114 protein-coding genes, 2 tRNA genes and 2 pseudogenes are annotated in these 115,343 nt (G+C 44.1%); 49 read left to right on the forward strand and 69 right to left on the reverse strand.

Going from position 1 to position 115,343, the window contains the following annotated elements:
• The 7 genes from UQ64_RS00540 to UQ64_RS00570 form a co-directional block, all read right to left on the reverse strand.
• The coding region (locus UQ64_RS00540; RefSeq protein WP_156417409.1) for a helix-turn-helix domain-containing protein at positions 1–205 on the reverse strand (205 nt) is incomplete at its 3' end.
• Between the two features lie 71 nt (positions 206–276).
• Positions 277–606: a class I SAM-dependent methyltransferase gene (locus tag UQ64_RS00545; RefSeq protein WP_082650925.1), complete on the reverse strand. Its 330-nt coding sequence runs from the start codon at positions 604–606 to the stop codon at positions 277–279.
• Between the two features lie 89 nt (positions 607–695).
• Positions 696–1,169, reverse strand: a complete 474-nt coding sequence (locus UQ64_RS00550; RefSeq protein ID WP_060621536.1) for a GNAT family N-acetyltransferase — start codon at positions 1,167–1,169, stop codon at positions 696–698.
• 569 nt (positions 1,170–1,738) lie between these two features.
• Positions 1,739–1,827, reverse strand: a tRNA-Ser gene (locus tag UQ64_RS00555).
• A 7-nt stretch (positions 1,828–1,834) separates the two neighbouring features.
• Positions 1,835–1,910: transfer RNA gene (locus UQ64_RS00560), tRNA-Asn, on the reverse strand.
• Between the two features lie 152 nt (positions 1,911–2,062).
• Positions 2,063–2,815: an MBL fold metallo-hydrolase gene (locus UQ64_RS00565; protein ID WP_060621538.1), complete on the reverse strand. Its 753-nt coding sequence runs from the start codon at positions 2,813–2,815 to the stop codon at positions 2,063–2,065.
• A gap of 119 nt (positions 2,816–2,934) precedes the next feature.
• Positions 2,935–3,183, reverse strand: a complete 249-nt coding sequence (locus tag UQ64_RS00570; RefSeq protein ID WP_209445672.1) for an Lrp/AsnC family transcriptional regulator — start codon at positions 3,181–3,183, stop codon at positions 2,935–2,937.
• 23 nt (positions 3,184–3,206) lie between these two features.
• Here UQ64_RS00570 and UQ64_RS00575 point away from each other — a divergent pair, with 23 nt between their 5' ends.
• Positions 3,207–3,845, forward strand: a complete 639-nt coding sequence (locus UQ64_RS00575) for a pentapeptide repeat-containing protein (RefSeq protein ID WP_060621542.1) — start codon at positions 3,207–3,209, stop codon at positions 3,843–3,845.
• A gap of 13 nt (positions 3,846–3,858) precedes the next feature.
• Here UQ64_RS00575 and UQ64_RS00580 read toward each other — a convergent pair whose 3' ends face one another.
• Complete coding sequence (locus tag UQ64_RS00580; RefSeq protein WP_082650940.1) at positions 3,859–4,329, reverse strand: SprT family protein; 471 nt, start codon at positions 4,327–4,329, stop codon at positions 3,859–3,861.
• A 120-nt stretch (positions 4,330–4,449) separates the two neighbouring features.
• Here UQ64_RS00580 and UQ64_RS00585 point away from each other — a divergent pair, with 120 nt between their 5' ends.
• A complete protein-coding gene (locus tag UQ64_RS00585; protein WP_042124766.1) occupies positions 4,450–4,812 on the forward strand; it encodes a hypothetical protein in 363 nt (120 codons plus the stop codon).
• Positions 4,813–4,877: 65 nt separating this feature from the next.
• A complete protein-coding gene (gene cmpA / locus UQ64_RS30575; protein ID WP_094874036.1) occupies positions 4,878–5,015 on the forward strand; it encodes a cortex morphogenetic protein CmpA in 138 nt (45 codons plus the stop codon).
• A gap of 75 nt (positions 5,016–5,090) precedes the next feature.
• Here cmpA and UQ64_RS30580 read toward each other — a convergent pair whose 3' ends face one another.
• Complete coding sequence (locus UQ64_RS30580; protein WP_156113060.1) at positions 5,091–5,261, reverse strand: hypothetical protein; 171 nt, start codon at positions 5,259–5,261, stop codon at positions 5,091–5,093.
• Positions 5,262–5,383: 122 nt separating this feature from the next.
• On the reverse strand, positions 5,384–8,746 hold the full coding sequence (locus UQ64_RS00590; RefSeq protein WP_060621546.1) for a tetratricopeptide repeat protein: 3,363 nt from the start codon (positions 8,744–8,746) through the stop codon (positions 5,384–5,386).
• Between the two features lie 174 nt (positions 8,747–8,920).
• Here UQ64_RS00590 and UQ64_RS00595 point away from each other — a divergent pair, with 174 nt between their 5' ends.
• The gene (locus UQ64_RS00595; protein WP_060621549.1) at positions 8,921–9,814 is read left to right on the forward strand and encodes an AraC family transcriptional regulator; all 894 of its coding nucleotides are present in this window, start codon (positions 8,921–8,923) and stop codon (positions 9,812–9,814) included.
• Positions 9,815–9,879: 65 nt separating this feature from the next.
• On the opposite strand, the gene UQ64_RS00600 is transcribed toward UQ64_RS00595, so the two are convergent.
• Positions 9,880–10,374, reverse strand: coding sequence for a DinB family protein (locus UQ64_RS00600; RefSeq protein ID WP_060621550.1), 495 nt, complete (start codon positions 10,372–10,374; stop codon positions 9,880–9,882).
• Between the two features lie 167 nt (positions 10,375–10,541).
• Here UQ64_RS00600 and UQ64_RS00605 point away from each other — a divergent pair, with 167 nt between their 5' ends.
• Positions 10,542–11,105, forward strand: coding sequence for a CGNR zinc finger domain-containing protein (locus UQ64_RS00605; protein ID WP_060621552.1), 564 nt, complete (start codon positions 10,542–10,544; stop codon positions 11,103–11,105).
• Positions 11,106–11,484: 379 nt separating this feature from the next.
• Here the strand turns inward: UQ64_RS00605 and UQ64_RS00610 are convergent, their stop codons facing one another.
• The 3 genes from UQ64_RS00610 to UQ64_RS00620 form a co-directional block, all read right to left on the reverse strand.
• Complete coding sequence (locus UQ64_RS00610) at positions 11,485–12,003, reverse strand: GNAT family N-acetyltransferase (protein WP_060621554.1); 519 nt, start codon at positions 12,001–12,003, stop codon at positions 11,485–11,487.
• Positions 12,004–12,066: 63 nt separating this feature from the next.
• Entirely contained in the window at positions 12,067–12,555 is a 489-nt protein-coding gene (locus UQ64_RS00615; protein WP_060621556.1) for a DUF6933 domain-containing protein, read from the reverse strand.
• Positions 12,556–12,673: 118 nt separating this feature from the next.
• Positions 12,674–12,892, reverse strand: a complete 219-nt coding sequence (locus tag UQ64_RS00620; protein ID WP_060621558.1) for a hypothetical protein — start codon at positions 12,890–12,892, stop codon at positions 12,674–12,676.
• Positions 12,893–13,140: 248 nt separating this feature from the next.
• Here UQ64_RS00620 and UQ64_RS00625 point away from each other — a divergent pair.
• Positions 13,141–13,822 (forward strand): annotated as a pseudogene (locus UQ64_RS00625) (SDR family oxidoreductase).
• Between the two features lie 85 nt (positions 13,823–13,907).
• A complete protein-coding gene (locus UQ64_RS00630) occupies positions 13,908–14,870 on the forward strand; it encodes an S-layer homology domain-containing protein (RefSeq protein WP_060621560.1) in 963 nt (320 codons plus the stop codon).
• Between the two features lie 140 nt (positions 14,871–15,010).
• Here the strand turns inward: UQ64_RS00630 and UQ64_RS00635 are convergent, their stop codons facing one another.
• Positions 15,011–15,733 (reverse strand): hypothetical protein, encoded by a 723-nt coding sequence (locus UQ64_RS00635; RefSeq protein ID WP_060621562.1) that lies wholly within the window; start codon positions 15,731–15,733, stop codon positions 15,011–15,013.
• Positions 15,734–15,902: 169 nt separating this feature from the next.
• Between UQ64_RS00635 and UQ64_RS00640 the strand changes: the two genes are divergently transcribed.
• On the forward strand, positions 15,903–16,958 hold the full coding sequence (locus tag UQ64_RS00640) for a UvrB/UvrC motif-containing protein (protein ID WP_082650927.1): 1,056 nt from the start codon (positions 15,903–15,905) through the stop codon (positions 16,956–16,958).
• Positions 16,959–17,187: 229 nt separating this feature from the next.
• Here UQ64_RS00640 and pbfA read toward each other — a convergent pair whose 3' ends face one another.
• Genes pbfA through UQ64_RS00670 form a run of 6 tightly spaced genes read right to left on the reverse strand, consistent with a single transcriptional unit; the run spans position 17,188 to position 23,886 of the window.
• Positions 17,188–18,543 (reverse strand): (R)-1-hydroxy-2-aminoethylphosphonate ammonia-lyase, encoded by a 1,356-nt coding sequence (gene pbfA, locus UQ64_RS00645; protein WP_060621566.1) that lies wholly within the window; start codon positions 18,541–18,543, stop codon positions 17,188–17,190.
• The gene (gene phnX / locus UQ64_RS00650; protein WP_060621568.1) at positions 18,533–19,348 is read right to left on the reverse strand and encodes a phosphonoacetaldehyde hydrolase; all 816 of its coding nucleotides are present in this window, start codon (positions 19,346–19,348) and stop codon (positions 18,533–18,535) included. The genes pbfA and phnX overlap by 11 nt, the downstream gene beginning before the upstream one ends.
• Complete coding sequence (gene phnW, locus UQ64_RS00655) at positions 19,345–20,439, reverse strand: 2-aminoethylphosphonate--pyruvate transaminase (RefSeq protein ID WP_060621570.1); 1,095 nt, start codon at positions 20,437–20,439, stop codon at positions 19,345–19,347. Before phnW ends, phnX begins: the two co-directional genes overlap by 4 nt.
• A gap of 25 nt (positions 20,440–20,464) precedes the next feature.
• Positions 20,465–21,475, reverse strand: coding sequence for an extracellular solute-binding protein (locus UQ64_RS00660; protein ID WP_060621572.1), 1,011 nt, complete (start codon positions 21,473–21,475; stop codon positions 20,465–20,467).
• Between the two features lie 46 nt (positions 21,476–21,521).
• Positions 21,522–23,141: an ABC transporter permease subunit gene (locus UQ64_RS00665; protein ID WP_060621574.1), complete on the reverse strand. Its 1,620-nt coding sequence runs from the start codon at positions 23,139–23,141 to the stop codon at positions 21,522–21,524.
• Positions 23,134–23,886 carry an ABC transporter ATP-binding protein gene (locus UQ64_RS00670; RefSeq protein ID WP_060621576.1) on the reverse strand — a complete coding sequence of 251 codons (753 nt, stop codon included), beginning with the start codon at positions 23,884–23,886 and terminating at the stop codon, positions 23,134–23,136. The genes UQ64_RS00665 and UQ64_RS00670 overlap by 8 nt, the downstream gene beginning before the upstream one ends.
• A gap of 209 nt (positions 23,887–24,095) precedes the next feature.
• Here UQ64_RS00670 and UQ64_RS00675 point away from each other — a divergent pair, with 209 nt between their 5' ends.
• Together UQ64_RS00675 and UQ64_RS00680 are read left to right on the forward strand one after the other, a co-directional pair.
• Entirely contained in the window at positions 24,096–24,857 is a 762-nt protein-coding gene (locus tag UQ64_RS00675; RefSeq protein WP_060621577.1) for a DeoR/GlpR family DNA-binding transcription regulator, read from the forward strand.
• Between the two features lie 350 nt (positions 24,858–25,207).
• Positions 25,208–26,665, forward strand: coding sequence for a methyl-accepting chemotaxis protein (locus tag UQ64_RS00680; protein WP_060621579.1), 1,458 nt, complete (start codon positions 25,208–25,210; stop codon positions 26,663–26,665).
• A gap of 89 nt (positions 26,666–26,754) precedes the next feature.
• On the opposite strand, the gene UQ64_RS00685 is transcribed toward UQ64_RS00680, so the two are convergent.
• The 13 genes and pseudogenes from UQ64_RS00685 to UQ64_RS00735 all read right to left on the reverse strand — a co-directional run bounded on the left by UQ64_RS00685 (position 26,755) and on the right by UQ64_RS00735 (position 39,477).
• Entirely contained in the window at positions 26,755–28,983 is a 2,229-nt protein-coding gene (locus UQ64_RS00685) for a Tex family protein (RefSeq protein ID WP_060621581.1), read from the reverse strand.
• Between the two features lie 119 nt (positions 28,984–29,102).
• A complete protein-coding gene (locus UQ64_RS00690) occupies positions 29,103–30,302 on the reverse strand; it encodes an MFS transporter (RefSeq protein WP_060621584.1) in 1,200 nt (399 codons plus the stop codon).
• 171 nt (positions 30,303–30,473) lie between these two features.
• Positions 30,474–31,082 carry a TetR/AcrR family transcriptional regulator gene (locus UQ64_RS00695; RefSeq protein WP_060621586.1) on the reverse strand — a complete coding sequence of 203 codons (609 nt, stop codon included), beginning with the start codon at positions 31,080–31,082 and terminating at the stop codon, positions 30,474–30,476.
• A gap of 156 nt (positions 31,083–31,238) precedes the next feature.
• Complete coding sequence (locus tag UQ64_RS00700) at positions 31,239–31,589, reverse strand: type II toxin-antitoxin system PemK/MazF family toxin (protein WP_042124727.1); 351 nt, start codon at positions 31,587–31,589, stop codon at positions 31,239–31,241.
• Positions 31,590–31,592: 3 nt separating this feature from the next.
• Complete coding sequence (locus UQ64_RS00705; RefSeq protein WP_025698676.1) at positions 31,593–31,874, reverse strand: CopG family ribbon-helix-helix protein; 282 nt, start codon at positions 31,872–31,874, stop codon at positions 31,593–31,595.
• Between the two features lie 214 nt (positions 31,875–32,088).
• A complete protein-coding gene (gene alr, locus UQ64_RS00710; RefSeq protein ID WP_060621588.1) occupies positions 32,089–33,270 on the reverse strand; it encodes an alanine racemase in 1,182 nt (393 codons plus the stop codon).
• A 216-nt stretch (positions 33,271–33,486) separates the two neighbouring features.
• Positions 33,487–34,572, reverse strand: coding sequence for a LolA family protein (locus UQ64_RS00715; RefSeq protein ID WP_060621590.1), 1,086 nt, complete (start codon positions 34,570–34,572; stop codon positions 33,487–33,489).
• Positions 34,573–34,814: 242 nt separating this feature from the next.
• Positions 34,815–34,988, reverse strand: coding sequence for an aspartyl-phosphate phosphatase Spo0E family protein (locus tag UQ64_RS29780; protein ID WP_082650928.1), 174 nt, complete (start codon positions 34,986–34,988; stop codon positions 34,815–34,817).
• A gap of 123 nt (positions 34,989–35,111) precedes the next feature.
• The gene (locus tag UQ64_RS00720) at positions 35,112–36,509 is read right to left on the reverse strand and encodes a helix-turn-helix domain-containing protein (RefSeq protein WP_060621592.1); all 1,398 of its coding nucleotides are present in this window, start codon (positions 36,507–36,509) and stop codon (positions 35,112–35,114) included.
• Positions 36,510–36,753: 244 nt separating this feature from the next.
• Positions 36,754–37,392, reverse strand: a complete 639-nt coding sequence (locus UQ64_RS00725; RefSeq protein ID WP_167348445.1) for a DUF3600 domain-containing protein — start codon at positions 37,390–37,392, stop codon at positions 36,754–36,756.
• Between the two features lie 106 nt (positions 37,393–37,498).
• Positions 37,499–37,708: pseudogene (locus UQ64_RS29785) on the reverse strand (sigma factor-like helix-turn-helix DNA-binding protein); the annotation flags it as partial.
• A 240-nt stretch (positions 37,709–37,948) separates the two neighbouring features.
• Positions 37,949–38,914 carry a DUF4367 domain-containing protein gene (locus UQ64_RS00730; RefSeq protein ID WP_060621596.1) on the reverse strand — a complete coding sequence of 322 codons (966 nt, stop codon included), beginning with the start codon at positions 38,912–38,914 and terminating at the stop codon, positions 37,949–37,951.
• Positions 38,911–39,477, reverse strand: a complete 567-nt coding sequence (locus tag UQ64_RS00735; protein ID WP_060621598.1) for a sigma-70 family RNA polymerase sigma factor — start codon at positions 39,475–39,477, stop codon at positions 38,911–38,913. Before UQ64_RS00735 ends, UQ64_RS00730 begins: the two co-directional genes overlap by 4 nt.
• A gap of 161 nt (positions 39,478–39,638) precedes the next feature.
• On the opposite strand from UQ64_RS00735, the gene UQ64_RS00740 reads away from it, so the two are divergent.
• From UQ64_RS00740 to UQ64_RS00755, 4 genes are all read left to right on the forward strand, one after another.
• A complete protein-coding gene (locus tag UQ64_RS00740; RefSeq protein ID WP_060621605.1) occupies positions 39,639–40,058 on the forward strand; it encodes a MarR family winged helix-turn-helix transcriptional regulator in 420 nt (139 codons plus the stop codon).
• A gap of 147 nt (positions 40,059–40,205) precedes the next feature.
• Positions 40,206–40,853, forward strand: a complete 648-nt coding sequence (locus tag UQ64_RS00745) for a hypothetical protein (RefSeq protein ID WP_060621607.1) — start codon at positions 40,206–40,208, stop codon at positions 40,851–40,853.
• Positions 40,854–40,956: 103 nt separating this feature from the next.
• A complete protein-coding gene (locus tag UQ64_RS00750; protein WP_060621609.1) occupies positions 40,957–42,090 on the forward strand; it encodes a stalk domain-containing protein in 1,134 nt (377 codons plus the stop codon).
• Positions 42,087–42,869: a TatD family hydrolase gene (locus UQ64_RS00755; protein ID WP_060621614.1), complete on the forward strand. Its 783-nt coding sequence runs from the start codon at positions 42,087–42,089 to the stop codon at positions 42,867–42,869. The genes UQ64_RS00750 and UQ64_RS00755 overlap by 4 nt, the downstream gene beginning before the upstream one ends.
• 76 nt (positions 42,870–42,945) lie before the next feature.
• Here the strand turns inward: UQ64_RS00755 and UQ64_RS00760 are convergent, their stop codons facing one another.
• From UQ64_RS00760 to UQ64_RS00775, 4 genes are all read right to left on the reverse strand, one after another.
• Complete coding sequence (locus tag UQ64_RS00760; protein ID WP_060621616.1) at positions 42,946–43,512, reverse strand: histidine phosphatase family protein; 567 nt, start codon at positions 43,510–43,512, stop codon at positions 42,946–42,948.
• A gap of 296 nt (positions 43,513–43,808) precedes the next feature.
• A complete protein-coding gene (locus UQ64_RS00765) occupies positions 43,809–45,107 on the reverse strand; it encodes an MFS transporter (RefSeq protein ID WP_060621618.1) in 1,299 nt (432 codons plus the stop codon).
• A 75-nt stretch (positions 45,108–45,182) separates the two neighbouring features.
• Complete coding sequence (locus UQ64_RS00770) at positions 45,183–46,334, reverse strand: winged helix-turn-helix domain-containing protein (RefSeq protein ID WP_060621620.1); 1,152 nt, start codon at positions 46,332–46,334, stop codon at positions 45,183–45,185.
• 143 nt (positions 46,335–46,477) lie between these two features.
• On the reverse strand, positions 46,478–47,161 hold the full coding sequence (locus UQ64_RS00775) for a YjgB family protein (RefSeq protein ID WP_425339561.1): 684 nt from the start codon (positions 47,159–47,161) through the stop codon (positions 46,478–46,480).
• 515 nt (positions 47,162–47,676) lie between these two features.
• Here UQ64_RS00775 and UQ64_RS00780 point away from each other — a divergent pair.
• Genes UQ64_RS00780 through UQ64_RS00790 form a run of 3 tightly spaced genes read left to right on the forward strand, consistent with a single transcriptional unit; the run spans position 47,677 to position 50,874 of the window.
• Entirely contained in the window at positions 47,677–48,219 is a 543-nt protein-coding gene (locus UQ64_RS00780; RefSeq protein WP_425339562.1) for an RNA polymerase sigma factor, read from the forward strand.
• Positions 48,216–48,572: a hypothetical protein gene (locus UQ64_RS00785; protein WP_060621624.1), complete on the forward strand. Its 357-nt coding sequence runs from the start codon at positions 48,216–48,218 to the stop codon at positions 48,570–48,572. Before UQ64_RS00780 ends, UQ64_RS00785 begins: the two co-directional genes overlap by 4 nt.
• Complete coding sequence (locus tag UQ64_RS00790) at positions 48,562–50,874, forward strand: carboxypeptidase-like regulatory domain-containing protein (protein ID WP_060621626.1); 2,313 nt, start codon at positions 48,562–48,564, stop codon at positions 50,872–50,874. Before UQ64_RS00785 ends, UQ64_RS00790 begins: the two co-directional genes overlap by 11 nt.
• Before the next feature lie 150 nt (positions 50,875–51,024).
• Here UQ64_RS00790 and UQ64_RS00795 read toward each other — a convergent pair whose 3' ends face one another.
• The 10 genes from UQ64_RS00795 to UQ64_RS00835 form a co-directional block, all read right to left on the reverse strand.
• Positions 51,025–51,555: an RDD family protein gene (locus UQ64_RS00795; protein ID WP_060621628.1), complete on the reverse strand. Its 531-nt coding sequence runs from the start codon at positions 51,553–51,555 to the stop codon at positions 51,025–51,027.
• A gap of 27 nt (positions 51,556–51,582) precedes the next feature.
• A complete protein-coding gene (locus tag UQ64_RS31865) occupies positions 51,583–51,900 on the reverse strand; it encodes a hypothetical protein (protein ID WP_245237813.1) in 318 nt (105 codons plus the stop codon).
• 5 nt (positions 51,901–51,905) lie between these two features.
• On the reverse strand, positions 51,906–52,100 hold the full coding sequence (locus UQ64_RS31870; protein WP_245237814.1) for a hypothetical protein: 195 nt from the start codon (positions 52,098–52,100) through the stop codon (positions 51,906–51,908).
• A 174-nt stretch (positions 52,101–52,274) separates the two neighbouring features.
• Positions 52,275–54,125, reverse strand: coding sequence for a ribosomal protection-like ABC-F family protein (abc-f, locus tag UQ64_RS00805; RefSeq protein WP_060621633.1), 1,851 nt, complete (start codon positions 54,123–54,125; stop codon positions 52,275–52,277).
• A 372-nt stretch (positions 54,126–54,497) separates the two neighbouring features.
• Complete coding sequence (locus tag UQ64_RS00810; RefSeq protein WP_082650930.1) at positions 54,498–55,421, reverse strand: L,D-transpeptidase family protein; 924 nt, start codon at positions 55,419–55,421, stop codon at positions 54,498–54,500.
• Positions 55,422–55,666: 245 nt separating this feature from the next.
• On the reverse strand, positions 55,667–56,380 hold the full coding sequence (locus tag UQ64_RS00815) for a copper homeostasis protein CutC (RefSeq protein WP_342447556.1): 714 nt from the start codon (positions 56,378–56,380) through the stop codon (positions 55,667–55,669).
• Between the two features lie 232 nt (positions 56,381–56,612).
• On the reverse strand, positions 56,613–57,581 hold the full coding sequence (locus tag UQ64_RS00820; RefSeq protein ID WP_060621636.1) for a sugar phosphate isomerase/epimerase family protein: 969 nt from the start codon (positions 57,579–57,581) through the stop codon (positions 56,613–56,615).
• Positions 57,582–58,313, reverse strand: coding sequence for a ThuA domain-containing protein (locus UQ64_RS00825; RefSeq protein ID WP_060621638.1), 732 nt, complete (start codon positions 58,311–58,313; stop codon positions 57,582–57,584).
• A 144-nt stretch (positions 58,314–58,457) separates the two neighbouring features.
• Positions 58,458–59,537: a Gfo/Idh/MocA family protein gene (locus tag UQ64_RS00830; RefSeq protein WP_060621640.1), complete on the reverse strand. Its 1,080-nt coding sequence runs from the start codon at positions 59,535–59,537 to the stop codon at positions 58,458–58,460.
• Positions 59,538–59,544: 7 nt separating this feature from the next.
• Positions 59,545–60,498 (reverse strand): AraC family transcriptional regulator, encoded by a 954-nt coding sequence (locus tag UQ64_RS00835; protein ID WP_060621641.1) that lies wholly within the window; start codon positions 60,496–60,498, stop codon positions 59,545–59,547.
• A 395-nt stretch (positions 60,499–60,893) separates the two neighbouring features.
• On the opposite strand from UQ64_RS00835, the gene UQ64_RS00840 reads away from it, so the two are divergent.
• The 5 genes from UQ64_RS00840 (at position 60,894) to UQ64_RS00860 (ending at position 66,809) form a co-directional block, all read left to right on the forward strand.
• Positions 60,894–61,898 carry a LacI family DNA-binding transcriptional regulator gene (locus tag UQ64_RS00840; RefSeq protein WP_060621642.1) on the forward strand — a complete coding sequence of 335 codons (1,005 nt, stop codon included), beginning with the start codon at positions 60,894–60,896 and terminating at the stop codon, positions 61,896–61,898.
• Between the two features lie 156 nt (positions 61,899–62,054).
• Entirely contained in the window at positions 62,055–63,314 is a 1,260-nt protein-coding gene (locus tag UQ64_RS00845; protein ID WP_060621643.1) for an ABC transporter substrate-binding protein, read from the forward strand.
• 85 nt (positions 63,315–63,399) lie between these two features.
• Entirely contained in the window at positions 63,400–64,266 is an 867-nt protein-coding gene (locus UQ64_RS00850; protein ID WP_060621644.1) for a carbohydrate ABC transporter permease, read from the forward strand.
• Complete coding sequence (locus tag UQ64_RS00855; protein WP_170880249.1) at positions 64,263–65,084, forward strand: carbohydrate ABC transporter permease; 822 nt, start codon at positions 64,263–64,265, stop codon at positions 65,082–65,084. The genes UQ64_RS00850 and UQ64_RS00855 overlap by 4 nt, the downstream gene beginning before the upstream one ends.
• 36 nt (positions 65,085–65,120) lie before the next feature.
• Entirely contained in the window at positions 65,121–66,809 is a 1,689-nt protein-coding gene (locus UQ64_RS00860) for a glycoside hydrolase family 13 protein (protein WP_060621645.1), read from the forward strand.
• A gap of 90 nt (positions 66,810–66,899) precedes the next feature.
• On the opposite strand, the gene UQ64_RS00865 is transcribed toward UQ64_RS00860, so the two are convergent.
• The 4 genes from UQ64_RS00865 to UQ64_RS00880 form a co-directional block, all read right to left on the reverse strand.
• Positions 66,900–67,445 carry a GNAT family N-acetyltransferase gene (locus UQ64_RS00865; RefSeq protein WP_060621646.1) on the reverse strand — a complete coding sequence of 182 codons (546 nt, stop codon included), beginning with the start codon at positions 67,443–67,445 and terminating at the stop codon, positions 66,900–66,902.
• Positions 67,438–67,821: a cupin domain-containing protein gene (locus tag UQ64_RS00870; RefSeq protein ID WP_060621647.1), complete on the reverse strand. Its 384-nt coding sequence runs from the start codon at positions 67,819–67,821 to the stop codon at positions 67,438–67,440. The genes UQ64_RS00865 and UQ64_RS00870 overlap by 8 nt, the downstream gene beginning before the upstream one ends.
• Position 67,822: 1 nt before the next feature.
• A complete protein-coding gene (locus UQ64_RS00875) occupies positions 67,823–68,320 on the reverse strand; it encodes an NAD(+) diphosphatase (protein WP_245237815.1) in 498 nt (165 codons plus the stop codon).
• 72 nt (positions 68,321–68,392) lie between these two features.
• A complete protein-coding gene (locus tag UQ64_RS00880; protein ID WP_060621649.1) occupies positions 68,393–69,868 on the reverse strand; it encodes an amidase family protein in 1,476 nt (491 codons plus the stop codon).
• A 269-nt stretch (positions 69,869–70,137) separates the two neighbouring features.
• Between UQ64_RS00880 and UQ64_RS00885 the strand changes: the two genes are divergently transcribed.
• From UQ64_RS00885 to UQ64_RS00915, 7 genes are all read left to right on the forward strand, one after another.
• The gene (locus UQ64_RS00885) at positions 70,138–70,983 is read left to right on the forward strand and encodes an STM4015 family protein (RefSeq protein ID WP_060621650.1); all 846 of its coding nucleotides are present in this window, start codon (positions 70,138–70,140) and stop codon (positions 70,981–70,983) included.
• Entirely contained in the window at positions 70,943–72,280 is a 1,338-nt protein-coding gene (locus UQ64_RS00890; RefSeq protein WP_245237816.1) for an STM4014 family protein, read from the forward strand. Before UQ64_RS00885 ends, UQ64_RS00890 begins: the two co-directional genes overlap by 41 nt.
• Positions 72,281–73,063, forward strand: coding sequence for an STM4013/SEN3800 family hydrolase (locus UQ64_RS00895; RefSeq protein WP_060621652.1), 783 nt, complete (start codon positions 72,281–72,283; stop codon positions 73,061–73,063).
• A gap of 22 nt (positions 73,064–73,085) precedes the next feature.
• Positions 73,086–74,435, forward strand: coding sequence for an STM4012 family radical SAM protein (locus UQ64_RS00900; protein ID WP_060621653.1), 1,350 nt, complete (start codon positions 73,086–73,088; stop codon positions 74,433–74,435).
• The gene (locus UQ64_RS00905; protein WP_060621654.1) at positions 74,432–75,298 is read left to right on the forward strand and encodes an STM4011 family radical SAM protein; all 867 of its coding nucleotides are present in this window, start codon (positions 74,432–74,434) and stop codon (positions 75,296–75,298) included. The genes UQ64_RS00900 and UQ64_RS00905 overlap by 4 nt, the downstream gene beginning before the upstream one ends.
• Positions 75,299–75,455: 157 nt before the next feature.
• Complete coding sequence (locus tag UQ64_RS00910) at positions 75,456–76,184, forward strand: glycerophosphodiester phosphodiesterase (RefSeq protein WP_060621655.1); 729 nt, start codon at positions 75,456–75,458, stop codon at positions 76,182–76,184.
• A gap of 17 nt (positions 76,185–76,201) precedes the next feature.
• Positions 76,202–77,419 carry an SLC45 family MFS transporter gene (locus tag UQ64_RS00915; protein ID WP_060621656.1) on the forward strand — a complete coding sequence of 406 codons (1,218 nt, stop codon included), beginning with the start codon at positions 76,202–76,204 and terminating at the stop codon, positions 77,417–77,419.
• A gap of 100 nt (positions 77,420–77,519) precedes the next feature.
• Here UQ64_RS00915 and UQ64_RS00920 read toward each other — a convergent pair whose 3' ends face one another.
• A complete protein-coding gene (locus tag UQ64_RS00920; RefSeq protein ID WP_082650931.1) occupies positions 77,520–78,338 on the reverse strand; it encodes a GGDEF domain-containing protein in 819 nt (272 codons plus the stop codon).
• A 76-nt stretch (positions 78,339–78,414) separates the two neighbouring features.
• Positions 78,415–78,993 (reverse strand): histidine phosphatase family protein, encoded by a 579-nt coding sequence (locus UQ64_RS00925; protein ID WP_060621658.1) that lies wholly within the window; start codon positions 78,991–78,993, stop codon positions 78,415–78,417.
• Between the two features lie 175 nt (positions 78,994–79,168).
• Here UQ64_RS00925 and UQ64_RS00930 point away from each other — a divergent pair, with 175 nt between their 5' ends.
• From UQ64_RS00930 to UQ64_RS00980, 11 genes are all read left to right on the forward strand, one after another.
• Complete coding sequence (locus tag UQ64_RS00930) at positions 79,169–80,326, forward strand: phosphodiester glycosidase family protein (RefSeq protein ID WP_060621659.1); 1,158 nt, start codon at positions 79,169–79,171, stop codon at positions 80,324–80,326.
• An 849-nt stretch (positions 80,327–81,175) separates the two neighbouring features.
• Positions 81,176–81,874 (forward strand): response regulator transcription factor, encoded by a 699-nt coding sequence (locus UQ64_RS00935; protein WP_060621660.1) that lies wholly within the window; start codon positions 81,176–81,178, stop codon positions 81,872–81,874.
• Positions 81,871–82,869, forward strand: a complete 999-nt coding sequence (locus UQ64_RS00940; RefSeq protein WP_060621661.1) for a sensor histidine kinase — start codon at positions 81,871–81,873, stop codon at positions 82,867–82,869. The genes UQ64_RS00935 and UQ64_RS00940 overlap by 4 nt, the downstream gene beginning before the upstream one ends.
• Positions 82,870–83,086: 217 nt before the next feature.
• Positions 83,087–83,857 carry an ABC transporter ATP-binding protein gene (locus tag UQ64_RS00945; protein WP_060621662.1) on the forward strand — a complete coding sequence of 257 codons (771 nt, stop codon included), beginning with the start codon at positions 83,087–83,089 and terminating at the stop codon, positions 83,855–83,857.
• Positions 83,832–85,778, forward strand: a complete 1,947-nt coding sequence (locus UQ64_RS00950) for an FtsX-like permease family protein (protein WP_060621663.1) — start codon at positions 83,832–83,834, stop codon at positions 85,776–85,778. The genes UQ64_RS00945 and UQ64_RS00950 overlap by 26 nt, the downstream gene beginning before the upstream one ends.
• Before the next feature lie 5 nt (positions 85,779–85,783).
• Positions 85,784–86,740: a DUF418 domain-containing protein gene (locus UQ64_RS00955; protein ID WP_245237817.1), complete on the forward strand. Its 957-nt coding sequence runs from the start codon at positions 85,784–85,786 to the stop codon at positions 86,738–86,740.
• A gap of 86 nt (positions 86,741–86,826) precedes the next feature.
• Positions 86,827–87,783 carry a helix-turn-helix transcriptional regulator gene (locus UQ64_RS00960; RefSeq protein WP_060621664.1) on the forward strand — a complete coding sequence of 319 codons (957 nt, stop codon included), beginning with the start codon at positions 86,827–86,829 and terminating at the stop codon, positions 87,781–87,783.
• Positions 87,784–87,886: 103 nt separating this feature from the next.
• Positions 87,887–88,345 carry an SRPBCC domain-containing protein gene (locus tag UQ64_RS00965; protein ID WP_060621665.1) on the forward strand — a complete coding sequence of 153 codons (459 nt, stop codon included), beginning with the start codon at positions 87,887–87,889 and terminating at the stop codon, positions 88,343–88,345.
• 274 nt (positions 88,346–88,619) lie between these two features.
• Complete coding sequence (locus UQ64_RS00970; protein ID WP_060621666.1) at positions 88,620–88,874, forward strand: FeoA family protein; 255 nt, start codon at positions 88,620–88,622, stop codon at positions 88,872–88,874.
• Positions 88,871–89,602, forward strand: coding sequence for a FeoB small GTPase domain-containing protein (locus UQ64_RS00975; protein ID WP_060621667.1), 732 nt, complete (start codon positions 88,871–88,873; stop codon positions 89,600–89,602). Before UQ64_RS00970 ends, UQ64_RS00975 begins: the two co-directional genes overlap by 4 nt.
• Positions 89,580–90,989, forward strand: a complete 1,410-nt coding sequence (locus UQ64_RS00980; protein WP_060621669.1) for a nucleoside recognition domain-containing protein — start codon at positions 89,580–89,582, stop codon at positions 90,987–90,989. Before UQ64_RS00975 ends, UQ64_RS00980 begins: the two co-directional genes overlap by 23 nt.
• Positions 90,990–91,422: 433 nt before the next feature.
• Here UQ64_RS00980 and UQ64_RS00985 read toward each other — a convergent pair whose 3' ends face one another.
• Positions 91,423–92,106, reverse strand: coding sequence for a hypothetical protein (locus UQ64_RS00985; protein ID WP_156417410.1), 684 nt, complete (start codon positions 92,104–92,106; stop codon positions 91,423–91,425).
• Positions 92,107–92,239: 133 nt separating this feature from the next.
• A complete protein-coding gene (locus tag UQ64_RS00990) occupies positions 92,240–93,649 on the reverse strand; it encodes an aminotransferase-like domain-containing protein (protein WP_060621673.1) in 1,410 nt (469 codons plus the stop codon).
• Positions 93,650–93,795: 146 nt separating this feature from the next.
• Here UQ64_RS00990 and UQ64_RS00995 point away from each other — a divergent pair, with 146 nt between their 5' ends.
• The 4 genes from UQ64_RS00995 (at position 93,796) to glpX (ending at position 97,385) form a co-directional block, all read left to right on the forward strand.
• Positions 93,796–94,728, forward strand: coding sequence for a DMT family transporter (locus UQ64_RS00995; RefSeq protein ID WP_060621676.1), 933 nt, complete (start codon positions 93,796–93,798; stop codon positions 94,726–94,728).
• A 141-nt stretch (positions 94,729–94,869) separates the two neighbouring features.
• Positions 94,870–95,526 (forward strand): CBS domain-containing protein, encoded by a 657-nt coding sequence (locus UQ64_RS01000; protein WP_060621677.1) that lies wholly within the window; start codon positions 94,870–94,872, stop codon positions 95,524–95,526.
• 12 nt (positions 95,527–95,538) lie between these two features.
• Positions 95,539–96,345 carry a pyruvate, water dikinase regulatory protein gene (locus UQ64_RS01005; protein ID WP_060621679.1) on the forward strand — a complete coding sequence of 269 codons (807 nt, stop codon included), beginning with the start codon at positions 95,539–95,541 and terminating at the stop codon, positions 96,343–96,345.
• Positions 96,346–96,389: 44 nt separating this feature from the next.
• Complete coding sequence (gene glpX, locus UQ64_RS01010) at positions 96,390–97,385, forward strand: class II fructose-bisphosphatase (protein ID WP_060621681.1); 996 nt, start codon at positions 96,390–96,392, stop codon at positions 97,383–97,385.
• A gap of 81 nt (positions 97,386–97,466) precedes the next feature.
• Here the strand turns inward: glpX and UQ64_RS01015 are convergent, their stop codons facing one another.
• Entirely contained in the window at positions 97,467–98,123 is a 657-nt protein-coding gene (locus UQ64_RS01015; RefSeq protein ID WP_082650932.1) for a general stress protein, read from the reverse strand.
• A gap of 202 nt (positions 98,124–98,325) precedes the next feature.
• Here UQ64_RS01015 and UQ64_RS01020 point away from each other — a divergent pair, with 202 nt between their 5' ends.
• Both UQ64_RS01020 and UQ64_RS01025 read left to right on the forward strand, forming a co-directional pair.
• Positions 98,326–99,174 carry an AraC family transcriptional regulator gene (locus UQ64_RS01020; RefSeq protein WP_060621683.1) on the forward strand — a complete coding sequence of 283 codons (849 nt, stop codon included), beginning with the start codon at positions 98,326–98,328 and terminating at the stop codon, positions 99,172–99,174.
• 95 nt (positions 99,175–99,269) lie between these two features.
• Positions 99,270–100,259: an aldo/keto reductase gene (locus UQ64_RS01025; protein ID WP_060621685.1), complete on the forward strand. Its 990-nt coding sequence runs from the start codon at positions 99,270–99,272 to the stop codon at positions 100,257–100,259.
• An 82-nt stretch (positions 100,260–100,341) separates the two neighbouring features.
• On the opposite strand, the gene UQ64_RS01030 is transcribed toward UQ64_RS01025, so the two are convergent.
• From UQ64_RS01030 to UQ64_RS01050, 5 genes are all read right to left on the reverse strand, one after another.
• Entirely contained in the window at positions 100,342–101,073 is a 732-nt protein-coding gene (locus tag UQ64_RS01030; protein WP_060621687.1) for a ZIP family metal transporter, read from the reverse strand.
• Between the two features lie 168 nt (positions 101,074–101,241).
• Positions 101,242–102,045, reverse strand: coding sequence for a phosphonate ABC transporter, permease protein PhnE (gene phnE / locus UQ64_RS01035; RefSeq protein WP_060621688.1), 804 nt, complete (start codon positions 102,043–102,045; stop codon positions 101,242–101,244).
• On the reverse strand, positions 102,042–102,833 hold the full coding sequence (phnE, locus tag UQ64_RS01040; protein ID WP_060621690.1) for a phosphonate ABC transporter, permease protein PhnE: 792 nt from the start codon (positions 102,831–102,833) through the stop codon (positions 102,042–102,044). Before phnE (UQ64_RS01040) ends, phnE (UQ64_RS01035) begins: the two co-directional genes overlap by 4 nt.
• 1 nt (position 102,834) lies before the next feature.
• Complete coding sequence (phnC, locus tag UQ64_RS01045; protein WP_060621691.1) at positions 102,835–103,617, reverse strand: phosphonate ABC transporter ATP-binding protein; 783 nt, start codon at positions 103,615–103,617, stop codon at positions 102,835–102,837.
• Between the two features lie 129 nt (positions 103,618–103,746).
• Positions 103,747–104,724, reverse strand: coding sequence for a phosphate/phosphite/phosphonate ABC transporter substrate-binding protein (locus UQ64_RS01050; RefSeq protein ID WP_060621693.1), 978 nt, complete (start codon positions 104,722–104,724; stop codon positions 103,747–103,749).
• A gap of 173 nt (positions 104,725–104,897) precedes the next feature.
• Between UQ64_RS01050 and UQ64_RS01055 the strand changes: the two genes are divergently transcribed.
• Positions 104,898–106,478: a bifunctional metallophosphatase/5'-nucleotidase gene (locus UQ64_RS01055; RefSeq protein WP_060621695.1), complete on the forward strand. Its 1,581-nt coding sequence runs from the start codon at positions 104,898–104,900 to the stop codon at positions 106,476–106,478.
• Here the strand turns inward: UQ64_RS01055 and UQ64_RS01060 are convergent.
• The 3 genes from UQ64_RS01060 to UQ64_RS01070 all read right to left on the reverse strand — a co-directional run bounded on the left by UQ64_RS01060 (position 106,475) and on the right by UQ64_RS01070 (position 110,291).
• Positions 106,475–108,244, reverse strand: coding sequence for a M3 family oligoendopeptidase (locus tag UQ64_RS01060; protein ID WP_060621697.1), 1,770 nt, complete (start codon positions 108,242–108,244; stop codon positions 106,475–106,477). The genes UQ64_RS01055 and UQ64_RS01060 overlap by 4 nt on opposite strands.
• A 371-nt stretch (positions 108,245–108,615) precedes the next feature.
• Positions 108,616–109,827, reverse strand: a complete 1,212-nt coding sequence (locus UQ64_RS01065) for an MFS transporter (RefSeq protein ID WP_060621700.1) — start codon at positions 109,825–109,827, stop codon at positions 108,616–108,618.
• Positions 109,828–109,838: 11 nt separating this feature from the next.
• Positions 109,839–110,291: a MarR family winged helix-turn-helix transcriptional regulator gene (locus UQ64_RS01070; RefSeq protein WP_060621702.1), complete on the reverse strand. Its 453-nt coding sequence runs from the start codon at positions 110,289–110,291 to the stop codon at positions 109,839–109,841.
• A gap of 280 nt (positions 110,292–110,571) precedes the next feature.
• Between UQ64_RS01070 and UQ64_RS01075 the strand changes: the two genes are divergently transcribed.
• Positions 110,572–111,111, forward strand: a complete 540-nt coding sequence (locus tag UQ64_RS01075) for an NADPH-dependent FMN reductase (RefSeq protein WP_042124617.1) — start codon at positions 110,572–110,574, stop codon at positions 111,109–111,111.
• A 270-nt stretch (positions 111,112–111,381) separates the two neighbouring features.
• On the opposite strand, the gene UQ64_RS31505 is transcribed toward UQ64_RS01075, so the two are convergent.
• Entirely contained in the window at positions 111,382–111,558 is a 177-nt protein-coding gene (locus tag UQ64_RS31505; RefSeq protein WP_209445674.1) for a hypothetical protein, read from the reverse strand.
• A gap of 167 nt (positions 111,559–111,725) precedes the next feature.
• Here UQ64_RS31505 and UQ64_RS29790 point away from each other — a divergent pair.
• Positions 111,726–113,077, forward strand: a protein-coding gene (locus UQ64_RS29790) for an IS3 family transposase (protein WP_156417411.1) whose coding sequence is annotated in 2 segments (ribosomal slippage) — positions 111,726–112,113 and positions 112,113–113,077 — 1,353 coding nt in all. Because the reading frame shifts where the segments join, the coding sequence is not laid out codon by codon here.
• Positions 113,078–113,117: 40 nt separating this feature from the next.
• Here the strand turns inward: UQ64_RS29790 and UQ64_RS01090 are convergent.
• The 3 genes from UQ64_RS01090 to UQ64_RS01100 form a co-directional block, all read right to left on the reverse strand.
• A complete protein-coding gene (locus tag UQ64_RS01090) occupies positions 113,118–113,423 on the reverse strand; it encodes a hypothetical protein (RefSeq protein ID WP_060621707.1) in 306 nt (101 codons plus the stop codon).
• Positions 113,424–113,650: 227 nt separating this feature from the next.
• Positions 113,651–114,256 carry a flavin reductase family protein gene (locus UQ64_RS01095; protein WP_060621709.1) on the reverse strand — a complete coding sequence of 202 codons (606 nt, stop codon included), beginning with the start codon at positions 114,254–114,256 and terminating at the stop codon, positions 113,651–113,653.
• Between the two features lie 17 nt (positions 114,257–114,273).
• Entirely contained in the window at positions 114,274–115,251 is a 978-nt protein-coding gene (locus UQ64_RS01100; RefSeq protein WP_060621711.1) for a ring-cleaving dioxygenase, read from the reverse strand.
• Positions 115,252–115,343: the final 92 nt, after the last annotated feature.

Here is a 115,343-nt window from a genome sequence, read left to right on the forward strand (position 1 = left end):
ACTTACTCCCTTCTCGACGTTCGCTATACGCGATCTGAGCGGTCTCAGCACGATAGGTATTTCCCTTGCTTCCTCGCTTCCGTTCTCTGGCAATGACGGAGTGATGACGCCCAAGTTCTGCCCCAATCGCTCGACTAGACCATCCCAATCCGTATAGTACTTCTAGTTTGCTTCGCTCCGTTATGCTAAGATGAGTGTAACCCATGGTGTGATTCTCCTTGTGTGAATGGTGTGTGGTAACTTCATTCTACACGAATCCCCATGGGCTTCCTCTGTTTAGCTGTCGCACTTCATATTACAATCCGTCATATGAAAAATAGAGTTATATGAATATACAAAACTCATCGACTCATCACTTATCGCCAACTGTCTCATGTCGCCTTGTTGTATGTTTAGATTCTGTCCTCTATCGGTTGCGAACTGATTAGCTCTGTTCATTTGTTCAACATTCATCTCTATTCCGTATGTAGCGTATCCATAATTCGCAAACAAACTTAGTGGAGGAGTATCCCCTCCTGCCCCACAATCTAATATGCTCTTTTCCATGCCACTTTCATTACATAATTCCAAAAATCTGTATAAGGGTATTTGTTTAAAAAGCTCCATAGTTGTCGGCTCCTTTGAATATTGCATTTTATGATTATGTGGATTTCAGGCTTAATAGGCTCTAGCTATCGCTTCATTCTAAGTTTACGCTACATCAAGGTCTTTTCATAAAAGACAATTGTCATTTTATCGTTAATATGTTTTGTCTCCCCTGTCTTTTGATATCCTAATTTTTCATAGAGGTAACAGTTTCCCTGCTCTTGTAATATTGAATCCAACTCCCAAACTCTCGCATCGTTATATTTATCTTCAATCATCGAAAATACCCTTTGAGCAATTCCTTTTCCTTGATGTTCAGGCAAAATAAATATCGGGCTCACACGATAGGCCTTATTCTCTTTCCTAACAATTCGAATGGCACCTACGTTAAGATCAGAGCTTTTAATAAGATAATATTCCGTAAATGATTGATTTAATCGATCTATTGTTCGTTCCACTGTTTCATTAGCAGGGCTAGTTTCATAATCTTGATATTTATTTAAAAAAGGCATGAAGGTTTTGATTTGCATTTCGTGAATAATCGAGGCTTCATTAAGACTTGATTTGAATAAAGTAATATCCATTTCACTACTCCTCCAACTACAAATTTATGACGTTGTATGATTTCATCGCAAGAATCTTCAAATCACCTTACTGAGGGTTAAGATCCTTCTTGTAGTAAAAGTGTTACTCCCAAGCGGAGCATCATCAATAGTCTGCTTCTTCCATTAATCTTTTCCCGTAACCTTGACTGAGAATTGAATTCAATAGTTTTTTTTCTGACGTAATCTGTTTCTTCGTTCCTCCTGATGGTTTATCTCTTTCATTGAATCCCCGCAATTCCAAAAGTCTCATTTATAACTTTCTCGTACTCATCCCATTTAAAATAATAAGGCCCAACATTGCGTTAGCTGATATAGCTGGATTCATGAAACTTAACAAGTAAACATTCGCCTTTCTCACTCTATTCACCTTCCAAAATATTGAATATAATCACTAATAATTCACTTTAAAAAAGACAAATCACTACTTAAAGTGATCTGCCCCAGGTACTTCCTCTAATCCATATATGTCGCATTTAGCCACTGCAAAATAATTTTATACAACAAAAAAAGAGCTCCCAGAAAGGAAGCTCTTCTTATGTAATTCAGAACGGAGAGAGTGGGATTCGAACCCACGCACCGCTTACGCAGTCTAACCCCTTAGCAGAGGGTCCCCTTATAGCCACTTGGGTATCTCTCCATAAAAATGGCTCCCCGAACAGGACTCGAACCTGTGACAACTCGATTAACAGTCGAGTGCTCTACCAACTGAGCTATCAGGGAACATTAGAAGTAAATTAGAAGTGAACATGAATTAATTTATCATGATTTGAAGGTCTAGTCAAGCGGGTAAAATAATTATTGTGATCGTTTTCAAATTCAAGAATTTTTTCTGCCTGTAGCTAGATTTAAAAAGGGATTACTCCCCCTATAGTTTATACGTAACACCATTCTCCATCTTCCGGAAGCAGTACTCGATCCTGTAGCTCCTCCTTCTCCAAGTGAGCTTTTAGCTTATCCCGGGTAACAAGGCAATGGTTGATGGCGTTCATGTGTACAGCGATCACCTTAGTAGAAGGAGCATATTCACATAAATCTACGACATCCTGCTCGTTCATTGTGATATGACCTCCGGTTAAAAACTGCGCTCCACCTGCATTAACGATCGTCACCTCAGGTTTAAATACTTCAAATGCCATCTTCACTTCATCACACCAAATCGTGTCCCCTGCCAAATACAAATCAGGTTCACTTTCCGCCTGAAATACAAACCCGGAAACCTTGCCCATAAGCTGACCAATCTCTCCAGTTCCATGCTGTCCACCGGTACGTGTTATAGTTATTCCTTGAAATGTTAGCTTATCGCTGATTTCTGAGACGTTCTCAAATCCCTGCTCTACTAGGGTATCCCCATCTCCTTCCTGACATAATAGCGGTAGATCATGCGGCAACAAAGAAATCGCAGCGGCATCCCAATGATCTGGATGAAGATGCGTGACCAGTATTGCATTAGGTCTCAACCATTGTTCTACTGCTCCCGGCAAAGGAACGAGCGGATTGCGGCGATCATTGTCTGTATTAAAAATAGGAGGATTAGCACCTTGCTCACTCAACATAGGATCAATTAAAAATGTACTTCCCCCATACTCCAACCATAGAGTCGCATTGCGAATATGCTGTATTTTCATCGTAAGCCCTTCTTTCTTTCAGATATCTTCTGCTACAATTAATTATAGAAGGATCTTGAATTAGAATACATTGAGATTGGAAAGAGGTTGACCTGTTCTACTTTCACGCAGAAAGGATTTTAGTTCTCTTGGTTTTCCGTACGAACACGAATCCAATAGCAACCTTCTCCGCTGACTCGATGCATTTCTTTTACACTATCATGCTGCTTAGCGAATGTCTGAAAGGCTGGATGTACCGTATTCGAACCTAGAAAAACCGTTATAAAGGCATGGATCATCTCGCCCACTTTATCTGGATTCCAGCGGACAGTGTAACCTTCAATCACTCCGGTGTCCTGCACTATGATAGTTAATTTAATTAGAAACAAGCATTCATTAAATGGAGGTACATATGAAATTCAAAATGGATTCACCAAAAATATCAGATCCAGACGCTCTACTCCCTGAGCAAATATACTCGCTGCAAACCAAAGATGAATTCAGTCGTTGCAGCATAAGCGATACAGTTATTGATAATCAAGAGGCGAATAAAGTCAGCTTTGATCAAGTGGTTTTTAAAAATGTTACGATTATCGAGTCGTCCTTAACTGGGATTGAACTGATGGATGTAATTTTTGAGCGATGTGATCTATCCAATGTGGATTTTACGAATGCAATTGTTCATCGAACCGAATTCAGGAACTGCAAGCTCATCGGTACGGACTTCACAAGAGGCAGATTCCAGAATGTTCGCGTGGTAGATTGTATCGGGGATTTCGCAACATTTCGAATGGCTAATCTGAAGCAGGTTGCTTTTGAGAATAGTTCATTGATGAGCTCTGATTACTACCAATCGAATTTCCAGAAAGTCAGCTTCAGCGAATGTAATATGGATCAAGCCACATTGTCAGGATCAAAGCTTAACGGGATCGATCTTAGTGACTGCGAGTTTAGTGGCTTGATCGTGGATATACAAGATTTGGAGGGATGTATCATTTCGCCTCAGCAAGCTGTTTCCTTTGTTGGATTGATGGGTCTGGTTATAAAATAACGTGCTGTTCTACTTACTGGACTTCCAGCGCTAGCAGCTTCAGCTTACCCGAACATTTGCCGCAGCGGTAGCGCTTTGGGTCTACTTTTCGCTTACGCGGATACTCCATAGCACATGCTGTACAGATCAGCTTGTACCGGTAAGGGAGTGACTTTCGAGCTTTCGCACCCGACAATGTCTGACAATAGCGACTCCCGCCGACTTGTGCCAGCAGTCTTTTGAAATCAGTGTCACGATGCATATACCCTCGCTTCGCCAAATGCAGATGATAATGACAGAGCTCGTGTTTTATAATCTTCTCCGTCTCTTCTCTACCGAACATAGCAAGCTGATGGGGATTAATCTCTATATTATGGCTCTTGGTAAAATATCGACCGCCTGTTGAAGATAATCGGCTGTTAAAGCTTGCCTTGTGCCTAAAGGGTACGCCAAAGCTGTCCCGTGATACCTGCTCAATCCACAGCTGCAGCTCTTCGTTGCTCATCGTTTCCATAGCGTTCTATCACAAGTCCTTTCCACGGGAATTAAGATCTCTACTTGAATTGTAACTTGTGCATAGGCTAAACTGTCAAGAAGGAAGACAAGTACGGAGGGAGAATGACCAATGCCGAAAATGCGGTATGTAATTTTGCAGCAACATCAAGAATTGCAATTCGTGGAAATGCCCGAGGAATATGCGTACCAGCTAAGTGCGCTCAATTTACGTCTAAACAAAGAAATCGACAAGCTGACAGCCGATAATGTACCGGATCTGCCCTTAGCCATTGCTGAGTGTGATTCATTGGATCTGCTACGCGAAGATTACTCCCTGGAGTCCGGTCTGGATTATATCAATAGATTGGAACAGGCCTTTGCCTCTGTTCAGGAGCAAAAGAACTATCCACTCATCTCCCTACTGACCGAGATTCGGGCGCTGCAAGCTCAATTAGAGCAGTGGTACGAAGAGGAAGCAGAAAGCATTCTGTAAATCGTCACCTTTAGGCTCATTTCTCCATATGCTAACTTACGTAAGCAGTTAGAGGAGTGATACCTTTGCCACAGTGGCTCTGCCATCAACTGATGAAAGCCTATTACAAAAAAGACCGCCGTCAGATCAAGCTGCTGAACGAGTGCTGGTTCTTTTATCGTAATTCTGCGGAATCACCGGATTCCATCCAGAGAAATTTATAGGATTCGTTAAATTCAAAAATCCATCCCGCTACTTACAGGGGATGGATTTTTGTATAGGATTCGTTGGAATCCGAATTAGAACATAGGGAATACATATCTGACCAAGAAGAAAAGTGCTCCGAAAAAAATAATAATATAAGCAGCATATTTAATAAAGGTAGATGCGACAACACTGGAATCCGATTTCCGTTGCACCTCTGTATGCTCCACTTCAACGCTTCTATCTTTATAGCCCGGTTCCATCATCAATCTCTCCTTTCGAATATAGGCTGGTAGATAGTCTCCATTAACCCGGGGCTTTCAGAGTTGAAACAAAATTCCAAATCGAACCAGTTATTTTCCGGCATCATGAAACTGCTTTATTTCTTTTATGATTCCAAGCACATCGCCTTGTGAATTCGAGCTCCCTGATGGTTAGGCTCCAAGTGCAATGCTTCTTCAAATCGTTCTTTCGCTTCTGCCATTTTCCCTAAGCCTAATAAACCTAAACCCATCATGAACAAGCAATGAATTTGATTGCGTCTATTCAGATCATCCTCAAATACGAGGAAATCAGGTAAGGATACGGCAAAATAATCAATCTTCACCTCATCAAAGAGATGTCTTTCTGCGAAATCGATCAGCTTATTAAAACGCCGGTTCGCTTCCTTCGGATGATTCAGCTGTACCCATGCTAAGCCCTGATAGAAGATCATTTCTGGCGGCTGATCGTTGTAGTACATCGCGCTGGCTGGTTCTTTCAAGCCTTGAGACGCAATCGCCCAGTGTCGTGCAGCTTCTTGCATCTTGCCTAATCCCTTATAAGCCACACCAAGCTCGTAATACACATTATTCTCTTGCGCACCATCGAGCTTACCCTCACCTAAATTCTCTGGATAATGAAGCGCACGTGTTAATAATGAGATAGCCTCTTCATATTGGCCTACCTGATTCGCCTGCTTACTCAGTTCAACAAGCGCCAAAACATATTGCCCCGTAGCTTTCCCTTCGCCACCTTCCCATGGATGGAATTGGCGACGTAATAGAACTGACAAAGCATCTTCATGCTTGCTAAGCAAATTCAGCAGGGTCACATATTCAAGGTATAGATCATCCCGCTTCTCCACCAGCTCCATATACTGGTGCAGTCTTGCCATCCGCTCCTGAGCAGAAACACCCATCTTCTTATACAATTGGTCCAACTCGTAGAATACTCTCGCATCATTCGTATTGCACTGGAAAGCATGTTCAAGTGACTGCAAGGAAGCCTCAGCATCATTACGCTTATTGTAATAAGCAAGCGCAAGGTTACGATGAACCGTCGGGAAACGATCATCAAGTGCGACGGATTGCTCCCAATGGCGAATGGCATCGTCGGTACGTTTTTTATCATAGAATAGATTTCCTAGATAATAATGAGCCTTACTATCTAGCGGATTGCAGGCAATCGCGCTTTCTAATACCTGCAGCTCAAACAAGCTGTTCGGGAAGCAATAATCAGAAGATGCTGCTTGAGCAAGCTGAAGCTGCGCTGTCGCATCTTCCTCACGGCCCATTTTCTCGTGTACATAAGCCAATGTGTAATGCACCATCGGATAATTGGGTTCATTCGATGTCCTACGAATTTGCTCTAACACCTGTGCAGCTTCCGCGAACAACCCACTACCTGCATAATCGGAAGCTAGATTTAAATAGTTATGCACATCGTTTCGCATGAATCGTGCAAGCTTCATCTGAGCCTCAGCTGCTTCCTCTTGTCGCCCGAGCAATGTAAGCGTAAGCACTCTCTCATACGCTGCCCCGAAGTCCGCGATATCTAGTTTCAATGTCTCCTCTGCGAATGTAATCGCCTCAGAGTAACGTCCAAGCTTGCGTAAAAGTGCTGTTTTTACATGTCTTGATTTATAGTTTCTTGTGTTACGTGCCAAAGCTCTAGTTGCAAGTTCCAACGCTTCTTCATACGCCCCACGTTCACAAGCAATTTGACTCAATGCATAGTATCCACTGTCTTGAAATGCTGCAGACCATACCGCCTTGTAGAAGGCAGCAAATGCTTCTTCCTTGCGATCCTGCAGTCTGAGAACTACACCAAGCTGATAGTATGCTTCACTATCATATGGATTCGGATTGCGCCAAGTCAGCGATCGTATAGCCGTACGGAAATGATTTTCCGCTTGCTTGAACAATCCTCGACGAAGCAGCAGCGTCCCATAAGCCACATTAAGCCGAATATCGGATGCATCTCTTCTTAAGCCTTCTTCATAATAATGCTCTGGCTCGAACGTGGCATGACGGTATTGCTCCAGGTGAACTCCAGCCAAATACAACTGCTCTGTGCTTTTTAATTCTTCCGGTAGTGGAAGTGGCTTAGCTGCATCTGGAACCTGTTCAATGCTAGGCTTCGCTGGACGATAAGATATGAGGCTGTTTCCGTTCACATCAAACACCGTTAGGATTAAGTGATGCGGCTGATCCACTTTATCTAACGTAATGACAGATTTATAGGTTAATTCTGGAGAGAGCGTAACGGTATCCTTCACGTACGTTCTATGCTGACCTCTAAGTTCAATAACCGCTCCCTCGAATACCGAAGTTCCATAGGCCATCACAGTGGCAGTCTGTAAAGTCTCATCCACCTCAAGATTAACGGCGGCATTAATAGAAGCATTTTTCACAACACCGATGTTCTTATATGGCATGAAATATTGTGTAAATGACTTCTCTTCATACGGCTGGAGCCAAGTGAAATCGGGTTGATTATCCGTAAATACCCCAGTCATTAATTCAATATAGGGTCCGTCCTCATCGGTTAAATTACGGTCCCACGCTTGACCAAATTCACCGTTCCCCCAAGTCCACTGTTTTTTACCCGGAGATACATGGTGATTCGCTACGTGAAGCAGACCCGCTTCAACCCCATGATCATAACCGCCCACGAAATTATATTCGGATTTGTACGCCATGTATGAGGTAGGAACAGGAATATTTTTATAGCGCGAAATATCTACACCTTCGGAATAGTCCATCTTGTAATACGTTCCTGTTGCAATAGGGAATCTGGACACATCACGCTTACCATGGTCGAATACGGCTGTGACATCCGGTGGAAACACCGATTGCGTATGGTCATTGACTGCAACCGCAGGGTTTGCCCACCATAAGAAGGTTTGTGGCTCCGAAGTTCGGTTATATAGCTGTGCTGTAACTTCGAGATAGGCTTTTCCAGGATGCAGCGTGAAGCCCGTTGTGACCTTCGTTCCATACATCCGGTCAATTTCACTCACCCATACGGTTGCACTGCCATCTTCATTCTCCGTAATTACATGCTCCACAGGGCCAAACGTGTTCGGACGATGATGCTGCGGCCAGTTAAATTCAATTCCACCTGAAATCCATGGTCCTGTCAGACCAACAAGCGCAGGTTTAATCACGCGATTATAATAAACAAAATCATAATTGTTCGTTTTATCCAGAGCACGATAGATACGGCCGCCAATTTCAGGCATGATCTCGATGCGTACATATTCATTTTCGAGCATTACCATCTGATACGATTTCATTTCTTTCTCATCCATAATTTTATCAACCACAGGATGTGGATATACTCGCCCCGAGCTGCCTTGATAGACTCGCTTCTCGAGGAACATTGGATTTTTATCGGGTTCACCTGTTTCATAGGTAGGAATTTCAACCATTTCCTCCCATATGCGGACGCTGTTCGTTAAGATTGTAGAAGGCTCTTTCATACTCATTTCGTTCTCTCCTCCTTCGTGATATAGCTCTAATTTATCGTTGCAAGCGCTTTTAAACAATTGACGATAATCTGTAACTGATGGACAATATTCTTATCCTAAAAATAATATTTTCCTTATGAATAGGTTGTTATTTCAAATAAATAAATTATGTTCTTAAAAAGGAGGGTTATCATGACAGATATCTCACTAAAGCCGGATGGCTTCGATGAGCAGAAGCTTTTTGTGCTGCCCGATTTCATGATGAATGAATTACAGGAGAATCCGTTGACGAATTCCTTCTATGTGAGTGACATTGGCTGCTTCCCAAGCGCGAAGTTTCATTATCGAGAACGTCCACAAGGATGTGACTCGCATATTCTTATGTATTGCGTACAGGGTGAAGGGTGGATGGAGCGTCATCACAATAAGCTGATCCAAATAAAATCAAGACAATTAGCTGTCATTCCTGCCGGAACTCCCCATCGATATGGTGCTTTGGATGAGGATCCCTGGACGATCTACTGGATGCATCTAAAAGGAACACATGCTGCTGCGTTAATTCAAACTTATGCCATGGATGTAGAGCCACTAACCTTTACACTGAACCTTCATACCCAATGGATCGAGGATTTCGAGCAATGTTATGCCCTGTTATCGGATAAGCCTTATGCCATGAGTAATCATATCTATGTGTCTCAGTGTATTCGTCATCTGATCAGCCATGTGGGATTGAGCAACATGAACGCTGAGCAAGATAAAAAGAACGAACGTTATCTTGAGCAAGCCATTCGTTACATGACGGATCGAATCAACAGCTCCATTTCACTCCCGGATTTAGCGAAGCATATGGGGTTATCGAAGCAGCATCTAATTTATCTATTTAATCAAGAAACCGGGGTTCCCCCGATTGAATTCTATCTGCGCCTCAAAATGCAGCGTGCCAGTCAACTGCTAGCATTAACCGATCTACATATTAAAGAAATCGCTAGTGCTATCGGGATGCAGGACCCCTACTACTTTTCTAGATTGTTCAAAAAAATAATGGGATGCTCGCCGACTCAATATCGAAGCACCCCAAAAGGTTAAAATAAAGAAAAACCACACGACCGCTGCACCAGGTAAACCAGTATAGAGGAGTGTGGCTTATATTTTTAATTAAAACTACGGTTGGAAACCCAGGAACCTTGCAGTTTACGAAGCATAATAATTTGTCCGGTGTGGTATGAATCATGCAGGATAAGACTCATTACCTCTTCCCCTGGGGCGTGACCCGAACCACCCCAATCATATGCGCCTTCTTCCAACGCCTCAATAATTTCTCTAAGAGCAGCATGCACGTCCTTCAGATCTGCAACAGCCTTCGCCCATGCTTCTTCCCCTTCCGTTGTTACAGTGAAGGTATCATCGTTGCTTTCAGCATCAGGTTGTTTGGGCAACCCTTTTAACTTTCGCAGCAAACGCACCTTATAATATGTTAGATGGTTAACCGTTTCCCAGATGGAATTGGCCGCACCACCTTCTGGTTTCCAAAGAGCCTGTTTACTGTCCACACCTTCCAGTGCATCACTTAACGGCGGGGCCCAATCCTCGATATCCATGCAATAATCCCAATTTTGCAGCAGAACCTCACTGATTTTATTTTGCATGTTAACCTCCTAATACTAACCGAATTATGTAACTACTCAAACCATATTATAGTGGTTACAAAAGAAATGTATCATAATTCCAGCGTTCATTCAAGTAACTAGCTAATCTTATTTTTAACTGTTACAATTGTTGTAATCGAGAGTTGTGCGGAAAGGAGGAACAGACCGTGTTGTGGGAGGATTTCATCAACAGTTACTGGCGGGATTGGCGAAAAGGGGATAAGAATAAGGATCGGGACAGGCTCGATGAAGAGAAGTGGGTTTCTAAATGGCTGAGGGAGTATGCTCTATTTGAAACACAGATGCCGAATGCGATAGAACTGGAACAGCTAAAAAAGCTTCGCTCCCTACTGTGGGGCTGGGTACAGGCCATTGTACAAGGAAAGTCGATGGATGAAGATATGCTGAAGCAACTCAATCTCTATATGGACAAGGGTCCTGTTACGCGGCGAATGGTATGGAAAAGCGACGAGCAAGCGGAGATTTCATTATTGCCACTACATAGCGGTTGGGAGCAGGTGATGGCGGAGATAGCGGCATCTTTTGCGGAGGCATTGCTTGAAAAAGAGCCTTCTCGATTCCGCATCTGCGATAATCCTGATTGTCTCTGGGTGTATTACGATGATACACGCAATCGTTCTAAGCGGTACTGCGATGATAAGGCATGTGGCAACCTCATGAAGGTGAGACGGTTCCGGGCTCGAAAGAAGGCTGAGTCTGAGGGGGAATGAAGTCAGTAAGCTAACGTGCTTGTTTATCGTTCACGCTCTCCCAACCTTTAAACCACCTTATTTTTTAGCAAAAAAATATTTATAAATAATTTCCCTCCTTCTCTGTGTAGCTTTTGCGCGGACTAAATTGAATCATGGGATCATCATGACTTTAATTGTATTCTATACACTTAAAAACTAATAAATTCAGATCCATAGAGTCATAAATCACGAAAATAGGTGCACGAAATACAGTTATATCCTTTGAAAAGTCATTCTTGGGATTTTAGTTGTACAAAATACAGTTAAAAGCTTCTACACATCGCTTCCGTTGGCGCTCAACTGAAATTTTAGAGGGAGGATGATCATACGACCTAAAAACCCCTTATATTTTGCTGGCTTAACCCCCAACAATCCTAATCTCCCTCCACCCGATCATAATCTCTTCAACGATCTCATTTCCAATCTTGACCTCTTTCATCGAAACAGATTGACCCCCCACTTTATGGTAGAAATGAATCGCTGGATTGCCCACCAGCACCCAGGTCATGAACGAGCTATAATTTTTCTCCAATAAATTCTGCGCCACACTTCTTATCAGTTGTTTCCCTATACCTTTTCCTTGGTGCTCCTTAAGCAAATATAGTGCGTAAAGCTCCGCATCGAAGAGATCTGGCTCTCTTCGCGCCCCTCCATTTGCAAAGCCAATGATCATCCCAGCCTCATCTTCAGCAACATACATCACCTCGTCTTTATTGGGATTTTCAAAATTCTGAATCCAGCGCTTCCTTCTAGCTTCTACTGTGAAATTATCAAGAAACTCGTCTGATATTAACCCTTTATACGTGGTTTTCCAACTCGAAGCGTGGACGAAAGCGATCCCGTCTATATCACTAGCTGTTGCTTCTCTGATCTTCAATTTATTTTCCCCCTTTAGATTTCTGATAAGAGCTTCAGCTAGTCCAACATTGACATTACTTACTTATGAATAATAACCTCTTAAGGATTCTCTAAAGACATTAATGGGCTCTTTATAATCAATGGGTTTATATATAATAGTGTTCAACCACTTATTCCTCTCAAACAAACTGTTGAAATCACTTTGAGCTACCGAATTGTATAGTGTTATTTCATTCATTGTTCCAAGTACACTTTTATTATTTGTACGGGATATAGCTATTTCTCCGGCCTCTAATAAATACTGATTTATGAGCTGCTTCTTAAAACCCTCCTGCAATAAATACTCTTTAAGTTCTATTCTGAACTTTTCAACCAATTTATCAGCTTGGCCACTTCTTATTCCATCCAATACTATACATAACCGGCTTTCATCATGAACAAATAAAATATGTTTTTTTCTGAGCTGCATAATATTCACATGCCAACTGAAAAATGAGGAGATCTCTTCCACTTCTACTGGAGCTACTTTCATATCTTTTAATAATTTCTGAGTATATCTAAGTACTAACATCGCTGTCACTCTCCTTAGTTTTTTCGTACTACCTGTATGGTCACAAGTCCCTTCTATCTCACTTATCCCTGCAACGCCTTCCGCACACTTAATATATATTTCGCTTGATCCAGCGGGTTCACCCCCCCCGGCGGGTGCGCTCTGCGGATACGTCTGGAGGACATTCTTCATAGCCGGCAAAAAAAGAAGTAAACGTGCTGCGCCCCTTCGTATAGGAGCTTAAAGTAACGGGATAATCAAGCGACGTTGCCAGCGGCAAACGCCCTTCGATGATCATCCGCTCGCCTTGCAGCACAGGCGGCTCGAACGTGCCGCGCATCTGAACGAGGTCGTTCATCACGCGACCGCCATTTTCCTCAGGGACCACGATGCGAACCTGTAATCCGTTCTGCTCCCTGCTGCTGAATCATCTATAGTTCCCCTATCATGAGCTAGATTGATCTAAATTTATATCGTACACATCCTTATGTCTCATAGTAATACATCCCTCCTTGTTGTTCCACCCTCCTGCTAAATTGGTTAAATTCAGCTATGCCGGGTATGTAATTACTAATAAGAAATCTAACGCCAAGGAGGAAATTCATCATGACAGATAAACGTTTGCAGGATAAAGTTGCAGTAGTCACAGGCGCAGGCTCCGGTATTGGAAAAGCTACAGCCATACGGTTTGCCCAGCACGGAGCTAAGGTATATATGCTTGACCGCACACCTGAGGAATCCTATGAAACTAAACGTGAAATTGAATCCATTGCAGGAACAGCTACAGTTATCGAATGCGATGTTTCCAATCCAGGTCTTGTCGAAGAAAGTATTCGTAAGGTTGCGGATGATGCTCGGAAGATTGATATTATTTTTGCTAATGCCGGCATTAATGATACATGGGCTCCAATCGAAACACTAGAAATCGAAGATTGGGACCAGACGCTGGATACCAACCTACGCAGTACCTTTGCTACAGTAAAATATGCCATCCCCCATATGAAAGAAAATGGCTGCGCTAGAGCTAGCGCAATATGGTATCCGCGTAAATGCGGTCTGTCCTGGATCGATCGACACTCAAATTGGGGATAATACAGATAAGAACGATGATCTTCAGGAAGTGAAGATTCCTGTAGAATTTCCGGAAGGCAATCATCCACTGGAAGATGCGCCCGGTAAACCTGAGCAAGTAGCCAATCTAGTATTATTTCTCGCCTCGGATGAGTCTTTTCATGTCACAGGAACTGAGATTCATGTAGATGGCGCCAAGTCGCTCTTGCGCGGATAACGTTTTATCTGAATCTTTATAATATTTTTAATTAGATGCAACATTTTGGTCTAATCTACCATCTAAGAGTATGGAGGTGACGCAAATGAAAAAACCATTATTCATAAATAACGCTAAAAAAATGACGATAGCCTGCGGCATTCTAGCAGCAAGCCTGTCATTTGGAGCATCCGCTTTTGCGTTTTCGGATTTGAAAGGTGATCCTGCGGAAGCAAAAATCAACTCTTTGCATAAAGAGGGGATTATAAATGGAGTAGACAAAGATAAATTTGCTCCTAAATCTAAAGTTAGCTTTGCCCAAGGGATACAGTTCATCGTTGGTGGTCTGAATCTGTCTCCAAAGCCAGAGGCGGGTAACGGCTCATCCAAAGCCAGTGATTATTTTGATAAGGTGAACGATAAATCCTGGTATGCTTCAGCTTTCCTGACTGCCAAGCAAAATGGCCTATCACTCGATCGGACAGTGGATCCTAACGGAACCATCACCCGTGCTCAGTTCGCTCACTTATTGACGCAAGCGCTGCAAAGTAAAGGGAACTTCCCTGTTACGCTGATGTATGTAGACATTAAGGATGGCGATAAACTCTCTCCAGAGGTTATAAATAGTCTCCAAATCCTGCTGAATACACATATTGCCACACTCGATAAGAACGGAAATTTCCGGCCAAATGATGCCATTACCCGCTCGGAAGCAGCCGCTATGACTTATGATGCAGCCGCTTTTGCCAAACGTGTAATTGTGTCTAATGGCAACCCCACTACTCCAACCTACGAAACTGAGGTTACACTAACCAAAGCGGGTGAAGGGGTAAACAAAGCTACGCTGACCGTTAACAACTTGCCGCACCCGGGATATGGTCTGGTAATTGAGCGAATCGAATTTGGCAAAGACAAGACCGCTGTGATTTATTTTAATGTGACAGCACCTGAACCAGGAAAAATGTACGCACAGGTGATCTCAAAAGCATCTGTTGTCACTTATTTGCCAGAGGGATATAAAGCGATCGCTAAATCGGTATCCGGATCTACATCTAGCGCTACGCAATAAAAGCTCCGGACTCGATTCTTATGGAACGAATCAAACGAAGGTACCCCAAAAGCCGTGTAATGGCTACTGAGGCACCTTCGTTTTTTGGGTTCTCCCCCATGTTCTAAACTACACTAGGACTAATAAGAATTCCCTGCTTCTCAGGGCGTCCATTGATCATGAATAATACCTACTAGTGCATGATCCTCTCCAATCTTCTCAAAAACTAGGCGCAAGCTGCGCCAGTCCATCCCTTCCACAGAAGGATCGATTCCCTTAATATGATATTCAACGAAATCATATTGCTCCTTGGGATACACTTCGTTTAAGTTATTGATCGTCGTACCTTGCCCAAGCCCCTTGTTCACAGCAATTTCTGCTGTCTGAATGAAGTCTGCATCGTAGACAAACCGCTTGTAGTAATCTGCGAATGTCAGCTCAATTAAATCACCCGATCCAGCAAATGTTCGCCAGACTCTTTTGGTAGAGTCATTCATTAATCCTTCCACTTCATCCTTGCTAAATACAAGATCATTCTTCGTATCCACGTATGCGTATGGAGAAAAACGTAACCCTTTTTCTGAATGTACCCATGCGGCCAATTGCTTCATATCCTTATTCCTGAGAGATTTCATTACCGTAGAGGCTGCTTCCTCAACTAATGGCGGCAAGCCCTCTAGATCCTGTGGCTGCTCCGTGCTTGATGGCTCTGTCTCCTGTGGTGGTTCCGTCGTAGCGACTGGCCGTGCCGTTTGTGACTGCTCTGGCGTCTGGGTCTGTGTCTGTTTCGGCTCCGTTCCCGCTTCTGGCGTTCCTCTGCATGCTGTAAGCCATAACATAGCTGCTATCAGCGCCAAACCACCGATATTTCTTGCGAAGTACATAAGATCCCTCCTCGTCTTTGATCCCTCGCTCTTTAGACTGATTTGAACAAATGAAGGTTGCAAGCTTATACTAAAACTATCAATCATACAAATCTCATGAGAGGGAGGGGTTACTATTCATTTAACAGAAAAACTTAAAAGCCTTCCCCTAACTCCCGGCGTATATCTCATGAAGGATAGCCTCGGTCATATTATATATGTGGGTAAGGCGAAGCAGTTGAAACGGAGAGTTAAGTCCTATTTTCAAAACTCGAAGTCTCATTCCCCAAAGGTAAAACAGCTCGTTCGACATATTAAAGATTTGGATATCATCCTTACTGATACCGAATTTGAAGCTTTCATGCTAGAGTGCAAATTAATTAAAGAAATAAAGCCCATGTACAATAGAAAAATGAAAAATCCGCAGGCCTATACGTATATCGTAATAGGAACGGATGATAAAATGCGTACATTAGATATAACCTATGATCCTGCTGTCCAAAAAGGTAACCAGATTTGGGGTCCCTATACAAGTAGAAGTACCGTGGAAAGAGCCGTGCAAGGCATCAAGGAAAGCTCAAAAATCCTTTGCAGCAATCCAAGCTTCAAAAAATCTTTATGCCTAAACCATTCGCTTGGCTTATGCATAGGGATGTGTGCAGGCGGCGATGCTGCCGTTCAATATAAATATAATACAATCATTGATAAAGTCATAGCCCTACTAAACGGAACGGATTCCAGCCTTCTTGTGGCGATGGAGCAACAGATGACTGAAGCTGCAGAACAATTTGACTTCGAAACCGCCGCCAAATACAGGGATTATATCGGAGCCATCAGCTTCCTGAATCACAAAGAGAAGGTTATCGAATTCGCTGCAGAGAATCAGAATATCGCGATCCTTGAGGCCATGGATGAACAGACACTTAAGCTGATATTGCTCAAAGGCAATCGCATCCTGGCGCATACTAAGCTCGAATACGCTCAACCCGATATTACCTACCTGCAATCCGTTATAACATCAGCGATTATGGATACTTTCTGCGGTGAACTTAACCAGGCCCCGGTAGCAATTACTCGCCATGAAATTGACGAAGCACAAATTATATACAGCTATTTAAAAAGCAGCTCCTGCAGCTATATCATCGTTCAAGAGGATTGGCCTGCAGATAAAACTCATTCCCGTCTAGACACTGCGGTGGACGAGCTGTTGCGTATCTTTTTAAATGCTGCTCCAGCCCATTCATAAATTTTTAATTATAGGTATGGATCGTGACTACGACAAAGGCGGGCGCTATCGCTCCTGCAGTTCATTTTATATGTTAACGACTGCCTGCCTTTGCAGGCTTCGTTTTTCGGTTTCGGTTCAACAATCTTTTATACCGTAGAGCAGGTCCATCACTCCTTAAACGACAAAAAAGGCTCCTTCAGCCCCATCTACGGAGCGGAAGAAACCTGCTTTGAAGCTTGCATATCTCTCAACTATATTTACACAATCCTTCATCCAGAAGATTAACAGCAAAAGTTAATTGCTCTTCAGATACAATAAGCGGAGGATGCCAAGTGATGCAGTTCCCTCCTGCCAATTTAAAAGAAAGCCCATTCTCCAAGCAATAATACAGGACTCGCTCAGCTAATTCCTCATTCTTCTCTTTAGTCTCTCTGGACTTCACAAGTTCAATGGAGCTCAGTAGTCCAGCAATACGGACATCTCCTATACAAAGATGTTTAGCCGACAGAGCCTCAAACCTTCCTCTTACAAATTCAGACCTGCTGATACATTGTTCCTGCAGATTTAAGTCATCGATATAATCGATGGTGGCACAGATCGCCGCACTTCCTAACGCGGGTTTCTCATGGGTATAGTGACCCAAAGAAATATCCCCCGCACAATCATATTGCGTTCTGGTAAGCACCGCAGCTTGCGGGATCACCCCTCCACCTAACCCTTTTCCGAGCACGAGGATATCCGGTTCGATTTCAAAATTCTGATGGACATAGAACTTTCCGCTTCGCATCAGCGCTGTTGGAATCTCATCCAAAATCAGCAGAATCCCATATTCATCACATATTTTTCTTAATCTTGTGAAATAGGATTTAGGCGGGATATGTGTATCCGTCGCCCGAATAGGCTCAAGTAAGATGGCCCCAATCTCACCCTCATACTGAATCATATACTCCAGATAGTCGAGGCAGAAAGTGGCCACTGCTTCATGGGAGTGACTTCCCAGCAGGTTGCGGTACCCGTTGAAAGGAATGGCTTTCAGCATCCCTGGCATTTGCGGGCCCATATCTTTTTTAAACACATATTCCCCGCCGACGGCGATCGCGTCCAGCCCTGCACCATGAAAGGACTCCCACATGGAGATGACCTTATGTTTCCCCGTCCATTTGCGAGCAATTTTCAGGGCCAGACCTACGGCTGCACTCCCGGAAGGAGTGAATAATACTTTATAATCCTTCGAGGTCGTTTTGTTGATTAAGGCTTCCGCAGCTTTCACCGCAATATCTGCCGTAAATCTTCTTGGAATGAATGGTAGCTCTTCAAGCTGTTTTTTCACAGCTTCAGTTACGTAAGGATTCTTATAGCCAATCTGATGAATGCTATTTCCATGAAAATCAAGATATTTACGTCCATTCACATCTGTGATATAACATCCCTCAGCATCTACGATACTGTTCAAGCACGGTGTTGACATGGATTGTCGCATATATACACGCTCATCCGCTTCGATCCTATCGATACTCACAGCGCTTAACTGGGTCATCCACTCTGTCCGCAAGGGGCTAAAGTTGATGTCGCCTTCTCTTTTCAGCTCATGATTATCTCGCATAAGGTCTGATTCCTTGAGAAATCAGGACATTTATTCGCCCAATCAGCTGAGGTAGCTCACTCATCGATTGAATCGTAAAGTCTGCGCCGTTTTGTATAAAAGAGGTCTGTGTCGCAGAGATCACCGTTTCCTTCTCCACGTCTGAAAGTGCATTAAACTCCTCCTGGCTTAATCCCATTTCAGAGCTTCCAATGATTACACCTACGGACCAGACGCCTGCATTAACACCTTCTTGAATGTCTGAAATCGTATCGCCTACCTTAACAACCTTCCATGCTGCCGATAACTTTAAAGCTTCCATATTATGATAAATCATATAGGGGTAAGGTCTTCCCAGCGAATGTGTTCCATCTGGCGTGATTACGTAATCCGGTTGATAACCCTTCCCAGCGGCATTCGGAATTACAACATCCATCATGGACTCTGTATATCCAGTGGTTGAACCAATCTTTAGTCCTTGACTTCTGAGCACTTGGACGGTCTCAATAACCTGCGGAATCGGATCAGTATATTCGGATAAGGATGCCATCAGGGCCGGTTCGAATTCAGCATACAGGTTCTCTACATCCTGTTCAGTAAAAGCTCTGCCATACTTTTCTTCCCACAAGGCACCTACTCTTGGCATGGATAACATCGCACGGATATGGTCTATTTTCAGCATCCCCATAGGGGCTCTTGCTTCCTGCATCGTAACTTCAATCCCAGCTTCCCGAAAAATATCAAGGAACACATTCACCGGTGCAAAGCAGCCAAAATCAACCGCTGTTCCTGCCCAATCCAGAATTACGCCTTCAACTTGATTCATTGTGTCATTCCTCCCATGTATGCTTCGATAATATTACATAAGTTCTGAATGTCTTCTTCGTATATCTCACCAATATTTCCAATCCGGAAGGTGTCATGCTCCGTTAATTTGCCTGGGTAGAGGACGTATCCTTTTTCTTTCACATATTCATAGAAATCTTCAAAGCTGAATGTCTCATTTGGAAAAAGAAAGGTGGTTATTATTGGAGATTGCTTATCGTCTGTGATATACGGCTCTATTCCTATTCTCGCAAGTCTTTCTCTCAGTACGCGGTTATTATTCTGGTATCTTGCTGCCCTTGCAGGAATGCCGCCTTCTTCGATTAGTTCTTCAATCGCTCTCGAAAATGCAGCCACTACATGGGTTGGTGACGTATAGCGCCATTTCCCATCCGCGTCCATCGCCTTCCATTGATCATATAAATCAAGCGATAGACTACGTGCATTCCCTTTACATGCCAACAGCTTCTCCAGCTTCGCAATGACAAATCCAAACCCCGGAACACCCTGAATACATTTATTAGCGCTGCTGATTAAATAGTCAATTCCAAGCCCAGGGACATCCATCTCTATTCCGCCGAAGCTGCTCATCGCGTCGATAATTAATGCTTTATCGTAGGCTTTTGCCAGTTGTGAGATCATCTCAAGCGGATTAAGAATCCCCGTCGTCGTCTCGCAATGCACCATCGCAATATGGGTAATGGCTGGGTCCTCTTCGAGAATCCCTCTAATCTCTGCTTCTTGTGGGAATTCATTATATGGAGCACTATGCGCACGATAATGAAGTCCGATATACTCAGCCATTTGCACGATACGTTCACCGTAGGCACCATTTGTAATAATCAGAAGCTTATCATCCGCTGAAATCGCCGTAGTTAACACGGATTCCACTGCAAACGTACCGCTGCCTTGCATAAGAACAGTCGTGTACTCTTGGTTCGTTGCACCCGCTAAATCCAGTAAGCTTGATCTAATCTGTTGCGTAATGTTCTTATAGTCTTGGTCCCAAGTACAACGGTCAAAGAGCATTTGCTCTTTGACCGTGTTAGTAGTTGTCAATGGACCTGGTGTCAGCAGTTTATAGTTGTTCATGGCCCTACACTCCTTCTAATCTTTTTTATTTCGCATCTTTAAAGAATTGTTGATGTTGTTCCAGCAATTCCACAGTCAACGGCTTAGCAAAATTCATACTGTGTGCAGGTTTATGGATATCACTAACTGTTTCATCTTTATAGAGAGCCACTGGGTAATTTGTAATTAAGTCTTTTCTAGCATCTTTAATAATCGTCTCTGCCATTTTCATTGCCAGCTCTGTTGTTGCATCGTCTTTTTTCACCACAGCTACAGATTCTGTAAGCGAGAAGTTACCTTCTGTCGGATCTACATAGTCAATCGGTGCGCCTTCTTCTTTAGCCAATACTGCTTGATGACGAAGTCCAAAGCCTGCAGCTACTTCTCCTGCTTTCACCTTTTTAATCGGACCGGAACCGGAGCTCTCTAAATGTGGGCCTACATTAGCAACCAAATCATGCAGAACTGTTTTACCTTCCTCATCCCCATATTGCGAAATAATCGCCTGCACCAACAACCAGGCTGTCGAGGAGTCCATAATATTCGGAACGGATACCAAGCCTTTGAATTCTGGTTTCGTCAAATCTTTAATCGTGGTTGGCATCGTCAAGCCTTTATCTTTAAGCACCGCTGTGTTTACAAAAATAGCACCGGTATTCGCCAAGATCGGCGTATAGTAGGCTGGATAGGAATCTAGCGCGTTAGCCGTGAACGATAGATCTTTAAACATGTTGTGTTTCTCTTGCGCACTTTCTACAAAATAAGAGCTCATCGTGATCAGGTTAGCCTCTATTTTGTCTCCCTCTGCCATCAGCTTTCCACCCAGCTCAGAAGTACCCAACGATTGAAAGAGATATTGCCCTTCGTACCCCGCACCTTTTAGCGCAGTCTCCATAGAGGCTACAGCTTCTTCATCCGCATTGGTCAAAATCACTACTTTACTCGCTTCACCAGCTGTTTTGTTACCACAACCTGCTAATGTAAACACCAAACTCAAAGCTACAATAGATAACATAATACCCTTGATTCCCTTGATTCCCTTAATTCTCTTAGACATAATTTCTCCCTCACTTTAACTAGTTTAGTTATATTAAAATCGTTAATTAACGAGAGTTTGACTGCCGTTTCTGGAGATAGTCACCTAGGAGCTTAATAACAAGGTTGGTGCAAAAGATCAGGATGGATAGGACAAACACCTCATTAAATTTGGCGAAATGCTGCAGCTCTTTTATTTTGCTGGCCACTACCGAGGTTTGGGCCGTTACTAGAAAGATAATTCCGCTAATCGTCACCATCGCATTGATAAAATAGTAGCTGACCATCTCGATCACTGTGGATGCAGAGTTCGGCAGAATGACCCGGCGGATCGTCTGCAGCCAGCTGTCACCTAATAATTCAGCAGTGGTTTCCCACGATGGATTCATTTTCGCCAAAGAGTTCTTGGCCATCAAATAAGGAGTCGTAAAGTAATGAACAAGGGTGCAGAGCACAAGAATCGTAAAGGTTCCTTTGAGGCTGCTGTTATTGAACAGAAGTAAATACGACAGACCAAGGACCATACCCGGTACCGTGTTCGTCACCATCGATAGGATGTCAAAAGTCGCTTTCCCTTTTATAGGCGTTCGCACATTGATGATAGCCGCAGCATAAGCCACGATCGTACCTACGATTGCCGTCAACCCTGCTACGAGCAAGGAATTTTTATATACATTGATTAAATCGCTTGATTGAAAAACATCCACAAAATGCTTGAACGTAAACGTTAGATCATAAGGATAGCCCTTCATCAGTGGGGCAACGAACATGACAGCAAACACAGCCAGTAGCCCGATTAGAATCACGGATGAGATCAATCCAAGAACCGAATCTCTGCCTTTATTCCGGATCATCTCGATTTCAGTCACCTTGTCATAATGGAAATTGAACTTTTCGAGATACGTTAACAGCACAACCCCAAACGCCGCCGGAATTAACATCAGTACTGCAATAACTGCCCCATTGTTGAAATCCGGTATAGCCCCAAGCATGACCTGATACAGCTGAGTAGCAACCACGTTATACGTCCCCCCCACCGATGCAGGAATCCCAAAATCCGTGAAGCTTAGGATAAATGAAAGAACAAACGCCCCTCCCAAAGTACCCCACAAAGGCCGAACGATCGTGTTCATGAAGCTTCGCAGCGTCCCATCCCCCATAAGCTTGGATACGACGATGAACTTTTTATCAATGTACTTGAACGAATTATGAATCAGCAGGAAAGCCGAAGGTAAGGTGTAAATTACATAGCCTATCAACAGACCATTAAATCCATAAATCTCGAATAAATTCCTTCCGAAAATTTTAGTAATCAGCCCCTGGTTGCCGAAAGAGTACATTATCGCAAACCCGTAAGTAATCGTAGGCAGCAGCATGGGAATCAGAATTCCAGTTCTAATGATGCTTTTTAACGGGCGATAGATTCTTGTACAGTGGATAGAATAGGCTAGGATAAAAGCTAGAACCGTCGTGATGAGTGCCGTAACACCGGAGACCTTCATACTATTTCCGATGGACTCGCGAATCTCTTGATCTGCCAGAATGGTGAGATAATTGGATACCGAATAACCTTGGCCCGTATCAAATGAGCGGATGAATAACACCGCCAACGGCAAAATCAGGAAAACGATAAATAACAATACGATTGGGATAAAAATGATCCGCATTTCCGGTTTAGCTTTAGGCATAATGTTCACCGAACAGGTTATAGATATTATCCCGTTTCACTTGCAGTTGCCCTAGAATAAATTCTTTTACAAAATCATTGCTAGGTTGTTGAATGATCTCTTGCGGCGTTCCGAATTGGGCAATATGACCTTGATTAATGATGAGAATTTTATCCGACAGGGTTAACGCCTCTTCAGGGTCATGGGTGACGATAATCGTCGTAAGTTTATATTCTCTGGCGATGGATTTGATCCGAGCTTTAATGGACTCCTTGATGATTCCATCCAGTGCGCTTAGAGGTTCATCGAGCAGTAATAATTTGGGCTTCATTACGAGCGTTCTTGCCAAAGCCACTCTTTGCTTCTGCCCACCCGATAGAGCGCCGATCTTCTTCGTTAAATGCGGCTTTAATTCCAGAAACTCGATATACTCCTGAATCTCATGCTCCGACGTTAATCCTTTTTTATTTTTTAATCCATAAACGATATTCTCGTAAGCATTTAAGTTAGGGAACAACGCATAATCTTGGAACACTATATTAAATCCGCGTTTCTTCATCGGTACATTACTCAAATCTTGATCGTTAAAAATGATTTTTCCTTGCTCCATTTTTGCCAGTCCCAAGATGATGTTTAGCAAGGTGGTTTTGCCACTCCCGCTGGGACCGAGTAAGGAGACAATTTCCCCTGCTTGGATACTTAAGCTAATATCCTCTAGAACAACCTTGTTATCGTAATGCTTGCTTATGTTTTGTAATTTAAGCAAAGGTTCCACCTCCTCAAGTACAACCTTAGTATAAAAAGGTTTTGTTTTTGAGGATAAACAGTTACGTAAAATGTATGTAAACTTTAAGTAAGTTGTGACTATATTATAATCATATCATGACTAACTTACAAAGGTATTGTTGCTACCCTATACTAATCCCTTTATACTTCAACTATCGAAAGCGATATAAACTTTGAATGGGTGATTACATGTTTCCACTGGAAAGACAAAAGAAAATCATAGAAATCTTAATGTTGAAAAAGGTTCAGAAGCTGCCGGAGCTAGCAGAAGAGCTTAATATTTCTATCGATACCCTTCGCAGAGATATTAACCTGCTGGACAAGCAAGGGAAGATCAAGAAGATTTATGGTGGAATTAAACTGGTGGAATCGGAGTTTGCTGAATCTCCAATGGATGCGCGAATGGTCGGTCACTTAGAGGAAAAGAAAATGATCGCCCAAAAGTGCAGCGAATATATCAACGATGGGGATTGCATCTATCTGGACAGCGGCTCCACCACCTATCAAATTGCTAAATATATCAAGAATAAAAAGAATCTCACAGTAATTACGAACTCCATTCCTGTGGTCAACGAGCTGATGAACAGTGCGGTTGAGCTTATTATCATTGGCGGAAAGGTCCGACTAAATGAGCAGTCTGTCATTGCATATGATTATTTATTTAATTTCAGTGAATTAAATATCCTTAAGGCTTTTATTTGCGCAAGCGGTATTACCCTTGAGAAAGGCATCTCCGACTATAACCTGGAAGAGGCCCAAACTCGCAAAAAAATTATCGATCTCTCCAAAGAAGTTTATGTTGCCGCAGACCATACTAAATTCGGAAAAGATGTGACCATCGGCATCGCCTCACTCGATAAAATCGGGTACATTATTACCGACCGTAATATAGATCGTAGCTTCCTTCAGAAATTTAAAACAAAACGTACGAGCTTAATTATTGCGGAATAAAGTGGAATAAAAGCTTCGTCATTCTAACAATCACAAAACGTAAGCAAAGAACGCTTCTCCCGATATTTGAGAAGCGTTCTTTGCGTGTTTGCTCAAGCATCATTTTGTCCATGCCGTGAAGTAGAAATCTCCGGGAACCCCGATTGTTCTTTCAGTTGTCCAAACACACTCTCCGATTCGGAAAACCTATGCCCTCATAGACAATCAGGGAATATCTCCCTATATTCTTGCTCTCCATCTCCTAAACATTATTGTTCTGAGCAATTCTGAACTTAACATCATAGACATCATTTCAGGAATCTCTTAAACTAAAAAATCAGAAGTATACTATTACATTATGGAGTGTGAATATGCCCTTGAATCAGATGTCCGAGTTAAACCAGCGAAATAAATTAATCATTTACTTGTTTTGGGGCTGTTTGTTGTTCGGTTCAATTTCGCTTTACAGATTTCCACAAACAATCATGGCGATTATGTCAGCAGCGGTACCCCTTGGCTTATTGTGTACGATTCTAATTTGGAAACGTGTGGCTACACCCTATATTATGTACATAACAGCTATTGGCTTTAATATCATTACATACTTCTATATCGATGCAGGAACTAGCATTATAAGCACATTTATTCTATATTGGGGACTAGGCATCGTATCCCTCTATCACAACTATCGTCCGCTACTCCTTAATGGAGTAATTTCTTGGATCTTACTCAACTATTTCCTGATGACGAAACCAATTTACGCTTCAGTAGATGTATTAAGAATTAATACACTTCTCATCGTCATGATATTGGTTCTGATCTATCAGAGTCAGATTGGTACGAAAATGTTCAAAAACATGTCTAAAAGCAGCAGCGAAGCTGAACGAGCTAGAGCAGAAATGGAGACCATTCTTACAGGTGTTACTGAATCGGTAGGAGTTCTGAGTCAATCCAGTAACCTAATGCATAACAACGTAATAACAACAGATCGAATCTCCAAAGAAGTCGTAACTGCCTTTCAAGAGATAGCTAGTGGAGTGGAATCACAAGCACAGAGTGTTAGCGATATCTCAAATGCCATGCAGCAGTTAAACGAATCAGCTTTGCAGGCAAATGCTGCATCCGTCTCAATGAGCAATAGAAGCCGTGAAACGGATCAAATCACGCAAGAGGGGCAAGATGAAATTGTTCGCTTAACTGGAACTATGTCTGAAGTTACAGATATCGTAACGAGTACTGCTGGCTTGATGACACAAATGAATGAAGAAAATCAGAAGATTGAATCGATTGTTTCCAGCATCGTAGGAATTGCTGAGCAGACGAATCTTTTATCGCTAAATGCCTCTATCGAAGCCGCTCACGCGGGAGAGCACGGCAAAGGCTTCGCTGTCGTATCCAATGAAATCCGAAAATTGGCACAGAGCTCCCACAATGCATCCGCGGACATTGCTCAGATTCTCAGAAGCATTCAAAATAATATTGCGCAGGTTGGCGATATGGTTTCTAACGGGTTGCTAGTTGTAGAATCAGGAAGAAATTCCGCTGATGATATTGCTCGATTATTCAAGGGCATTCGAAATAATACACACCAGGTGCTTGAACAAGCAGAAGACCTGAAGGATAGGAGTGATCACATCCGGCACGCTTCCACCCTTGTACTAAGCGAAGTCAATTCAGTCGCTGCAATTACCGAAGAGAATACAGCAGCTATTGAACAAGTCCTTGCTAGCGCTGAAGTCCAGCAACAACATGTTTCTGAAACAGTGGTCAGCATCAGCAATCTAAATGAATTAGCTATTAAGTTAGATAATTTAACGAGATCTTCATAGATAAAGCTGTTTCAATACTATTCAGTCAAAAGAAAAATCCATCTACTTCTCACCGAAGTAGATGGATTTCTTTGTTTATTTAGCTCACTTTAGCTAAGACTTCCCGCCTCAACACGCGGCGGACGCATGGTCAGGCTGACCCTGCCCTTCTTCAGGTCAACACCCATCACCCAGACGGTGACATTGTCTCCTACGGAGACAACGTCCATCGGGTGCTTCACAAAGCTGCCGCTGAGCTGGGATATATGCACCAGCCCATCGTTCTTGATGCCGATATCGACGAATGCGCCGAAATCGATCACGTTGCGGACGGTTCCCTGCATTTCCATGCCGGGAACCAGATCCTCGATCTTCAGCACGTCGGTGCGGAAGATCGGCAGCGGCAGCTCCTCGCGCGGATCGCGGCCCGGACGCTGCAAGCTCTCCAGGATGTCGCGAAGCGTAGGCACGCCGACATCCAGCTTCACAGCCAGCTCCTCGGCATTTTGTGCCTCCAGCTGAGAAGCCACTTCCTTGCTGCCCAGTTTATCAACATCGAGGCTCAGCTCACGGAACAAGCGGTCCACCACCGGATAGGACTCCGGGTGAATTGGCGTGCGGTCCAAGGTGTTATCCCCACCAGGAATCCGCAGGAAGCCGATACATTGCTCATAGGACTTCGCACCCAGACGAGGTACCTTTTGCAGCTGCTTCCGAGTCGTGAACTTGCCATTCTCTTCACGATATTTAACGATATTCTTAGCAATCGTTCCATTAACGCCAGCCACGTAAGAGAGCAAGGCTGGAGATGCCGTATTCACATCCACGCCCACATGGTTAACTGCCGATTCCACGACGGCCTTAAGACTCTCCTCCAGATGCTTCTGGGAGACGTCATGTTGATACTGCCCAACGCCGATGGCTTTCGGATCGATCTTCACCAGCTCCGCCAGCGGGTCCTGCACACGGCGGGCGATAGAAGCCGCACTGCGCTCTGCTACATCCAGATCCGGGAACTCCTCCTGCGCCAGCTTGGATGCCGAATAGACACTCGCTCCCGCTTCATTAACGATCAGGTAAGCCAGCTCTGGATCGCCAATTTCGGCGATCACTTCTGCCGTGAATTGCTCGGTCTCACGGGAGCCTGTTCCATTCCCGATCACGATGAGCTGAATGCCGTATTTAGCAATTAGTTCTTTAAACTTAGCAGCAGCTTCAATTTTCTTGTTGTTCGGCGGCGTAGGATAGGTCACGGCTACTTCTAGCAGCTTACCAGTATCGTCTACGACGGCCAGCTTACAGCCGGTACGGTAGGCAGGGTCAACACCCAGCACACAGCGTCCCTTAACGGGCGGCTGCAGCAGCAAGCTGCGTAGATTCCCAGAGAAGATCGAGATCGCCTGGTTCTCGCCCCGTTCGGTCATCTCTCCACGAACTTCACGTTCCACGGAAGGAGCGATCAGACGTTTGTAAGCATCCTCGGTCACTGCTTCTAGCAGCTCCTTCACCGGAGATGGCCCTTTAATGATCTTCCGCGCAATATAGGCATGAATTTTATCAGTAACGACCTCAATGCCTACCTTCAATATATTCTCCCGCTCACCGCGATTAATGGCGAGTATTCGGTGAGGTGGCATTTTGTGTACAGGCTCACGGTAGCTATAGTAGTTCTCGTATACGGATTCCTGCTCTGCATCCTTAGCCTCAGACACAAGGATGCCCTGACTTGCCGTATATTGCCGAACCCAAGAGCGGATCGCAGGATCATCTGCAATGTTCTCGGCGATGATATCAAGTGCACCTTGAAGCGCTTGATCTGCGGTCTCCACTCCTTTTTCAGCATCTATAAATTTCGCAGCCTCGGTTTGTGGGTCCCCTTGTCTCTGCTGCTCCATAATCCAGTTCGCAAGCGGCTCTAAGCCTTTTTCCTTCGCAACACTGGCACGAGTCTTACGCTTCTGACGGAATGGACGATACAAGTCCTCCACTTCCTGCAGCTTGACTGCATTAGTGATTTGTTCATGAAGCTCCTTCGTCAGCTTGCCCTGCTCTTCAATATTGCGGATAACGTCTTTCTTACGTTCGCCTAAATTGCGAAGATAAGCCAGGCGTTCTTCAATATCACGCAGCGCATTCTCGTCCAGCTCACCCGTCATTTCCTTCCGGTATCTGGCGATGAACGGAATCGTATTCCCCTCATCCAGCAGTCCAACCGTTGTACGCACCTGCTTCAGGCTAATGTTCAATTCCTTGGCAATTGCTACAGTAATCAATTCCTGCTCCCGCTGTGCGGCCGCCTCATCCTTAATGACTCCCGTATTGCTGTTATCTACCGTCATTAGTATCCCTCTTCCCGTACACAATCTGCTTATACAATTCTTGTTCTCATATTTAAAATAGTATCACAGATCGGCTCTGTACCAAAGTCCAGCCTAGAGAGGGGGCAGATTCAACGGGTTTAAGCGCGTTGTCCCATGCCCCTTTTGCCGGAACTAAGTGACAATACAAAGCATAAAGCTAGTACAAGCGCGGCTGCCCCATACGGAAAGTTAATACTTAGATCAAAAAGATAACCTGCTACGATAGGTCCAGCGATATTTCCAAGACTCGTATAAGCAGAGTTCATTCCTGCTACGAAGCCTTGCTGCGTTTCCCCAGCCATTTTGGATAGCTGGGTGCCTACTGCTGGTCGAAGAATATCCATAGCCAAGAATACGACAAAGGTAATCGCACAAATCGCCCAAAAGCCACTTACAAACAGCGTCAGCAGAATAAACATTGCAGCAGTTATAAGGCAAGTGGAGATTACCTTATTCTCGCCGAATTTATTCAGAATCCAGCCAAAGGCAGATACCTGCACCACAGCACCGGCGATCGAGCCAAAGGTAATCACAAAAGCAATATCTTTAGGGGTAAAGCCAAATTTATGGTCCACGAACAATCCGAACACCGTTTCATAATTAGCTAGTCCAAAAGCCATTACAAATACAATAATTAACCCGAAAAAGTAAGGTTCACGATAAGAACGTATCAATTGCGTGAAGAAGCTTTCCTGATTATTCTTCGATACCTTCGCTTCCATCCGTTTCTCTACAGACAGAGACTCAGGCAAGATCAAAACTGTGATTAGAGCTGCGATCCCAGCTGCACCCGCTGCACAGAAAAAGGGTACCCGCATTCCAAGCTCGGCAAGATAACCGCCAATCCCAGGACCGATAATAAATCCAGTAGTAATGGCTGCATTGATTAGCCCCATGCCTTTCGCTCTTTCTTCAAAAGAGGTCGTGTCCGCTACATAAGCCATAACTGCTGGCATAATTAGTGCAGCGCCTACACCACCGAGCAATCTAGAAACGAACAAGAGCCATGACACATTCGCCAGACCAAAGAGCAGCTCTGAAAAAGCAAACACGATCAGACCCGCCACAATCACTTTTTTCCGGCCAATTCTGTCCGATAACCTGCCAGCGAATGGCGATACTAATAATTGGGCAAGTGAGAACGAAGCCACTAACAGCCCAACGGTACTACCGCTGATCCCAAGTTCATTCATGTAAGTAGGCATTATTGGGACTACAAGCCCAATTCCTGTAAAAGCAAGAAAAATATTAAGCATAACAAGAAGCATAGCGCCTCTGTTTCTAAGTAGTAATGACATTGTGTTAACCTCCGTGGTTTCTAAAGCCAAGCCTTCGAGTAGTTTCTCTGTAGAGACCGACCATCCGGTCTAATAAATAGCAAAAAAAATAGTCCTTCCATTTCCGGTGCTTTCAAGAAGCTTCAGCCTTCATGATTCCTGAATGAAAGCTTCTTTCATGCCCCATATATCTTACCCCGTATATATCCCTCGCAATAACAATCGTACTGATTCTCGGTAATATTTTTTGATATCATCCGAAGTCTTTTCATGCATGGAGTATTCGGAAACTCTTCCGATCCCTTCGAGCATGCCATTTACAATAATCACATAATCCTCTAAGTCACCTTTTATAAAATACCCCCTGTCCATGCCTTCCTTCAGAAGATCGCGACAAGCATGCGAGGCAGCCTCATATAAAAGAACAAGCCGCTTAGTGACATCCTCCGGATGGGCTCTGCTTCTTGAGAACTCCTCAAGTGCCCGGATCAACGGATTCTGAAAATCATTTGCATAGTGCTCGGCTAATGCATACAAACGCTCTTCAACACCCACAATTTCCTTCTTCTTATCTTCCCACGCCTGTAACCACTGCGCCGTATCCTCTTCCACTACATATAGAAAAAGTTCATCCTTGCTCGGAAAATGATGATATAAGCTGCCCTTACTGACATTCGAGGCTGCGCAAACTTCATTCATGGTTACAGCTGCATATCCCTTCTGAACAAACAGCTGTGTGGCTTTAAGTACTATTCTTTTCTTTGTTTCTTCTCCGTCTGAACGTCCTTTGATTCTAAGCACCTCCTAAACCGACCGCACGGTCTAATACTATCAGAACATTTAAAAAAAGTGAACCCCTTATCCTTTTTTGCCATGAGTTCGTAAAAATGCATATCAAAAGACGCCCGGATTCGTATCCGAGCGCCTATCTCATGGATTATCTATAACCTTAGGTGATTAAAAATCAATCAGTCCAAGGCTGATTTGCAGCGAATCATCCACCTTCTTCATAGTCTCATCATCAAGGTGGGTGATCTTGTCAGTTAAGCGTTGTTTGTCAATCGTCCTAACCTGCTCCAGCAGTATAACAGAATCTCTGTCAAAGCCATGAGCCGCTGCGTCAATTTCCACATGCGTAGGTAATTTAGCCTTCTGGATTTGGGCTGTGATTGCAGCCACAATTACCGTCGGGCTAAAGCGATTGCCAATATCATTCTGGATAACCAGTACTGGCCTTACTCCGCCTTGCTCAGAACCTACAACCGGCGAAAGATCAGCAAAAAAAACATCGCCACGTTTAACGATCAATGTCTACACCCCGCTTACTAAGCGGCCAAGAGTGCTGTCTGCATCTTCCTCCGCGAGGAACGCCTCGCATGCCATGGTCAAGTTGATCTTAGCCATTTCCATGTAGCCGCGCTGCATGGACTCCCGGATAGAACGTTTCCTCCGTTCGCTCAAATACAGCTTCATGGCCTGCCTAATCAATTCACTTCGGTTGGAATTCTCCAATTGAACAATTCCGTCCACTTCCTGTAAGAGATGATCGGGCAAGCTGATCATGATTCTTTTGGTGTTCTGCAAATTGGCCACCTTCTCTTCCACCCCCACAAACCTTCTGCCCTTGTGTTCCAGTGTTGCAATATACAAGGAATTTTATACAAGGAATATATGCCGCCAGTATATCAAGTATGCTGCATCCCATTATAAACTAGAAATGGCGGTTCGTATAGGCTTTTAGTCACATCTCCTAAAACGATACAATTCCTTCTATTTTCTCCCTTGAATAACATCACTGTCAAGAACTTTAAGATTGTAGCAGAGCATTTACTAATTTAGGAAGTGTGCCTTCACGGATATAAACGCGGGGCACCCGATGAGCCAGCATGCAAATTACCTCGTAGTGAATCGTTCCAAGATGGAGAGCCAACTCGTCTGCCGTGACCATCACGTCAGCTTGACGGCCGATGAGTACAACTTCTTCGCCTGCTTTAATTTGTTCCGCTTCTTCAGCGAAAGATTTGAGTGATACCATACACTGATCCATGCAGATTGTTCCGACGATAGGAACGCGGCGTCCACGTATTAACACCTCCGCTTTGCCAGTTAGCATGCGGGAATATCCATCTGCGTACCCCACAGGTAACGTTGCGATAATCTCCTCGCTGTCTGTGAAGTACCTAGTGCCGTAGCTGACGCCCCAATGAGAAGGCAGGCTCTTCACAAATACAACCTGCGTCTTCAGCGTCATTACCGGATGTAGTTCTACCAGTTGACGGTTTACCTCAGTTGAGGGATAGAATCCGTACAAGCTGATGCCTACCCGCACCATGTTGCTGGATAAATAAGGTGAATCAATGGCCGTAGCGCTATTGCCCGTATGTATGATCGGGATCTGAATGTTCTGCTCCCGCAGCGTTTCCGCCACGCTCATGAACCGTCGATGCTGTTCCAGTGTATAGCTTTTGTCTAGTTCGTCTGCCTTGGCAAAATGGGTGAACATACCCTCCAGCTCCGCCTGCGCAACAGACTGCACTTCAGAGATAAATGCAGGTGCGTCATCTGGTAAAAGACCCAGTCGTCCCATCCCGCTATCAATCTTGATATGCACCTTCAGCCGATGTTCCGGATCTATAGGAAGCTGTCTAATAGCCTCTAATACTTCCGGTGTGAACAGTGTTACAGTTACATGGTTCTCCCAGGCAACGGCTATTCCTTCAGGAGAAGTGTAGCCAAGCACCAGTATAGGAATCAGTATTCCCGCCTGACGCAGCTCCAATGCTTCATCCAAAAAAGCCACACTAACATAATCTGCTCCGAGTCTTTCCAGTTCCCGTGTCACTTCCACTGCTCCATGGCCGTACGCATTTCCTTTGACGCATCCCATAAACTTTGTCTCTGCCGGCAAGTAGCGGCGAAAGGCTTCGTAATTGGCACGCAATTCATCCAGATTAATTTCGGCTACTGTCGGTCGATAGCTTGCTTGCACTTCAAAGTCACCTTCTTACGTTGTAGTAAAACGTCATAGCTGTAATGATCATTGTCTTAGTACTCATGGTAATGCTACGGAAGGTGGCTGTCAATGTGAGCTCAGTTATCTTTTTGCTTCAGATCAAAGAGGCTGGAGCACTAGCAAATATAGAAAGGCGGATACTACGTTGTAGAGGAAAGAATCCCACAAAACGCAGTATCCGCCTACTTTATATTATTTACCCGATTGTGCCTCCATAGAAGCGGCAATTTGCATCATTTCGTTAACAGGAAGATTAGCACTTGTAATTCGATACTCTATACCCTCAGACATCCAAGTCAAAGTCTGCTGCTCGTCACCACTCAGAAGTCCTGCGGTAAAGCCGAGATCTATCAGTGTTCCAGGAGCCAATGCTACTGCACGGTCCAATGGACGGGCTTCCATAATGGTGTATTGATAAACCCCATCATACCGGATGAGAACGGCATGATCTTTGTTACCTTCCATTTTATGAGAGTCCTTCAACTCAACGCCTGCTGGAACATACCCAGGTTCGATGATACCAAAGTCACCAAGCTCAGCAGCGACAGGTTGCCCCTCCTGCTCCTGACCCTCCGGAAGTACAACAGGATTTCCATTTTCATCAACCTCAGCTACTGTACTTTCTGAAGCAGCACCTGTGGTCATATTCTTTTGCATATCAAAGGAATCCTTAGTGAAATCTGTATCGAATTTAAAGGTGTCAAACTTCACATCCACAACTACCTTGGCTTCAGAATCAGAGACTTGAACCTGTTTAGGTTCATAAGTCTTTTTATCCAGCCAAATCTTTTGCCGCACAAGGGCATTGCTTTGATAATTCGCAGCTACCTCGAACACATAATTATCTCCATCTTCCACAAATTGACGATTGTTATCGGAGACGATGCCCCGAACTAGCGTCTGATACAAATAAACCTGACCTTGATTGTCTGGCCAATCACTCTGGAAGCGGAAGCTCTTATTCATACTTGGTGTGAGTACGAACACTCCCTCATCATTACGTAGCACGATCTGCGTAATATCCTTCTGAACATTTGCCAAGCTAATCCGGTAATAAGAAGGATTCTTGTACCACACCTCTACCTTATACTCCTGCGGCTGCTCGCCGGTAAACAGGGTCATAATGCCTGAAGCTTGGTACGTTCCCTGCTTACTCTCCAACTTGTCGGCCACATTGTTCAAATCCTTGACCACGGAAGCGGCATCCTTCTTCCCGCACCCCGTCATCACCAGGGCCACGCTCATAATGATTGCGAGTACCCATATTGTCCGGCGCATGATATCATCCCCTTAACCTGTTTTGAATGCATTGATTAGTACATATCTATGAGGGACTTGGCCGCAATATGCAGACGGGCATGACAAGCATGGGGCTTAGATTTATTTTTTAGGAACATACAAAACCAAAAAAGCCAACGCATAGCGCTGGCTTTATATTTTATACAGAGATTCAATAACATTATGTAGGTCTTATCTATTGAATAGAGCCAAATTTATACGATCAGCTTAAACTTCTTCTTTCAACTCTGGTTATCACTATGTATAGCTTTATTGTATTGATTGATTAATTCATCCAACCTCATCGACTGTCTGATCACATTTGGATGTAACAATCCCCCATATTCCCTTTCCATTAAATAAAGTTTGGCTCTAGCACCCTCTATTCTCTTTTGGATAATTTCTGGATTATTCATTAACACTACCTCCTCAAAGTAATATACTAGAGGTATATGTCAAATTCTATATTTTACAATAAAGTGCAGTACTATAAAGAAATAATCCCACGAAATAGTAAAAGGACGGTAATAATTACGTTACTAAGCACTGCCAATAACAAAGCCATTTTTCTTTTCGTTGATTTGCTGCACCTTACTAATTAGGTTTTGGTATTCTTTTTGTGTTTCTAAGGATGCCGTATAACGAAGCTGTTCGAACATTCCAACACACTTTATAATACATGATTCGCTATTTATTTTTATTGAGTAATCCAAACTATCCATTATATACTTTATGCTAATCTCATATTTATTTCTTTTTATATAATAAAACGCTATCTCAGCCATCAAGTGGGTATATCTATCTTCGAAAATTTGTTGATTATCGGATCTAATCTCTAGCTGATGATCTCTACAATCTATTATTTTTTGCTCAAATCGCAAAAGAATATCATCCACGTCAAATTGATAGTAATTCGCTGCTTGGAGGATTTTAAATAGACCTGAGAGGATCTCTTCCTCTCTTGATTCAATGTATGCCACATATTCCGGCAGAACTGTTACATCCCCTTTTAAAATTCGCAGCAAGTCAATATTAGCCCGTGCCCACTCCATGCATTGATTCATAAGCTGCAAAGCTTCTTCCGTTTCTTCCCGAATCCAGTTCATATCCATACACAAGTTAACATAATGTAAAGCTCTATCATAATTTCCTAGCTCTCTATAAACTGCTGAACGTAACACGTAAGAATATTGAATATATGAGAATAGTGGTATTTCAGGTTCCTTTTGAAGCCTACTTTTTCTGGCGCTGTCGTATTTGGCATGATATTGAATCGTTGCTTTATTCCCCATTTCCTTAGCCATTACCATTACCTTGTCCCAATGTCGTAAAGCGCTATATGTATTCGCCAAATCTTTCAGCGCATCAAGCTGGTCCACCTCATCAAGCCGGTTAACAAATCCTTCAAATTGCACAGCTGCTCGCAAATTAGCATCCTGATCCTCTCCCAAAGCGATCGTGAATAGTCTATATTGGCAAAGAGCCAACCGCTCTGAATGCTGATACTTCTCGCTCTCAGCTACACTCTGATATAACATCGCTGCTGCTTTATGTTTCCCTTGCGTAAAAAAATCTTCCGCAGTATCAAATAACGAAGGTGTATAAGATAAACTGTCCATCATGATCCCAACTACCCGTGCAATACATTCCAGCTTATCTAGCTCTGCACAGCGATATAGAAATGGCCGAAGACGCCTCCAATTCGGATTAGAGTGAACAAAACATTCTTCCACGTACAAATCATAGTAGCTTCCTTCTTCTAAGCCCATACCTTCTGTAATCCGATCTAATTGTTGCATGGCTATTGGACGATTCCCATTGATGATATTACTGATCGTGCCTGAATTTACTTTAGACACCTCTGCGAACTGATTGATCGTTGTCCCATGCTTCTTGAGATAGTCCGCCAGTTCTGCACGAATGGTCATCTGCTTCATGATCAAAGCCACCTTCCGCCAACATAATACAGATATAAGTAAATAGTATTTTAATAAATATATGTCTAATTATTCCAGTGGTCAAATACTTTTTTTCTATAGCTTTTCAATATGCAATTATTCGGTGAGCAATGTATAGACTATAGATTAGTAAAAAGCAAAAACCATCAGAATACACCTTTTCTGATGGTTTTTCTAACGATGCTTCTATCCATAGTTATTCAATACATGCATATAAATTCAACTAAGAGCTAGGTTTAATCAACATATTTAGCTTTTTAATATAAGGGTCGAGCGCTTCAATTAACTTCTCTTGGTTTTGTATCTCCTCTTTCGAAAGCCGTTCCATATGAACACTTCCATCTGAATCAAATACCTTGGCATCATAGCTTTGTAACTCATTTATTAATTTTTCAATCTCCCCAAACTCTTTTTTAGTAAGCCTCTGTTCAGCTTTTTCAAGCAAGCTATTCCAGAAAGTATCACGATCTACAGATTGAACTGATTTCTTTGATGGTTTCTCTTCATTCATTTGTTCGAAATAAGGTTCAAGCTTAGCCTGTAATTCTTTATATGCCTTCTGGTCCTTCGCACTTAACTGCTCTAAGTGAAAGTCGCCTTCAGCATCGGCCATTTGCAGATTATAAGATCCCAATTCCTTTAGTAAGGACATCAGCTTTGTGAATTCCTCTTCCTTAAAGCTTTGCTTCGCGTTTTGCAGTTTGGCCTCAAGCCTATCATATTGTTGCTGGGTTACTCCTATCATAGCGGCAGTTGCTGGGGACCCATACATGTTGTCTGCCAAATAATGATATCCGGCATAAGCTCCAGTAGGAATTAATAATGCAGCCGCCATAATACTTGCCACGAGCCATTTCTTCATACGTCTTCCCCCTTGTTTGGCTATGGTCCTATTTAGTATTTGCTCCCTCAGTTCCGGTGGGGCACTTATATTTCTCGCCTCTTCCTGCAGAACTGTCCGTAACTCTTCATTGAAATTCATGCAGGTCCTCCACCTTTCCCTTAAAAAGAGTATGATTGTCTGGCTTCTGACGAAGCTTCTGTAGTGCAGCGTGAATACGGGATTTCACGGTTCCGAGCGGAATACCCAGTATCGCAGCACTTTCTTCCTGTGAATATTCGTTTAAATAATGCAGAATAATCACCTGCTTCAGCTTAAATGGAAGACGTTGGTAAATAAAAGAAATATCGTTCGATTTATTTTAGCGAATTTAAAAGTATTTACTTATTAAAAGAGGAATATATAGGAAGAGATTCCCTATACCTTTTGATTATAGAGTTAAAATGCAAAATTACATGGACAATTTCCCTTTAGATGATTTTTCCGACATTCAAAAAGCCCGCAAAATGCGGGCTTCCAGTTTAGTTGCATTCCAATCCGAGGCATAAGCCACCTACTACTTACTAAATCTAATCGATTAGTGGATAGACTCTGCTACCTTAATCAACTCATTCTTATCCAAGTAATCTGATGCTACACCGTATAACACACCATTGGCTTCCCAGTCAACAGCTTTGCCATTGTACAATACAGCGTCAATTCCATTTATTTTCACTTTTTCTATTGTACCGTCCGTCGACATCTCATAAGCCGTTTCTTCATCAGCGTGCCGTTGCTGCATTGAGATCTTCTTATTTGTAGCTTCATTAACAAAATATAGATTAATGTATTTCCCGTTGACCTCACCGTTTTTTTCTTTATAAAACTCTGCGCGATCAAAAGAATAGCCATCTGGCAGATACTCCGGCAACCCTACATCAAAAATGGTATATTCGTTTAGCTTACTAGAATCCTTTTCGGTCAATATTCCTGCTCTTTCTTTTTCTTTTCCTTTGTCCACGTCTCCCTGAGTAAGCGGCTCCCCGTTGGCAAAGTCCACAATACGCTCTCCGTTAGCTGTGTAAATACCATCCATTTTATTAGCCACATCCAAGCTTTGAAGTTCATTGCCATTTCGATCAAAAATCTTACCTTTCAGTTCTTCCGGAATCACATTGTAATCCGCAGAGTATTCTACTTCATGAGCTACAATATGTCCTAAATTTATAGTTTGCAATACTTTCGACAACAGTTCCTGTGCGAATGATGGTTGCACAAAAGTTACACTTAATGTACCTACCACCAACAGAGTTGCTAGTATAACAGCAGGACGTCTTAATCTATCCTTTGTACGCAATCCTTTCTCCTCCTCTTGGCCGGCATACGTTCTCCGTGCCTTATTCAGAATGGCTGTCTTGTCTGAGCCCTCGCTGAAATCTTTATGGGCCAATACCCTGCCAAGCTCCAGTAGCTCCTTGTACTCCGCATTCTTCAGGTTTTCCGCTCCATATATGCTTTCATCCAAATCCGCAGAGAACTTCTGCTGTATTTCTTTACTATTCATAGTTGCTCCACGCTCCCTATTTCAGTCTTCAGCTTCTTCATAGTCCGGTAGAGGATTATGCCTATATTCCCCTCTGTGATCCCCGTAAGCTGTGCAATCTCCGTGTTTTTCAGGTTTGCTCCGAATTTAAGGGCTACAATGTTTCTCTCCCTCGAGCTCAGAGTGTTCAGCGCTTCATTTAGCTTGCCGTTACGTTCTCCCTGAAGGATTAAACTCTCCGGTTCTTTTCTAGTAGAAACCAGCTCCTTAACGGCATCCAGAGAGAAGAAACTGCGTCTCTTAAGACTTCGGTAATGGTCATTGACCACATTCCTAGCGATGGCAAACAACCACACCTCCAAAGGCGCTTTTTCCTGAGAATAGGTCGCAAGCTTAGCTAAGGTCTTTTCAAAGACCAAGCTTGTCAGATCCTCGGCTGTATGGAGTGAGCTGACCCGATAAGCGATATAGTTAAATATTCTTTTATAGAAGGTTTCAAAAACCGTTGTGAATAAAGCATCTATGTCCGTTTTTTCTAGTATTTTCTCTTTTACAAAAGGGTGAGGCAATGCGCGCTCTTGCATCTATCAAACTCTCCTTTCCAGCAAAATTTTACTTAGCTAAGTAAATTCGACTGTTAATACGCTATAATTCCAGTTCCATTACAAGATAGAACACCCTTAACTTGACAAGCTTATTATAGCTTCTATATATTTTAGGAACTAAAGTAAATTGGAGCGTGGCTATGAGCACAGAGCAAGATAAACAATATGCTATCCATAAGGTTATGGAATCCATGGCAAATGTGCAGCAGAAATCCCAGTTCTTCATTGATATGATTACCAAGCAGGAGACCCTGACTCACAATCAGATCCTGCTGTTGTTCCAGCTCAGACTTATAGGAAGCTTGAACATTACTGACATCTCCGAACGATTTATTATTACACCGGGAGCCGCTTCCTCGATGTGCGATAAGCTGGAAGAAGCCGGTCTTATCGAACGTGTGCGGACGAAGGAAGATCGCAGAGTCGTCAACATTGTCCTTACAGAACAAGGGCATCAGCGGATTCTACATATCTTTGAAGCCTTTCCTACCTCGGAGTTGAATAAAATCTCAGGAACCTTAGAACAAATAAATGAGTTAATGGATAAAATGATGAACTAAAAGGCTTTATTTGTATATACGCTGCCTGTCAGGAAACTGACGGCAGTTTTTTTATGCTTATACTCCCAAAATGTTATATTGACTATATATTATAATAAATATATATTTTAATCATTAAAACATATTCCGAAAGGCGGATCCCTGTAAATGTCCAATATAAATGATACTTTTGAACGCCATGAAATGATCGGTCCACCGCTGAAAGTAAGAGGTTCATTGATTCTCCAAGAGGATGTGCGTGCGGACACTGTCAATGTCGTGGGCCATTTAAGTGTGAAGAACAATGTTGTTACCTCTAAGCTAAAAGTATCTGGTGATTGTTCGATTGGAGGTCATTGTAGAGCTGATCAGGTTATTAATCTGGGAAGCCTCCGTGTTCAACACATCCAAGCAGACAGACTGCAATCGTCAGGATACTTTTCCGTAGCACAAGATGCTGCAGTCGAAACTTTTTATGCCGAAGGTGCAGTGAAGATCAATAGATTAACTGCTGGTTCATCGATTGAGCTACGTTTAGGAAACAGAAGTACAATTGAGGTCATGAGAACTAGCGGAACCATTACTGTTAAACCATCTTTGAAGCTAATGAATGCGCTAATACCCTACTTCCGGAAGCTTACCTGCGAAACGATTGAAGGAACTAGCATCTCGTTATACCGTACGACAGCAAATCTCGTCTGCGGTGAAGATATTATCATCGGACCGGGTTGCTCTATTGGGGAGGTCCAGTATAGCAAAAGTCTAACCGTAGACCCTAAATCACAAGTTGATCGCACCGTGTTTTTAAATAAATAGCAAACGTGACAAGCTTGTATCTGCTTTGTTTACAGAAAGTGACCTACTACGCGCTGATTTAATCTATACTTAAGGGGACTGGACTTTATCCTCGGAGGTAATTATGAATAAAATCATCGTAATCGGAGCTAGCACGCTCTTTTTAGCCGGATGCGGAGCATCGGCATCTATAGATATGGATACATCAATGGCATTTAACCAAGCACAAACTACTGAAGCACAACTGAAGCTAATCGTTGACGGAGAAACCGTTCTTCCTTCGCTCCCACCTTTTTTCTCAGGTGATAAGGTCTATGTACCTGCAAAAGTACTCATGGAGTACTACTCATCTGAACAACAATGGGATAATGCTACGAAAACCTTAACCATCTCTGATGGAAGCAGCAGATATGTTCTCAAGCCGGGCAATGAATATATGCAAGGTGACGGTTATCAGAATGCGCTGGGTGGACCTGGGATTCTACGAAACGGCAATTTCTATATCCCTACCGATGCAATAAATAGCCTCTCTGGCGCAGATGTGAAACTGAATGCCTCGCGATCTGAAGTATCAATTACATCAGGGGATGTTAGTACTACTGTAAGAACACCCAGCGAACCCCTTGCGATTGCTACAGAAAATGACCAAGTTAAGCTGTATACCGCCCTTAAAAATGGCGATATCTACGAAGGATTTGTTGTAGAGGTGAACGGAAACAAGCATACGTTTAATTGGGAAGCACCCAGATTGCTAGGTTACACTCCTGAGATTCATTACGCCGACATAGATCAGGATGGTCAGGAAGAAGTTGTTGTCATACTGTGGCTCGGAACAGGTACGGGTATGTCTATGCAGGAGCTTCACGTGATTAAGCCTAACCAGTGGAAAGAAATGAACGTACCTTCCGCAGATAAAGCTGTCTCGGCATTTGTTACCTCAAAAATCTCCAATGAAAAAGGCGATGCCTTAATTCAAATTCAGGTAAAAGGTTCCACTCCATCTATGGTTACTATGCGATATCCAGATCGTGGCGAGGATGGCAATCTTGGCGAAAAAGCCGGGATTGGTGCTGTGACTTACTACATGGTGGAAGAAGGCAAGCTGAAAGCTGAAACCAATGTTTATATCGGATTTCTGGAGAGTATTGGCACACTAACCTTTTCCTATAAATCAGGAAATGATGGAATGGAACCTGAATCCATTCGTTTTGAGCCTCACGAGGAGTATGCCTCTTATGTGGTGGGTAAGCAGCTATGATTGATGCTCATATACATTTAGAGCAATATGTGCCTGAGGTTTCGGAACAAATGTTGAGTGAGATTCCTAACTTGGGGATCGAAGCCCTGATTGCTGTCTCCATGAATTTAGACTCTTGCGTTCGCACTCAAAGGCTTGCCGCTGCCTATCCCGGATTGGTACGTCCAGCTTATGGCTTTCATCCCGAGCAGCCACTGCCGCAGAAAGCTGAGTTATCCACTTTACTGGAATGGATTGAGCGTCAAAATCGGGAGGATTTCATCGCGGTAGGTGAAATTGGACTGCCTTATTATTCGCGTGCTGAAGCACTGGAGCGCGGCGAAGCCTTTGATATGGAGCCTTATATTCAGCTTCTTGATCAGTTGCTTGAGCTTGCCGCCCGTATAAATAAACCAGTGGTCCTGCACGCTGTCTATGAGGATGCGCTGATTGCCTGTGATCTATTAGAGAAACATGGTATAAAGCGTGCCCACTTTCATTGGTTTAAGGGACCCGAAGAAGCCATTGCCCGCATGATTAACATTGGCTGCTATATCTCTTTCACCCCTGATATCCTATATGAGCCGGAGATTCAGGAGCTTGCCCGCCGGTATCCCCCAGAGCTTGTCATGGCGGAAACCGATGGCCCTTGGCCGTTTGAAGGACCTTTTGCGGGAAAAATCACCCATCCATCTATGATTCGAGACGTCGCCGCCGCTTGGGGGGTGCACCATGGCTACACCCTTGGCCAAGCGGAAGAGATACTGACTGCGAATACTAAGCGATTTTATAGCTTGTAGATAGGCAAAAGGATGGTCCCTAGCTAACGCCAGACCATCCTTTTGAATAAACATTTCTTGGCTTATGAATGGGAATTCATAACCTCTCCACACCGATGAACGTTCCGCCTGCGAACTCCATTTTATAAATATCCGGCTTAGTGGTTTGTAGTAGAAAATCCAGATCATATTTAGCGTCAAAATAATTCATCATAAGTGTCATGACCGCACCGTGAGTTCCAATCACAACCTTTTGCCCACTGTGTTTATTCAGTATTTCTTGCAGCATGCTAACTGATCGCTTCTGACACGCATGAATGGATTCCCCTCCAACCGGAACAAAATCCGGATCAGCAAACATTGTTGTCAATAAAGGATATAGCTCCTGGTCAGGCATGATTTTACTTCCATCCGAAAAATGGATTTCTCGAAGATCCTCAACACTTTGAATCTCTGCCCCTACCTCCTGTGCCAATCCAGAAATCGTATGTATAGCCCGAAGGTATGGACTTGAATAGAAAACTTGAATTCCTTCCGAACGTAATTTTTTCGTTATCTTGCGGGCATCCGCTTCCCCCCTCGCTGTTAATCCACGTGTTCTTTCAGTTCCTCCGGGCAGCTTCGGCGATTCTCCGTGCCTAACCATATAAATAAAAGTCGCCATTCTTCATTCTCCTCTATCTTTACAATTTCTCGTGCTCTATCCAAACTCCTCCATAAAATAAAAAAAGCCCTTACAGCCAACAATCGATCCGAGCCAGCTAGAAAAATCTCTTAATTGCACTCTATACAACTACTTTCCACTTTGTGCGCTGGAACAGCATTTATTTGCAGATTCTGCAACTAAATGCTGGGGAGTCCAGCTAGATAGTCTATGCTACTCAAGCTTTCGTTGTCCGGCTAGATTGCCTGACCTTCACTCCCACTTTCGCAAGCTTATTTCTGAGTAAATCAGCATCCTCAAGTTTCCATCACTTTAATTTTCCCAGGTTGCTCCGTTGAGCTATCACTCTTCTCTTTCTGCACAGGCCACAGCATGCGGCCAAATACGATCCCCAGCACGCCGATCAGAGCAATTACGATACCAAAGTTCAAAAAGATACGACTGGGTCCAGCAGCCTGAACCAGCATACCACCAAGAAGTGGAGCGCCAATCATAACGCCGCTAAGAATGGTACTCTGAATACCGAACACACGCCCTGTCATATGCGGAGGTGTTTCTTTTTGCAGACAATAATTGAAGGTGATCATAAACATTCCGTTTCCGAGACCGAGTACAAATCCTAGAAGTAATACAGGTAGGCTGGAGACTCCCGGCTGAAGCAGACCAAGCCCTCCGACCGATACACCAATAAGTGCATAACCCGTACCAAGCTTCCAGCCGTAGCCTGTTCCCCGGTTCATTTTGTTCATGACCATAATCATGAGTATAGCCCCCACACCCGTTGCCGCAACAAGCCATCCCAGCATAGATTCCTCAGAAGGCGCAATAATTCTAAATAGACTAGTGAACTGAAAATCAATCATCTGAATGGCCAACGCACCGACTAAACCAAACAGCATGCTGTTTAGCAGCAGTCTGCTGCGGAGCATAAAACTCCAGCCTTCCTTCCACATGGTGCGGAGAGAAACATGCTCCTCTTGATCCCCCTTGCTCTCTGGGCTGACTTGTCCTGCTTCACTGTTTTTAACAGTAAGCAGGAGCAAATAAGAGCAGCCTCGCAAACAAGCATTAATCAAAATGCACCATTGTGGCGTAAGCACAGACAACGCGAAACCTCCAAGCAACGGTCCAGCGATTTTAGAACCTTGATTTACAATTCCATTCAGTGAAGTCGCTTGTAAAAGCTGATCTTCTCTAACCAAACTGCGAGTCATCGACTGCTGGGCAGGGACGTTTAACGTAGAGATAGCTGCTCGCAGCATCAGTAACGGGAGTAGCCACACCATACTGGGAGCGAACAGTACTAGTACTGTTAACAACGCCGTAAGCAGATCACACATCCGCATTAGTTTCAGCTTATTCAGCCGGTCAGCCGCTACCCCTGCCACGGAGCCAAGCAGAATCCCAGGTAAAGCTATGGAGACTGGAATTAAAGCCAGCATTAGCGGACTAGCTTGCCAACGGTACCCCACGAGTACCTGAATCGCCAGTGCATCAAACCAATCCCCAAAAGTAGCTGTCGCGAACGCGCTGTACACACGCATATACACTTTGTTTTTTAGCAGACTCGTTCCTGCTTGTGATGAAGCATTCATCGGACATTCCTCCAAGTTACGATTAAGAACATATGAAGCATGATCTTAATGTAACGGAGAATTGTCAGAGAATTATCAGAGAGCTGTCACGATATTCATAAGCACGTTTTCCAAGGATTGCTCCAAACGATGGAATCCCCGCTCTTCCTTCTCTCGTTCAAATAAATCTGCATATTTCTGATGCAAAGCTGACTTGGGAGAAAACTGGTTACAATAGTGCACAATTCGGTATAACGCATAAATCCGCATCGGAACGAATCCTGACATCTCAAGCACCTGAAGCGCCTCATCCAATAACTGCTCTGCTTCGCGCCAAGACCTGCGCCGTAGAAACCACAAGCCTCTTGCAGCTTTATAACTGCCGATCTCACGTAAAAAAGGCTTCTCCTGCAAAAGCACTTCAATGTCTTTCGCCATCCGTCCCAATTCCTTATCTTCTGTTCCCATCCACAAGTGTACGAGCATTTCGGAAATTGCCGTTACAGGAATGAAGTTCTCATACCCAGGCTCTTTGATCACTTCATGCGTTAGCTTTAATCGTTCTAGTGCTTTTTCCGGCTGCCCGGCCAGCGTGTACAAATCCAGAATATTAAGGATCTCCATTTCACGATGCTGGGGCGGCAAAAGAATCTTTTTCTCAAGGACTAGCTCACAGAACTCTAATTTTTTCTTCGGATCACCCAAAAATATATAACAGATCATCAACGAATAGAAACGCTCTTCTATCTCAACTTCCTCTGTGTTCAGAAGCCATTCCAAATCTCCCTGCACAAAATGAATATAGATTGAATAGAACGGATCCATTTCATAACCCAAAACATCCTGTTGTCGCGCTAAGGTTAACATGGATCTTCCTTGGCCGTATTGATGATATTTTACAAATACCTCCCGCATCGTCTCTTGCATCTTTGCGTCATATGTAGTCGGATTGGTCATAGTTACAGCTGGTTCCTGTATCGTCAGACTATAGCCAAATCCACGAACGGTCTTAATATCCAAGCCTTGTAGCTTGCTAAGCTTTTTACGAAGGCGATATATATGATCATCTACTGTTCGCTCTACCGGATATTCCAAAGGCCATACCTTATCCAGCAGTTGCTCCCGACTGAACGTACGCCCTCTATTTTTGTACAAGAACTGAAAAAGCGTAAATTCTTTTGGGAATAATTCGATCGTTATCCCATCTCCGGTCACTTTGTATTCACTTTCGATTAATTCCAGCTGCATGATAGAACCTCTCTTTCCCCCGAATCCTCTTATTGGTTACATTATATCAGTCCGTCCAAGGCGTACTCCAGATCAAAATAAACATACAAAAAGAGCAACCCACAGATTTCTCTGCATGATTGCTCTTTGCCCCATTGCTGGTCTTATCCAGCCATATTATTGGTGGAATCCTGTTCACTAAACACGGAGATGTGGCCCACCTTACCTGTTGAATTTGGAATAATGAATTTCAACTGGAATTGATCATTGGCTTGATAAGTATAGATCTTATCCTCGCCGTTCACTTTAGTGTCATCCGGTTTGCCTAGCGCCCCCTCCATTTGTTTCAGGGTCAGCTTTTGCAGCGCAGCATCACTGGAACGAACATCAAAGATTAGACTCCCTTTATTGAATCCAAATACGACATGTTCATCAGTGTAGGTAGAATAAATACCTTTTCCCGCTGGCTCTTGTTGATCAGGCTTACCCCAGTCTGCTTCTACCTCGTCAATAAGGCCGGTATGTGCAGCATATTCAACACCGGGCACCTTTCCTTTTTTAGCAAGCTCAAGTAGTTCTTTAAGCTGTTTTTCACTATCTTGCGGATTAACGTTGGCTGTATCTTTATTAGTCTCCGTAGGGGAAGTGGTCGCTGCTGGTGCAGTTTCCACAGGTGTGGTTGTTGGGCTAACTTCCGGCTCAGAGGTTGCTGTTACAGCCGTTTCAGTAGGTGCCGTCGTTGGGGTGGCTGAATTAGCTTGATCATTGTTCGAGCTGCATCCAGCTAGTCCAATCATACCTGTGAGCAATATAGAAGCTGCTAAAAATTTAATCTGTGCTGACATGATGTCATCTCCTTAGTAGGTTGGCTCAAAGCCATCTATCAAAAAAAAAAGAACTGAACATATAGACGATACTGAAATGAATAAGTTTCCTTAGACAACAAGGAAGGCTGAGCTTGGTCTAACTATCCTTTACCCAAATCTGCTGAACACCAATAAATTACGGATTAATTCTAACTATCAGAACATTTCATTGCAGAACGTGCAATAGATTGGGGCTGTTTACTTCGAAAAAAGCAATGCATTGCACTTCGTGCAATAGAATCCGCAAAAAAAACCAAATTAGACGGTTCTTAGCTATTTTGAATGTACAAAGTGCAACAGAATTCATTTTCTCCCGCTTCAGGACAAGTTCTATTGCACAAAGTGCAATGGGAGGCGCATCTTGGGTATTTCATGGAGCTTCTCTCAGGACATTATCACGGAAATACCGCCCCTTCAGTAAAAATATTCCACACAAACGCAACCTTAATCCTCCAAGCCGCATCTTATTAGTAAAGGGAGGGGAGCTTCATCTGAATATTATAGACAGAATTAAAGCAAAGGATGAGTCAGCTCTCCGCCTGTTAATGGATGACTACGGCGATATGCTGCTCCGAACCGCTTGCTTACTGCTTAAAGATCGACACAGTGCCGAAGAAGCGGTGCAAGATACTTTTATTCAAGCCTATGCCAAAATGAATCAGCTGCAGGATCCGGAACGGTTAAAGGCTTGGCTCATTCGCATCGTTGTCAACCGTTGCCGCATGAAGCAACGAACTTGGAGCTGGCGTAATACTTTTCCATCGGGCGGATCAGAGCTCCAGACCAGCGAAGATGCGGGCTTCACTGCCGGGGCAGAAGAGCTTTTTATGGTGGAATGGAACAATATTAGACTCGCTGAGTCCATCAGAAATCTCGATTATGTTTACCGCGAATGTCTAACCTTATATTACTTTCATGAGATGAACATCCGTGAAATTTCCGAGCAATTGAATACACCGGAGAATACGATTAAATCTCGGCTCGCTAGAGGACGGACGCTCTTAAAAAAGATGTTGGAGAAGGAGGGACACTTCTTATGAATACGGGGAACACGGAGAATACGAAACGCGAAGCTATCAAGCAACAGCTAGAAGAAGAACTACAATCCATCCACTTCGAAGGACACGAACGCGTCCTCAAGATGACCCACCCTCCAACCTTTGGAGCCCGTCTCTTGGCACTATGGAATAAGGAGATTGAAATCCCTGTCAAACCTATAGGCGCGATTGGTGCTATTATTCTAGTCGTTTCGCTGACATTGCATCACCCAGAAGTTAAACATCAACCCCAACAAAACGTCCAGCAGCATGCGAACCGGGAGCTTATTGAGGCCGGAGGCAACACGTACTGGAAGGATATCTATGAGCAGGCGGTGAAGAAACATGAGAATTAAGATCAAGGTCAAACATCTGGTGTCATTCGTGCTGCTTCCGGCTTCCCTGCTCATTCTTCTATTTAACTTTCTGCCCTCCTCAAAGGCACAAATGGAGGACAGCCCAGCTATTCAATCTAACCTGGCCCGTACAGAACTTCTGCAAAAGCTAGAGTCTACAACTGGCAGTAAACGTATGGAGCTTATTCAAACCAATATCATCGATAAGGAGCATGGCTACAATCCCTATAGATATGACGTAAATATTGGCCCCTCTATGAGTCAGTGGAATCATGATGAACCGAGTATTTCGAACTTACTGCCGGAGGATAAAATCGCTTTACTAGAGGAATACATCCTTGATGGGCCAGCGGATAATAAACGTATATTCGCGGTTAAGCTGCTTGCCTATGAATATGATGCTCTTGGTCGTAAAGACGACGGAGATCAAGCGCTAATCACCGCGGCGAAACAGCTAAACAGCAATTCTCACTTGGCAAAAGAACTAGCGCTCCTTCACGCGGAGCGAGCCCTAAATAGTGGCGATATAACAACCGCTGAAGCTATTCTTGAACAAGCCACATTTCCATCCGAGTATCAAGAAAATCTAGATGCGCAGAAAGCATGGCTTACCGGACGGCTTCTCTTCACGAAAGGCGAAGCACAGGAAGCCCTTACCGTAGTAACCAAGGGCTTGGAGAGCTACAAAAAATACTGGCAGGGTGTTCATGAACAAATGAATCAGGTTACTAGCAACTCGGAAAAAGACACCGCAGACAGTGATGCAGCAGGCTCATCATCAAGCTCAGCGCCAGCCATAGGAACTTCAGAAACCGAAATGCAGCTTGAAGCGTTAAAATCCGCCATTCAGTCAGCTGTAGATATGGGAAGTACCTCAGCGGCTGTCGTATCCGGAACTCTGACTCGTAGCAATGGGACACCAATCTCACGTGCAGGTATTTTTCTCCGTGCTGAAAGCGAGGTCCATCACAGCATTACTGCTGCTGAACCATACCGAATCGTTACCGACGATGAAGGGCGTTTTGAATTTCACGGTGTGATTCCGGGCTTCTATCAATTGCAGCTTGGACTTAGCTATGATCAGATCGACGGCTGGACTTGGCCAATACAGTACGATGATTGGATTGAAGTTAAACCGGGTGACACGTTAAATAAGAGCATTGTTCTACAACCTCTGCTTGAGCTTCAGTCTCCTATTAATCAGGAGACGATAACGGGTCAGTCTATAGATTTTCACTGGAAGGCTGTTAAAGGTGCAGTTTACTATCGCTTAAGCGGAGGGGTCTCGATGGTGGGGAGCTCCTTCAGTTCGCAGATTCGGGACCACATCACAGATAATCAAGTCTCCATTCCAGTAGACGAACTCTATTACAACAGTGGTTTCTCCTACGGCAGCGGCGGAGAAGGCTTTGAATCTATTGATCCACTATCTTTTCTCGTGTTCATGAATCCTGAAGCACGTTTTTCTTGGAATATTGAAGCTTTCGATGCAGATGGACGCCTTATTACCCGCAGTAATGGTTACAGGCTAAATGAAGACACCGTCGGTAGTCTTCCCTTCTTTTATCTCAAGGCACGAGAACTGACCGCTGCTGACCACCTCTTACTGGATAAGAAACCTGATCAAGCACTAGAAATGTATCAACAGAATATCGCGGATGATCCACAGGATGCTCATGCCTTGCACATGCTTGTGAAGCTGATGCTCGCCAAATCCTCCATCACGAAGGATGACTCATTAGAAGATCAGGCGATTCCTCCACTCCAAAAGCTCATACAGTTGCATCCTTATTCTAATTATGCCTTCACATTGACTCAGTATTATTTTGACCATGCGGACTGGAAGTCATATAACGAATTTCATTCGCGCTACAACGAGCTAAACCAAATCGAATTAAACAGTTATGTACGCTCTATAAACGCCGTAGCTCTCATGCATCAAGGCAAGCTGAAAGAAGCTCGGGAGCAATTTGCTATCGCCTTAGAGCATGATAACAGCCATCGTTTTATTGGCAGCTATTTGGCGGCAGAATTATACGCTGGTGAGTCGCTTTCTTCTGTGATGACACTGGCGGAACGTTACCCCGAACACAGCTTTGGTCTTAATGGGTATCGTTGGCCACAAATGATTAAACAGCTCATAGCCGAACGAACAAAACAACCTAATAACTTTGACCAAGAGTTGAAGGAAAAACTAGGATGGTATATGAATGATCAGACAGATGTCTTGGAGCAGTGGATCAAAGGAGCAAAGTCCTCAGCATTGGAGACCTTTATGCAAGCTGTTCAAAAGGTAAGCTAACCGATTGAAACAAATAAAAATCCGGTCCCGCTCGTTGAACACGAGCATAGGACCGGATTTTTATTTATGCATGATTTTATTTAGATTTAGCTTCCATCATGTAATTCTGGAAGTCTGTAATACTTGGGTTAGACATATAGTGACCACCCTCTATTTATCAACAACATAAGTACCAGCCATCATATCGTGAAGCGCCCGTTTACGGGGAGAAAAGGCGACAAATAGATAATCCACCAGCATGATGGGGCCAAGTATTTTACTGAGATCAGTAGCTAAAGGTGCCCATAAGACAAGGTTGGTGGAAATAGCAGTGAAATCGTAGAGGCTAACGCCAACAATCATTGAAAAAATCGTACTAATAATCCTGAAAATATTTCGAATTAGAGCTTCATTCAACGTTGGGTAATTCCCTTGTTGATTGATAATCTTCATTTTTAAAACCAGCTTCCCTGGTGTGCCGCCAAATCTAACGATCATAAAAACATCAAATACGATAAATAGAATATACTCAAGGATAATAGGAATCTCCGAGCGCAAGGAAACAGCTAATGAGTTGAATATCCAGTATACAATAACCGCAGGGATCAGGATGATAAAGAGATCCAGAAAGGTAGCGAGAACTCTTTTCCAAAAGCCTATGAAATCCTCCTGCTCTAAACGCTCAACTTTACTATTATCCATATTAGGGCCTCACTCTCTATACTTATTTTATTCATTCATCCTGATTATCCGCTCTTCAATAATGGTTTCCAGTTCCTTATTATGCTTTAGAATCACCCGTCTATCAGAAAAATTATTCGTTAATTCAATAATTCTATGTATGGCTTCCCGATTATATCCGCGGTTCCATTCAAAAATCATCACATACAGATTCTTAAACGATTGCTTGTAATTCGCTTGCTCGAATCCAAGCCTTGTCTTTATAAACCTTGTAATGACTCTCAAATCACAGAATACTTGATTAGGTCTCAGAATAACGATTAAATCTGCTTTTTTAAAACTTTCCTGCCCCCACTTATAATGCACGCCTTCTAGAATCCATGAGGGTTTATCGAGGATCTCCTCCAATTGCGCATCCCTTGCTTCAACGGAATAACGGAGGTTCTCGGCACTTCTATCCCATACCAAATATCTGTTTCGTAATAACCTACACCATACTTTTTAGACAACTCTCTAGCGATATAGGATTTGCCACTTCCACAACCCCCGACGATTCTAATCTTCACATAACCATCCCTTCGAGATTTTCTGTACGCAAAACATCCATATTCATCCAATTATACACCTTGCCTGTGATGACTCCTATCGGAATATTCGAACCGTTGTTTATTTTTTACGCTAAAAAACAACCCAACCCAAGATATACCTTCTATCCTGAGCTGGGTTGTGTCTGTTCTTCCCTATGAGTGTGTAGCTTCTTCCTTATCCTCCATTTCCTGAATCTGTGACCTCAGATTAACGATCTCCACCATTAAAGCCTCATTTTCCTCCTCCGTATCCCGACTTCCGCTCTGGATCAATTGATTCAGACGCAGCTGCAGAAGAACGAGATCGTCCTCAAGGGCCTGTTCTTTACGGGTAAGCACACGACTTCTATCTTTGGAAATGTATTCATCATAGGAACCTTGAAAAAACTTCGGTGTCTGAGTCGGTCCTAGTATTACCAAACGATTAGCTACTTTAGCGTGAAGATACCGGTCATGCGAGACCATCACAAGTCCACCCGGATAAACCATAAGCGCTTCTTCTACACGCTCCCTAGTGTCAATGTCCAGATAATTGGTGGGTTCATCCAGTACCAATAGATTAGCTTTTCCAAAGTACAATTTAAGGAAAGCTACACGACATTTCTCCCCTAGACTTAAATCACCAATTCGTTTAAAAACGTCCTCTCGCGAAAATAAAAAGCAGCCCAGAATCGTTCGCGCCTCCGTTTGGGTCATGCCTGGCAGTTCAAGCAAACTATCCAGGATGGTGGATGACACCTCTAAATTATCCAGCTCTTGCGCAAAATAACCAATCTTCGTCCGCGGATGTAGCCGCATTTCGCCTTGGGTTGGTTTATAAATACCCGCAATCAGCTTCAACAAAGTAGATTTACCGACACCATTGGGACCCAGAATAGCGAGACGATCTCCTCGATTCAGAGACAAACTGAAATCTTTCAATACAGGTGCAAAACCCTCATATGCAAAATCAATTTCACGAAGTGACAGCAAAGCATCCGCCATAAACGCTTCACTTTCCAGCTTCATCTTCAGCTTGCTTGTCTCGCGTGGTAATTCCACACGGTTCTTATTTAAGCGTTCGAGTGCAGCTTCCTTCGCATGAAGACGAGATACGTTCTTCTTAGCTTTCGCACGGAGGAAATCATGCTGTCCGGCTGCACGGTGTGCCTGCTGAAACCATTCGGAATACCTCCTGATGCTCTCCAGTATTTTCTCCTTTTCCTGTTCCTGCTTTTTATATTGCCCCTCCAGTGTTCGCGCCTCCACCGCCTTCTGCTCCCGATAGTGTGTATATCCACCCGAATACCGACGACACCCCTCTGGACTTAGTTCCAGTAAAGCCGTTGCCGTTCGGTCGATGAACGTACGATCATGCGAAACATAAAGCACGGTTCCGGGGTAGGTGTACACCCAATGTTCCAACCACTCCATTGTTTCTCCATCTAAGTGATTCGTCGGCTCATCTAGAATCAACAGCTTCGGCTGCTGGGCTAGTAATGCTGCCAGTTGTACACGTGTCTTTTGTCCTCCGCTTAGTGATGGGTATGGCAAATTCCAAACTGAACGCTCTAGCTTAAGCTGCTTCAAGCATTTTTCCGCTTTTGCCTCCCAGTCATATCCATTAAGCTGCAGGTATTGTTCATACACTTCGGCGTATTCAGCCAATCCCGCTTCACTCTCCTCGTTCTGCTCCTGCAACCTCTGACTGAGGGATTCAAGCTGGCGCTTCAATCTAGGCAGCTCTACCGAACCGGTGAGAACATAGTCCAATGCAGTTACTTCTTCTGATACTTCTAGCTGCTGATCCAGCACTCCCCATTCCTCACGCGGCAAGCCATGATATATACTTCCCTCCTCAAAGGTGAGGCGACCAATCAATCCCTTAAGCAGTGTGGTTTTGCCTATTCCATTACGACCGAACAAGAGCACACGCTCTCCTTCTGCAATCTCAAAGGACACCTTCTCAAATAACAGGTTCCCGTTCCATTCTTTACGTAAATTCTTTGCTTTTATTAGGGTCATATTCCATTCCTCCGATTATATTGCAAATAAAAAACCGCAGCCAGCGGTCTGCGGTCAAATAGCGTATGATGGGGGGAAATATGCCATAACATGAATAGACTACGGCCGTGATCACCTGCTGCATGCAGAGTAAACCAAACAATAGAAAGATCTATTCATATAAAAGCAACGTAAGACCCCCGACCGACACACGTATCCCTGACCGTTATCACCCTGAACGGGTGCTCCGTGACTTGTGCATATGCACTTCACAAGCTCTATGGTCTTCTTCTAGGAAACGTGTTAGTTATACATCAGTCGGTGGTCCTCCGTCATTGTCCGAATTTGTTTGAATGAATATAGTATATACCTACTTAAGACAGAAATAAAAGTTCAAGAATAGTTTAAATTAATCTTTACCGACTGAGACTGTGAATTCCATTGTACCGGAATACTAAATAGATCAGGTAAGATACTCAATGGAATCAATAATCGGTTATTTTTATTGCGAGACGGCAGGATCTTAACTGATTTTCCGTTCACAATAGCCTGATCTGATAACGGCTTATGTGTCACGGTACGATTCCCTATCGTAATTAGCAGTGCACCCGTTCCAGCTTCGCTCTGTAAAGTTCCACCTAACAAGGCTACAGATTCTCTCAGCGGAACAAATACACGGGAGTTATCCATTAAAAAAGGATCTTTCAGCTTTGTCGTGACTCCATCCATCTCAAAAGCTCCAACAAACGTCTTACTTCCTACGGAATACCCATTTTTAGTCGCAATGCTCTCCATAGCCAGTGTACTTGTTGTAATGATGACTCTTGTATTCTTAGCTATTTTTGGATACAGCCAGTGGATGTCATCATTATGCATTCGAATACATCCAGCGCTAACATACTTTCCTATGGATGATTCATTATTATTGCCGTGAATCGCATACGTAGTTCCATAAGTCCCGTTCACCTCCAGCCCCAACCAGCGGTCGCCAAGCGGATTTGCAGGATCTCCCCCGGGTATTTTCTCTTTGTAATAGGGTCTATTCTTTACTTTAACTACCATTTTGAAGCTGCCTTCAGGCGTCAGTTCTTTTGATTTCCCTGTTGCGACTGGAAAGATCTTTACCAGCTTACCATCACTGAAATACGCGAGTTTGTTTGTCTTTTTGTTCACGATAATCAGATCTGATCCAGCAGCAGCTTCCGCCCTTCCTACACCTGTAAAACATGCAGCAAACAGAAGCCCGAACAAAAGCAGCAGCTTCACGTTCCGCTGTAATAAAGATTGAAACCGGCTACCCGAAATGAAAAATCCCAATTTTCTCCACCTCCATATATAAAGACGAAATCATTTCAATTTTGTTGCATGCCAGCCTGTACCTATTCTTTTCAACTCGTCCTCTACATTTGACGCAGAGATTGCAATACTGTAACCAAGTGAACACATGACAAAAAGCCGACCTTTGGATTAACCAAAGATCAGCTCTGCCAATTCGTCACTTCACAGCCTAACATTGTAGCGTAAAATTCCTTGGATTGCTCAAGCAATAATGATCGGTAAGGCTAGTCATTTTTTTGATCCAGAATGTTTCGAACAGCCTGCAAGCGAAGAGGATTTATCGGCTTCAGGGCATCACCATCTTCTCTAACGGCTGAACCGAAATGCACCCGCCGCACACTTGTTTGTTCTATAAAATTGCTAATCCCTTCCACCGTTAACCCACTCCCCGCCAGAATGGAGATAGATCGCTCCGAAGTCAGCTGCTCCAGAGCAGCAATACGTTCCGCACCTTTAGGCGCTGTATTCTGAGCACCCGATGTTAGGATGTCAGTAATTTGAGAATAACGCGATAATATTTCTATCGCCTCGAATTGATCCCGCACCTCATCAAACGCTCGGTGGAATGTAACCTCCAAACCTTTTGCAGTATAAAGCAGCCTTTGAAGTGACTCTTCATCAATTGTTCCATCAGGGCGCAGCAAACCCATTACGACAGATAACCCGCCGATAGAAGCGATATGCTGAATATCCCGCTCCATCGTTTCTATATCATCCTTATCATAATAAAAGGATCTGGCGTGAGGTCTAACCATCACTCTTACCGGAATCGAGACGGCGCCGCGAACCTTTTCTATCAGACCCAGACTGGGCGTTAATCCCCCTTCACTGATCCCAGTGATCAATTCAATTCTGTCCGCACCATATCGCTCGGCCAGTACTGCATCACTTAATGTTGTAGCAATAACCTCTAGCAGCATTTGTTGTCTCTCCTTCATTAGCTTTTCAGGAACTTTTTCCTTGATATTCTCTCCTAAAGATTGTAGACATTTCATACACCCCAATCAACAGCATCACGAAGTCCGAATGCCATCGATGAAGAAAGCTGTGCGCTAACCAAAAATCTGATCCGGGCTAAGCAGCTCCCACATTAATATAAACACGCAAAAAAAAAAGTCTTGATCCTCTACAAACACAAGAGAATCAAGACCTTTCGTTCTTAAACTATTCTTACGCCCACCACATACCTTGTGGTTGATCGCGAATAAGAATGGATTGCAAATTGGTTACTGCACGTTGGAAGCCTTCGTCTACCGTCATAAGAGGGTCTTCATGCTCGATGCTGACCACATAATCATAACCATAAGTACGTAGCGCACTCATGATATCTGACCATTCAGATATGCTGTGTCCGCAGCCAACGGAACGGAAAGTCCATGCGCGAGTCTGCACATCGCCATAAGGCTGCATATCCGTCAAACCATACATATTGATATTGTCCTGATCCAGGTACGTATCCTTAGCATGGAAATGATGGATTGCGCCGGCTTTACCAAGAATCTTGATTGCGCCCACAGGATCGATGCCCTGCCACCACAGATGGCTCGGGTCTAAGTTTGCGCCAATCGCATCACAGGTTGCTTCTCTAAGCTTCAGAATCGTGTAAGGAGTATGGCAGAGGAATCCGCCATGAAGCTCGATACCGATCTTAACGCCATGCTCCTCTGCTAGCTTACCGATTTCCTTCCAGTAAGGGATCAGTTTATGCTCCCACTGCCAGGTTTTGATATCGCTGTACACGGTAGGCCAAGGTGTAACTGGCCAGTTCGGTGCTTTTGCCTCGTCGCTGTCTCCCGCGGTTCCCGAGAAAGTATTCACTACCTTAACGCCCATTAGCGAAGCCAGCTTGATCGACTTACGCAGAATTTCGTCGCCTTCACGAGCTTCTTCTTTATCCGGCGAGATCGGGTTATTATGGCAACTGAAAGCACTGATCATAATGCCACGTTTCGTGAACTTCTCCAGATATTCCTTACGTGCTGATTCGCTGGCAAGCAGCTCATCTGTTGGACAGTGGGCATTTCCGGGATTGCCTCCTGAACCGATCTCTACCGCATTCAAACCAGCAGCAGCAATCTTATCAAGCATCTCTTCGAGAGTTAAACTTCCAAATACAGGATCAAATACGCCTAATTTCATTTATAATACCACCTTTTCTTTGATTGGCTCCAAAGCTTCGGAATGTCCGTAAACTGGATAATCACGCTTCGTTGGTGCACACCAGTTCACGCCATTGATGATGACTCTTTGAATTTCTTTGTTGTAATAGGTTGGGTAAGATTCATGACCGGGCTGGAAGTAAAAAATCTTCCCGTTCCCACGAGTATAGGTCGATCCGCTTGGGAACACATTGCCGCCTTCAAACCAGCCGACAAAAATTAGACTCTCTGGTGCCGGCACATCAAAATGTGCTCCGTACATTTCCTCTTGCTCCAAATCGATATATTCGCCAATGCCCTCAGCAATCGGGTGACTTGGGTCCATGACCCAAAGACGCTCTTTCTCCCCTGCTTCACGCCACTTTAGATCGCAGCTGGTGCCCATTAGCTTCATGAATATTTTGGACATATGACCCGAATGAAGCACCACTAGCCCCATACCTTGCAGCACTCTTTGGTGAACACGGTTTACAATCTCATCACTAACTTCTTGATGGGCGACATGTCCCCACCAGATCAGTACATCCGTGTTATCCAGCACTTCTTGTGTCAGTCCATGCTCCGGTTCATCCAGCGTAGCTGTCTGAGCGTCTAGTCCAGCTTCCTGAAGGAAGCTTGCCAATTGTCCGTGAATCCCTTGCGGATAGACCTTGAGAATTCTTTCTTCCTGCCGTTCATGGCGGAATTCATTCCATACCGTTACTCTGGTCACTTTGGACACACTCCTAGTTCATAGTTATCTATGTCGTTAAACTTGACTGTTTATTCAAGAAGAAACGCCGTTGTCATCCTTAGAAGATGACAACGTTTCTCGTAGAAAAGTAAGGATTAAGTATAACGTGGAACTTATACTTTCTTACTTTTCAAGGAATACAGGCATGCCAGTCTCAGAGGATTTATAAATAGCCTCCAAGATGCGGGTAACAACGAGCGCCTGCTCTGGCTTCACTACAGGCTCGGTGTCATTGACGATGCTGTCAATCCACTGAGTGGCCTCCGTCAATGCAGGATCATCTCCCGCGCCATCATAAAAGTCAACGCCGCCGGCTTCCAAGCTAATATGCTTCTCGAATGTCTTGCCGTATTCTTCTCCGTTAATGCGCAGACCGTTCTCCATATCCGCTCCACCTTCAGTACCGCAAAGCACAGTCTTAGCTTCACCAACATCAAGTGTATTCAGCGCCCAGCTTGCTTCAAGAACGATGCTAGCTCCATTCTCCATAGTAATGAATCCAATGGCGGAATCCTCAACTGTAAATTTTTCTGGATCCCACGGGCCCCAAGCGTTCGCAGCGTTTTTACGACCAGATAGCTTATGATAAGCGTTACCGACAACATATTTTGGTTTGTAGTTATCCATCATCCAAAGCGTCAAATCGAGGGCATGAGTACCGATATCAATCAATGGACCTCCGCCTTGTGCTTCCTCATCCAGAAATACACCCCAAGTTGGAACGGCACGACGACGGATCGCCTTAGCTTTGGCATAATAAATCTCTCCAAGACCGTTATTCTCGCATACCGTATGCAGATAAGCTGAATCTGGTCTGAAACGGTTTTGGTAACCGATGGTCAGCTTCTTCCCAGTTCGCTTAGAGGCATCGATCATTGCTTGCGCTTCTTCGGTGGTTTTTGCCATCGGCTTTTCGCACATTACATGCTTGCCTGCTTCCATTGCCGCAATGGATATCTCTGCATGAGAAATGTTTGGTGTACATACATGAATCACATCTATACTTGCATCTTTAAGAAGCTCTTTATAATCTGCGTAAACCACGGAGCTCGCATCCCCAAACTCCGCTTTTGCCTTCTCAGCACGCTCAGGAACGATGTCGCAAAAAGCAACCATTCGAGCACCTTCTACTTTTGATAACGCTGGCATATGTTTGCCGTTAGCAATGCCTCCGCAGCCGATAATTCCTATTGTTAATGTCATCTTTGTTCTAACCTCCACTTGTTCCTGTTTTGATATCTCTATCATACAAAGCCCGGGGACGTCTTTCTTCCTGCATTCTTGCTGTATTATTCCCGAATATTGTCTTGTGGTATTTAAGAGGGGATATCCCTGTAGCTTCCTTGAAGAAATGATGAAAGGTCTTCACGCTGCCAAAACCAGCTTCTTCCGCCACCGCGGACATCGGCAGATCATCATTCATCAAAATCCATTTGGCTTTGTTAAGTCGATATTCATTTAAGAATGCTATAAAGGTCATGCCAGTGTTCTTCTTGAATAGCTTGGTAAAATAATACGGACTGAAGCCCATATAATTCGCTACCTCATTCAGCGTAATAGCCTCCTGATAATGCTGTTCCACATAGATAAAAATCCGCTCTAATCTCTCCAGTGTTTCTCTGGACTGGTTCAGCGTATCTTCCGAGAACTTAGGCTGTTTATTTACTGTGCTCTTCGGCACCTCCCGCAAAATTACAGTCAGTAGTTCAAACAATCTAGCTTTGATTAAGTAGGCGTACCCTTCTCTTCGCTGCACGTCTTCCTCGTAAATACTCTCAATCAGCCCTTTGATCTTCTCGGCGGTTGCCTCGGGCCATTTTGAACTTGAATGCTCCATAAGCGTAAAAACCTCACGGAGCGAATAGTCATTTCCGCTCAAAGCTGCGACTTCCTGAAACAGGTTAAGATCGAACTGAATTACTACCCGTTCGCTCTCAGGCGAGGCGAGAAAATAATGGACATCCCCACCGTTGATAAATTGAATCTCACCCTGCTCCATGTGAATAGGGGTATCATTAATTCCCAGATTTAGACTTCCTTTAGTTACATATATAATTTCAATTTCTTTATGCCAATGCGGATAGCACAGCGTATCTCCTCCACAAAGTAAACTTCTAAAGGGAAAGTGCTTATCCACATCCGGAATTTCGAGATAAATATTCATAAGTGCAGCTCCTTATCCGGTTAAACACTAAACAAACGATGAACATGTAAATCCGATATTTGCGTAAGCGTTTACTCTCTAAATGTTAGCCCTCTAATATTCTTTTGTCAATTCTAGGCCATATGATTCCTTGTATCCCGCTCCTACTACATTTCATATCACTTATACCCCTTTTTTAGAAGAGATTATTTGGTAAATTAATCGGTTTCATTCTATTAAAAATAATTGTCTTTCATGGTTCTTATCATTCACATATTTTTTAAGTGGAGTTGACAAGCATACCTGACAGGATTTATATTCAGGGTAAGCGTTTACGTAATTCTTTCAAAGTAATTTGATTTTCGAAGCGTAAACGTTTAATCTAAGGCTAACCGTAATCTAAGGAGCACGTATGAATGAACCCAACAATTAAAGATGTTGCACAAAAAGCGAACGTTTCCATTGCGACAGTCTCTCGCGTGCTAAACAATTTAAGTGGGTACTCCGACAAGACGAAACAAAAGGTAAATGAGGCTATCAAAGAACTCGGCTATCAACCTAACGCAATTGCTCGTGGCCTAATCAATAAGCGTACGCAGACCATTGGTGTAATGTTTCCAAGTGTATCTGGAGCGTTCTCCTCCGATCTGCTTAAAGGCATTGAGGAATTGGCCAATGACCGCAATTACAGTGTAATGGTCTGTAATACCGACCAGGATGGTAAACGAACGTTAAAGTACTTGCAGCTTCTGAGGGAGAAGCAGGTCGATGGCATTATTTACTCTAGTGAGGTCTTGAAGAAAGAGTATTACGATGTGCTAGAGACCATGAAGATCCCCGTTGTGTTGGTTTCTTCCCAAACGGAATTTGCCAGTGTACCTTACGTGAAAGTAGACGACTACCAGGCTGCTTATGATGCTACTCTCTACTTAATTTCCAAAGGTCATAGCAAAATCGCCATGATCAGCGGAAACCCAAGCGATGCTATCGCTGGTGCACCCAGAGCTGAGGGATATCGTAAAGCGCTTGAAGCGAATGGGATTCCTTTCGACAGCCGTTATCTCACTTTTGGAGACTTTCTGTATGAAAGCGGGAGCATTGCAATGGAAGCTCTCTTGGAGCAAGCCCCTGATGTCACTGCCGTCTTTGCCGCTAGTGATGAAATGGCAATTGGTGCTCTTTCCACTGTCATCAAATATGGTTTAAGTGTTCCAGAGGATATCTCAATTATGGGCTATGACGATCTTGGAATGGCGAAAATGATTATTCCTCCGTTAACTACAGTGCGTCAACCACTGTACGATATTGGTAAGATCGCCGTGGAGAAGCTTATTCAGATGATTGAAACAGGCGAGACTGTGGATAGCAAAATTGTCGATCACTTAATCGTGGAAAGACAAACGGTAAGATCACTTACCTGAGTCTTTTTACCTCTTTTACGTAAACGTTTACTCTCTTTATTGGTAATGTATACCTGCCGCCTATAAGTAGCAGAATATCAATTAGTTTTCATTTACGTACATGTTTAATCTCTTACATGTTCATAATACCAAACAAATTATTAGGAGGATTTAATCATGAAAAAAACAATCAAACCCGTAGTGGTTAGCGTACTGGCTATGTCCGTACTTAGTGCCTGTGGCAGCAATGCGGCTGACAACAGCGCAAATAGTGGTGGAAATGCCTCCTCCGGTGACAAGGTCAAAGTCGAGTTTTTCCAAAATAAAACCGAAGCCAAAGCCACCTTCGACAAGCTGGTTGCGAAATTCAATGAAGCCAATCCAAATATTGTTGTCACACAGGTTAACCCGCCAGATGCTGAAACGGTATTGAAAACTCGTGCAGCTAAGAAAGATATTCCTGACGTGGTAGGGATCGGAGCAACTGACACCTACAAAACGTTATCTGGCAGCGGTCTTTTTGAAGATTTCACAGGCGATCCACTCGCTGAGAATATCCAGCCAGCATATCTCCAAATGCTGAAAGACTTGACAGGTTCGAACGAACTGAATGGTCTTCCGTTCTCCTCAAACGCAAGTGGCGTCATTTACAATAAAGCGATGTTCGCTGAAGCTGGTGTTACTGTTCCAACAACTTGGGATGAGTTCATGGCTGTCGCTCAAAAGTTCAAGGACAGCGGTAAAAATGCTTTTTACCTGACACTGAAGGATTCATGGACAACACTTACACCGTTCAACTCCCTTGCGACGATCATTAAAGGAAATGATTTCTTCAAGGAGCGTACGGCAGGCACTGTAACCTTCGCAGACAGCTATACCGAGGTTGCTGAAAAGCTGCTTAAGCTGACCGAATTCGGACAAAAGGATATTTTTGGTAAAGGTTACAATGACGGCAACACAGCATTCGCTAAAGGTGAATCCGCAATGTACCTGCAAGGCGTATGGGCGATCCCAGAAATCGTGAAAGCCAATCCATCCATTGAACTTGGCGTATTCCCATTCCCAGCGACAAATAATGCTGCCGATAACAAGGTCATTTCTGGCGTAGATACATTACTGACTATTTCCAAGAACACTAAACATAAAGAAGAAGCAAAGAAATTCGTAGACTTCCTGCTTCAACCTGAGAATGTTAGCCTATACATCAATGAGCAAAAAGCATTCCCAGCTGTACAAGGTGTAACACAAGATGATCCAACGATGGATGGCTTCAAAGAAGCGTTTACCGCTGGCAACTTGGCTGACTTTGCTGACCACTACATCCCAAGTGCGATGAAAGTAGATACCATTAACCAATCCTTCTTGCAAAAGAAAGATATTAAAGCTTACCTGGAACAGCTTGATAAGGAATGGGATAAAGTAGCTAACCGGAAATAAACAGATCAGACAAACATGAACCGCGAAAGAGAACAGGGCTTCTTTCCCTCTTCTCTTTCGCTTTTACAATGAGGAGGATTACATGATGGCCAAACGCCGAGTCGCCTTTTATCTGATGACTATACCGGCATTACTTCTTTTCTTTGCCTTTCATACCTTTCCTGCACTGCAGGGTATATATTATTCGTTCACGAACTGGGACGGCTTTAGTGACAGCTTTGATTACGTAGGATTTAAGAACTTCATTAACATTTTTCAAGATGAAAATGTGTTGAATTCATATGTGTTCACTTTTAAATATGCCATCCTTACAACTATTCTTATCAACGTCATCAGCTTGTTGATTGCACTTGGACTTAACGCCAAAATTAAAGCTAAAAACTTTTTCCGTGGCGTATATTTCTTGCCGAATATCCTCAGCGTATTGATTGTTGGTTTTATTTTTAACTATTTGTTCGCTAATGTATTCCCAATTTGGGGTGCGAAGATCGGCAGTGAATTCTTATCACAGAACATTCTCGGTAACTCGGACTGGGCTTGGATCGGTATCGTCATTGTAGCCGTTTGGCAGGGGATTGCTTATAACACGATTCTCTATCTGGCGGGTCTTCAAACCATTCCTCATGATCTTTACGAAGCTTCCAATCTGGACGGCGCTAGCCGCTGGAGAGAATTCTGGAGTATTACGTTCCCAATGCTTGCTTCCTTCTTCACCATCAATATGGTGCTCGCGATGAAGGGCGGTCTAATGGTATTCGACCAAATCGTCGCCTTGACAGGCGGGGGTCCAGGTCGTTCAACGCAATCCATTGCCCACTTAATCTACACAGGCGGCTTCCAAGGCGGAGAATTTGCCTATCAATCGGCGAACGCCGTGATTTATTTTATCGTGATTGTCGTTATCTCCGCCCTTCAGCTTAAATTTCTGCAGAAACGGGAGATGGACTTATGATCAAAAAATCAACCAACTGGCCTGTAACGATTCTTATTGCCCTAGGCTCACTACTGATCCTGTTTCCGCTGTACATGACCATTGCCATCGCACTCAAAAATCCCGAGGAAATGGCTCAATCTATCTTCTCGCTGCCAACTGGCCTGCATTTTGAGAACTTCTCCAATGCGATTAAAGCAACGAATTTCTTTAATGCATTAGGAAATAGTACCGTGATTACTATTACAACAGTCGTGTTCATATTGCTTACCAACTCCATGGTAGCCTATGCTATTGCACGTAATATGAAGCGAAGATTTTTCAAAGTGCTTTACTTCTATTTTATAAGCGCAATGTTTATCCCTTTCCAGATTATCATGCTGCCTGTGGTCAAAGTGACAACGGATCTGCACATGAACAACATTGTGGGAATTATTATTCTTTATGTTGTTTATGGTCTGGCCTTTAACGTGTTTGTTTACACCGGTTATATCCGTTCCATTCCGTATGAACTGGAAGAAGCGGCTACAGTAGATGGCGCATCGACCTTCGGAACGTTCTGGAAGATTATTTTTCCACTTCTTGCTCCTGTTAGTGCAACGATCGGTATCCTGTCTTGTCTATCCACTTGGAATGACTTTATGCTACCGCTGGTTCTGCTCGGCGATCAGGATTCCTACACACTTCCGCTGGTACAATATGTATTCCAGGGGCAGTTCAGTACAGATTTCAACTTAGCTTTCGCTTCATATCTGCTCGCATTAACCCCGATGCTCATCGTCTATTTGTTCGCGCAAAAATGGATTATCAGCGGACTTACATCAGGGTCCATTAAATAAAATAGTAAGTCTATATAGAGATAGGAGATTACAACCTTGGATAAAAAATGGTGGAAAGAAAGCGTAGTGTATCAAATTTACCCCCGCAGCTTTAAAGACAGTAACGGGGATGGTATTGGTGATCTGCAAGGGATTATCTCGAAACTTGATTATTTAAATCATCTTGGTGTCGACGTGGTCTGGCTCTGCCCAGTGTACCAGTCGCCTAATGACGATAACGGTTATGATATCAGTAATTATCAAAGTATTATGGATGATTTCGGAACGCTCTCCGATTGGGAGGAACTGCTGGCTGGACTTCACAGCCGTGGCATGAAACTGATTATGGATCTCGTAGTCAACCATTCCTCAGATGAGCATGCTTGGTTCGTGGAATCCCGCAAATCGCAGGATAATCCTTATCGTGATTATTATATCTGGCGTCCTGGAAAGGACGGACAGCCGCCGAACGACTGGGGCTCCTTCTTCAGTGGATCAGCTTGGGAATACGATGAGAAGTCGGAGGAATATTATCTCCATCTCTTCTCCCGTAAACAACCGGACCTAAATTGGGACAATCCAAAACTCCGCAAGGAAATCTACGATATGATGACTTGGTGGCTGGATAAAGGGATTGACGGATTCCGCATGGACGTAATCAACCTGATCTCCAAAGTACCGGAATTACCTAGCGTTTCTGGGGAAAGTAACGGAGAACAGCCTACGTACCACTTCGGTGGAGACTATTTCGTTAACGGTCCACGCGTACATGAGTATATGCAGGAAATGAACCGTGAGGTGCTATCCAAGTACGATATCATGACAGTGGGTGAAGCCGTTAATGTCACTCCAGAAGAAGCTTCACTGTATGTTTCCGAGGATCGTAACGAGCTGAACATGGTATTCCATTTCGAGCTCATGGATGTCGATTCCGGACCTGGAGGCAAATGGAATGTACAACCTTGGAAGCTAGCAGACATTAAGTCTATTATTTCCAAGTGGCAAGTCGCACTCGACGGTAAGGGTTGGAACAGCTTGTATATGAACAACCATGATCAGCCGCGTATGCTATCCCGCTTTGGAGATGATAAGCTGTTCCCGAAAGAGTCTGGCAAAATGCTGGCAACACTGCTTCACACGCTCCAAGGTACACCTTACATCTATCAAGGTGAAGAAATCGGCATGACAAATGTGCAATTTGCTTCCATCGATGACTACAAGGATATTGAAATTGTAAATATGTATAAGGAATACTTGGCTGCCGGTCACTCGGAAGAAAAAATCATGAATTCCATTTACATCAAAGGCCGGGACAATGGCCGTACACCGATGCAATGGAACTCGGAGCCACAGGCAGGCTTCACCACCGGCACTCCGTGGCTAGCTCTAAACCCTAACTACAAAGATATCAACGTGGAGAAGGCATTAGCTGATCCCGATTCTCTTTTCCACTACTATAAGAAGCTTATTGAGCTTCGTAAGCAGCATGAGATTATCGTATACGGAAACTATACAATCTTGGCTGAGGAGAATGAGCAGGTATATGCTTATCTACGTGCTCTTGGAGAAGAACAGCTACTGGTTGTATTGAATTTCTTCGGAGAGCCTGCAACCTTCGAACTTCCTTCAACTGTGAAATTCCAAGCGAAGGAATTGCTTATTGCCAACTACGAAGTAAATCCAGAAGAAGAACTAAACACCATTCAGCTTCGTCCTTATGAAGCTCGTGTGTATAAACTTAGCTAAGTTCATGGTAGAACAATAAAAAGGAGCCACTCGGCTCCTTTTTGTTTGTCTATTTGCTTGCAAGAACATTAATAATTTACTTTATGTAGCTTAACCTTCAGAGTTAATAATTCCATAATGAATAAGGTCATCATATTTATTTTCTTTATAGATATGCTGTAATAAAATGCCTTCCTTCACCATTCCACATTTTTGCATCACCCGCCCAGAGCTGGGATTTGAAGCAAAGTGGATTGCAAATACTTTATGGTAATGCTTTTCTGAAAAAGCAAACGCAATGATCGCTTTTGTTGCTTCAGTCGCGTATCCTTTACCCCAATATTCCTCACCGATCCAATATCCAACTTCACCATTTCTGTGTGCTTGCTTATTCGTCAGTCCTATAGCTCCATAGAGCTCGTTTGTACTTTTATCAGTAATCGCAAACTCATAATACATATTATTGATAAAATTCACTTCATGAGCTTCAATCCATGATATTGCACATTCGATAGTGTATGGATAAGGTAGAGTCAACGTACTTTTGTAGACATTATAATTATTGCAGAGTTCCGAGACACGCTTAGCATCAGATAATTCAAAAGGCCTCAAAATCAATCTTTCGGTCGTAATTGTTCTTTTCTCTTGATTAAACATTGTTTTCCCTCCGCTCCAGAATCTCTTGCACCATCGGCATCGCCAAACTCATATTCTCAGCTTCGATCACTATCGCTGTTAGTCCTGTCTCCGTGCGTGTCTCATGCCACTCGCCCTTGTCCCAATATACGGCAGAGCCAGCGCTAACTGAAATTTCTGCTTCTTCCCCTGCTCTGACCCAGCCTTCTCCGCTAACGACCAGAAACAGCTGTGGAATCGGAGTCTGATGCCAGCCAACAAGTCCATTCACGGCCAAGTGCATACATCCCACTTGCGGAGAAACCACCTCTGTCAGTATTCTCGACATATAAAGCTGCTGGCTGCCGAACGCATCAATAGATTTACCAGCTTCTTTGGCAAAGCTATATACTCGCATCTTACACTGTTCCTCCTACCGATACCGGATTTACCTGTACCTGTTCCGCATGCAATTTCTCAATAATCGCCAATAGGAAGGTTTCGGCTAGACTATTCTTTTTAATAGCGCTGGCGGCCTCTTCCAAAGTAAACCATTCAGCATGATCTACCTCAGCATTCACCTGACCTAAGTCCTCCGAATCTGCAACACCTATAAAATTCAGCATCAGCGTATTAGAAGGTGCAAAATACAAGCTGCGCATATATTCATAGGCTACAATATCAAGACCTACCTCTTCTTTTACCTCACGAATAAGAGTTGTTTCCGCATCTTCACCTTTATTCACGTACCCTGCAAGCAATATATAATCTGGTCGGTTATACTGCTGGATCAATAGAATCTTATTCATATCCCGATTTAATACCGCTGTACTGATTGCTGTGCTGAAAATAGGAAATCGGAACATTTCGCATGCATTACAATAAGGTACCTGGCCTTCCCCCTCGCTTTCTTTCATTACTAATGCAGTTCCACATTCTAGGCAATATTTCAAGCTGATCTCTTCCTTCTATAATAAAGTAGTCAATACCTATTCCAGTTGCGGTGGAACACGATGCTGCGTAGCTTGTTCAAACCCGTAGGCTATGGATAGGAGCGTAGGCTCACTATAGGCTTTTCCGGAAAATACTACTCCAAAGGGCCCCCGAGTTGGATCACCGTCGGCATCAATAATGCCCTGATCTACATACCCTGCCGGAACGGTAATTAACGGATACCCCAAACGTGCCGCAATATACATCCCATCTACGTCACCAGGCAGCAATAATGCATCCAAACTATGTTGTTCCAACACGTAGTCTATTCCTTGCTCGAGCGCTAACTCTCTGTATTCTTGTTTCTTTTGCTGATATTCTTCTTCGGTTAAAGTTACTCCCTCTGACCTAGTTAATGTGTCTTGCCCATATTGTAATGCGATTTCAGCATGGCTTTCATTATACGCTATCAGTTCTTGTAAAGAGTGAATCGGAACGGAATCATCTACTTGGGATAAATACGCATTGAGCCCCTTTTTAAATTCATAGCAGATCACATCATTATTCCAGTTTTGTTGTTCAACGTAAAGCGTAACCGGATCTATAATCGTAGCGCCTTCGTTCTTCAAAGTCTGGATAGCATCTTCCATAATTGAAAGCCGCTCTGCATCTAAATGGTTATAATAATACCGTGGGACACCTATTCTTGCTTGCCGAATAAAGCTTTTATCTAAAAATGGAGTATAGTCCGTAAAAGCATGCTTCTCGCTCGAAAATGTTGCTTCATCCTTGTCATCCACTCCCGTTAATGCCCCCAAAATAATTGCCGCATCCGTAACTGTTCTTGTGATAGGACCAGGGGTGTCTTGGCTAACTGAAATAGGAATCACTCCAGTACGACTGACTAATCCGACCGTTGGTTTGATCCCGACGAGTGCATGCTGACTTGCTGGGCCGACGATTGATCCCGCTGTTTCCGTTCCGATCGATGCCGCTGCCAAATTCGCCGCAATTGCTGCCGCTGGTCCAGAGCTTGAACCACTGACAAATACATCGCCTGGTCCATATGGATTAAGTACAAGGCCACCTCGTGAGCTATACCCCGCCGGCATTGAACTGGACAAAAAATTAGACCACTCCGACATATTCGCCTTTCCAAGTAAAACAGCCCCTGCCGACCGAAGCTTCGCAGCTACGAAGGAATCTTTTGCCGCAAATGATCCTGCTAAAGCTACTGAACCAGCACTCGTATGCATCTTATCCGCTGTATCTATATTATCCTTCAACAATATAGGAATACCGTGTAGACTTCCTCGACTTCCTTTTTCTTTACGTTCAACATCCAGTGCTCTCGCGATGTCTATAGCCTCTGGATTAATTTCTAAGATTGCGTTTATGTCTATATCGTACTTATGAATCCGTTCCAAATAGGCTGCTACCAAATCCTCTGCGCTGACTACTCCTGCTTCCATAGCCGCTTGCAGCTTTGCAATATCCGCTTCTATTATCCATTCCTGATGTTTGAACTTCATTAGAGCAGCTCCTTCAAGTATAATCGCCTTCGGCGTCCTTATAAGGACGGTAAGCGTTTAGCGAGAAATATAAGGATAAAGTATAGTGTGAAACGAATACTTTCTTATATTTCAAAATAATGTAATTCTCCCTAGCATAAACCTACCATACATTCTTAGGTCAATGACATGACCAATTTGACTATAATTATTTAAACCTGTTATTTGACTCCCTTGGCTACAGATGATACGGTATTTTCGAAGTTAAATTTTTCCGGGAGGGAATGCCCATGACTGAAGTAAAGCTCAGTATCGGATACGACGAATTTGAGGAAGGCCAAAGAATCGGCACGGAAATTCAGAAGCTTAGCAGCAGCCCCGAAAGTTCTTCGCTGACCAGCCTAATTATCGGTGATTGGGGGCAAGCCTACGAGAATAGTTCAGAAGAGGTTGTAGAGGCACTCGTTACGCATAGCGCTAGCTTCCCTGCTTTGCGCAAGCTTTTCATGGGTGAGATGGGCTATGAGGAATGCGAGATTTCTTGGATTACCCAAAGCAATCTATCGCCGCTCCTCCCCGCTTTTCCAGAGCTACAATCACTCACGATTCAAGGTGGGAATGAGCTGAGCCTCACAGAACTCAAACACGACAAGCTAGAAGAACTGATTATTATCAGTGGGGGCTTAGGTAAAGCCGTTCTTGAACATATTGCAACTAGCCAATTGCCGAATTTACGCAAGCTGGAGCTATATCTAGGCGTAGAAGATTACGGATTTGACGGCAACCTTTCAGATCTTCTCCCTCTTATAGAAGTAGGGAAATTCCCTAAGCTTACTTATCTAGGTTTAAAAAATAGCCAGATCCAAGATGAGATCGCAGGTGCATTAGCAAATGCTCCTATTCTGGATCAGCTGGATACGCTAGATCTATCACTCGGTACCCTAAGCGATGAGGGGGCGGAATTGCTTCTAGCCAGCGACAGAATCAAAAAATTAAAAGCATTAAACCTAAGCCATCATTATATGTCTGACGAGATGATTAGCCGCTGGCAGCAGAGTGGACTGCCTGTTGATGTTAGCGACAAGCAGGAAAGCGATGATGAGGAAGACTGGCGTTATCCTTCCATCACAGAGTGAGCCTCTCATGAGGCCGATGATCGTTATCGGTATTCCCGGCGATAAACGGACTAGCGGCATCCAGCAAGCGCGTTCCGATCTCGGAATGCCCCCTGCCATTATTTTATCGTACGCTGAGTTTCTGCAAGGTAGATCGTTAGGTGATCTTATGGGAGAACAGAAGAAGCAATTGTCCCGTCAATCCTCCGTTTATAACGGAGTAGATCTCAGTGCAGCTCCCCCGCTACTGAGACTGGAATCACCTGGCAGCAGCTTTGAAGTAGAACGTGCCTTGATCGCTCTAGGTGCACCGGATTCGGATGATATTGACGATTCCCTTCATCCCTTCGCCGATAGACCTGATCCGCGACCACTCCGCGTGAAGGCAGCCCGTCAATTGAAGGAAATGCAAGGGGTCATGCACCATCCATCTCAATGGTTCCGTGGCTACTGCCGAATGCTGGCTAGACTACAGCGAGAGGCCAAAACCGCGTGTCCAGGTTCGCTGTGGTTAAATGACCCTACTGACATTGCGGCCATGACCGATAAACGCCAGACACAACAGATTCTGAGCGAGGCAGGGATTCCAATCCCTCGCCCAGTAGGCGAAGATCAGCAGCCTACGGATTATGACTCTCTCCGGGAGATGATGTTATCCCGGCGCATGCACCGGGTATTCATTAAGCTGGCCTTCGGCTCTGCCGCTTCAGGAGTGATCGCCTATCAGATCCATCCTGTGACAGGTGCCGAAATTGCCTTAACAACAGTGGGGGTCGAGGATTACATCACTCGACCACCCATTTACTATAATTCCGGTAAACTGCGTCGGTACACTGATACCGCCACGATCTCGGGAATTATGAACTGGATTTACCAGCACGGTGCTTATGCTGAACAATGGATCCCTAAAGCGGGGCTTAAGGGAAAAGCCTTCGATATTCGCCAGCTAGTCGTTCTCCGCGAGGCTTGCCACGCGATTGCTCGGGTCAGCCCTACTCCGATTACGAATCTGCATTTACGCAACCAGCGGATGTCTCTTTCGGAAGCCGGTCTGTCTGAACCCATTCAAGAGCAAGTGCGGAATACTGCCGTGCAAGCACTGGCTGCTTTTCCCCGTTCCGGGGTAGCCGGAATAGATGTACTGGTATCCGGGGGTTCACAGCAATGTTTTGTCGCGGATGTCAATCCGTTTGGCGACTTGCTGTACGATGTGAAATACCGCGGCTGCAGCACCTACGAATGGGAAATGAAGGTATTGTCGGCTAGAGACTATATCACACCTCCCTCTACACCGCTTATAAAGGAAGGATTATCTTAAATGGATATGAACACCATCGTCGGCACGCATGATATTCTTATGATCACACTCGATACTCTTCGTTATGACACTGCTGTTATGGAGGAAGAGAACTGCCCGAACTTGTGCGGAACCGGCCCTTGGGAGAAAAGACATACCCCAGGCAGTTTCACCTATGCGGCTCATCATGCCTTCTTCGGCGGCTTCTTGCCTACTCCAGCCACAACGGATAAGACAGAACATATCCGCATGTTCCATTCCCGAAACACCGGAATGAAGACACATCCCCATACCTGGCTGTTCGATACACCCGATATCGTATCCGGGTTTGCTGCCGAGGGCTACCGTACGATTTGTATTGGGGGCGTTATATTTTTCACCAAAAAAAATCCACTCGCTCGTGTGTTACCAAGCTACTTCCAGCACAGCTACTGGCGGATGACGTTCGGCGTTACCAATCCGCGTTCCACAGAGCATCAGGTGAATCATGCCTTGAAGCTGCTGAAGGATACTACGCGCGAGCAAAGACTGTTCATGTTCCTCAATGTCTCAGCCATCCACGGGCCGAACCATTATTTTATACCCGGTGCTAAAAAAGACTCCGTAGACAGCCAGCGCGCCGCACTCCGCTATGTGGATGGTGAACTGGGCCGATTATTCGATGCCTTCCGGGAACGTGGCAATCCTACCTTCTGTCTAGCGTTTTCTGATCATGGAACCGCCTATGGCGAAGATGGCTATCAGGGGCATCGCTTGGCCCACGAGACCGTATGGAACGTCCCTTATCGGGAATTTATATTATAAAAGGAAAGGATGGAGAACTGTTATGACGTTATCGTCCTTCTCTTTAGAAGAGCTTCACCAATGGAAAGACAACATTACTGCTTACCCTTATCGATCTTATCTGTATTCCTATCCACATAAAACGGCTTACAGGGATCTACAGCCACCAATTCCGTTAGAATCCTTATGGCGGGATGAGCCAGCTGAATCCTTCTTTCTATATATGCACATCCCGTTTTGCGGCGCTCGCTGTGGATTCTGCAACCTGTTCACCCTGCCTGATAAACGCGCGAATGTTCACACTACATACGTAGATGCGCTGGAGCGTCAAGCCAAGCAGTGGGCAGCGTTCACCAGACATAAGCCGTATGCCCGTTTTGCTATTGGCGGTGGAACCCCTACATTGCTGGCGGCAGATCAGCTTCGTCGCTTGTTTCGCATTGCCGTTGATACAATGGGACTAGATACGAGCTCGGCCTCCATCTCGGTGGAAACTTCACCTGAGACGCTCAGCGAAGAGAAGCTGAATATTCTTAAAGAAAATACTGTGGATCGGGTCAGCATGGGCATTCAGAGCTTTGTCGCAGCTGAATCCGCAGCGATCTATCGCCCGCAGAATCCAGATGAGGTATATCGGGCACTGGAGCTACTGGGTAAATATGATTTTCCCATTCTAAATTTGGATCTGATCTATGGTCTTCCGGGGCAGACCGTCGACTCTTGGCTGTATTCGCTAAATCAGGCGCTTAGCTATGATCCTGAAGAAATCTTTATTTATCCGCTCTACACCCGTGAGCATACCATCGTAAAGCCAGGGGATATCCAGCGTCAGGAGGATATTCGCCTAGACTGCTACAAAGCCGCTGGGCAACTGCTTAAAGCGAGAGGTTATCGCCAATACTCCATGCGTCGTTTCGCCAAGGAAGACGCAGGAACAGCTAAACACATTCTTGACTACAGCTGTCAGGAAGAGGGCATGGTCGGGCTGGGCTGCGGGGCTAGATCCTATACTCGCAATGTGCATTACGCTTCCCGTTATGGGGTGAGCCGTAAAGCAACCGAGAGCATTATTGCCGATTACGTCGGGACGGATCGTTACGATACGGCTGATTATGGAATTGTACTGAGTCTGGAAGAACAAAAGCGCCGTTTTATTCTGAAGGCGATTTTACATAGTGAAGGCCTGAGGCTTGAAGATTATAGTCTGCGCTTCGGAAATTCACTCTGGAGTGATTATCCTGAACTGTCTAACCTGCTTCATACCGGCTTAGGGCAAGAAGCAAATGGCGTACTACGCCTCACTACCGAAGGTTTGGGCTACTCCGATTCCATCGGTGATTGGTTTATTTCAGGGGAGATTCGAGAGCAGATGGAAAGGTTCGTATTGCCATGAATGCAGTCCTCTACTACCGTGGGTCTCTCACCTCCTGCAACTATGACTGCCCCTACTGTCCTTTCGGCAAAACAAGAGACAGCGCAGCCACTCTCACGAAGGATCGGCAAGGGCTGGAGATCTTTGTCGAGTGGGCCTCTCTGCAAGGTGCAGCGGGACATCGGCTGTCTATCTTTTTCAACCCTTATGGTGAAGGGCTGATTCATCGCTGGTACAAAGAAGCGATGATCTCGCTCTCCAATATGAGTCATGTGGATAAGGTGGCGATTCAGACTAACCTTTCGGCAAATCTTGATTTCGTTCATAAGCTGAATCGAAGCAAGGCTGCCTTTTGGGCTACTTATCACCCTGGACAGGTGAGTGAGGATAAGTTCCTAACGCAATGCATGGCTTTGTATGAGAATGATGTGCCTTTCAGTGTTGGGAGCGTGGGGATCCGCAGCGCCTTTCCAGCGATTGCCTCGCTTCGTGCAGTATTACCGGAGAGTGTATATCTATGGGTCAATGCTTATAAAGATAAACCGGATTACTATACTGCCGAGGATCTTTCCATTCTAAGCATGATTGATCCGCATTTTGCGGTGAATGCTATGGATTACGAAAGCCTGGGTCAAACCTGCAATGCTGGAAATGAAGTCTTTTATGTACAAGGCGCTGGACTGGTGAAACGCTGCTATAAGGACAGAGGTGTCATAGGCAATCTCTACCGCGATGGCTTGGAAGGTCTATCCGCTGTAAGAGCCTGCCGAATGAAGGTATGCGACTGTTATATCGGTTATATTCATATGCCAGAGCTGAAGCTGCAAGATATATACGGATCAGGATTACTGGAACGAATCCCTTACGGAGCTATGAGCCATTGAACCGAAAATTGCTGTAAGGTTAACTGTACGTAAAATTTCAAGAAATAGAGCCCTGTTAACATTTCTAAACAGGGTTTCTTTACTCTGTGTGGAATATGACAAGTAGTCCTCATCTACAGGGCGATAGCAACCACTAAATTGGAGGGATTAATATCTTATGAGAAACATCGTTAATTTTGCGCATCGTGGCGCATCGGCAGTATGTCCGGAGAATACTATGGCAGCATTCCGCAAAGGTCTTGAGTTAGGTGCAACTGGAATTGAAACTGATGTACAAATGACCAAGGATGGCGGACTTGTTCTTATTCATGATGAAACCCTAAACCGTACGACAAGTGGAAGTGGCTATGTGAAGGATAAAACCCTTGCAGAAATTTTGGAAGTGGACGCGGGCTCTTGGTTCAGTCCCGAATTCAAAGGCGAGAAACTCCCCTTGCTGGAAGATTTGTTAGATCTGCTGCAAGGACGAGATACAGTACTGAACATCGAGTTTAAGAATGGTACTTTCTTTTACCCGGGTATGGAGGAAAAGGTTATCGCGGCTGTACGGGAGTTCAAAATGAGCGATCGCGTGATTTTTTCGAGCTTCAACCATTATTCCCTAGCTCACAGTAAAACGATCGCACCTGAGATCAAGACAGGAATTCTATACGGGGAGGGTCTGTATCGTCCTTGGGATTACGCAGCTACGCTTGGCGCAAACGCGCTGCATGCTTATCATCAAGCGGTACTGCCTGAATTCGTCGAAGAAGCGGCTAAGCAGGGCATCGCCTACCATCCATGGACCGTTAATGATCCGGAGCGGATGAAGGCTTTGATTGAAGCTGGAGTGTCAGGGATTATTACCGATCATCCAGACGTGTTGGCTGGACTTCTAGCTAAATAATAAGGGAGTGTGAACGTGTGAAAAAAGTCTGGTTGCTCGGATTCGGCTTTTTCAGCATCAGCATTACATGGAGTCTGTATAACGCATTCGTACCCTTTTTTCTAGAAAAATACGTACATAGTGTGGCGCTTATCAGCTTCTTGATGACGATTGATAATTACTTTGCCTTATTCCTACAGCCTTGGATCGGCAACCGTAGTGACCGCACTACCTCGCGTTTTGGACGCAGAATGCCTTATCTTATGATCGGTATGCCTTTCGCTGCCGTGCTAACCATGCTGATCCCGTTTCATACCGGACTATTTACACTTCTGTTGTTTATGATGCTGATGAACCTGGCCATGAGCTTATACCGTTCACCAACCGTTGCCCTTATGCCGGATATTACGCCTGAAGAGCAGCGTACGAAGGCTAACGGACTGATTAATTTCATGGGTGGGTTCGGTTCTATTCTCGCTTTCGGCGTAGGTTCTATCCTGTATAAATCCAATCCAGCACTTCCGTTTATCGTTGCTGGACTAATCACCTTGTTATGTCTGTTTATCGTATCACGCTTCATCAAAGAAAATCGGGATGGCGTAAACGTGCAGATGAAGCTTCCTTCAGAAGCAGCTACTGCCACCAAGCCCTCTCGTATTTCCTTTCGAGGTCAGCTTGACCGTACGACAGTATTTCTGCTCGCGGCGATTTTCTTCTGGTTCGTAGCGTATCAAGGCGTTGAGACACTGTTTACCTTATATGGCAAACATCATCTCGGTCTAAGCGAACAGGCGGCCTCTTTCTCGCTCACCTTCTTCTCTTTGGCCTTTGTGCTGTTCGCCATTCCGAGCGGCTGGCTGGGCGGAAGATTCGGGAAGAAAAAAATGATCATCATCGGCGTATGCGGACTAATGAGCATTTTTGCTCTCGTCGGTTTTGCAAAGGATTTGTTGCTCCTTCGAGGGTTACTGTTGCTAGGTGGAGTCTTCTGGGCTTGTATTAATATCAATTCCTATCCTTATGTTGTGGCAACAGGGACAGAAGAGAGTATTGGCACACGAACAGGGATGTATTATCTGGTCTCTTCCCTCGCCGCCATCAGTTCGCCTCCACTACTGGGACTTATGATTGATATCTTTGATTATTCGATCCTGTTCTACGTGGCGGCTATTAGTATGGCCGTTGCTCTTGTCTGCTTGTTCCTCATGAAAGGCCGCAAGCAAGTGACTAATAGCATTCATTCACCTGGGGCATAATTTCATTTCATAGGGTACAGTTAGTCCAATAAAAATAGCGGCAGTCTAGGACCTATTGTAGAGGTCCATGGCTGCCGCTTGTATTTTACACCAACTCATTCTAATTCTTATAAACGGAGTAACGCCCCGTACCAAGCTGCTTGGCAGCGTACATCGCTGTATCTGCTTCATTTAGCAGCCTAAAATGATCCACCTTACCATGACTTATGCTGATCCCTATACTCATGGATACGAACAAGTTATGCTCACCAAGCTGGTAACTCTTAGTCGTCTTCTCCAGAATCCGCACAGCAAGCTGCTCCGCTTCCTTCTGGGTGCTGCCTTTAGCGACAATCACAAATTCATCCCCGCCCACGCGGAAAATATGACGTTTTCTTTTGCTGGAGAATTGAATTAAGTTTTTACCCACTTCTTGCAGTAGTAAGTCCCCCACATGATGCCCCAAGCTGTCATTGATCGATTTGAAACGATTCAGATCCAGAAATAAGACGGCAAGCTGCTCATTTACTTTGCATCGATCCCAAAAATGATCCATTCCATTCTTATTCAATAGCCCCGTTAAAGCATCCTTATACGCCAGTTCTTTCAATTGCTCTCTTTCAGCCAATACTAAGTTCATTCGTGTAAGCAAAAACATGCATAGGGCTATCGTAAGACTATAGAACACCAGCGGTATAATAACCCCATCATCGGCCACTTCATTTCCCAGTAAAGTTTTTACACCTAGCTGGTGCATGATCCATAGGGAGGCGACGATAATGATCACGGAAAGGCCGGTATGAATCGCTCTTTTTTGAGGCGTTTTAGAAGAAATATCCCGGTAAAGTCTTAGTACTAAATAACCGGCCGCTGCTGCGATGAGAATGGATAATAATGTTTGTAAGTAAATCTGGACCTCTGCCACCTTAAATTCGCACATCCTTCTGACTACAAAAATGATTAGCTTTCTGAGCAATTACTATATTAAAATGCTCTGAACATTATCTGAACACTAATTATATCTTCAAATGCCGTGCACAATTGTATAGTTCGCAATTCCAAGTCGAATCGGATTTAATAATCCGGGTGATAGATGTATTACTCAGTAAAACAGTTACATTCAGTTCTGGAAAAAGTCTTCTAAGACTACTCCGTAAAATCGCACCATGGCTAACGACCAATATACGACTGCCCGGATGTTTCTCCGCGATATCTTCGATGGCCTGACTGCCTCTGATCTCACTGGCCTCTGGACTTTCCAGTCCCAAATCTAACTGCTTCCACTCACTTCCCCATCGTTCAACGCGGTCTTGTTCCGTAGTACCTTCAATCTGCCCTGCGTTCATCTCACGGATACCTGGTACTAAACCGGCGATCTTCATTCCAAGCCTTGTAGCAATTACCTCTGCTGTTTGTCGCGCTCTAAGCAGATCACTTGAATATAAATAGTCCCATTGTTCAGTGCTAAGCCGTTCGGCAAGTAGAGCCGCCTGCTGCAAGCCTTCATTATCCAATGGATTATCCGTATGCCCTTGCGCTCGGCCTTCCTTATTCCACGCGGTACTTCCATGGCGAATTAAACCTATTGTAGTCATAAAGATCTCCCTTTAGTTGTTGAGTTCTAGTACTATTCTTTTAATGGTATCTATATTCTATCAGAATCTTTCCATGAGTATTTGAAAAATGAGGTTATCCATGTTTTAGAACTTGAGGTATAATAAACCTTATCGCTTTTTACATCAGCTATAGGATAAGGAGATTTTGGTTAATATGAAAAAGTTAATGTTTCCGTTCTTTCTCGCATTTCTACTATGTTTGGTTCCGGTTTACACAATTTGTTCCACCACTGCTGGTGCAGCTCCAGTTCCTAAAAACACCGTGTATGTGACCAAGAATAATCACTCGTACATCCCGTTGCGCCTCTTAAATAATTTCACTGGTATACATGCTGAATGGAATGCTAGTGATAAACGTATAACCATTACGAACGCAGACACTAAGATTACACTTACTGTAGGACAAGCATCTGCGCTAGTCAACGACAAACCAGTTACACTAACCGACTCTGCTTTCAGTGATAACGGTACGGTATATATCCCTTTGTCCTTTATCAGCAAAACGCTGGGCTTTCAATTAGAATGGAATCCGGAGGCCTCTTCTGTAACCCTTACTAATAACGATATTTCATCGACTGTTCCTGTACAGACTGGCGCACTTATTAAATCAGATTCCTCCCCCGTTGTCAGTGCTAGTAAAACTTTCAAGGTGGGCGGCAGATCCTTCAAAGCCCAGACCGTTACGGTATCCCTACTACATCCTAAAGTGAAGCTCGACGTTGTACTAGCAGGAAATACGGTGGGAAAAGTGGAGGACCTGAGCAGTCTAGCCAAGCGCAATAATGCCGTAGTGGCTATTAATGGTACGTTCTTTGATGCCTACACCAAGGGGGCATACAAAGCTCCTTACGGCTATATGGTCAGTGGTGGAAAAATGCTCAAAAATAGCTCCGGGGATCGCCGTACAATTTTCGCCTATGACAGCAATCACCTGGCCTCGCTTATTCCCGGACTAGAGTTTACGAACCATTTCGCTTCCGGTTCTATGGAAGGGGCGCTCCAAGCCGGACCACGTCTGCTTGTGAATGGTAAGGTATCTCTTAATGTTGCGGCAGAAGGCTTCAAGGATGCCAAAATCTTAACCGGCGGCGGAGCCCGCAGCGCACTCGGCCTCACACGCGACCACAAGCTAATTCTGCTGACCACTGGTGGAGCAACCATCCCACAGCTGGCAGAAATGATGAAGCAGGCTGGTGCGTATCAAGCCATGAATCTGGATGGCGGCGCATCGAGCGGACTATACTACAATGGCAAATATCTCACGACCCCTGGGCGTCAGATTAGCAATGCGATTGTAGTTAAATATCAATAGAATGATCTAGCCAGCGGCTACGTACGAGCGTTGTGCTACGCTTCGGCTTCGTGCTTCGGCTTCGGAGAATACTTCTTTTGACGCTTCTATTGCAGTTTGTGCAATAGAAGCATTCTTTTTTATAGGAAATTGGGATTCTGTTGTACTTTGTGCATTAGAATCTGGTCTTTTAGTGATAATGAGATGTTTTTACAACATTTAATTGCAGAATGTGCAATAGAATCAAATTCCAACGTCTTTTTGATAGAATCTATTGTATAAAGTGCAATCTGAGGAGCGTGTGACTTCTGTATGGCCAATTCCCATCTTACTCTACTTTATTGAGGGGGAGCTTTGTGCTTCACTTTACATATTCTATTCCGGATATCCCAAAACCATAGGAGCTCATAACTACGTGTTAACTGTAAAAAGTGCAACTATTCCTCGTGATACTCTCTCAAGATTTTTTTAGTTGTATTTCGTGCAATTAAATTCCTGGTTTTCCTCTCTCAGCGCCGAATCTCCACTTTATAGCTGCACTAAGTGCAACTAACGGATCGGAATGAGCTATTTTGGCATAAGTAAATGTATAAACTACACTTACATCTACGACTTTAGCTGAAATGCACCCTTTCAGTCTGCAGTTTCGCCCTTCAGCCTACTAGGCCCTCCAAGTGCCCTAACTCTGCCGCATCAAATCCCTCTCCTTATCAAACTTCTCAGGCACCAAAACCACTCAGTCCTCAACCCTCATCGACCTCATATTATTTTTGGTAACCAGATGTCCTTTTTGCATAATTTTCCTAGTACGTGTTACTGTATAACCGTATGAACCATCCCATTCTTATATTTGATCAAAGGAGCACAACTATGGAGACTATTCTAATCATAGAGGACGATGCTAAGCTCGCAAGCCTGCTAAGCACGTATCTATCTAAATATGAATTTCGTACGGTGATCGTAGAGGATTTCAACAGGGTACTGGAGATTTTTAATGCCACCCATCCTGACCTTGTTCTGCTGGACGTCAACCTGCCTAAATACGATGGGTTTTATTGGTGTCGCCAGATTCGCACTACCTCACTTTGCCCCATTCTTTTCATATCCGCTCGGGATAGTGGAATGGATCAGGTGATGGCGCTAGAAAATGGCGGGGATGATTATATCACCAAGCCTTTTCATTATGAAGTCGTACTTGCCAAAATCCGCAGCCATTTACGCAGAGCTTACGGCTCTTACTCACAAATTCAAGAGGAACGGACGCTCCAGTCCGGAGAACTAATTCTTTATCCTGAGCGGTATGTGATTCAATATGGCGGGCAATCCAGCGAACTGACACAGAAAGAGGCGATCCTGCTCGAAGCTTTATTACTAAAGGAAGGACGTGTCGTAAACCGCGAGCGCCTGCTTGATCTTATGTGGGAGGATCAGCATTTCATTGATGACAATACATTAAATGTCTATATTACCCGTGTTCGCAAAAAGCTTAAAGACCTCGGTCTTGGCGATATTGTGGAAACCGTAAGAGGTGCTGGCTATAGGCTTAATGCTACTAAGGATACGCCATGAAGCTATTTTGGAAAGACCAGCTTCCATTTATCCTATTCTACCTGCTTCAAGTGCTGCTTGTTCCACCACTCTATTGGCTGACAGGCGAGGACAGGCCCCTCTCGATCATGCTCTATGGCATAGCCCTGAGCACTGTAGTTCTTTTGTTGTATCTTGGCTACCGATACGCTCAGCACCGGAGATTATACGCAGCCTTAAGTAATCCCAAGCGTATGCTGGAAGAACATCTTGTTTCCTTAGGAGACACTCCGCTGCCAGAAGCTATTCATGAGCTATTACAGCTTATCGATCGCCAGTATCAGGACCAGATCAACCTGCATGTTCGCCGGATGGATCAGCATATCGTATTCATGAATCGCTGGGTTCATCAGATGAAGACCCCTCTTTCAGTCATTCAGCTTTCGCTAGAGGATCTTGAGGATGAGGCTGCTATAAGTATTCAGGAGGAATTGGAACGTCTGCGCAGAGGGCTGGAAATGGTGATTTATACTTCAAGGCTGGATCAATTTGAGGATGATTTCCAAGTGGAGCCGCTAGTTCTCAGTAAAGTGGTTAGTGAATCTGTGGCCGAGAACCGCAGGCTTTTCATCCGAAGAGGCATAAAGGTAAATATACAAATCAATCCTAACTTCACCGTATATAGTGATGCCAAATGGTTAATGTTTATGCTAACCCAAATCTTGACCAATGCAGTGAATTACACCTCCGGCACCGATAAAACCGTAACCCTCTCATCGCAGCACATTGGAACGGATCTCGTACTTAATATTACAGATCAAGGAATCGGCATTTCTCCTGAAGACCTCAAACGGGTATTTAACCCATACTTCACCGGTGAACGTGGACGCCAATACCATGAGTCAACAGGAATGGGGCTGTATCTTGTGCGAGAGATTTGCAACCGGCTAGGACATACTGTGGAGCTTCAATCTAAGCTTGGAGAAGGCACTACAGTCCAAATTGCTTTTCACAACAGTGACCATTTACAGAAATAAGGTCGGAGGGTACTTCTAGTCATACTTATGACTACGGAGTCCCTCTTCTTTATGTATGGCCTACTCACTTCAGGTACGAACATAACCTTAAACACGTTGTAAGATAACGTTAAGGTAAATCCATAGCGGCACATAGCCCGATCTTGTAAATTATATTCATAACACGTCCCCGCTTAGGGACGGCTGAAATCACATTGTAATGGAAGGAATGAAAGGAATGAATGTTTTAGAAGTCAAAGGACTTAACAAAGTATATCCGGGCAAAGTAACGACACAGGCCCTCACCGATATTCATCTTAGCATTGAAAGTGGCGAATTTGTTGGCATCATGGGCCCCTCAGGGAGCGGCAAAACCACTCTGCTTAACATGGTGTCCACCATCGATCAGCCCTCCTCAGGTGAGGTGTACATTAACGGCAGCAATCCTTATCTTTTGAACAAAAAAGACCTTGCTCACTTTCGCCGCAGAGAACTCGGTTTTGTATTTCAAGACTTTAACCTTCTGGAGACTTTAACGGTAGCCGAAAATATCGTGCTTCCCCTAACGCTGGATAATCGCAAGCTCTCCGAGATGGAAACCTCGCTGCAAAAGGTCGCTGCACGCTTGAACATTACGGAAATTTTAAATAAACGCACCTATGAAATATCCGGCGGACAACGGCAGCGGACAGCGATTGCCCGTGCGATTATAAGTACGCCTTCGATCATTCTAGCAGATGAACCTACAGGGGCACTTGATTCTCATTCCTCACGAATTGTGATGGAGTCGCTGGAGGATATTAACTGCAAAGAAGGCACTACGCTAATGCTCGTGACCCATGATCCGCTGGCAGCGAGCTACTGTAATCGAATTATTTTTATCAAAGATGGGAAACTAGCAGCCGAAATTCACCGGGGAGATAACCGCCAAGCCTTCTTCCAAAAGATTATCGACACACTTTCATTCTGGGGAGGGAATAGTCATGAACTTTCCTCAATTCGCGTTTAACAATGTGAAGCGTAATTCTCGGGCGTATTTCGCCTTTTTCTTAAGTAGTGCTTTTATGGTCATGATCTTCTTCTCTTATTCCGTCTTTATTTATCATCCTGGTGTTGCCAGTATCGAGCTAGGTACAAATTCAGCCGCTGGTATGAAAATCGCTTCTTATATTGTGTTTGTCTTTGCTTTCTTTTTCGTTCTTTACTCGATTAGTGCATTTCTGAAACTTCGTAATCTGGAGTTCGGCATACTAATGATGTTAGGTGCACGTTCAGGTCAGATCAACAAGCTGATTCTTATAGAAAATATGCTGATCGGACTGCTGTCCATAATAACAGGCATGTCTTTCGGCATGCTTTTATCCAAGTTGTTTTTGCTGCTCAGCACGACCATTATGGGAATGGATCATTTACCCTTCTATTGGCCAGTTAAACCCCTGTTGATCACATCTATTTCTTTTATCTCACTGTTTCTGGTCATCTCTATCTTCACACTGTTATTTATCCGCAAACATCAAGTCCTTGATCTGTTAAAAGGGAATGTTAAACCTAAAAAGGAGCCCCGTGTATCATGGCTGCTATCACTCCTTGGGCTTCTGTTGTTAACGGCTGGGGCACTCGCCATTCGAAAGCAATTGTCTCCAATTACGTTATTAGTTGCTGCTGTTACGGGGATCGCAGGTACCTATTTCTTTTACTCTCAGCTGTCCGTACTCGGAATACGTCTGCTTAAACTAAGCCGCAAGCGACTTTGGCGTGGAACCAACCTGTTATGGATTTCCGAGATGAGTTACAAGATCAAAGATAATGCAAGAATGTTGTTTCTTGTAACGGTTGTAACCTCGCTTGCTTGCATGGCGTCAGGATTTATTTTATCGATGAATCAAGCAAATATAGAACTCTATAAAAACAGTCCATTCGCCATGGAGTATTCGATTTATAAACCGGGGAAAACTCCCCCTGATTTAGAACCCATTCATAATAAATTACAAAACGCCAAAGTGGAGTATACAGAGAACAAAATCGAGCTAATCTCTGCCTCCATTCAGAGTCCGGGTAAAGAAGATACCCAGAGCATTGATTTAATATCCTGGTCCCAGTTCAATCAGTTATCTTCAAAAATGGATATGTCCGAAGTAGCTCCCTTATCTGACAAAGAAGCTGTCTTACTGCTAAACCCTCAGTTGAATTCACAGAATTACACTACTAATCAAAAGATTCTGCTGAAGGTTCAAAACGATACGGAGCTTATGCTGAAAGAGGTACAAATTCCGAAGAGCCATCCAATGGGGCAATATACAAGCTCACTCTTAATTGTAGATGACAGCTTGTACAAGAATATCTCTTCTTCAGCAGCGAAGTACACGAGATCATATGTGAAATATCTATATAAAATCCCTGCTTGGGACGGTCCACCGCCTGTGGAAACCTCACCTGAAGCCATCATCACCAAAGAACTGATCCAGTGGAGTAGGGATTCCAACAATACCAATAATCAATATATCTCCATATTAGATGCTCGAGCAGATAATTATCTAATTACCAAACAAGGTATGGCTATGCTTAGCTTTATAGGGATCTTTATCGCGCTTATCTTCTCGCTTTCTTCAGCCAGCTTCCTCTTCTTCAAGCTTCATACTGAGCTGAATGCAGATAAGCAAATGTATAATGCCTTGTCTAAAATCGGACTAAGCGTCAAAGAAATGTCTGCTTCTGCCACCAGACAAATCTCTGTGCTATTCTATATTCCGATCATTGTCGCCACCATCCAGACGCTTGTCGTAATCCGACCGGTATTGAAGCAAATTAGTGTCACGAATGTAACGGTGCCTGTGCTGATTACGTCTGGAGTATTCCTTGCTGTGCAAACTATATATTTCATCATAGCGCGATCACGCTACATTCAAAGTCTCAAGAAGATGATGGTATAAAGAATATGATGAAAAGAATCGTAACACTCGATGTACTCCGTGGCTTTGCTCTAATGGGTATCATCTTCATAAACATTCGTCAGATGGTATTCGGTACGATGGAATTTAACTCGCTCGATTTGCAGATTATTCGTTTTCTTGATGTAGTAGTGGATCACCGATTTTTTGTGATATTCTCATTTTTATTCGGTGTTGGCTTTCAGTTATTCTTATCCCGGGCTGAAGCTAAAGGGGAGTCTAAGCCCCGCTTATTATTTCTGCGTAGGCTGTTCATTTTATTTCTAATTGGTCTGGTGCATCATTATTTCCAACCCGGTGAAACCTTGCTCATCTATGCAGTCATTGGACTGATTCTCCTTCCTTTTTATAAGTTAAAGTCAGGTTTTGTATTGGTTGCGGGCATTGTGGTCACCCTTGCAGGTCTCTACTTAGGCCCGATAGTGGTAACGTTTGGCATGTTTCTGCTTGGGCATTGGAGTGGTCTGATTGGATTATTTGAGAATCCACTACGGTATAAGCGAGGATTACGGATCACACAAGCGGTTTCTCTTCTGCTAATTATTCCCATGTATTTTGCACAGCAGAATATCATGAATAGTACGGGCGCTCTGGATGTTGCCCTCGCAGTAGGCGGGCTTCCAGTCAGTATTTTTTATGTGACAACACTAACCCTACTCATGCGCCATGGAGTTGTACAGAAACTACTTGCGCCCCTGGCTTCTCTAGGCAGAATGGCTTTGACCAATTATTTAATGCAAACCGTTATTATACTAACACTATCCAATCTGCTAGATTGGCCTGGTACAGTACATGTATCGACACAGATGATTGCGGCAGCGGCCATACTGCTTCTACAGATCATATTTAGTACCCTTATGCTCAAACGGTTCCGGATGGGACCCGCAGAATATTTATGGCGACTCGGAACTTATGGTAAAAAACGTATGGTTAAACAGCAATAAGATCCTATCGAAAGGATTCTGGCTGATCTATGAGCATTTTGCTATAGTTGAACTACTAATTTCTGCAGCAAGGAGGCTCCAGATTCATGTCCAAGGCCGACCATATGTTATCCATTCTCTGGATGCTCAAGCAACGGGGAAGAACCGCCGGAGAACTAGCGGAAGCGTTAGAGATCAGTGTCCGCTCTGTATACAGATACATCGATGCGCTGTGCATCAGTGGTGTACCCGTTATCGCGGATAGCGGACCTGGCGGCGGTTATAGCTTACCGGAACATTTTATTGAGGCCCCATTATTCTTTGACTCCGAAGAGCAGCGTGCCCTTCTACAAGCTTCTTCTTTTGCCAGGGGGACCGGATATCCTTATGTTGAAGCTCTGGACCGGGCCCTATCCAAGCTGAAAAGGTATAGCAATGCCCAGCAATTAGAACAAATGGAGCGCCATGAGAACGGCATTGAGACGATCCACTCTCCTTCCCCGCCGCTTAGCCACCTGATTCAAGAATTGGAACTGGGGACGGCAAACGGATGCACTCTGCAGATGGAATATCGTAAGGGTAATGGAGAAACAACATCTTCCCGTGCCATTGATCCTTACGGACTTGTACTCTGGAAGGGCCAATGGTACACCGTAGCTTACTGCCACCAGCGGCAAGAAATTCGCAGTTTTCGGGTCGATAGAATCATTGAACTGCACCGTACAGAAGCTGTGTTTACTCGTCCAACTGACTTCTCTGCACGTGACTTTTTATTAAAGAGCTTACTGCCTGCACGCAATACCGATGAGAAACTAATTACAGTAATCATCGCATCAGACGAGGGAATCTTGAACGATCTATGCAGTCATTGGCTATTTGGGCATACGCTGGTCCAGCGCATGGAAGGACAAGCCCGCTTTCAAGTGGACGAAACTTCTTTACTGACTTATGCACCCTATTTCTTGTTGCCTTATGGAACCACATTACGCATCATGGAGCCTTCTTCCCTGAAAGAAAGACTAGCGGACATAGCCATTAATTTAGCAGCTCATTATAAGACTTAAATTATTCTTTTGGATCACTGACCGTAGTTGTCAGTGATCCTTTTGTATAGTGTAAAAGAGTACGAGGGAATAAATGAAAGTACAAACCAAGGAGGAATAACGAATGAAGGAACTACACTATGAATTTTATATTGACGGAACACCTGAACAGGTATGGGAAACCTTAATCTCTCCGGAAGGTACGAAGCAGATCTATTACGGCAGCGTAATTCGTTCGACCTTCAAAGAAGGAGAATTACTGGAATACATCGGACCCGGTGCAGATGGAGATGAAACGCTGCATGTCTATGGGACTCTGCTGGAGTTCACTCCGCAAAAAGCATTGCGCTTCACGCATAAGGTAGGACCTTCTTATCATAAAGGACATGAAAGATATGAGTCGCGTATTTCTTGGCTGCTTGAACCGGTGGGCGGAACTACTAAGCTCACGCTTATCCATGATGAATGGCATCCTGAAGATCCTTCGTATGCAGGCAGCATCAGCGCTTGGTGGCAGGTTCTAAGTAATACCAAGACTTTAGTAGAGACTGGACGCACGCTTGATTTTGGAAGCTGGACATAACTTCACGACTAATAAAATTTGGATTAGACTGTTTCAATTAAAGACAAGCCCTTGAGTAGACTCAACCTTAGCCCCTTGGCTGGAGAGCGCAAGCCTTCTTTCCGTTAGGGGCTTTTTCGCGCCTAAATTAATTTTGCCTTAGGGAAACATTCTTGTTGCAGGGACAAAGTTGTTCGCATATACTAATATTGTGTCAGACCACAAGAAAAATTCCAACGCACAAAATAATAACCATAAAAATACAAATAAACAATAAATGAAAGAAGGGGATCTAATGTCTGGAACTAGTATTCCATTATCAGAAGCGGCTAAAGGCAGCATGCTGCGAATAAGCGGTATTGAAGTTCAAGGTGTACTTAGAAGAAGATTACTGGATCTCGGATTTGTAGTCGGAAATGCCGTTGAGGTGTTACGGCGAAGTCCCTTAGGAGATCCTATAGCTTTTCGGGTAAGCAACACGACCATTGCATTACGTAGAGAAGAAAGCTCTTTAATATTTGGAGAAGTCATCGGAGGTGTAGAAGCATGAGTCATTTCACAGTCGCTTTTGCAGGCAATCCTAACACTGGAAAAAGCACGCTTTTCAATCTGCTGACCGGCATGCGCCAGCATACAGGAAACTGGGCAGGTAAAACCGTCATTACTGCTGAAGGCGAGTTTAAGTATAAGGACCATACGTACCTCGCAGTAGATCTTCCTGGTACGTATTCGCTGTACTCGAATTCTGCTGATGAAGAAGCGGCTAGAGATTATATTATTTTTGAACAGCCAGATGTGACACTAGTTGTTCTTGACGCTACCTCGCTGGAACGAAATCTCAACCTTGCCTTGCAAGTGCTGGAGATTACCGGGCGGGCTGTAGTCTGCATCAACCTCATCGACGAAGCCCGTAAACTTGGTATCGACATCAATCTGAAACGTATTTCCAAACGTCTCGGCGTGCCTGTTGTAGCAATATCTGCTCGCAATAAAATCGGTATTGAGGCGTTATTGGATCAGGTGGAGCAAGTGGCTACAGGCGCATTCACTGCACAGCCACTGCGTATTACGTACAATGAGGAGATTGAACGAGGAATTGCAGAGCTTACACCACTGGTAGAACAAACCATTGGCAGCAAATACCCGGCTCGCTGGATTGCACTGCGCCTATTGGACGGTGATGACAGCCTGCTAACTTCGCTTAAAGAGAATATGAAGAATAAAGAATTGCCTGAAGCAAAGGAGGTCATCGGTCATGGAGTCACCGCATATCACTAAGGGATTAGATCCTCTAGATTCCTTGCTGTCCACAGCGAAAAAGCTCGCTGACGGCGGAGCGATACGGGATGAAATTGTCAGTGGTATCTATGGCGTATCCGCAGGCATCTGCGGGGATGCAGTCACCTATAGGGATAAGAAGAAGCTGCACAGTACTTATAAGCTGGATAATATCGTAACTTCAAAAATATGGGGATTCCCCATTATGCTCGCCATCCTCGGTATCGTCTTCTGGATTACGATTGCCGGCGCCAACTATCCTTCAAGCTGGCTCGCTTCCTTCTTCGGCTTCATCGAAGATTATCTCACTGGCGGATTTGAGGCAATCCATGCCCCCGCTTGGCTACACGGTGTTCTTGTTCTTGGATTATATCGAGGAACCTCTTGGGTCATCAGCGTCATGCTGCCGCCAATGATGATATTTTTCCCAGTGTTCGCGCTGCTTGAGAATTTTGGATATCTGCCAAGGGTCGCTTTTAATATGGACCGTTTGTTCAAGAAATCAGGCGGTCACGGCAAGCAGGCTTTGACCATGTCTATGGGATTCGGCTGTAATGCCGCCGCGATCCTCTCCACACGAATCATCGAATCGCCGCGTGAACGGATGCTCGCGATCTTAACCAACAATTTCGTTCCATGTAACGGCCGCTGGCCGACCTTGATTCTATTGTCTTCCTTATTCATGGCAGGAGCGGCTACGACAGGCGCACTCCGTACACTCACCACCGCCTCCGTACTTATGGGGATGGTGCTAATCGGCATCATCGTTACCCTGACGGTTTCCTGGGTCATGTCCAAAACTGCGCTCCGCGGTGTTCCAACACATTACACACTGGAGCTCCCGCCCTATCGTCGGCCACAAATTTGGAAGACCATACTTATTTCCTCCAAAGATAAGTCCCTTAACGTACTTACTCGGGCAATCGTAGTAGCTGCCCCTGCTGGAATTATCACTTGGATCTTAGGCAATCTGTTTATTGGCGGAGATTCTGTCCTGAACCATATGGCTGCATTCTTCGATCCTTTTGCACACATGCTCGGCATGGATGGCTTTATCATCATGGCATTTATTCTCGGACTTCCCGCGAATGAAATCGTCCTGCCCATTCTGCTTATGGGCTATATGTCCTCAGGAGCTATGGTCGATATCGACAGCTTGGGCAGCATCAAAGATGTCTTTCTATCACATGGCTGGACTTGGCTGACCGCACTTAACATGATGCTGTTCTCCCTGCTCCACTATCCTTGCGGCACTACACTCGTGAACATCTATAAAGAAACGAAAAGCATGAAGTGGGCTGTGCTCTCAGCAGTCATTCCGCTCGGCATCGCCATTGGAGTAACCTTTGCTGTCGCACAACTCGCTCGGTTGTTCGGGTGGGTGTGATGAAGGCTTGTAGCATGAATTCACCTGACATCAGCGAATTTTAGCTGATTTCAACTTACATTAGCTAAATTTATCTTGTCTCACCTTACAACATCTAATGTTAACCATATTTCACAAAATTCGAACTTTATAAGCGCAAATTAAACTTTTTGCGGAAATTCTCCCTAATAAATAGTCGATATAGGAAAAATAGGGCATTTTCGCAGAATTTTAGGGACGAATTCCCCAATTATCAATCATATAGAGTAAAATACGATTAAATCAGGGAGAATTTCCCTAACTTCGAGTTTTGATGACCCGAGCTATACTTAAGCACCAGCACCAGCACCCACACCACCTATTTAAGGTCAGCTCAAACAAATAAGCGGTCTCCAGTATAACTCTCCGGCGACCGCTTATTTCATCACGACATAACGTGATCCTAGAGTTAGCGTCATTTCTTTTGCTTCCCACCATTTCTACGACGGTACAACATAGCGCCAACTATAGCTATCAGAACGATAATGACTCCACTGATCCCTACATTAACAAGTGGAACGGAATCGCTGTCCGCAACTGGTTTCTCCGCAGGATCAGTGGGCTCATTAACTCCAGCTTCGGATTTCGGCGAGTGATTTGATGTTACCTCTGGAGAAGCTGTAGGAGTCTCTGCCGATATACTAGGCCCAAGCTCCTTCAAGTCCTCCGATGCCGAGGCAAGCAGCTTCGTTCGACTGCATAAACTGGCGACTAATTCCCCTGAATCCCCTTCGCCGTTTGCATTAGCATAGACGATATAACTTTCCCCTTTTACGAATTCAAAACCGCAGCTGGCAGACGACAAAGCAGTGGTCAATGTAACTTTATTCCCCTTAACCCCTTTCCAGCTGGAATCGACTTCAAAGGTTACTTTTACTGGATCCGCCGATGAGATTATAGTCCCCTTTGGCTCCTTTTTATCCACTACTTTCCCAGTAAAGACGGCTGAACTTGACTCCAACGCCTCAAGTGGCTCCGCAGGTACAACACAGGAACACGCATAAGTAACCGAGGGCCGTACGGTCAGCAAAGCCATAAATATTAACGTTATACTTAGGAACATCATTATTGGACTGCGGAAATTGGCCTTAAGCATCATAACAACCTCCTTCTTTACTCTACAGACGGAACAGAAGAAGAAAGTGTTACAGCAATTTCCAAACAAGTTATACAAGCCTAATCTTTTCCATCCTAATTAGTCTTCGTTAGTCTCTCTTGTCTTCTGTACCTACTCATAATTCCCGAGCGATTGCGATCAATCGCTGGATTCCTTCCCGCAATACCCCTTCGCTTGCGAAGGAATAGCTAATCCGAATTCTTGACTTCATTTCCCCCAGCGGATCAAACAGCTCTCCTGGCACAAAAGCAATCGACTGCGCCATACTTGAGGCAAACAGTCGATCCACCGAAAGATGATCCGGCAGCTTCACCCATAGATTTAAACCACCTTGCGGAGGTGTCCACTCCCACCCAGTTGCAGCTAGCTCTTCTTCCACGATTTCCTTATGCACCTGAAGCGCAATACGCAGCTTACCGAGATGATTTTGCAAGCGTGCTGAAGTGTAGTAATGCAAGAATATTTTTTGGTTAAGCAGCGGAGTTCCATTGTCCGCGAGTGATTTGGCTGTGATCAAGCGTTCCATAAATGGATAACGGCAAGCCACCGCGCAGATCCGTAAGCCTGGAGCTACATATTTACTGAAGCTGCTGATATAAATCACCCAGCCCTCCGTATCATAAGCAAAAAAAGGCGGCGGGGGCTCCTCTTCAAAATACATATCGCGAAAAGGGTCATCCTCTACCAGTAGACAGCGATAACGCTCAGCTAGCTCTACTAACAGTTTGCGTTGCTGCACTGGCACCGTATATCCGGTTGGATTGTGATGGGTCGGATTGATGTAGAACATGCGTGGCTTATGCTTTTTCATCAAAGCTTCAACTTTCTCCAAGTCATAGCCCGTCGGAGTAATCTCCACTGGAATCAACCGTGCCCCCTCCCGGCGAAAAACATCCATGGCTACACTGTATGTTGGTCGCTCCACAAGCACCGTGTCCATAGGCCCGAGCACAATTCGGGCAATCAGATTGATCGCCTGCTGCGCGCCTGAAGTAATAAGCAACTCTTCCGAGGATAACTGTAACCGATGTTTCTTCCGAAAATGACGACTTAACGTCTCACGTAGCTCTTCATCTCCCTGAACCGAAGAGTATGTCCCCATGACCTTGGGATATAAATCGAACACTTTTTTGACATAGTCGGATAGAAAAAGGTTCGGCAGTAATCCCGGATCAATCAGCGCTTGCGAGAACTGATACTTGGTCGGCACTCTTTGTATATCTGATAGCGGATTAGTGAGCGCATAAGCAGATACTGCCGCACCCTCTTCAATTGAAGGAAGTCTACTTACTGGTGATACGTAATAACCCGATTTGTCTTTTACATATACCTTACCATCCTCCGTCAGCATTCTATACGCTTTGAATACCGTCAGTCGATGTACCTTTAATTCCTCCGCAAGCAGCCGTATAGAAGGAAGCTTATCATGTGCCCCCCACTCTCCTCGCTCCATGCGATTCACTAGAAATCCATATACCTGCCGAAACAAGGGATGATTATGCTCCGCGCTCGCTGACTTTTTCACCTCACTGCAACTCCTCTCCGAGCAACTCCTATTTACAGTATTGTACACGATTTCTAAAGTCATCTGTTCTATTCTAGATAATCTGTTCTGTGTTCTCCCCTATATGATTAACAAAATGATTTAACACACTAAAGGGGACTTTCAAAATGATCTTATTAGCTTATGCACTTGTATGTCTGATCTTCGGCACGACCTTTCTAGCGATCAAAATCGGTGTGGATGCTGGTGCGCCGCCCTTCTTTTCAGCTGGCTTACGATTTTTTGTTGCGGGCGCTGTTCTATTTCTATGGATGGTCTGGAAACGTAAGGCTAGCTTCTCCCTGCTCCTGCGTAAAGAAATGCTCTTCACCGGATCTGCGTTAACCTTTGGCACCTTCGCGGGTCTCTACTGGGCTGAACAATATGTATCTTCCGGGCTTGCGGCTGTACTCTCTGCCACCGGTCCGATCATGATTCTGTTACTTCAAACCTCTATTCTTCGTCAAAAAGCGCCTGCCATCTCCCTATATGGTTGCATTATCGGATTAACTGGCGTACTGCTGCTCGTTCTTCCTAATCTTGTCGTTGATATTTCACCGCTATGGCTCATCGGCTGCGCAGCTGTCCTCATTGGGGAATGCTGTTACGCGGTAGGCGCAATTTATTCTAAAAAAGTAATCAACAGTATGCCTGAAGTCTCTCCGATCGCTCTAAATGCAGCCCAAATGATGTATGGTGGAGTGTTGTTATTCATTCTTTCCTTAGCCACCGAAAATGTACATCCTGAGTTTCTGCTTTCTTACGAGACTACAGGTTCACTGCTCTATCTAATCGTAATCGGCTCGATGGTCGGTCATTCGTTGTTCTACTGGCTCGTCGCTAAGACAAATCCTGTGTTTCCTTCTACCTGGCTCTATATCTCTCCACCAATTGCCGTAGGGGTTGGCTTTTTCTTTTATAATGAGGCCGTGAATTGGGTTACGATCCTAGGTGTATTCACCATTATTGCTGGGACCATCCTGGTCAACGCTGACGCCTTGAAGCAATTAATGCTAAAGCGTAGGATCAGTACATCCGGGTTAAAAAAATCAAATATATGACGTACTATATATTGCATTTATGACCACTATTGCGTATTATATAACCAAGTTAAATCAAAAATCTCTATATATGACTCATATATGAAAGGAGGATTCGCTTAACGGCGCTTCTTTTCTAAGAGGAATGCCTTTTTATCTGAAGTGGAGGGAATTGCGATCGAACTGACATCACGTCAACTAGAAATCATTGATATTGTGAACAAAAGAGCTCCGATTACCGGCGAACAGATTGCCGAATGTCTAAATCTAACACGGCCAACGATTCGCTCCGATCTCTCCGTTCTGGTTATGCTCAAATATATCGATGCTAAACCTAAAGTCGGTTACTTCCCGGGACTCAAATCATCCAACCGTCTGGGAAGTAATTATTTGTTGCAGGAGACAAAGGTAAAGGAGATTCAAAGTGTACCTATTATTATCCGTGAGACTACTACGGTTCAAGATGCTGTAGTTACGCTGTTTCTACAGGATGTTGGCACCCTTATTATTTGTGACGAAGAGGGCAAGCTCACCGGTGTTGCTTCACGAAAGGATTTCCTGAAAGTAACCCTTGGCAATCCGGGTGCTGTCTCCATGCCCGTAAGCATGGTCATGACACGCCAGCCCAAAGTAGTTACAACTTCACCAGATGAGACGGTGCTTGATGCCGCACATAAAATGATTTTTCACGAGGTAGATAGTTTACCGGTAGTTGTTCCCAGCGCCACTGAGGACAGTGGTACGAAACTGGATGTCATAGGACGTTTGACGAAAACTGCTATCGTAAAACTTCTCCTCGAACTTGAAGCCAAAGGATAACAGGAGGAATTCATGAGCATCGAGCAATCTTCCAACCTAATAACGATCTGCTCAGATTCTATAGGAGATACGGCAGAAGCTGTAGTGCAGGCCGTCATTCATCAATTCCAGAATCAGCAGATCACCATCAAAAGATACGGGAACATTAGACATGAAGAGGAGCTCCGGAAGCTTATGGAAGAAGCCGCACAGCATAAAGGTTTTGTCGTCTATACGCTGGTGCAGCCGGAGCTAAGAGAAATGATTAAAGAAGAGGCCGTACGGCTTGACCTTCGTATCGTCGATATCATGGGTCCCATGATGCAAGCTTTCATCGATACGTTTGACGATGCTCCACAGCAGCGACCGGGTCTGTTGCACCAGCTTGATGAGAACTATTTCCGCCGCATGGAGGCTATCGAATTTACAGTTGCCTGTGATGATGGCCGGGATCTCGGCGCCATGCTAAAAGCCGATATCGTTCTGCTAGGGATGTCCCGTACCTCGAAGACACCACTTAGTATCTTTTTGGCTCATCGGGGGAAAAAGGTCGTTAACTATCCGATTATTCCGGAAATTGCTCCTCCGCAAGAGCTGCTAAGTCTGCCGCCGAACCGACTGATCGGACTAACCATGAAGCCGGAGTATATGCTGAAGATTCGCTCTGAGCGGCTGAAGGTGCTTGGGTTACCGACTGGCTCCCAATATGCAAGTCTGGAGCGGATTACAGAGGAGATGGAATATGCCTCTTCTCTGTTTAATAAGCTAGGCTGTCCTGTAATCGATATCACCGACAAAGCTATAGAAGAAACTGCCGGCATTATTATGGGTTATATCTAACATTCGGATTATTAAGTAAATTAGATGCACTGGAGGGAATTAGAATGGATCGCGAACTGGCTCTTGAGATTGTACGGGTAACTGAACTAGGTGCATTATCCTCGGCTCGCTGGATCGGGCGGGGAGATAAAAATGCGGCAGATGATGCAGCCACGACTGCCATCCGCTCCATGTTTGATTCTGTCTCCATCGACGGAACCGTCGTCATTGGTGAAGGAGAAATGGATGATGCTCCGATGCTCTATATTGGCGAGAAAGTTGGAAATCAAAAGGGCCCTTCTGTCGATGTAGCCGTTGATCCTCTGGAAGGCACTGAGGTGGTAGCCTGTGGTCTACACAATGCCCAATCCGTGATTGCCATAGCAGATAAGGGCAGCCTGCTGCATGCTCCAGATATTTATATGGAGAAACTCGCTTGCGGTCCTGAGCTTGCTGGGAGACTTAGTCTCGAAGACCCTGTAGAGGTCACTCTCCAGAAAGCATGCCACTTCAGTGGCAAGTCCCTCTCCGAGCTAACCGTAATGGTTCTTGACCGCAAACGGCACGAACAACTCATTCATAGTCTTCGAGAAGCGGGTGTACGGATTAAGCTGTTAGGTCACGGAGATGTAGCTGGCGCTATTGCGGCTGCACTGCCGGATAGCGATGTCGATTTGTACATGGGCTCGGGCGGAGCACCCGAAGGTGTCCTTGCCGCCGCTGCACTGAAATGCCTTGGCGGAGAAATGCAAGGCAGATTGCTCCCAGATGGACCAATAGAGTTACAGCGCTGTGTACGTATGGGAATTACCAATCCTACGAGAGTGCTATACATGGAGGACATGGTTGGCATAGGTGACGTTCTCTTTGCCGCCACAGGTGTAACGTCAGGCGAATTCCTGAACGGCGTCCGTTTCATTGGCAAAGAACGCGCAGAGACACATTCGGTCATCATGCGGGCACAGAGTCGAACGATCCGCTACATCCGCAGCATTCATTTCCTACCTGGTAAGGAAATACCGGATGCACCGACTGTTAGACAGAACGTCGCCTCCTTATGAATCACAAAAAAACAGGCTATCTCACCAGCTCACCCATGGCTAGTGAAATAGTCTGTTTTTTACTAAATAGCTATTCATCTCTTATTTATTTCTAATGCGCTCACTCGCTAAGGTATCCATGGCATCCATGGTTCCGGTAGCTTGAGCTAAATTTCTCGCTTCTTGCTGATCAGCGGCCCGGAGCGCATCGCTTTCCTTTACACTGCCATCATAGTTTCTATTCTCAGCTGTATTTATATTCGCGATATCCTCAAAACGGTCTGAGTTCAGACTATTATGCTGTACGAAGATCCGCTTCACTTCTTCCTCCTTCCGCTCACCCTCCACATCCACCATTACAAGAATATGGCCTTCACCTACGTAGTTATCGTAACGCTTGGCCTCCTCTTCAGGAATGCCAAGACCAATAAGACCGCCAACTAGTCCACCGCTACCAGCACCTATTGCCGCTCCAGCCAGCGTTGCCGCAAGCGGTCCGGCTGCGATAATCGGCCCAATACCAGGAATAGCCAATGCGCCTATCCCCATCAGGAGCCCTGTCAAACCACCCAGCAGACCACCAGTAGCTATTCTTTCCGGCGCTTGGGTCCCTGACTCATCTCTAAGCGTATCCGCACTCTTGTTATTTCTCGCGATAATCGAAATGTCCTCCGTCCTGCAGCCTTGACGTTTCAACTCTTCAATAGCCCTCGAAGCTTCGTATTCGGCACCAAAAACACCCACGATTCTCTTATTCATCTCCATTACCTCCTAGTGATCGAAGTTAGCTCATACGTTCAGCTTCATAGCTTACTTAACCAAACTGGGCATGGATAAACTTCTATCTCAGAATTCGCATTCCATTCCAAGTAATGGTCCCACTAAAATATGCTGTATAATAAAAGAAGACGGGCAAAATTGCCCTTGGTTAACTCTATAAAAGAAAGAGACTGAAGAAATCATGGCGATATTTAATTATAATTCTGAGCGTCCCTTCAGAGGTGATCCCGATTTGCATCTCCATTACTGGGGTCGGGAGCAGTGTCTACCTGGGCATTTTTTCGGACCAGGGGTTCGTGACGTATACAAAATACATTTCATTCATGAGGGAACAGGAACGGTATCTGTGGGAGAACAGACCCATATCCTGCAAGCAGGACAAGCTTTTATTACCTACCCTCATATCGTTACTTCTTATGCAGCAGACCTATCAAAGCCCTGGACCTATTCTTGGGTAGCTTTCACCGGAGTACAGGTATCATATATTTTATCCAAAACTTCCTTATCGCCTGAGCAGCCAATCTTCCCGATGGATGAACAGCTTATGCCTAATCTCTACGAGCGCCTGACAGAAGCAGCCGACACTTCGGATTGTCTTGATCTGCCGCTAAAAGCGATTATGTATGATTTTTTCTCCCTTTTGCTTCAAGAAGTGCCAGCTGTTCCGGATGTACTTCCTTTACCGCGTCAAAAGAGTATTTACGTCGAGCAAAGTCTGCACTTTTTGCATACACATTATTGTGAGAACATTTCCGTGGAGATGCTGTCTTCTTCTCTCAAACTGGATCGCAAATATTTATCTTCCTTGTTCAAACGGACCATTGGTATGCCACCGCAGCAGTATTTATTAAATTACCGAATCGCTAAAGCATGCGAGCTTCTGACAGAAACCCTTTGTACTATCGGTGAGATCTCGCGTTCTGTCGGCTATCAGGACCCCTTACTCTTTTCGCGGATGTTCAAGAAGGTGAAAGGTTGTTCTCCAAAAGAATACCGTGTCCGTCATCTCGAAAATGACATTGTGCTATAAACTTCTTCCTTGCTGACATACGTTTGTCCGGGATCTTTCGCTACAATAAGGACGTAACGTAATCAGAAATAAGTCTTTTTTAGGAGGAAATAACGATGTATAACGCAAGCGCTACCAGATATGACAATATGAAATATAACCGCACTGGAAAAAGCGGTCTACTCCTTCCGGCGATCTCGCTTGGACTATGGCATAACTTTGGCGGAAACGACTTATTCGAGAATGGTCGCGCCATGGCAAGAAGAGCTTTCGATCTTGGAATCACTCATTTTGATCTCGCTAATAACTACGGTCCCCCAGCTGGCTCCGCAGAAGAAAGCTTTGGTCAGATCCTTAAGAAGGATCTTGCTCCTTATCGTGATGAAATGGTCATCTCTACTAAGGCCGGATATTATATGTGGGCCGGTCCTTATGGCGAATGGGGCTCCAAGAAATATCTCGTCTCTAGCCTAGACCAAAGCTTGAAACGTATGGGTCTTGATTATGTAGATATTTTCTATCACCACCGTCCAGATCCAAATACACCACTGGAAGAAACTATGGCTGCGCTGGATCTCATTGTACGCCAAGGCAAAGCGCTGTATGTTGGGATTTCGAATTACAACCCTGAACAGACACGCGAAGCGGCACAAATTCTGCGTCGGCTTGGAACGCCATGCCTGATTCATCAACCTAACTACTCCATGATGTCCCGTTGGATTGAAGATGGCTTGCAGGATGTATTGGCTGAGGAAGGCATCGGCTCCATTGTGTTCTCCCCACTACAAGGTGGCATACTAACCGATCGCTATCTAAACGGAATCGCTCCTGATTCTCGTGCTGCTGGACCAAGTGTATTCCTGTCCGAAGATGCCATTACGGAAGAGAAGATCGCTAAGGTTCGCAAACTGAACGAGATTGCTGCTGCACGTGGACAAAAAATGTCTCAGCTAGCGTTATCTTGGGTACTCCGCGGAGGTAAAGTCACTTCAGCTTTGATCGGTGCAAGTAAGGTGAGCCAGATTGAAGATGCAGTCGCTTCCTTGAATGCACCAGAGCTAAGTGCAGAAGAGCTGGAGCAAATCGAGACGATTTTGCGAGGATAATTGTGGATTAAACCATAAAGACGGCCAATGAGGTCAGGCAGCTTAAGCTGCTCTGGCACTTCATTGGCCGTTTTTTTCCTACTCACCCAAATATCTGCGTGATATACACCATAATCAATAATCCAAAGATAAACGAATACGTCGAAGGCCGTTCGTAACCATGACCGTGACTCTCCGGAATAAGTTCCTTGTAGACGATGAACAGCATAGCCCCGGCTGCAAAGGCAAGACCATAGCCCACAACATTCTGTAGGTAACTCGCCGTAAAATACCCGATAACCGCAGATACCATTTCCATAAACCCGGTAAGCGTAACGATTCCCAAGGCTTTTAGCTTACTTGTTCTAGAATTCATCAGAAAGACTGCGAGAATCAATCCTTCTGGCATATTTTGCGCACCAATAGCAATCGCCACGGTAGGACCTAGACTAGCCTGTTCACTGGCATAACTGAATCCCGTACTAAGGCCTTCTGGTATGTTGTGAATGAACAACGCGATCAAAACAAGCAACGCCTTCGAATCCATATTGGTATATCCGGGTTTATTCTCGACGTCGATATGCGGGATATTTTTTTCAATTAAATCAAGCAGCAGTACTCCTGTAATCAGACCCAAGGTTAAAGCAATAATTCCCGATTCTTTAATTGCCTGTGGCATGAGTCCAAATGTAGAAGCCGATACCATAATACCTGCTGTAAAAGCAACGAGAACGTCCTTCCATTTCTCAGATAACCTCTTCACAAACAGGATCGGAAACGCTCCAATAACCGTAGCCATTGCTGATACAAAGCTGCCAATAAGCGCTGTTTCCAAGCTTTCAACTCCTTTGGTACAAGTTCGGATAGACCAACATATGTTAACACAAAAAGTATTATTACTTCTATATAGCTTTTCCGAATGATACGCTAATCATAAAAGACCCCCATAGGCTCGATTCATACCTAAGGAGGTCTTTGTCTAACATGTAATTATGCGGTTCAGTTACACTAGCTTCTTCCGAATCATGCCGGAAATCAGGTCAATAATCGTAATCATTGCAATGATGCCTAGTAGTATAATCCCGACACGGTCCCAATTCCGTGTACTAAGTGCAAAGATTAACGGTGTGCCAATTCCACCTGCCCCAATTACACCCAGAATCGTAGCTGAGCGAACGTTAATTTCGAACCTGTATAAGGTGTAGGACAGAAATCCTGGCAATACCTGCGGCAAGACAGCAAACCATAAAACCTGTATGCGGCTCGCGCCAGAAGAGATTAAGGCTTCTAGTGGACCGTTATCAATATTCTCAATCTCATCCGCGAACAATTTGCCGAGCATGCCGACAGAATGCAGTCCTAGAGCCAGTACGCCCGCAAATGAACCCGGCCCTACAGCCTTGATGAACAACAAAGCCATAATGATCTCAGGAAATGTCCTTATAAAGCTTAACATTAGCTTGCCGGAGCCCGAAATCGCCTTTCGCTTGCTCATGTTGACCGCAGCCCAAAAAGCAAAAGGGATACATATGAAGGTCGAGATAAAAGTCCCTAAAATTGAAATAGCTAACGTCTCAAGCAATCCTCGAAGCAGATCCTCCCCATCTGGTAAATAAACGAAGGCCCAGTCAGGTGAGAATATCCCGGCAAAGATTGCCTTAGTAATGATCCCTGCGGTTTCCTTGAATCCATTAAACGGCACTCCCGAAAAAGCCCAAATGTACACTGCCGGTAATGCTATATAAATCAGCCAACGGAAACGATTTTTACGAGGTTTGGGGATTAGGGTATTCCATGATTTACTCATATTAATTTCTCCCGCAGCTTAGTGCTTACATAATCAATAATCAATACTACTGCTAATGTGAACAAGATGATGGTGCAAGTCTTGTCGTATTCTAAAAAGCCTAATGTCACTTCATAGTAATGGCCGATTCCACCCGCTCCTACCAAACCCAAAACTGCTGCAGCGCGGACATTGATCTCAAAAGCATACAGCACATAAGACATGAAATGAGCCTGTACCTGCGGAATGACTCCGAACATAATTCGTTGCGTCTTATTCGCTCCGACTGAAGTCATTGCTTCCAAAGGTCCCTGTTCAATCGTCTCCAACGATTCATAGGTAAGCTTGGCGATCAGCCCCAGCGAAAATACCGTCAAAGCAAATATTCCCGGAAGCGCACCAAGTCCAAAAATGGCGACAAAGATAGAAGCCAGCAGCAGATCAGGAATTGTGCGGATCAAATTCAGCACCATACGCACTGGATAATGAAGCCATCGGCTTTGCGTAATATTACTTGCACACAGCAGTGCAACGGGAACCGCGAGAATGGCACCAAACGTTGTACCGACCAATGCCATCCGGATCGTCTCCAGCATCGCATCTATAATATTGTCAAAATACCCCCAGTTTGGAGGGAACATTTCCTTAAGCAGATCCAGCATATTCGGCAGGCCGGAGATCAGCTCACCGATGGATGAATCGGTCAAAACCGCACTTCTCCACAGTAATACTACTAATATAATGGCTGTAAAATAATGCTTTATCTTCCTTGGCGGTTTGGGATGTAGCTTCTCTGCATTCGCACTCATATCACATGCCTCCGCTTACAGGCTCACCTAACAACTCATCCTGATGAATCGGTCTTCCGTATATCTCAGCAAACTTCTCATCCGTTGCCTCCGATACAGGACCATCGAAGACCACTTCTCCTGCCCGAAGCCCAATAATCCGGGTAGCATATTCTCTAGCGAGATCGATAAAATGCAAGTTCACGATAGTGGTAATTCCAAGCTCCACATTAATCTTTTTCAAATCATCCATAACCTGTTTGGTCGTGAGCGGATCCAGTGAAGCGACAGGTTCATCTGCAAGAATAATTTGCGCCTCCTGCGCAAGAACACGAGCAATAGCCACGCGCTGCTGCTGACCTCCAGATAGCTGATCTGCACGTGTATAGGCCTTCTCGGCAATATTGACCCGATCGAGTGACTCGAAGGCTAAATCAATATCCTTTTGTGGGAATCTGCCAATTATCGTGCGTATTGTGGAATGATAGCCGACCCGGCCTGCCAGTACATTACGAAGCACAGTCGTACGTTTCACTAAGTTGAAACTTTGGAAGATCATTCCGATATTTCTACGGATCATTCGTAGCTGGCTTCCCTTAGCCTTCGTGATGGACTGCCCATTTATAAGAATATCGCCTTCTGAAATATCATGTAGCCGGTTAATGGAACGTAGCAGGGTTGACTTCCCCGCTCCAGAAAGACCAACAATAGCTACAAATTCTCCTGCTGGAATAGTCAGGTTAATGTTGTTTAAGCCTTTCGTTCCGTTTAGATAAGTCTTGGACACATTACGAAGCTCTATCATGAAATCATTCCTTTATGTGTTTTCGTATATTCGTATAAAAGAGATAGCCAGGTCCGGGGGGGAATCCGGAGCTGGCTATCCTTAATGCCTGTTATACACCAACATCGTTGTATCCTTGAATGGCCTGAACTACTCGGTTTTTACTTTATCGTTGTATTCACGAACAATGTCAAAGTTGCTATCTTGTGACTTCACATAACCTTCATGAGAGTAAATATCTTTGATAATTTCATGGCCTTCTTTGTCAGCAGCGATATCAATGAATGCCTGCTGAATTTTCTCCATCCATTCCTTATTCATATCTGAACGGACCGAAATCGTATCATTAGGGATTTTATCCGTAAAGGCAAGAACACGGGTATCTTCAAATACTTTCGGATAATCTTTAATAACAATATTCCGGGCATCTTGGAAAATAGCTGCTGCGTCTACGTCACCGTTCAGTACAGCGAGTACGCCTTGGTCATGTCCCTTAACCGTGATGGCTTGTACATCTTTCAACGGATCAAGTCCCGCATCCATTAGTGTTGCAGCCGGCCATACAAAACCTGCTGAGGAAGTAACGTTTTGATAAGCGATTTTTTTGCCTTTCAAATCGGCAACGGATTGGATCGCAGAATCCTTCTTAACGATAATCATAGATTTATAGAAATCAGCCAATTCATCTGTCGGAGCACCCGTTTCATCATTTACGCCAAAACGTTGAGCTTGAAGAATAACTTCAGCAGCTCCTTTTTCCTTGGCCAATACGTAAGCTGTTGGAGGAAGGAAACCCACATCTACTTTTTTGGAAGCCATAGCTTCGATAACAGTGTTGTAATCAGTAGAGACACTTACTTCTACAGGAATACCGAGTTTATCACCCAGTAATTTTTCAAGAGGTTTCGCCTTAGCTTCGAGCGTATCCGCATTTTGGGAAGGGACAAATTGTACTGTGAGCTTCTCTGGAACATAACCCTCTGCTACAGGAGCTGCCGTTTCCTTCGGTGCATTTGCTCCATCCGTCGATCCTTGGTTTGCAGTATTGGTAGTATTGTTAGCACCACAACCACTAAGCAAAGTAATAGACATCATTAGCGGCAATACGAACCTACTTATTTTTCTCAAACGGAAGACCTCCACTGTTCTCTTTTTTTTTAGTACTTCTAGACTATAAATATTTTGTATTAAATCTAAGGCATCTAACTATTAAATATATGTAAAATTTATTTCAATCTCTTAAAATTTCCAAATTATCTGATAGAATGAGGTCTGAACTTATTATCCGTAGGAGGCTACCCATGAATAAAGACAGCATCTTAACCTGTGAAATCCTCATAACAAGTGATCTACATGGGCATTTAGGGCCCATTGATTACCGTACGGGTGAGAAACGACAAAAAGGCTTAGCAACAATTGCTAGCCTTATTAAACAGGAAAGATCACACTGTCCGGAGCTGATTCTTCTGGATAACGGTGATCTAATTCAAGGTACACCGCTAGCTTATTATGCAGCCACACAGTACAGTGATGAACTAAATCCAGGCATAGCCCTACTAAACGAATTGAAATATGACGCTGCAATTATCGGCAACCATGAATTTAATTTTGGTAAGCCACTGCTTAATAAAACCATTCAGGATTCCCAATTCCCTTGGTTATCTGCTGGAATTATAGATCGTGCGACATGTAAACCGGCGTTTGGCAAACCCTATATCATCAAATGGGTAGACCAAAAAATCAAAGTAGCCATCCTAGGAGTTACCACACATTACATTCCCCACTGGGAAAATCCTGTCCATATAGAAGGACTTCAATTTAAGGATTCGTTAGAGACTGTAAAGCTTTGGTGTGCAACTATACGAGAAGAAGAACAACCCGATTTACTTGTTGTAGCTTATCATGGCGGGTTCGAGCGCGACCTCCTTAGTGGTGAACCTGTAGAGAGACTAACTGGAGAGAATCAAGCCTACGCAATGTGCACAGAGGTTGAAGGCTTAGATGTGTTAATTACCGGACATCAGCATCGCTTCATAGCTAGTGAGCTAAATGGTGTGACGATCATACAGCCTGGTTGTAATGGACATTCCCTCGGTAAGGTTTCAGTAGTCTTTCAAAAAGAAAACGAGCATTGGAAGATTAAGAGTAAACAAGCCGAGCTCCTTGCTGTGGACGACAAGACAGCTGTAGATGATACAATTCTAAAGCTTAGCAGCACGCTTGAATCAGAAACAGAAACCTGGTTGGATGAGAGAATAGGTACAGTTATCGGTGACCTATCTATTTCTAGTGCAGATGAATGCCGGATGGCTGACCATCCCTTTATAGAATTCATGAATAAGGTACAAATGGAGGCTACAGGTGTAGAGATCTCGACAGCAGCTTTACTCAGTAACGATTGCAAGGGTTTCAGTAATACCATTACGCGGAGAGACATTCTTTCTAACTTCATTTATCCTAACACGCTAACTGTTCTAAGACTGACCGGACAAGATATAAAAGAGGCACTGGAACAAACCGCAAACTATTTTCAAAAGAATATAGAGGGAAATGTAATTGTTAACCCTGCTTATGTAGAACCTAAGTCCCAACATTACAATTATGATATGTGGGAAGGCATCCAATACGAGCTTCATATCAATAAACCTGTAGGCAAAAGAGTCCTCCATCTGCTGCATCGTGGACAGCCTGTAGAGGACTCAAAGGAATATGATGTTGTTATGAACAACTATAGAGCTAGCGGTGGCGGAGATTATGAGATGTATAAAGGCAAGCCGATTGTCAAAGAAATACTGATCGACATGTCTGAAATTGTCACGAATTACATTGAAAAACGCGGCCAAATTGAAGCTACCTGTGATCACAACTGGAGAGTAGTTTAGGTTGTGCTGATGAAAGCCTCAATATCGGTTTCAATCAGCTTCAAAGCATCTCTCCAAAAATCAATGGAGTGTACATCAATATCCATAAGCTTCGCTACATCTGCAAGATTATGCTTGCTGGTAGCACTAAGGAACTGACGATACCGGGCGACGAACTCCTCGCCCTTTTTTAAATATTCTGCGTAGAGTCCTTTAGCGAATAACAGTCCGAAGGAATACGGGAAGTTCATAAATTCATAACCAGCCATAAAATATCCGGCCTTGTTCATCCACATGTAAGGATGGATCGTGTCAGTATCAATGCTCTCACCGTAAGCTTCCGCCATACAAGCAATCATCAATTCGTTCAGCTCTTGAACAGGAAGCGGACCTGAGGCTCTTCTCTCATATAATTTAAGCTCAAATAAATAACGAGCATAGAAGTCTACAAGATAATACCCAGCATCGGAAATACTTCTCTCCAATAGAAGCTGGGCTTCCTTCTTGGTCGAACTAGTGAGTAGTGCCTGATTTACGATCGTCTCGCAAAAGATCGAAGCCGTTTCGGCAATCGGTATCGGATAATCTGTGTTCAGCATCGTTTCATTTCCCAGACAGGAGCTATGATATGCATGGCCGAGCTCATGGGCAAGGATGCTAATATCTATAGCATTTCCAGTGAACTGTGTCATGATTCTGCTCTCGCCTATCGGAAAAATATCAATGCAGAGCCCATATCCCCCCTTACCCGCTCTAGGTTCTGCATCAATCCATTGCTGATCAAAAGCCTTTTGAGCTAAATTGGCCAATTCCTTGCTAAAGGTTCCGAAGCTAGAGACAATTGTTTTTTGAGCATCTTCGTAAGAGATTTTTACACTTTCTTCGCCAATCGGTGCAAAAATATCGTAAAAAGGCAGCTTTGTGGGATGTCCCAGCAGTTTGGCTTTCTTTTGATAATAGGTATGAAAAGCTGGCAAGCTCTCCTGAAGAGCGGCGAGCATTGCCGATAAAGTTTCACTGTCCATTCTCGATGCCACTAACACCTTTTCCAGAGAAGATTGATATCCACGCATGCCATAAATCGTTAGCGCTTCACCACTAATTCCATTCATGCAAGCTGCACAAACCCCAGCAATCCGACTGCAAGCTTCAGCCTCGGCTTCATAAGCCGCTTTTCTTAATGTAGCGTTGTTCTCATAGGCCATGCTCCTTAGTTCCGCAAGCGTTACTTTCTTAGTTTCCCCTTGTACTACCACATCTGCTAGTGTACTTGAGACGCTCTCCATATAGAGCCTTCCCCACGCTTTGGACCCCGTGCTCTGCATTCTGGCAATCGCAACTTCCACTTCCTCATTTAACACATAACGGGATTGCAGAAGAAGCTCCCTCAAATAAAATTGATGTTTCAGAAGATAAGTTGAGCTAACGATAAGCTCATCTATGTGATCACAAGTACTAATCCAACGTTTAAAACCCGCAACTACCCCAGCAATCTCTGAGCTCACATGTTCAATATCATCAGCAAGATTCATGGCTACCTCAGAACTGCTGTCTGCACTAAGCGTTAACTCTGCATAGGCTAATAAACATACATATACGCTTTTATAATCATTGTAGAGTCTTAGAAAGTCCTCGATCGCTGCGACGGAAACACCCTCACGCTTTAGATTGCCCTCAGCCCAGGCTTTTAAATCTATAATAAGTTGACTCAGTAGCTTGCGATCCCCTCTTAACTTCTCCGATTCAAACGAAGGGTATAAACGATCCAAATTCCATGTCATATTCATTCGTAAACCTCCTCCCCATCGATTACTTTCTTCTAAGCATAATCCATAACGACAGAAAAGTGCATCGACATAATGTACTTCCTCTCTTCACACAAAAAAAAGGACCCCGCCAACGTTTGGCAGGGTCAAGGTCTATATTATAAGGGGGTTATGTGATTACTATAACCCTCTTAGCTTAAAAGAATATGAATAGTAGATAAAGATTGGCTTAATCTACAGATCTCTATCCTCTTCATCAACAAAAAAAAGACCCTGCCAACGTCCGGCAGGGTCAAGGTCTATATTTAAGGGGGTTATGTGATTACTATAACCCCCTTAGCTTAAAACGATATGAATAGTACCTAAAGATTAGCTTAATCTCAAATCATCCCTTATTGACTTAAAGCTGAAGGGTTATTTCTAGCTTTAGTAATCTGAATCCCAATGTATATCATAAGGAATAACACCATGAATCCAGCAGAATAACGATACATCATCCCATAATCGGATGCCGCCGAGATGGCCCCAAGAATAATGGCCCCACTGGCTACCCCTAAATCTGTTGAGTTATAGAACATACTGTTTGCCATGCCATACTGTGCAGGTGTAGATGTCCGAAGCATCCAAGCCTGTATAGTTGGCTGAATAGCTCCAAAGCCGAGTCCATAAAGCAATGCGGATACAATGAGCATTGGCATGGATGTTGTATACGAGAGCACCGTTAAGCTCGCGACGACACAAACCGCTGCGGGAATCAGAACAGCAGCCGGACCTCTTTTATCAAATAATCTGCCGGAGATAGGTCTAATAATAATGATCGTAATCGCGTTAAATAAGAAGAACAAACCCACTTGCTCTAAATGTACCGATTCGCCGAACAAAGCAATAAAGCTAAGCAATCCCCCGTAAGTGATCGCGAGCAGAACATTCAGAATTGCAGGCAATACTAACTTTGTATTAAAAGGAGCCTTGAGAGGTTTGGGTGATTCAATGGATTGCTCAATAGGTTGTTTTTTGCGGTGTGCTGGAAGCGAACGCGAGAAGAACAGGACTGGAAAAGCAAGAAGCAAGGTGAATGTTCCGATCATCGCCAGTGTTCCAAACCCCGATTGCTTCATTACGTTCAATCCAATCATGGGACCAATGGACATTGCAAGACTGGTTGATAAGCCGAAATAGCCGATCCCTTCGCCCATTCTTTTGCTAGGAATAATCTGTGATACAATCGTGGGAATAATCGTACTGGCGATCCCGAACCCAATCCCATAACCTACACGCATCAGCAGTAGTGACCCGATTGAGTCTGCTACTACATATAGACCGGTGATGGCGGCCGCGATGGCTAAGCCAATATATAATAATACATTGCGGCTAACCCTCCGCATCAGATAAGCAGTCATAAAACGTGAAGCAATTGCAGTTAATGCAAACACACTTGTAACCAGGCTGACCATTATATCTCCGGCTTGAAATTCACTTTTTACATAAGACGGAAATGAGGATAGCAGCATCTGTAAATTCATAAATAAAAATAAAGCACTAATCGTTAAAGCAATAAAAGACTTGGTCCAAAGTTTCGTACGTAGCTCTTGTTGTTCTGGCATAACTTACGTTCCTACTCTCCATCATTTATTTGATCAATATGATTGTTTATTCTTAACAGCAACCCCATGAGCAGCTCATATTCATCACTGGAAATACAGTTCATAATCTCATCTGTGACCTGATCCTCAATAGGAAAGGTCTCCTTAATCAGAGCTCTTCCTTTTTCCGTAATATAAACCTTAAAAGAACGCCGATCATTCTCCCCTGTTCTTTTATAGATCAGTCCTTTTCCCTCCAAGTGATCCAGAATTCGCGTCGTAGTTGGTTTATCCTTACCCGAACGCTTCGCGATATCCTTCTGAATTAGCCCTTCCGTTCTATCGACTTGAAAAAGCACTGACCATTGCTCAGGTGTTATATCATATTCTTTTAGCCCATTTTGGAATAACGCACTTAATTTACGATAGGTCGTTCCCATCATAAATCCTAACGTAAGTTCGGATTGGTTATGCTTTGTCGTCATGATCAGACCTCTTCTCATTTCATCTTATTTTTAATAGTTGTTTAAACAATTATATTCTGGACAACTAAATTTGTAAAGGTGAGACAAAATTATAAACTAACTATTATTAAGTTGCTTGACAAAGTTAACTGAACACGGTATTATTATCTCATGTTAAAGATACTTAACTTAAAGACAACTAGAGCGTAACACGCTTAATATTATTTATTTGAAGGTTGTGTTATTCATGGGATTTCTAGACAAACTATTTGGTAGAACAAAAATCGAGGAGGAACAAACAATGTCTAAATTAAACATCGGAATCATTCTGGGAAGTACTCGTCAAGGTCGTTTAAGCCCACAAGTAGGAGAATGGGTTAAAAAGGTTGCAGATGCACGTGGAGATGCTAATTATGAGATCGTAGATATCGCGGACTTCAAACTTCCACTTATGGGAGAGGTAGACGCTACTGAGCAAGCAACTGCTTGGAATACCAAGCTTGCTACGTTAGACGGATTCGTATTTATCGTTCAAGAATACAACCATAGTATTTCCGCTTCACTGAAAAATGCACTCGATTACGCGCGTGAAGCTTGGAACAACAAAGCAGCGGGTATTGTAAGTTATGGTTCCGTAGGCGGCGCTCGTGCAGCTGAGCATTTACGTGGAATCTTGGGAGAACTGTCTGTAGCAGACGTTCGTGTACATCCAGCGCTGTCCCTGTTCACTGATTTCGAGAACGGTTCTGTGTTCAAACCAGCGGATCTTCACCTTACCAATGTAAATGGCATGCTTGATCAAGTATTGGCTTGGAGCGGTGCGCTCAAGACGCTTCGTTAAGATCACCCGCTTTAATATTATGAAATACACCTCTTAGAGTAGACATTGGATAAACCTATGGTTTGTCCGGTCGATTCTAGGGGGTGTATTTTGGTGTGTGATGAAATGACCACCCTCCAATAGATGTGATCCGGTACCCGTTATTATCGTTGTCATTCTAGGGATTGCGGATAAAGTGTAGCAGTGTGATACTATATTTTCTTATAATTGGGCTATGTTAAATTCTAATGTTGAGCATCTCCATCCGTTCAGCACAAAACTAACTATTTCTTATTTAATTTCATTTACTACTTGTTGAGCAATGCTTAGGATTGAATCCTCATCCAAACTGTTGAACTTTAAAGTGATTGAACCTTTTGAAACATTGAATGCTAAAAACGTATAATCACTATTTTTTATTTTTTGCACCTGATTGCCGCTAATATCAATAATATCAGCATTGTTCAAATCAACTTGAGTATTGCTATAGGTTATTTCAATAAGTGTTTCACCTTGATAAGGTCCGTAGATGATTTCTGAACTGTGACCCGTAAGATGGAAACTTTGAAAAAAGTGACCTCTTACGGGTCATTTTGTGTTTTAATCGAAATATCGAAATAACGGAGGAAGCCTTCATGAATAACAAAACAAGAGGAAGCTCAAGGATATTCAACGAAAATGAGATCAAACAACTAGAGAACAATCCAAATGTAGAGAACGTGACGGAAAAGAGTATTACCTATTCACCAACGTTTAAGTTGGCTGCGGTTAAGGCCTATAAGGAAGGCCAAGCCCCAATGGAGATCTTCCTTAGCGCGGGATTTAACGTAGATATTATCGGTCGCAAGAAGCCTAAGCATTGCCTAACCCGTTGGCGTAATACGTACAATGCTATGGGAGAGGTTGGACTATTAGAGGAACAACGAGGAAAAGGATCCCCGGGCAGACGACCGGCAGGGGAACTTTCTACCGAGGAAAAGTTAAAACGTGCAGAAGTACGAATCAAACTTCTGGAGATGGAGAACGACTTCTTAAAAAAGCTGGAGGCGCTCGAAAAGCAGAAGATGCAGAGGAAACATTGACCCCTTCCGAGCGCTACGAAATTATTAACCAAACGATACGTAAGCACGGTCTACAGCGAATGACGCGTTATTTGTGTAAGCTAGCTAGTGTGAGCTTAAGCGGATATTACCGTTGGCAAGCCGCTGAGGAAGCCAGACAGTTGCGAGAGGAGGCAGACGAACATGACGCTTTCCTTATCAAGAAACACTATGACGCTTTGAATGGTAAAGCTGGAGCATTGGTCGTGAAGATGTGGCTGGAACGGGAGAATGGTATCATCATGAATCATAAAAAGATTCGAAGATTAATGCGAAAATATAAGCTCGTTGCTACGATTCGGCAAGCAAATCCCTATCGTAAGATGGCAAAAGCCACACAAGAGCACCAAACGTGTCCCAACCTACTCAAGCGCCAGTTTGACCAAGGAGAGCCTGAGAAAGTGCTGCTGACGGATATTACCTATATGCATTATGGTAATGGACAATGTGCTTATTTATCCGTGGTGAAAGACGGGGCTACGAGACAAATTCTAGCTCACTACCTCTCTTCTTCATTGGCCATGCCAATTGTAGAACGAACACTGGAGAAACTACTTGATCGACTGGATGGCAATATTCATCCAGAAGCCCTTTTACATTCGGATCAAGGAATGCACTATACTCACCCTAGATTCCGCCTTCTCGTACGCAAAGCTGGGTTTACACAGTCCATGTCACGGAAAGGGAACTGCTGGGATAACGCCGCCATGGAGAGCTTTTTTGGCCATATGAAGGATGATTTGGAGTACAAGACATGTATGACTCTCTTGGAATTACGAACAAAGGTTGATGACTATATCGCCTACTATAACTCCGAGCGATATCAATGGGCATTAAAAAAGATGACTCCCGATGAATTCAGGAGTCACCTATTAATTGCTTCTTAAAGGTCTTCTTTTTTCAACTTTCCACAAATACGGTCACAGTTCATTCTCTTTCATTGGACGCTTTTTGTTCCTTTGTTAACTTCTCCAGTTTCCCTTTATTTTTCGTAAATGTGACTAAAACTTCTTGATTATCTCCAATAAAGTTTCCTTGTTTGTCCTTTGGAGGGGATTTATGTTGTACATAACTAACTTCATATCCATCCAGTGTAGGGATACTAAATGAAGATGCTAATGCACTAACCTGCACCTGCGCTTTAGCTAATTCATCGTTGGAACCATCCTTTTGACATCCTGATATTAAAAATATAATTGCAGCAATAAAAAATATAAATCCAAATTTGTTCATGAAATCACCTCTAATTATTTGAATTAATACTAATGAAAAGTCTTAGTAGTTCGTGGATATACTTCAGTTACATTCCTCTCAATCCTTTTGATATCCCTAAATATGGAAATACTATATATACGTTGTAAAACTAAATTTGTTGCTCTCCCCCTGGGTGCCTATAAATTAAAAAACAGACCTGCTTCGTACGTGTCATCACATACTGAACAGGTCTACTCTGTGTTGGTTTATTCCGGTCTCTCAATTTCAAAAATCTCACCAATCGTAGCGTAATTAGCTCCCGCTAATCGACTTACTGCATTTAAGGCTCTAGGATCAATCCGCCCCTCCTGATAGATCGATTCATCGATATGAAACTGAACAATTTCTCCGATAAACAAATCACTCCCAGGTTCTTCCGCACCTAGAGGTATCGCTTGTACAAGCTTACACTCCATTCGAACCTTTGCTTCCAGTACACCAGGTACAGCTACATTTTTACTTGGGACCGGTGTAAGATTCGCAAGTTCAATTTCACTTTCTGCTCTTGGCAATGAAGCAGCGGTTTGATTGATTTTCCCAACATTCTCATCATCTACAATATGCACAACAAACTGATGATTGTTATAAATATTACGGGCTGTATCTTTTAATCGCCCCGCTGGTCTTTGAATAGACAGTGAAACCATTGGAGGATTAGACGAGACGATATTAAAATAGCTAAACGGCGCACCATTCACAATGCCATCTTCTGATTGTGTGGTGACAAAAGCAATGGGCCTAGGAATAACAGTACCAATTAATAACTTATAATTTTCCCGCTCACTATTATGCTTTGGATCAATCGAAATCAATCTCCCCAGCTCCTTCTTCACTCTTTCACGAAATCGATCGTGCTTCTAACGGTATCAATAGGGCGTACTAACTTCTCAATTTGCTCACGTTTAGGTTCCAGAAATGGCGGTAGTGAAAGCTTTTCTCCAACCGTTTCGTATTCCTCATCTCCCATAAATCCAGGGCCATCTGTTGCAAGCTCGAACAAAATTTGCGGAGCAACACGTGTATACAGCGACTCGAAGAAATGACGATCCACATAACCTGAGGTACGGAATCCATTGTCTTCAAAATGCTTAGTCCACTCATCCAGCATCGCACGGTCTTCTACTCGGAAAGCCGCATGGTGAACCGTACCAAAGCCTTGACGCGAATTCGGTAAGTCCTCGTTATGCTCAACAATAATTTGCGCCCCGTTTCCGCCTTCGCCGACTTCAAACAAATGATAAGCATCTTCCTGACCGATTTCTTTAAACAGCATGACTCTTTCCAACATTTCTTTAAAAGAGCTGAAGTCAGCTATGCGTACAAAGATCGGTCCCAAACCAGTGATCGCAAACTCTAAAGGAATCGGTCCTTTTTGCCATGGTGTGCCTGGTGCGACCCCTTCATTAATTTCATCAGAGATAAGTTGATATTGTTGATCATCAAAATCTACGAAGGATAAAGTCTTTTTGCCAAATTGCTCTTTAATTCCATTATGCTTCACATTAAGGCGATCAAAACGCTTTACCCAGTAGTCTAATGCAGCATCTGTTGGTACCCGGAAGGATGTCTTGGCGATCTCATTGGTTCCGTGTACGCCTTTAGGAATGTTAGGGAAGTCAAAGAACGTCATATCCGTTCCGGCACTGCCCTTATCATCTGCAAAAAACAAGTGATACGTTTGAATATCGTCTTGGTTGACGGTTTTCTTCACTAGACGCATTCCCAATACGTAAGTGAAGAACTCGTAGTTGTTCTCTGCGCTGCTTGTGATGGCTGTTACGTGGTGAATTCCTTTTAAATTTCTCATGATTATACACTCCTAAAGTTTAGTCTGATTTTGTAATATAATTCCCTAGTTTAACAAAGATTAATTAAATTATCTTAATGTTAAGATATCTA

Origin of the sequence: Paenibacillus etheri, assembly GCF_001012825.1 — a bacterium.
Classification (GTDB): domain Bacteria; phylum Bacillota; class Bacilli; order Paenibacillales; family Paenibacillaceae; genus Paenibacillus_AQ; species Paenibacillus_AQ etheri.

Bases quoted from the DNA above. Each gene is read 5' to 3' on its own strand.
- UQ64_RS00985 (WP_156417410.1), bottom strand. From the start codon at position 92,106: ATGATGCTTAAGGCCAATTTCCGCAGTCCAATAATGATGTTCCTAAGT.
- UQ64_RS00930 (WP_060621659.1), top strand. From the start codon at position 79,169: ATGAAAAAGTTAATGTTTCCGTTCTTTCTCGCATTTCTACTATGTTTG.
- UQ64_RS00960 (WP_060621664.1), top strand. From the start codon at position 86,827: ATGTCCAAGGCCGACCATATGTTATCCATTCTCTGGATGCTCAAGCAA.
- pbfA (WP_060621566.1), bottom strand. From the start codon at position 18,543: ATGCGAGATAATCATGAGCTGAAAAGAGAAGGCGACATCAACTTTAGC.
- UQ64_RS00965 (WP_060621665.1), top strand. From the start codon at position 87,887: ATGAAGGAACTACACTATGAATTTTATATTGACGGAACACCTGAACAG.
- UQ64_RS00630 (WP_060621560.1), top strand. From the start codon at position 13,908: ATGAAAAAACCATTATTCATAAATAACGCTAAAAAAATGACGATAGCC.
- UQ64_RS00790 (WP_060621626.1), top strand. From the start codon at position 48,562: ATGAGAATTAAGATCAAGGTCAAACATCTGGTGTCATTCGTGCTGCTT.
- UQ64_RS00715 (WP_060621590.1), bottom strand. From the start codon at position 34,572: ATGCGCCGGACAATATGGGTACTCGCAATCATTATGAGCGTGGCCCTG.
- UQ64_RS01020 (WP_060621683.1), top strand. From the start codon at position 98,326: ATGGCGATATTTAATTATAATTCTGAGCGTCCCTTCAGAGGTGATCCC.
- UQ64_RS00685 (WP_060621581.1), bottom strand. From the start codon at position 28,983: ATGACGGTAGATAACAGCAATACGGGAGTCATTAAGGATGAGGCGGCC.
- UQ64_RS00755 (WP_060621614.1), top strand. From the start codon at position 42,087: ATGATTGATGCTCATATACATTTAGAGCAATATGTGCCTGAGGTTTCG.
- phnE (WP_060621688.1), bottom strand. From the start codon at position 102,045: ATGAGTAAATCATGGAATACCCTAATCCCCAAACCTCGTAAAAATCGT.
- UQ64_RS00620 (WP_060621558.1), bottom strand. From the start codon at position 12,892: ATGAACGACCTCGTTCAGATGCGCGGCACGTTCGAGCCGCCTGTGCTG.
- UQ64_RS00905 (WP_060621654.1), top strand. From the start codon at position 74,432: ATGAATGCAGTCCTCTACTACCGTGGGTCTCTCACCTCCTGCAACTAT.
- UQ64_RS00565 (WP_060621538.1), bottom strand. From the start codon at position 2,815: ATGAAAATACAGCATATTCGCAATGCGACTCTATGGTTGGAGTATGGG.
- UQ64_RS00940 (WP_060621661.1), top strand. From the start codon at position 81,871: ATGAAGCTATTTTGGAAAGACCAGCTTCCATTTATCCTATTCTACCTG.
- UQ64_RS00640 (WP_082650927.1), top strand. From the start codon at position 15,903: ATGAAGGATAGCCTCGGTCATATTATATATGTGGGTAAGGCGAAGCAG.
- UQ64_RS00995 (WP_060621676.1), top strand. From the start codon at position 93,796: ATGATCTTATTAGCTTATGCACTTGTATGTCTGATCTTCGGCACGACC.
- UQ64_RS00660 (WP_060621572.1), bottom strand. From the start codon at position 21,475: ATGTCTAAGAGAATTAAGGGAATCAAGGGAATCAAGGGTATTATGTTA.
- UQ64_RS00750 (WP_060621609.1), top strand. From the start codon at position 40,957: ATGAATAAAATCATCGTAATCGGAGCTAGCACGCTCTTTTTAGCCGGA.
- UQ64_RS01060 (WP_060621697.1), bottom strand. From the start codon at position 108,244: ATGAATATGACATGGAATTTGGATCGTTTATACCCTTCGTTTGAATCG.
- UQ64_RS00835 (WP_060621641.1), bottom strand. From the start codon at position 60,498: ATGAATATTTATCTCGAAATTCCGGATGTGGATAAGCACTTTCCCTTT.
- UQ64_RS00765 (WP_060621618.1), bottom strand. From the start codon at position 45,107: ATGAATGCTTCATCACAAGCAGGAACGAGTCTGCTAAAAAACAAAGTG.
- UQ64_RS01055 (WP_060621695.1), top strand. From the start codon at position 104,898: ATGAATAAAGACAGCATCTTAACCTGTGAAATCCTCATAACAAGTGAT.
- UQ64_RS29780 (WP_082650928.1), bottom strand. From the start codon at position 34,988: ATGAATAATCCAGAAATTATCCAAAAGAGAATAGAGGGTGCTAGAGCC.
- UQ64_RS00850 (WP_060621644.1), top strand. From the start codon at position 63,400: ATGGCCAAACGCCGAGTCGCCTTTTATCTGATGACTATACCGGCATTA.
- UQ64_RS00665 (WP_060621574.1), bottom strand. From the start codon at position 23,141: ATGCCTAAAGCTAAACCGGAAATGCGGATCATTTTTATCCCAATCGTA.
- UQ64_RS00855 (WP_170880249.1), top strand. From the start codon at position 64,263: ATGATCAAAAAATCAACCAACTGGCCTGTAACGATTCTTATTGCCCTA.
- UQ64_RS00635 (WP_060621562.1), bottom strand. From the start codon at position 15,733: ATGTACTTCGCAAGAAATATCGGTGGTTTGGCGCTGATAGCAGCTATG.
- abc-f (WP_060621633.1), bottom strand. From the start codon at position 54,125: ATGACCCTAATAAAAGCAAAGAATTTACGTAAAGAATGGAACGGGAAC.
- UQ64_RS00795 (WP_060621628.1), bottom strand. From the start codon at position 51,555: ATGGATAATAGTAAAGTTGAGCGTTTAGAGCAGGAGGATTTCATAGGC.
- UQ64_RS00955 (WP_245237817.1), top strand. From the start codon at position 85,784: ATGATGAAAAGAATCGTAACACTCGATGTACTCCGTGGCTTTGCTCTA.
- UQ64_RS00950 (WP_060621663.1), top strand. From the start codon at position 83,832: ATGAACTTTCCTCAATTCGCGTTTAACAATGTGAAGCGTAATTCTCGG.
- UQ64_RS01065 (WP_060621700.1), bottom strand. From the start codon at position 109,827: ATGCCAGAACAACAAGAGCTACGTACGAAACTTTGGACCAAGTCTTTT.
- UQ64_RS01070 (WP_060621702.1), bottom strand. From the start codon at position 110,291: ATGACGACAAAGCATAACCAATCCGAACTTACGTTAGGATTTATGATG.
- UQ64_RS00720 (WP_060621592.1), bottom strand. From the start codon at position 36,509: ATGAAGCAGATGACCATTCGTGCAGAACTGGCGGACTATCTCAAGAAG.
- UQ64_RS00845 (WP_060621643.1), top strand. From the start codon at position 62,055: ATGAAAAAAACAATCAAACCCGTAGTGGTTAGCGTACTGGCTATGTCC.
- UQ64_RS00890 (WP_245237816.1), top strand. From the start codon at position 70,943: ATGATGAGGAAGACTGGCGTTATCCTTCCATCACAGAGTGAGCCTCTC.
- UQ64_RS00970 (WP_060621666.1), top strand. From the start codon at position 88,620: ATGTCTGGAACTAGTATTCCATTATCAGAAGCGGCTAAAGGCAGCATG.
- UQ64_RS00745 (WP_060621607.1), top strand. From the start codon at position 40,206: ATGTCCAATATAAATGATACTTTTGAACGCCATGAAATGATCGGTCCA.
- UQ64_RS01025 (WP_060621685.1), top strand. From the start codon at position 99,270: ATGTATAACGCAAGCGCTACCAGATATGACAATATGAAATATAACCGC.
- UQ64_RS00590 (WP_060621546.1), bottom strand. From the start codon at position 8,746: ATGAGTATGAAAGAGCCTTCTACAATCTTAACGAACAGCGTCCGCATA.
- UQ64_RS00545 (WP_082650925.1), bottom strand. From the start codon at position 606: ATGGAGCTTTTTAAACAAATACCCTTATACAGATTTTTGGAATTATGT.
- UQ64_RS00680 (WP_060621579.1), top strand. From the start codon at position 25,208: ATGCCCTTGAATCAGATGTCCGAGTTAAACCAGCGAAATAAATTAATC.
- UQ64_RS00815 (WP_342447556.1), bottom strand. From the start codon at position 56,380: ATGAAGGAGAGACAACAAATGCTGCTAGAGGTTATTGCTACAACATTA.
- UQ64_RS00880 (WP_060621649.1), bottom strand. From the start codon at position 69,868: ATGAAGTTCAAACATCAGGAATGGATAATAGAAGCGGATATTGCAAAG.
- UQ64_RS00945 (WP_060621662.1), top strand. From the start codon at position 83,087: ATGAATGTTTTAGAAGTCAAAGGACTTAACAAAGTATATCCGGGCAAA.
- phnX (WP_060621568.1), bottom strand. From the start codon at position 19,348: ATGAATCAAGTTGAAGGCGTAATTCTGGATTGGGCAGGAACAGCGGTT.
- UQ64_RS01015 (WP_082650932.1), bottom strand. From the start codon at position 98,123: ATGAATAAGAGAATCGTGGGTGTTTTTGGTGCCGAATACGAAGCTTCG.
- UQ64_RS30580 (WP_156113060.1), bottom strand. From the start codon at position 5,261: ATGATGGAACCGGGCTATAAAGATAGAAGCGTTGAAGTGGAGCATACA.
- UQ64_RS00585 (WP_042124766.1), top strand. From the start codon at position 4,450: ATGCCGAAAATGCGGTATGTAATTTTGCAGCAACATCAAGAATTGCAA.
- UQ64_RS00785 (WP_060621624.1), top strand. From the start codon at position 48,216: ATGAATACGGGGAACACGGAGAATACGAAACGCGAAGCTATCAAGCAA.
- UQ64_RS00595 (WP_060621549.1), top strand. From the start codon at position 8,921: ATGACAGATATCTCACTAAAGCCGGATGGCTTCGATGAGCAGAAGCTT.
- UQ64_RS00820 (WP_060621636.1), bottom strand. From the start codon at position 57,581: ATGAAATTAGGCGTATTTGATCCTGTATTTGGAAGTTTAACTCTCGAA.
- glpX (WP_060621681.1), top strand. From the start codon at position 96,390: ATGGATCGCGAACTGGCTCTTGAGATTGTACGGGTAACTGAACTAGGT.
- UQ64_RS00870 (WP_060621647.1), bottom strand. From the start codon at position 67,821: ATGCGAGTATATAGCTTTGCCAAAGAAGCTGGTAAATCTATTGATGCG.
- UQ64_RS01005 (WP_060621679.1), top strand. From the start codon at position 95,539: ATGAGCATCGAGCAATCTTCCAACCTAATAACGATCTGCTCAGATTCT.
- UQ64_RS00935 (WP_060621660.1), top strand. From the start codon at position 81,176: ATGGAGACTATTCTAATCATAGAGGACGATGCTAAGCTCGCAAGCCTG.
- UQ64_RS00900 (WP_060621653.1), top strand. From the start codon at position 73,086: ATGACGTTATCGTCCTTCTCTTTAGAAGAGCTTCACCAATGGAAAGAC.
- UQ64_RS00980 (WP_060621669.1), top strand. From the start codon at position 89,580: ATGGAGTCACCGCATATCACTAAGGGATTAGATCCTCTAGATTCCTTG.
- UQ64_RS00730 (WP_060621596.1), bottom strand. From the start codon at position 38,914: ATGAATAGTAAAGAAATACAGCAGAAGTTCTCTGCGGATTTGGATGAA.
- UQ64_RS00725 (WP_167348445.1), bottom strand. From the start codon at position 37,392: ATGAAGAAATGGCTCGTGGCAAGTATTATGGCGGCTGCATTATTAATT.
- UQ64_RS01075 (WP_042124617.1), top strand. From the start codon at position 110,572: ATGTCTAAATTAAACATCGGAATCATTCTGGGAAGTACTCGTCAAGGT.
- UQ64_RS00840 (WP_060621642.1), top strand. From the start codon at position 60,894: ATGAACCCAACAATTAAAGATGTTGCACAAAAAGCGAACGTTTCCATT.
- UQ64_RS00920 (WP_082650931.1), bottom strand. From the start codon at position 78,338: ATGTGCGAATTTAAGGTGGCAGAGGTCCAGATTTACTTACAAACATTA.
- UQ64_RS00895 (WP_060621652.1), top strand. From the start codon at position 72,281: ATGGATATGAACACCATCGTCGGCACGCATGATATTCTTATGATCACA.
- UQ64_RS00875 (WP_245237815.1), bottom strand. From the start codon at position 68,320: ATGAAAGAAAGCGAGGGGGAAGGCCAGGTACCTTATTGTAATGCATGC.
- UQ64_RS00975 (WP_060621667.1), top strand. From the start codon at position 88,871: ATGAGTCATTTCACAGTCGCTTTTGCAGGCAATCCTAACACTGGAAAA.
- UQ64_RS00740 (WP_060621605.1), top strand. From the start codon at position 39,639: ATGAGCACAGAGCAAGATAAACAATATGCTATCCATAAGGTTATGGAA.
- phnW (WP_060621570.1), bottom strand. From the start codon at position 20,439: ATGAACAACTATAAACTGCTGACACCAGGTCCATTGACAACTACTAAC.
- UQ64_RS00690 (WP_060621584.1), bottom strand. From the start codon at position 30,302: ATGTCATTACTACTTAGAAACAGAGGCGCTATGCTTCTTGTTATGCTT.
- UQ64_RS00550 (WP_060621536.1), bottom strand. From the start codon at position 1,169: ATGGATATTACTTTATTCAAATCAAGTCTTAATGAAGCCTCGATTATT.
- UQ64_RS00735 (WP_060621598.1), bottom strand. From the start codon at position 39,477: ATGCAAGAGCGCGCATTGCCTCACCCTTTTGTAAAAGAGAAAATACTA.
- UQ64_RS00885 (WP_060621650.1), top strand. From the start codon at position 70,138: ATGACTGAAGTAAAGCTCAGTATCGGATACGACGAATTTGAGGAAGGC.
- UQ64_RS00760 (WP_060621616.1), bottom strand. From the start codon at position 43,512: ATGGCGACTTTTATTTATATGGTTAGGCACGGAGAATCGCCGAAGCTG.
- UQ64_RS00865 (WP_060621646.1), bottom strand. From the start codon at position 67,445: ATGTTTAATCAAGAGAAAAGAACAATTACGACCGAAAGATTGATTTTG.
- UQ64_RS00925 (WP_060621658.1), bottom strand. From the start codon at position 78,993: ATGACTACAATAGGTTTAATTCGCCATGGAAGTACCGCGTGGAATAAG.
- UQ64_RS00575 (WP_060621542.1), top strand. From the start codon at position 3,207: ATGAAATTCAAAATGGATTCACCAAAAATATCAGATCCAGACGCTCTA.
- UQ64_RS00580 (WP_082650940.1), bottom strand. From the start codon at position 4,329: ATGAGCAACGAAGAGCTGCAGCTGTGGATTGAGCAGGTATCACGGGAC.
- UQ64_RS00600 (WP_060621550.1), bottom strand. From the start codon at position 10,374: ATGCAAAATAAAATCAGTGAGGTTCTGCTGCAAAATTGGGATTATTGC.
- UQ64_RS00615 (WP_060621556.1), bottom strand. From the start codon at position 12,555: ATGTTAGTACTTAGATATACTCAGAAATTATTAAAAGATATGAAAGTA.
- phnE (WP_060621690.1), bottom strand. From the start codon at position 102,833: ATGAGTGCGAATGCAGAGAAGCTACATCCCAAACCGCCAAGGAAGATA.
- UQ64_RS00830 (WP_060621640.1), bottom strand. From the start codon at position 59,537: ATGACATTAACAATAGGAATTATCGGCTGCGGAGGCATTGCTAACGGC.
- UQ64_RS00910 (WP_060621655.1), top strand. From the start codon at position 75,456: ATGAGAAACATCGTTAATTTTGCGCATCGTGGCGCATCGGCAGTATGT.
- UQ64_RS00770 (WP_060621620.1), bottom strand. From the start codon at position 46,334: ATGCAGCTGGAATTAATCGAAAGTGAATACAAAGTGACCGGAGATGGG.
- phnC (WP_060621691.1), bottom strand. From the start codon at position 103,617: ATGATAGAGCTTCGTAATGTGTCCAAGACTTATCTAAACGGAACGAAA.
- UQ64_RS01100 (WP_060621711.1), bottom strand. From the start codon at position 115,251: ATGAGAAATTTAAAAGGAATTCACCACGTAACAGCCATCACAAGCAGC.
- UQ64_RS01090 (WP_060621707.1), bottom strand. From the start codon at position 113,423: ATGAACAAATTTGGATTTATATTTTTTATTGCTGCAATTATATTTTTA.
- UQ64_RS00675 (WP_060621577.1), top strand. From the start codon at position 24,096: ATGTTTCCACTGGAAAGACAAAAGAAAATCATAGAAATCTTAATGTTG.